The organism is Streptomyces sp. NPDC045021 (assembly GCF_056432645.1).
Map to the genome: position 1 here is coordinate 56,972 of NZ_JBWKIQ010000018.1, position 95,173 is coordinate 152,144.

Annotated in this window: 86 protein-coding genes and 2 tRNA genes (1 of these 88 only partly in view); 54 read left to right on the forward strand and 34 right to left on the reverse strand. The window is 71.3% G+C overall.

The window, feature by feature from the left end; translation table 11 throughout:
* A protein-coding gene (locus AC07DC_RS36900) for a PTS fructose transporter subunit IIABC (RefSeq protein ID WP_478919014.1) crosses the window boundary here: on the forward strand, positions 1–964 show its final stretch. The gene continues 1,142 nt to the left of window position 1, outside the view; only the last 964 of its 2,106 coding nucleotides appear in the window; its start codon lies off the left edge, out of view; it ends in the stop codon at positions 962–964.
* A 35-nt stretch (positions 965–999) separates the two neighbouring features.
* Positions 1,000–1,794 (forward strand): VIT1/CCC1 transporter family protein, encoded by a 795-nt coding sequence (locus AC07DC_RS36905; RefSeq protein ID WP_478919016.1) that lies wholly within the window; start codon positions 1,000–1,002, stop codon positions 1,792–1,794.
* A 62-nt stretch (positions 1,795–1,856) separates the two neighbouring features.
* On the opposite strand, the gene AC07DC_RS36910 is transcribed toward AC07DC_RS36905, so the two are convergent.
* Both AC07DC_RS36910 and AC07DC_RS36915 read right to left on the reverse strand, forming a co-directional pair.
* Positions 1,857–2,579, reverse strand: a complete 723-nt coding sequence (locus AC07DC_RS36910) for a VC0807 family protein (RefSeq protein WP_478919017.1) — start codon at positions 2,577–2,579, stop codon at positions 1,857–1,859.
* Between the two features lie 130 nt (positions 2,580–2,709).
* The gene (locus tag AC07DC_RS36915) at positions 2,710–3,885 is read right to left on the reverse strand and encodes a low temperature requirement protein A (protein ID WP_478919019.1); all 1,176 of its coding nucleotides are present in this window, start codon (positions 3,883–3,885) and stop codon (positions 2,710–2,712) included.
* A gap of 109 nt (positions 3,886–3,994) precedes the next feature.
* Here AC07DC_RS36915 and AC07DC_RS36920 point away from each other — a divergent pair, with 109 nt between their 5' ends.
* Positions 3,995–4,474 carry a group III truncated hemoglobin gene (locus AC07DC_RS36920; protein ID WP_478919021.1) on the forward strand — a complete coding sequence of 160 codons (480 nt, stop codon included), beginning with the start codon at positions 3,995–3,997 and terminating at the stop codon, positions 4,472–4,474.
* A gap of 67 nt (positions 4,475–4,541) precedes the next feature.
* Here the strand turns inward: AC07DC_RS36920 and AC07DC_RS36925 are convergent, their stop codons facing one another.
* Positions 4,542–5,702, reverse strand: coding sequence for a PLP-dependent cysteine synthase family protein (locus AC07DC_RS36925; RefSeq protein WP_478919023.1), 1,161 nt, complete (start codon positions 5,700–5,702; stop codon positions 4,542–4,544).
* Positions 5,703–5,882: 180 nt separating this feature from the next.
* Here AC07DC_RS36925 and AC07DC_RS36930 point away from each other — a divergent pair, with 180 nt between their 5' ends.
* The 6 genes from AC07DC_RS36930 (at position 5,883) to AC07DC_RS36955 (ending at position 11,268) form a co-directional block, all read left to right on the forward strand.
* Entirely contained in the window at positions 5,883–7,067 is a 1,185-nt protein-coding gene (locus AC07DC_RS36930) for an MFS transporter (protein WP_478919024.1), read from the forward strand.
* Positions 7,064–9,376, forward strand: coding sequence for a molybdopterin oxidoreductase family protein (locus AC07DC_RS36935; protein ID WP_478919025.1), 2,313 nt, complete (start codon positions 7,064–7,066; stop codon positions 9,374–9,376). The genes AC07DC_RS36930 and AC07DC_RS36935 overlap by 4 nt, the downstream gene beginning before the upstream one ends.
* Before the next feature lie 7 nt (positions 9,377–9,383).
* Positions 9,384–9,983, forward strand: coding sequence for a 4Fe-4S dicluster domain-containing protein (locus AC07DC_RS36940; protein ID WP_358786468.1), 600 nt, complete (start codon positions 9,384–9,386; stop codon positions 9,981–9,983).
* Complete coding sequence (locus AC07DC_RS36945) at positions 9,980–10,624, forward strand: Rieske (2Fe-2S) protein (protein ID WP_478919027.1); 645 nt, start codon at positions 9,980–9,982, stop codon at positions 10,622–10,624. The genes AC07DC_RS36940 and AC07DC_RS36945 overlap by 4 nt, the downstream gene beginning before the upstream one ends.
* The gene (locus AC07DC_RS36950) at positions 10,621–10,977 is read left to right on the forward strand and encodes a hypothetical protein (RefSeq protein ID WP_478919029.1); all 357 of its coding nucleotides are present in this window, start codon (positions 10,621–10,623) and stop codon (positions 10,975–10,977) included. The genes AC07DC_RS36945 and AC07DC_RS36950 overlap by 4 nt, the downstream gene beginning before the upstream one ends.
* A 78-nt stretch (positions 10,978–11,055) precedes the next feature.
* Positions 11,056–11,268 carry a hypothetical protein gene (locus tag AC07DC_RS36955; protein ID WP_478919031.1) on the forward strand — a complete coding sequence of 71 codons (213 nt, stop codon included), beginning with the start codon at positions 11,056–11,058 and terminating at the stop codon, positions 11,266–11,268.
* Between the two features lies 1 nt (position 11,269).
* On the opposite strand, the gene mscL is transcribed toward AC07DC_RS36955, so the two are convergent.
* From mscL to AC07DC_RS36985, 6 genes are all read right to left on the reverse strand, one after another.
* Positions 11,270–11,728 (reverse strand): large conductance mechanosensitive channel protein MscL, encoded by a 459-nt coding sequence (gene mscL / locus AC07DC_RS36960; RefSeq protein WP_478919032.1) that lies wholly within the window; start codon positions 11,726–11,728, stop codon positions 11,270–11,272.
* A gap of 102 nt (positions 11,729–11,830) precedes the next feature.
* A complete protein-coding gene (locus AC07DC_RS36965) occupies positions 11,831–12,292 on the reverse strand; it encodes a hypothetical protein (protein WP_478919034.1) in 462 nt (153 codons plus the stop codon).
* Positions 12,293–12,752: 460 nt separating this feature from the next.
* The gene (locus tag AC07DC_RS36970) at positions 12,753–13,601 is read right to left on the reverse strand and encodes an S-methyl-5'-thioadenosine phosphorylase (RefSeq protein ID WP_478919036.1); all 849 of its coding nucleotides are present in this window, start codon (positions 13,599–13,601) and stop codon (positions 12,753–12,755) included.
* Between the two features lie 104 nt (positions 13,602–13,705).
* On the reverse strand, positions 13,706–14,023 hold the full coding sequence (locus AC07DC_RS36975) for an FmdB family zinc ribbon protein (RefSeq protein WP_478919038.1): 318 nt from the start codon (positions 14,021–14,023) through the stop codon (positions 13,706–13,708).
* 66 nt (positions 14,024–14,089) lie between these two features.
* Positions 14,090–15,388 carry an MFS transporter gene (locus AC07DC_RS36980; protein ID WP_478919039.1) on the reverse strand — a complete coding sequence of 433 codons (1,299 nt, stop codon included), beginning with the start codon at positions 15,386–15,388 and terminating at the stop codon, positions 14,090–14,092.
* Positions 15,389–15,629: 241 nt separating this feature from the next.
* Positions 15,630–17,117, reverse strand: coding sequence for a potassium/proton antiporter (locus AC07DC_RS36985; RefSeq protein WP_478919132.1), 1,488 nt, complete (start codon positions 17,115–17,117; stop codon positions 15,630–15,632).
* 185 nt (positions 17,118–17,302) lie between these two features.
* Here AC07DC_RS36985 and AC07DC_RS36990 point away from each other — a divergent pair, with 185 nt between their 5' ends.
* Positions 17,303–20,005 (forward strand): penicillin acylase family protein, encoded by a 2,703-nt coding sequence (locus AC07DC_RS36990; protein ID WP_478919041.1) that lies wholly within the window; start codon positions 17,303–17,305, stop codon positions 20,003–20,005.
* Between the two features lie 42 nt (positions 20,006–20,047).
* Here the strand turns inward: AC07DC_RS36990 and AC07DC_RS36995 are convergent, their stop codons facing one another.
* The gene (locus AC07DC_RS36995) at positions 20,048–20,641 is read right to left on the reverse strand and encodes a 5-formyltetrahydrofolate cyclo-ligase (protein WP_478919042.1); all 594 of its coding nucleotides are present in this window, start codon (positions 20,639–20,641) and stop codon (positions 20,048–20,050) included.
* An 81-nt stretch (positions 20,642–20,722) separates the two neighbouring features.
* Here AC07DC_RS36995 and galU point away from each other — a divergent pair, with 81 nt between their 5' ends.
* The 7 genes from galU to AC07DC_RS37030 all read left to right on the forward strand — a co-directional run bounded on the left by galU (position 20,723) and on the right by AC07DC_RS37030 (position 25,934).
* Positions 20,723–21,631: a UTP--glucose-1-phosphate uridylyltransferase GalU gene (gene galU, locus AC07DC_RS37000; protein WP_478919043.1), complete on the forward strand. Its 909-nt coding sequence runs from the start codon at positions 20,723–20,725 to the stop codon at positions 21,629–21,631.
* A 5-nt stretch (positions 21,632–21,636) separates the two neighbouring features.
* Positions 21,637–22,920, forward strand: a complete 1,284-nt coding sequence (gene glp / locus AC07DC_RS37005; protein WP_478919045.1) for a molybdotransferase-like divisome protein Glp — start codon at positions 21,637–21,639, stop codon at positions 22,918–22,920.
* A gap of 102 nt (positions 22,921–23,022) precedes the next feature.
* Positions 23,023–23,505, forward strand: coding sequence for a cyclic pyranopterin monophosphate synthase MoaC (moaC, locus tag AC07DC_RS37010; RefSeq protein ID WP_478919047.1), 483 nt, complete (start codon positions 23,023–23,025; stop codon positions 23,503–23,505).
* Positions 23,502–23,990 (forward strand): MogA/MoaB family molybdenum cofactor biosynthesis protein, encoded by a 489-nt coding sequence (locus AC07DC_RS37015; RefSeq protein WP_478919049.1) that lies wholly within the window; start codon positions 23,502–23,504, stop codon positions 23,988–23,990. Before moaC ends, AC07DC_RS37015 begins: the two co-directional genes overlap by 4 nt.
* On the forward strand, positions 23,987–24,607 hold the full coding sequence (locus AC07DC_RS37020) for a GNAT family N-acetyltransferase (RefSeq protein WP_478919134.1): 621 nt from the start codon (positions 23,987–23,989) through the stop codon (positions 24,605–24,607). Before AC07DC_RS37015 ends, AC07DC_RS37020 begins: the two co-directional genes overlap by 4 nt.
* Before the next feature lie 117 nt (positions 24,608–24,724).
* Positions 24,725–25,789, forward strand: a complete 1,065-nt coding sequence (sepX, locus tag AC07DC_RS37025; protein ID WP_478919051.1) for a divisome protein SepX/GlpR — start codon at positions 24,725–24,727, stop codon at positions 25,787–25,789.
* Positions 25,790–25,860: 71 nt separating this feature from the next.
* Positions 25,861–25,934 (forward strand) — tRNA-Ala (locus AC07DC_RS37030).
* A 121-nt stretch (positions 25,935–26,055) separates the two neighbouring features.
* Here the strand turns inward: AC07DC_RS37030 and AC07DC_RS37035 are convergent.
* Positions 26,056–27,090, reverse strand: a complete 1,035-nt coding sequence (locus AC07DC_RS37035; protein ID WP_478919052.1) for a LacI family DNA-binding transcriptional regulator — start codon at positions 27,088–27,090, stop codon at positions 26,056–26,058.
* Between the two features lie 226 nt (positions 27,091–27,316).
* Between AC07DC_RS37035 and AC07DC_RS37040 the strand changes: the two genes are divergently transcribed.
* The 3 genes from AC07DC_RS37040 to AC07DC_RS37050 all read left to right on the forward strand — a co-directional run bounded on the left by AC07DC_RS37040 (position 27,317) and on the right by AC07DC_RS37050 (position 31,174).
* Complete coding sequence (locus AC07DC_RS37040; RefSeq protein WP_478919054.1) at positions 27,317–28,012, forward strand: alpha/beta fold hydrolase; 696 nt, start codon at positions 27,317–27,319, stop codon at positions 28,010–28,012.
* Positions 28,013–28,198: 186 nt separating this feature from the next.
* Positions 28,199–28,795 carry a TetR/AcrR family transcriptional regulator gene (locus AC07DC_RS37045; protein ID WP_478919056.1) on the forward strand — a complete coding sequence of 199 codons (597 nt, stop codon included), beginning with the start codon at positions 28,199–28,201 and terminating at the stop codon, positions 28,793–28,795.
* Between the two features lie 135 nt (positions 28,796–28,930).
* A complete protein-coding gene (locus AC07DC_RS37050; protein WP_478919058.1) occupies positions 28,931–31,174 on the forward strand; it encodes an MMPL family transporter in 2,244 nt (747 codons plus the stop codon).
* Between the two features lie 152 nt (positions 31,175–31,326).
* Here the strand turns inward: AC07DC_RS37050 and AC07DC_RS37055 are convergent, their stop codons facing one another.
* Positions 31,327–31,476 (reverse strand): hypothetical protein, encoded by a 150-nt coding sequence (locus tag AC07DC_RS37055; RefSeq protein WP_478919059.1) that lies wholly within the window; start codon positions 31,474–31,476, stop codon positions 31,327–31,329.
* Positions 31,477–31,595: 119 nt separating this feature from the next.
* On the opposite strand from AC07DC_RS37055, the gene yczR reads away from it, so the two are divergent.
* A complete protein-coding gene (yczR, locus tag AC07DC_RS37060; RefSeq protein ID WP_478919061.1) occupies positions 31,596–33,128 on the forward strand; it encodes a MocR-like transcription factor YczR in 1,533 nt (510 codons plus the stop codon).
* Between the two features lie 38 nt (positions 33,129–33,166).
* Here the strand turns inward: yczR and AC07DC_RS37065 are convergent, their stop codons facing one another.
* Complete coding sequence (locus tag AC07DC_RS37065; RefSeq protein WP_478919062.1) at positions 33,167–33,667, reverse strand: methylated-DNA--[protein]-cysteine S-methyltransferase; 501 nt, start codon at positions 33,665–33,667, stop codon at positions 33,167–33,169.
* Entirely contained in the window at positions 33,667–35,148 is a 1,482-nt protein-coding gene (locus tag AC07DC_RS37070; protein WP_478919063.1) for an AlkA N-terminal domain-containing protein, read from the reverse strand. Before AC07DC_RS37070 ends, AC07DC_RS37065 begins: the two co-directional genes overlap by 1 nt.
* Before the next feature lie 187 nt (positions 35,149–35,335).
* Between AC07DC_RS37070 and AC07DC_RS37075 the strand changes: the two genes are divergently transcribed.
* Positions 35,336–36,172, forward strand: coding sequence for an isocitrate lyase/PEP mutase family protein (locus AC07DC_RS37075; RefSeq protein ID WP_478919065.1), 837 nt, complete (start codon positions 35,336–35,338; stop codon positions 36,170–36,172).
* A gap of 40 nt (positions 36,173–36,212) precedes the next feature.
* Here AC07DC_RS37075 and AC07DC_RS37080 read toward each other — a convergent pair whose 3' ends face one another.
* The 4 genes from AC07DC_RS37080 to AC07DC_RS37095 all read right to left on the reverse strand — a co-directional run bounded on the left by AC07DC_RS37080 (position 36,213) and on the right by AC07DC_RS37095 (position 38,235).
* Positions 36,213–36,650, reverse strand: coding sequence for a (4Fe-4S)-binding protein (locus tag AC07DC_RS37080; RefSeq protein WP_478919066.1), 438 nt, complete (start codon positions 36,648–36,650; stop codon positions 36,213–36,215).
* Positions 36,647–36,913 (reverse strand): DUF2630 family protein, encoded by a 267-nt coding sequence (locus AC07DC_RS37085; RefSeq protein ID WP_478919068.1) that lies wholly within the window; start codon positions 36,911–36,913, stop codon positions 36,647–36,649. Before AC07DC_RS37085 ends, AC07DC_RS37080 begins: the two co-directional genes overlap by 4 nt.
* 95 nt (positions 36,914–37,008) lie before the next feature.
* Positions 37,009–37,197 (reverse strand): hypothetical protein, encoded by a 189-nt coding sequence (locus tag AC07DC_RS37090; protein WP_478919069.1) that lies wholly within the window; start codon positions 37,195–37,197, stop codon positions 37,009–37,011.
* A gap of 246 nt (positions 37,198–37,443) precedes the next feature.
* The gene (locus AC07DC_RS37095; protein WP_478919136.1) at positions 37,444–38,235 is read right to left on the reverse strand and encodes a MerR family transcriptional regulator; all 792 of its coding nucleotides are present in this window, start codon (positions 38,233–38,235) and stop codon (positions 37,444–37,446) included.
* 233 nt (positions 38,236–38,468) lie between these two features.
* Here AC07DC_RS37095 and AC07DC_RS37100 point away from each other — a divergent pair, with 233 nt between their 5' ends.
* The 4 genes from AC07DC_RS37100 (at position 38,469) to AC07DC_RS37115 (ending at position 42,134) form a co-directional block, all read left to right on the forward strand.
* Positions 38,469–39,968 carry a flavin-containing monooxygenase gene (locus AC07DC_RS37100; RefSeq protein WP_478919071.1) on the forward strand — a complete coding sequence of 500 codons (1,500 nt, stop codon included), beginning with the start codon at positions 38,469–38,471 and terminating at the stop codon, positions 39,966–39,968.
* Positions 39,965–40,945 (forward strand): alpha/beta fold hydrolase, encoded by a 981-nt coding sequence (locus tag AC07DC_RS37105; protein WP_478919073.1) that lies wholly within the window; start codon positions 39,965–39,967, stop codon positions 40,943–40,945. Before AC07DC_RS37100 ends, AC07DC_RS37105 begins: the two co-directional genes overlap by 4 nt.
* A complete protein-coding gene (locus tag AC07DC_RS37110) occupies positions 40,942–41,838 on the forward strand; it encodes an SDR family oxidoreductase (RefSeq protein ID WP_478919074.1) in 897 nt (298 codons plus the stop codon). The genes AC07DC_RS37105 and AC07DC_RS37110 overlap by 4 nt, the downstream gene beginning before the upstream one ends.
* 104 nt (positions 41,839–41,942) lie before the next feature.
* Positions 41,943–42,134, forward strand: coding sequence for a hypothetical protein (locus tag AC07DC_RS37115; RefSeq protein ID WP_478919075.1), 192 nt, complete (start codon positions 41,943–41,945; stop codon positions 42,132–42,134).
* A gap of 118 nt (positions 42,135–42,252) precedes the next feature.
* Here the strand turns inward: AC07DC_RS37115 and AC07DC_RS37120 are convergent, their stop codons facing one another.
* Entirely contained in the window at positions 42,253–45,753 is a 3,501-nt protein-coding gene (locus AC07DC_RS37120; RefSeq protein WP_478919137.1) for a S41 family peptidase, read from the reverse strand.
* Between the two features lie 127 nt (positions 45,754–45,880).
* Between AC07DC_RS37120 and AC07DC_RS37125 the strand changes: the two genes are divergently transcribed.
* From AC07DC_RS37125 to AC07DC_RS37150, 6 genes are all read left to right on the forward strand, one after another.
* The gene (locus AC07DC_RS37125) at positions 45,881–46,981 is read left to right on the forward strand and encodes an energy-coupling factor ABC transporter permease (protein ID WP_478919077.1); all 1,101 of its coding nucleotides are present in this window, start codon (positions 45,881–45,883) and stop codon (positions 46,979–46,981) included.
* Between the two features lie 2 nt (positions 46,982–46,983).
* Positions 46,984–47,748, forward strand: a complete 765-nt coding sequence (gene cbiQ, locus AC07DC_RS37130) for a cobalt ECF transporter T component CbiQ (RefSeq protein WP_478919079.1) — start codon at positions 46,984–46,986, stop codon at positions 47,746–47,748.
* Positions 47,745–48,539, forward strand: coding sequence for an energy-coupling factor ABC transporter ATP-binding protein (locus AC07DC_RS37135; protein WP_478919080.1), 795 nt, complete (start codon positions 47,745–47,747; stop codon positions 48,537–48,539). The genes cbiQ and AC07DC_RS37135 overlap by 4 nt, the downstream gene beginning before the upstream one ends.
* Before the next feature lie 43 nt (positions 48,540–48,582).
* Positions 48,583–50,238, forward strand: coding sequence for an FAD-binding dehydrogenase (locus tag AC07DC_RS37140; protein WP_478919139.1), 1,656 nt, complete (start codon positions 48,583–48,585; stop codon positions 50,236–50,238).
* 174 nt (positions 50,239–50,412) lie between these two features.
* A complete protein-coding gene (locus AC07DC_RS37145) occupies positions 50,413–52,236 on the forward strand; it encodes a glycoside hydrolase family 6 protein (protein WP_478919081.1) in 1,824 nt (607 codons plus the stop codon).
* Positions 52,237–52,359: 123 nt separating this feature from the next.
* A complete protein-coding gene (locus tag AC07DC_RS37150; protein WP_478919083.1) occupies positions 52,360–53,604 on the forward strand; it encodes a serine hydrolase domain-containing protein in 1,245 nt (414 codons plus the stop codon).
* 24 nt (positions 53,605–53,628) lie between these two features.
* Here the strand turns inward: AC07DC_RS37150 and AC07DC_RS37155 are convergent, their stop codons facing one another.
* Positions 53,629–55,248 carry a penicillin-binding transpeptidase domain-containing protein gene (locus AC07DC_RS37155; RefSeq protein ID WP_478919084.1) on the reverse strand — a complete coding sequence of 540 codons (1,620 nt, stop codon included), beginning with the start codon at positions 55,246–55,248 and terminating at the stop codon, positions 53,629–53,631.
* 294 nt (positions 55,249–55,542) lie between these two features.
* Here AC07DC_RS37155 and AC07DC_RS37160 point away from each other — a divergent pair, with 294 nt between their 5' ends.
* Positions 55,543–56,724 carry a hypothetical protein gene (locus AC07DC_RS37160; RefSeq protein WP_478919086.1) on the forward strand — a complete coding sequence of 394 codons (1,182 nt, stop codon included), beginning with the start codon at positions 55,543–55,545 and terminating at the stop codon, positions 56,722–56,724.
* 82 nt (positions 56,725–56,806) lie between these two features.
* Here AC07DC_RS37160 and AC07DC_RS37165 read toward each other — a convergent pair whose 3' ends face one another.
* Positions 56,807–58,615, reverse strand: a complete 1,809-nt coding sequence (locus tag AC07DC_RS37165) for a dolichyl-phosphate-mannose--protein mannosyltransferase (RefSeq protein WP_478919141.1) — start codon at positions 58,613–58,615, stop codon at positions 56,807–56,809.
* 323 nt (positions 58,616–58,938) lie between these two features.
* On the opposite strand from AC07DC_RS37165, the gene rsmI reads away from it, so the two are divergent.
* On the forward strand, positions 58,939–59,877 hold the full coding sequence (gene rsmI / locus AC07DC_RS37170; RefSeq protein ID WP_478919088.1) for a 16S rRNA (cytidine(1402)-2'-O)-methyltransferase: 939 nt from the start codon (positions 58,939–58,941) through the stop codon (positions 59,875–59,877).
* A 70-nt stretch (positions 59,878–59,947) separates the two neighbouring features.
* On the opposite strand, the gene AC07DC_RS37175 is transcribed toward rsmI, so the two are convergent.
* Positions 59,948–60,619: a TetR family transcriptional regulator gene (locus AC07DC_RS37175; protein WP_478919090.1), complete on the reverse strand. Its 672-nt coding sequence runs from the start codon at positions 60,617–60,619 to the stop codon at positions 59,948–59,950.
* Between the two features lie 216 nt (positions 60,620–60,835).
* Here AC07DC_RS37175 and AC07DC_RS37180 point away from each other — a divergent pair, with 216 nt between their 5' ends.
* The 5 genes from AC07DC_RS37180 (at position 60,836) to AC07DC_RS37200 (ending at position 65,685) form a co-directional block, all read left to right on the forward strand.
* Positions 60,836–61,183 (forward strand): hypothetical protein, encoded by a 348-nt coding sequence (locus AC07DC_RS37180; RefSeq protein WP_478919092.1) that lies wholly within the window; start codon positions 60,836–60,838, stop codon positions 61,181–61,183.
* Positions 61,184–61,253: 70 nt separating this feature from the next.
* Complete coding sequence (locus AC07DC_RS37185) at positions 61,254–62,132, forward strand: TatD family hydrolase (RefSeq protein WP_478919094.1); 879 nt, start codon at positions 61,254–61,256, stop codon at positions 62,130–62,132.
* 163 nt (positions 62,133–62,295) lie between these two features.
* A complete protein-coding gene (locus AC07DC_RS37190) occupies positions 62,296–63,762 on the forward strand; it encodes a ubiquitin-like domain-containing protein (RefSeq protein WP_478919095.1) in 1,467 nt (488 codons plus the stop codon).
* A gap of 79 nt (positions 63,763–63,841) precedes the next feature.
* Positions 63,842–64,732, forward strand: a complete 891-nt coding sequence (gene rsmA / locus AC07DC_RS37195; RefSeq protein ID WP_478919097.1) for a 16S rRNA (adenine(1518)-N(6)/adenine(1519)-N(6))-dimethyltransferase RsmA — start codon at positions 63,842–63,844, stop codon at positions 64,730–64,732.
* Positions 64,729–65,685 (forward strand): 4-(cytidine 5'-diphospho)-2-C-methyl-D-erythritol kinase, encoded by a 957-nt coding sequence (locus AC07DC_RS37200; protein WP_478919098.1) that lies wholly within the window; start codon positions 64,729–64,731, stop codon positions 65,683–65,685. Before rsmA ends, AC07DC_RS37200 begins: the two co-directional genes overlap by 4 nt.
* A 133-nt stretch (positions 65,686–65,818) precedes the next feature.
* On the opposite strand, the gene AC07DC_RS37205 is transcribed toward AC07DC_RS37200, so the two are convergent.
* Entirely contained in the window at positions 65,819–66,139 is a 321-nt protein-coding gene (locus tag AC07DC_RS37205; RefSeq protein WP_478919099.1) for a hypothetical protein, read from the reverse strand.
* Between the two features lie 25 nt (positions 66,140–66,164).
* The gene (locus AC07DC_RS37210) at positions 66,165–66,503 is read right to left on the reverse strand and encodes a hypothetical protein (RefSeq protein ID WP_478919100.1); all 339 of its coding nucleotides are present in this window, start codon (positions 66,501–66,503) and stop codon (positions 66,165–66,167) included.
* A 174-nt stretch (positions 66,504–66,677) separates the two neighbouring features.
* Here AC07DC_RS37210 and AC07DC_RS37215 point away from each other — a divergent pair, with 174 nt between their 5' ends.
* The 7 genes from AC07DC_RS37215 to AC07DC_RS37245 all read left to right on the forward strand — a co-directional run bounded on the left by AC07DC_RS37215 (position 66,678) and on the right by AC07DC_RS37245 (position 76,169).
* Complete coding sequence (locus AC07DC_RS37215) at positions 66,678–68,483, forward strand: ABC-F family ATP-binding cassette domain-containing protein (protein WP_478919101.1); 1,806 nt, start codon at positions 66,678–66,680, stop codon at positions 68,481–68,483.
* 167 nt (positions 68,484–68,650) lie between these two features.
* Positions 68,651–70,414: a hypothetical protein gene (locus AC07DC_RS37220; protein WP_478919102.1), complete on the forward strand. Its 1,764-nt coding sequence runs from the start codon at positions 68,651–68,653 to the stop codon at positions 70,412–70,414.
* A 327-nt stretch (positions 70,415–70,741) separates the two neighbouring features.
* The gene (locus tag AC07DC_RS37225; protein ID WP_478919104.1) at positions 70,742–71,428 is read left to right on the forward strand and encodes a response regulator transcription factor; all 687 of its coding nucleotides are present in this window, start codon (positions 70,742–70,744) and stop codon (positions 71,426–71,428) included.
* 272 nt (positions 71,429–71,700) lie between these two features.
* Positions 71,701–72,744, forward strand: a complete 1,044-nt coding sequence (gene galT / locus AC07DC_RS37230) for a galactose-1-phosphate uridylyltransferase (protein WP_478919105.1) — start codon at positions 71,701–71,703, stop codon at positions 72,742–72,744.
* Between the two features lie 8 nt (positions 72,745–72,752).
* The gene (gene galE / locus AC07DC_RS37235) at positions 72,753–73,784 is read left to right on the forward strand and encodes a UDP-glucose 4-epimerase GalE (protein ID WP_478919143.1); all 1,032 of its coding nucleotides are present in this window, start codon (positions 72,753–72,755) and stop codon (positions 73,782–73,784) included.
* A complete protein-coding gene (gene galK, locus AC07DC_RS37240; RefSeq protein WP_478919106.1) occupies positions 73,781–74,923 on the forward strand; it encodes a galactokinase in 1,143 nt (380 codons plus the stop codon). The genes galE and galK overlap by 4 nt, the downstream gene beginning before the upstream one ends.
* Before the next feature lie 400 nt (positions 74,924–75,323).
* Positions 75,324–76,169 carry a LuxR C-terminal-related transcriptional regulator gene (locus AC07DC_RS37245; protein ID WP_478919107.1) on the forward strand — a complete coding sequence of 282 codons (846 nt, stop codon included), beginning with the start codon at positions 75,324–75,326 and terminating at the stop codon, positions 76,167–76,169.
* On the opposite strand, the gene AC07DC_RS37250 is transcribed toward AC07DC_RS37245, so the two are convergent.
* Entirely contained in the window at positions 76,128–76,625 is a 498-nt protein-coding gene (locus AC07DC_RS37250; RefSeq protein ID WP_138354687.1) for a MarR family winged helix-turn-helix transcriptional regulator, read from the reverse strand. The two genes, AC07DC_RS37245 and AC07DC_RS37250, sit on opposite strands and share 42 nt — an antisense overlap.
* A 112-nt stretch (positions 76,626–76,737) precedes the next feature.
* Between AC07DC_RS37250 and AC07DC_RS37255 the strand changes: the two genes are divergently transcribed.
* Together AC07DC_RS37255 and AC07DC_RS37260 are read left to right on the forward strand one after the other, a co-directional pair.
* Positions 76,738–77,562, forward strand: a complete 825-nt coding sequence (locus AC07DC_RS37255; protein WP_478919108.1) for a trans-aconitate 2-methyltransferase — start codon at positions 76,738–76,740, stop codon at positions 77,560–77,562.
* The gene (locus tag AC07DC_RS37260) at positions 77,559–77,927 is read left to right on the forward strand and encodes a VOC family protein (protein ID WP_478919110.1); all 369 of its coding nucleotides are present in this window, start codon (positions 77,559–77,561) and stop codon (positions 77,925–77,927) included. Before AC07DC_RS37255 ends, AC07DC_RS37260 begins: the two co-directional genes overlap by 4 nt.
* A 32-nt stretch (positions 77,928–77,959) precedes the next feature.
* Here AC07DC_RS37260 and AC07DC_RS37265 read toward each other — a convergent pair whose 3' ends face one another.
* The 6 genes from AC07DC_RS37265 to AC07DC_RS37290 all read right to left on the reverse strand — a co-directional run bounded on the left by AC07DC_RS37265 (position 77,960) and on the right by AC07DC_RS37290 (position 82,785).
* Positions 77,960–78,454 (reverse strand): hypothetical protein, encoded by a 495-nt coding sequence (locus tag AC07DC_RS37265; protein ID WP_478919112.1) that lies wholly within the window; start codon positions 78,452–78,454, stop codon positions 77,960–77,962.
* 70 nt (positions 78,455–78,524) lie between these two features.
* Positions 78,525–79,109 carry an aminoacyl-tRNA hydrolase gene (gene pth, locus AC07DC_RS37270; protein ID WP_478919114.1) on the reverse strand — a complete coding sequence of 195 codons (585 nt, stop codon included), beginning with the start codon at positions 79,107–79,109 and terminating at the stop codon, positions 78,525–78,527.
* A gap of 101 nt (positions 79,110–79,210) precedes the next feature.
* Positions 79,211–79,810, reverse strand: a complete 600-nt coding sequence (locus tag AC07DC_RS37275) for a 50S ribosomal protein L25/general stress protein Ctc (protein ID WP_138354682.1) — start codon at positions 79,808–79,810, stop codon at positions 79,211–79,213.
* 201 nt (positions 79,811–80,011) lie between these two features.
* Positions 80,012–80,992, reverse strand: a complete 981-nt coding sequence (locus tag AC07DC_RS37280; RefSeq protein WP_478919115.1) for a ribose-phosphate diphosphokinase — start codon at positions 80,990–80,992, stop codon at positions 80,012–80,014.
* A 168-nt stretch (positions 80,993–81,160) separates the two neighbouring features.
* Complete coding sequence (gene glmU, locus AC07DC_RS37285) at positions 81,161–82,603, reverse strand: bifunctional UDP-N-acetylglucosamine diphosphorylase/glucosamine-1-phosphate N-acetyltransferase GlmU (protein WP_478919116.1); 1,443 nt, start codon at positions 82,601–82,603, stop codon at positions 81,161–81,163.
* A 110-nt stretch (positions 82,604–82,713) separates the two neighbouring features.
* Positions 82,714–82,785, reverse strand: a tRNA-Gln gene (locus tag AC07DC_RS37290).
* A gap of 200 nt (positions 82,786–82,985) precedes the next feature.
* Here AC07DC_RS37290 and AC07DC_RS37295 point away from each other — a divergent pair.
* Together AC07DC_RS37295 and AC07DC_RS37300 are read left to right on the forward strand one after the other, a co-directional pair.
* Positions 82,986–83,969, forward strand: a complete 984-nt coding sequence (locus AC07DC_RS37295; RefSeq protein ID WP_478919118.1) for an acyl-CoA desaturase — start codon at positions 82,986–82,988, stop codon at positions 83,967–83,969.
* A gap of 88 nt (positions 83,970–84,057) precedes the next feature.
* Positions 84,058–84,663 (forward strand): TetR/AcrR family transcriptional regulator, encoded by a 606-nt coding sequence (locus AC07DC_RS37300; protein ID WP_138354766.1) that lies wholly within the window; start codon positions 84,058–84,060, stop codon positions 84,661–84,663.
* Positions 84,664–84,750: 87 nt separating this feature from the next.
* On the opposite strand, the gene ppc is transcribed toward AC07DC_RS37300, so the two are convergent.
* Positions 84,751–87,480, reverse strand: a complete 2,730-nt coding sequence (ppc, locus tag AC07DC_RS37305; protein WP_478919119.1) for a phosphoenolpyruvate carboxylase — start codon at positions 87,478–87,480, stop codon at positions 84,751–84,753.
* 250 nt (positions 87,481–87,730) lie between these two features.
* Between ppc and AC07DC_RS37310 the strand changes: the two genes are divergently transcribed.
* Complete coding sequence (locus AC07DC_RS37310; protein WP_478919120.1) at positions 87,731–89,131, forward strand: sensor histidine kinase; 1,401 nt, start codon at positions 87,731–87,733, stop codon at positions 89,129–89,131.
* A gap of 33 nt (positions 89,132–89,164) precedes the next feature.
* Here AC07DC_RS37310 and AC07DC_RS37315 read toward each other — a convergent pair whose 3' ends face one another.
* Both AC07DC_RS37315 and AC07DC_RS37320 read right to left on the reverse strand, forming a co-directional pair.
* Entirely contained in the window at positions 89,165–89,656 is a 492-nt protein-coding gene (locus AC07DC_RS37315) for an SUKH-3 domain-containing protein (RefSeq protein WP_478919145.1), read from the reverse strand.
* Positions 89,657–89,715: 59 nt separating this feature from the next.
* Positions 89,716–90,216, reverse strand: coding sequence for a YwqJ-related putative deaminase (locus tag AC07DC_RS37320; protein ID WP_478919121.1), 501 nt, complete (start codon positions 90,214–90,216; stop codon positions 89,716–89,718).
* A 253-nt stretch (positions 90,217–90,469) separates the two neighbouring features.
* Here AC07DC_RS37320 and AC07DC_RS37325 point away from each other — a divergent pair, with 253 nt between their 5' ends.
* The 3 genes from AC07DC_RS37325 (at position 90,470) to AC07DC_RS37335 (ending at position 94,972) form a co-directional block, all read left to right on the forward strand.
* Positions 90,470–91,267, forward strand: a complete 798-nt coding sequence (locus AC07DC_RS37325; RefSeq protein WP_478919122.1) for a sensor domain-containing protein — start codon at positions 90,470–90,472, stop codon at positions 91,265–91,267.
* Positions 91,268–91,346: 79 nt separating this feature from the next.
* Positions 91,347–92,372: an SMI1/KNR4 family protein gene (locus AC07DC_RS37330; RefSeq protein ID WP_478919123.1), complete on the forward strand. Its 1,026-nt coding sequence runs from the start codon at positions 91,347–91,349 to the stop codon at positions 92,370–92,372.
* A gap of 8 nt (positions 92,373–92,380) precedes the next feature.
* Positions 92,381–94,972, forward strand: coding sequence for an SUKH-4 family immunity protein (locus AC07DC_RS37335; RefSeq protein WP_478919125.1), 2,592 nt, complete (start codon positions 92,381–92,383; stop codon positions 94,970–94,972).
* Positions 94,973–95,173 lie beyond the last annotated feature (201 nt).

Here is a 95,173-nt window from a genome sequence, read left to right on the forward strand (position 1 = left end):
CGAGCACTTCGTCTGGAGTGAGAGCGCGAGCTGGGCGGCGCTGCTCTTCCAGATCGGCGATACCGCGTTCACGTTCCTCGTACCGATCCTGGCCGGGTACATCGCCTTCGGGATGGTGGACCGGCCGGGGCTGGTCCCCGGCATCGTCGGCGGCGCCATCGCGCTGACGATCAACGCGGGCTTCCTCGGCGGCCTGGTCGCCGGTCTGCTCGCGGGCACCGTCGTCATGGCGATCCAGCGGGTCACGATCCCACCAGTGCTGCGCGGCATCATGCCGGTGGTGGTGATCCCACTGATCGCCTCCGCGGTGGTGGGGTTCCTGATGTTCCTGGTGGTCGGCAAGCCGATCGCCTGGCTGCAGGAGCGGCTCACCGACTGGCTGAACGGCCTGACGGGCTCGAACGCGATCATCCTCGGCATCGTCCTCGGCCTGATGATGTGCTTCGACATGGGCGGTCCGCTGAACAAGGTCGCGTACGCCTTCGCCGTCGGCGGTCTGGCCGACCCGAACGACGGCAGCCTGAAGGTCATGGCGTGCGTGATGGCGGCGGGCATGGTGCCGCCGCTGGGCCTGGCACTGGCGACGACCGTCCGCGGGCGGCTGTTCACCCGTACGGAACGCGAGAACGGCAAGGCGGCCTGGGTGCTGGGCGCCTCGTTCATCACGGAGGGCGCGATCCCGTTCGCCGCGGCCGATCCACTGCGCGTCATCCCCTCGGCGATGGCGGGCGGCGCGGTCACCGGCGCCCTGTCGATGGCCTTCGGCTGCACACTGCGCGCCCCGCACGGCGGCATCTTCGTGGTGCCGCTGATCGGTAACCCGTGGCTGTACCTGGTCGCCGTCGCGGCGGGCACGGTCGTCACAGCGGCACTCGTCGTCCTGCTGAAGGGGCTGCGCAGGCCCGCCAAGCCGGAGGCTGCGCTGCCGCTGCCGGACGACGCCAGGACACCGGTCGCCGCCTGACCGCCCGCGGCCGCCGCGAGTGAGACCCTCGCGGCATGAGCGACGGCGGGCAGAACGGCGAAGACACCGGTGAGCGGGACGGCGGCGGTGAGCGAGGTGGCGGCGGCGGGAAGGGTGGCGGCGTCCCGGCGGAGCACGGCGAGCCGCACGAGGGCGGCCTCGCGAGCCGGCTGAACTGGCTGCGGGCGGGGGTGCTGGGAGCCAACGACGGTGTGGTGTCGACGGCCGGGCTGGTGGTGGGTGTGGCAGGGGCCACCGACTCCCGTCCGGCGATCCTGACCGCCGGGCTGGCCGGGCTGCTGGCCGGATCCCTGTCGATGGCGGCGGGGGAGTACGTCTCGGTGAGCACCCAGCGCGACTCCGAGCAGGCCGCCCTGGCCATGGAGCGCGAGGAGCTGGCCACCGAGCCGAAGGCGGAACTCGCCGAGCTCACCGGCCTGTTGGAGGACCGTGGGCTGACACGGGAGCTGGCCCGCGAGGTCGCGGAGCAGCTCACGGAACGCGACGCGCTCGGCGCGCATGCCCGGGTCGAGCTGGGCATCAACCCCGACGAGCTGACCAACCCCTGGCATGCGGCGGCCGCGAGCTTCGCCGCGTTCACCGCCGGGGCGCTGCTGCCGCTGCTGGCGATCGTGCTGCTGCCCCCGCCGCTGCGGCTGTCCGTCACGGTGGTGGCGGTGCTGATCGCGCTCGCGCTGTGCGGCTGGGAGAGCGCGCGGCTGGGCAGCGCGCCGGTCCGCCCCGCCGTCCTGCGGAACATGGCGGGCGGGGCGACGGCGATGGCTGTCACTTACGCGGCCGGATCACTGCTCGGCGCCACGGGCCTCTGAGGCAACGAGTCTCCAGAGCGAGCCTCAGGAGCAACGGGGTGGCCCGTGGCGACGGCGGACCCTCAGGCTTCGACCGGAGCAGCAGGGGGCGCCGGAGCGGCGGGCATTGCTGCGGCCTCTGCCGATTCCGCGGCCACCCGCCTGGCCTCGCCCTTCCTGCCCGTGCGGATCGTGTAGAACACCAGCCCGGCGGTGAAGACGAACGGCAGCACGCTGGAGACGCCCACCATCGTGTCGGTGGAGAGCACATACGTCAGAGCGATGCGGATGCCGGACTCCACGAGGAAGGTGACGCCCCACACCACGGTCAGCATGCGCTGGGTGCTGCGGAAGCCGGCGTACTTGTCCCACAGGCCGTTCCAGGCCGTGACGCCCGCGTCGGTGCCGTCGGTCGCGAACTTGCGGCCGAAGTAGAAGATCAGCGGCCGCTTCGCGAACAGGCTGACCAGGAAGGCCAGTCCGAGCAGACCGGTCAGCGCCGAGTCCTTGATGAAGACCATCTTGGTGCTGTTGTAGGCCAGCGCGCTGACCGCGCTCAGCAGCAGAGTGCCGAGGATCATGATGCTGAACTCGTCCAGGCGGCGGTGGATCGCGAAGTACAGCACCATCTCCACCACCGGCCAGCCGGAGATGATCAGCAGCGCGGGCACCTGCGCGACACCGTGGTCCGTCAGCATCCCGTAGGTGATCCACGGCAGGATGATGCTGAACAGGACCGTCGGGCCCCAACTCATCAGCATCGCTCTGCCGCGGCTCGGCCCGCCCGCCACCTCTGTCTTGATCATGTTGGGGTCCCCCTTGCCGTGACGCCGTGGCGCCGCGCCGCCGTAACGCCGTAATGCCTGGTCAGGCTGGTCGTCGGGGCAGATCGTACGGTCGCGGGGATGGGGTGGGAAGGACTTTGCGCATCCTTGATCAGACGTGCCCGGAGACGTTGTGACGCGCCAGCGTGATGCCGACCGCGACGGTCAGCGCCGACACCACGCCGGCCAGCAGAACCGCCGACTCCCCGCCGAACGTGCAGGCCAGGACCAGCAAGGAGGCCACCGGCAGCACGAGTTGCTGCGTGAGGCCGCTCTTGTAGTGCCGGGAGTGCAGCAGCCAGACGGTGAAGAACAGGACGGCGGTCGGCACTGTCACCGCGGCGGAGGCGGCCCGCACCGAGATCTCCGCCTTCCCGACGCTCTGCTCAACGGCCACTTCGAGGCCCGCGCCGATCGCCGCCGCGGAGACGAACACGGCGTAGTGCCCGTAACCCCAGGGAATCGCCTCGCGGTTGGAGAGCAGGTGCTCCTCGATGGGGACGGCGAAGTAGATCCACCAGGCCGAGAAGACGATCAGCAGGCCGCCGCCCGCGATGGGCAGCAACTCGGCCACCGCCTCGTGCTCGTCGAGCGCGGACTGTACGGCGACTGTCGCCGCGGCGATCGACTCGCCGAGCACGATGATGGTGAACAGGCCGTACCGCTCGGCGATGTGCTGCGGGTGCCAGGGCGTCGGGTGCCGGCGCTCGGCGAGCAACGGCACGGACATCTCGGCGACGATCAGGCAGAGGAAGGCCCACACCTTCGCGCCTTCGGGCAGGAAGAGCAGCCCGATCCACCCGATCTGGCAGACCGAGACACCGAGCGCGTAACGGAGCGCGCAGCCTCGCGCGTCGCCGCTCTCGCCGCGTGCGGCGCGCAGCCACTGCGTGGCGAGGGCCAGTCGCATCACCGAGTAGCCGATCACCGAGATCGTCCAGTCGTTGTTGTCGAAGGCGCGCGGCACGCCCGCGGCGAAGATCAGGACACCCGTGATCTGCACCAGGGTGGTGATCCGGTACAGCACATCGTCGGTGTCGTAGGCGGAGGCGAACCAGGAGAAGTTCATCCAGGCCCACCAGATGCCGAAGAACACCAGCAGGTAGCCGACGACCCCGTTGCCGGGGTGCCCCGCGGCCAGCGCGTGCACCAGCCGGGCGCCCGCCTGGGCGACCGCGACCACGAAGCAGAGGTCGAAGAAGAGCTCGAGCGGCGTCGAGGCCCGGTGCGCCTCGTCGCGGCTGCGGGCGGTCATACGGCGGAACGCGGCGCCGGCGGGGTTGCTCATGGAGGCCACCTTGCGCCAGAAGCCGCGCGAGGAACACCATGGCACGCTGCCGCATCCGGGTCTTTCGGCCCTGGCGGCCGGTCCGCCCCACACGGACCCTGGAAGGACCATGGCCGACACCAAGCCCGACCCCAAGCCCGACCCCAAGCCCGACATCACCGACCGCGCCGACCTCGGCACGCTGCTGCGCCGGTTCTACGCGGCGGCGCTCGCCGACGGGCTGATCGGCCCGTACTTCACCGAGATCGCGGGCCTCGACCTGGAGGCCCACCTGCCCAGGATCACCGACTTCTGGGAACGCGCCCTGCTCCGTACGGCCGACTACGGCGGCAACGCCTTCGCGCCGCACGCCGCCCTGCACGACACCCGGCCGATGACCGCCGAGCACTTCGGCCGCTGGGTCCAGCTGTGGCGCGCCTCCGTCGACGGGCTGTACGCGGGCCCCAACGCGGACCGTGCCAAGGCGCAGGGCGAACGCATCGCGCTGTCGATGCTGCGCCGGTTGTCGGGCTCCGAGGTCTCCACGGAAGGATCCACCGGCCTCGGTTTCGTGCCGCTCGCCGCTGTGCGGCTCCGCGCGGAGGCCTGAAGTCCTGAGCGCCGCAGCGCCCGGCAGCCTGACCGTCAGGCAGCCTGACCGTCGGGCGGGCTGATCGTCAGGCGGGCTGCGGGGCGGACTCTCCGACGGGTGCGGCGCTGCTGGATTCGGCGGTGCCGGATGCGGCCGTGCTGAGCACGCCCGTTGTGAGGAAGTGCTCGATGCGCGCGGTGAACGGGGTGATGTCGATGCCCTGCTCGGCCAGCCAGCCGTCCGAGTAGTACTTCTCCAGGTACCGCTCGCCCGGATCGCACAACAGGCCCACCACGCTGCCCTGCTCGCCGGCCGCCCGCATGTCGGAGATGATCCGGAAGGCGGCCCACAGGCCGGTGCCGGTGGAGGCTCCGGCCTTACGGCCCAGCAGCCGTTCCAGCACCCGGACGCAGGCGACGGACGCGGCGTCCGGCACCCTCATCATGCGGTCGATCGCGCCGGGCACGAAGCTCGGCTCCACGCGCTGGCGGCCGATGCCCTCGATACGGGAGCCGCGGTCGGTGACGACGTTCGGGTCGTCCGACTGCCAACTGGGGAAGAAGGCGGAGTTCTCCGGGTCGGCGACACAGACCCCGGTGTCCTGCTGCGTGTAGTGGACGTAGCGCGCGATGGTGGCGGATGTGCCGCCGGTGCCGGCGGTGGCGACGATCCAGGCCGGCACGGGATGCCGCTCCGCCGACATCTGCCGGAAGATCGAGTCGGCGATGTTGTTGTTGCCGCGCCAGTCGGTGGCGCGCTCGGCGTACGTGAACTGGTCCATGTAGTGGCCGCCCGATTCGGCCGCGAGCCGGACCGCCACCTCGTAGACCTCGCAGGGGTCGTCGACGAGATGACATCGGCCGCCGTGGAACTCGATCAGGTCGATCTTGGAGCGCACGGTGCTCTTCGCCATGACCGCGATGAACGGCACCCCGATCAGCTTCGCGAAGTACGCCTCGGAGACCGCCGTCGAACCGCTGGACGCCTCGATCACTGGCTTGCCCGGACGGATCCAGCCGTTGCACAGCCCGTACAGGAACAGCGAGCGGGCCAGCCGGTGCTTGAGCGAGCCGGTCGGGTGCGTCGACTCGTCCTTCAGGTACAGGTCGATGCCCCACTCGGGCGGCAGCGGCACCGACAGCAGATGGGTGTCGGCGGACCGGTTGGCGTCGGCCTGCACCTTGCCGACGGCGTCCTTGAGCCAGTTCCGGTACGCCGGGTCACGCCGGTCGATGTCGAGTTCCATGACCCCAGGTATAGCGGCAGGGGTGTCCCAAACCGGCGCTTGGGGTTTCTCCCCGCGAACCCTTGGGGGCGGAGCCAGGGCCGGCCGGGTGGGGGAGTGGTGACAGGCGTCCTGTAGTCCACAAGGGCGCCAATCACTGCGTTATGCACTGTTTGTCCGTAGATTGCCTGCGACCGGGCCATGCCGTCCGGCACGTGCGCAGTCGAACGGAGCCAGCCCGTGCAGCCATCCCCGCCGGAACCTCCTACGGCTGAGGCTCCGGCCGCGGCCACCGCCGTGGCCGGGCCGCCGCCCGCGGGTGCCGGTACCGCGGGCCGGTCGGCCACCGGCCGGGCCTCGCTCGTCGCCACGGCCGTTTCGCTCCTGCTGCTCGCGGCCATCGTGCTCGGCAGCCGGGGGCTCAAGGACTTCGACTCCGCGCTGATCCCGTACACCGTCGCCACGATCTTCCTCGCCTTCGGCGTCGCCTACCGCTACACGGTCTGGGTCTCGGCGCCCGCCTCCCGGCGGCTGTTCAAGCAGGGTTGGCGCAGCTTCTTCTCCGGCGCGAACTTCCGCAAGGCACCCACCGCGCTGCCGAAGATGGTCGTGACCTATCTCGGCTTCCAGAAGTTCCTCGGCGCCCGCTCGCACGGCCGTTGGCTCGCGCACCAGTTGATGTTCTGGGGGTGCATTCTGGCCGCCCTGATCACTTTCCCGCTCACCTGGGGCTGGTTCACCTTCACCTCCGGCAGGGGGCCCCTCCCAGCGGTAGCTGGGGGAGGTTCAGGACCCGGCTACGACATGCGGATCTGGGGCTTCAAGGTCCTCGGCTACGACTCCGCTTCGTTCTTCGGCTGGGTGATGTTCCACGGCCTCGATCTCGCCGCGGTGCTGGTCATCCCGGGCGCCGGCTACTTCCTGTGGCGCCGGATGAAGGACCGGGGCGCGATCACCGGGCAGCGCTTCGCGTACGACTTCGTCCCGCTCATCGCGCTGATCACGATCTCCGTCACCGGACTGCTGCTGACCTTCTCCAGCGTGCTGCTGCACGGCGGCGGCTACGAGTTCCTGGCCCTGCTGCACATGGTGTCGGTGGTCTTCACCCTCATCTACATCCCGTTCGGGAAGTTCTTCCACATCGTGCAGCGCCCCGCCGCGGTCGGCATGCAGCTCTTCAAGTACACCGCCCGGCAGGACGAGAAGGTCTTCCACTGCCGCCGTTGCGAGGAGCCGATCGACACCGCGCCGTACGTGGAGAACCTGCGCGGCACGATGCGCGACCTGAACCTCGGCTTCGACGAGTGGGCCGAGTACTGCCCGCGCTGCAAACGGGCGCTGCGCGGCAGCGCCTATCTCTCCCATGTGAAGCGGGGCTTCAAGTGACGGACACGCCGACCAGGCCGCCCCTTCCGATCGACCCGGCGATCGCGCCGCCCGGCACCCGCAACTTCCGGGACGCGGGCGGCATCCCGGCCGACAAGTGGCACGCCGACCAGAACGGTGAGACGCTCGTGCCCACGCACTGCTGCTTCTGCGGAGTGCAGTGCGGGATGTATCTGCGGGTGGACCGGCACGGCAAGGTCTTCGGCGTCGAGCCGCGCAACCACGACATCAACCGGATGCGGCTGTGCCCCAAGGGCATCAACGCCTATCAGCAGGTCAACCACCCCGACCGGCTGACGGCGCCGCTGATGCGACGCTCGCTCGACGAGCCGCTGCGCGAGGCGAGCTGGGAGGAGGCGCTGGACTTCACCGTCTCCGAGATCCGCCGGATCCAGCAGGAGACCGGCAACGACTCCTTCGGGATGCTCGGCGGCGCGAGCCTGTTCTCCGAGAAGACCTATCTGGTGGGGAAGTTCGCCCGGGTCGCGCTGAGGTCCAAGCACGTCGACTACAACGGCCGGCTGTGCATGGTCAGCGCCGCCGGGGCCAACAAGCTGGCCTTCGGCATCGACCGGGCCGGCAACCCGTTCTCCGACATCCTGCTGAGCGACTGCCTGCTCATCGCCGGCTCGAACGTCGGTGAGTGCTTCCCCGTCATGACCCAGTACATCTGGGGCGCCCGGGACCGGGGCGCGAAGCTGATCGTCATCGACCCGCGCGAGACCCCGATCGCGCGCACCGCCGACCTGCACGTGCCGATCAGGCCGGGCACCGACTCCGCGTTCTTCAACGCGGTGCTGCACGTGGTGATCCGCGAGGGGCTCGTCGACGAGGAGTACCTCGCCGCACACGCCACGGGCTGGGACGAGGTCCGCGAGACCGTCGCCGACTACCCGCCGGAGCGGGCCGCCGAGATCTGCGGGGTGACGGTCGACCATGTCGAGCAGGTGGCCCAGCTGTTCGGCGGCGCCAGGAACGCCATGGCCTGGCACGCGCGCGGCGTCGAGCACCACAGCCAGGGCGTCGAGAGCTGCCTCAGCATCATCAACCTGTGCGCCGCCACCGGGAACATCGGCAGGCCCGGCGCCGGCTACGGCACCATCACCGGCCAGGGCAACGGGCAGGGCGGCCGCGAGCACGGCCAGAAGGCCGACCTGCTGCCCGGCGGGCGCTCGATCATGAACCCGGAGCACCGCCGGCAGATCTGCGAGATCTGGGGGATCGAGGAGGCCGATCTGCCGCAGGCCGGCACCTCGATGATGGAGATGGTGTACCAGATGCAGCGCGGTGAGATCCGCGGCCTCATCGGCACCTGCAACAACCCGTTCGTCTCCCTTCCGAACCACCAGGTCGTCAAGGAGGGTTACGACAAGCTGGAGTTCCACGCCCAGCTGGACTTCTTCCTCTCCGAGACGGCCGAGAACGCGCATGTCGTCTTCCCCGTCACCACCTGGGCGGAGGACGAGGGCGTGATGGCCAACGCCGAGGCGCGGGTCGTCAAGCACAACAAGGCACAGGACCCGCCGCCGGGTGTGCGGACCGACACCTGGGTGATGTGCGAGATCGCCCGCCGGCTCGGCGTGGGCGACAAGTTCGCCTTCCCCGGCTCCCGCGAGGTCTTCGACGAGCTGCGGATCGCGTCGGCCGGCACCGTCAACGACTACTACGGCATCACCTACGAGCGGCTGGAGGAGACCGGCGGTATCGCGTGGCCCTGTCCGTCCACCGATCATCCGGGCACCCCGCGGCTGTTCGAGGACGGCAGGACGTACCACGCGGACGGCAGGATCCATCTGCAGGTGGTCGAGTGGCACCCGCCGATGGACCCGTACAGCGACGAGTTCCCGCTGTCGCTCACCACCGGACGCACCGTCGCGCACTTCCTGTCCGGCAACCAGACCCGGCGGCTGGGCGCGCTCGTCGAGCAGACCCCGCGCCCCTGGGTCGAGGTGCACCCCTCGCACGGTTTCCGCAACGGCGATCCGGTGCGGGTGGTCACCCGGCGCGGCAGCACCGTGTACCCGGCGCTGGTCGTCGAATCGATCCGTCCCGACACGGTCTTCATCCCCTATCACTGGCCCGCCCCCACGGCGGCGAACGTGCTCACCATCGATGCCCTGGACCCCCGATCCAAGATCCCGGAGTACAAGGTCTGCGCCGCCCGGATCGAGGCGGCGGAAGCGATCGACGAGGTCCCCGCACCACCGGTCCCACCCGGTCGTGAGGCCTATCCGGAGACCCAGGTCTCCCGCACCGAACCCTTCCCGCCCACGGCCCCCCAGGGCCGGGGCACCTCGGAAAGGAGCTGATCCGGTCATGATGGGACGGACGATCTTCATCGACCCGGGCCGCTGCATCGGCTGCCAGGCCTGCGTCTCCGCCTGCCGCGAATGCGACTCGCACCGGGGCAAGTCGATGATCCACCTCGACTACCCCGACCAGGGTCTCAGCGTCGCCTCGCTGCCCAGCGTCTGCATGCACTGCGAGGACCCCGTCGCGCCCTGCGCCGAGGTCTGCCCAGCCGACGCGATCCTCATCACCCCCGACGGCGTGGTGCAGGAAGCGGACCTGACCCGCTGCATCGGCTGCGCCAACTGCGTCAACGCCTGCCCCTTCGGCATCCCGAAGATCGACCTGCAGGCGAAGCTCCAGATGAAGTGCAACCTCTGCTACGACCGCACCGAGTACGGCCTCGCCCCCATGTGCGCCACCGTCTGCCCGACCGGCGCCCTGTTCTACGGAACGCTCGAGGAACTGCAGGCCGAGCGGCCCGGTGTCGAGGTCGCCGACTCCTTCGCGTTCGGCGACGTGATGGTCAAGACGGGTGTGGCGATGGTCGTCCCCGCCGACAAGGTCCAGTGGCCGGTGCCCGGCGGGCTGCCGATCGTCGAGGTGAACGGGGTCGATGTCCGATGACAACCACCACTGAGCACCCGGACGCGCAGCCGGATCCGGAGCAGGAGGCCCTGCACGACCGGATCAGCGCCGATTCGCTGACCACCCGCCGGGACTATCTGCGGATCGTCGCCACCGTCTCCGGCGGGCTCGCCGTCGGCGGGGTGGCCGTCGCGGCGGGGGTGCTGCACCGCCACGGTGACGGCGCGGCCGATCCGAAGAAGATCGCCGACCGCATCGAACGTGGACAGTCCCTCTCCTTCCGCTACCCGGGCGAGGACGACCGGGCGGTCGCGGTACGGATGGCCGACGGCACGCTCGTCGGCTACTCAGCGATCTGCACTCACCTGGCCTGCGCGGTGCTGTGGCGGGCGGAACGGGGCAGCGAGGGCGAGCTGTACTGCCCGTGCCACGAGGGGGTCTTCGACGCCCGCACCGGCGACGTCACCGCCGGCCCGCCACCGCGCGGACTGCCCAAGGTGGTCCTCGTCGAGCGGGGAGACGGCAGCGTCTGGGCCATCGGCACCGCTCGCTCCGGAGAGAGCGCCGAAGAGGGGCTCTGCCGCCAGCTCCGCGAAGCCCGCCCCGAAGTGGCCGGCCGGCTCGGCTGCTCCGGCGCCGGAGCGAGAAGCCCCATCACCGACGGAGGCCGACGCACATGACGGACACCCCGCCGCCCTACCACCCCGGCAGCGACCAGTCGCGGCTGAACCGCCCGGTGCGCGAGCGCTACCCGCAGATCCGCGCGACCAGCGGCTACGGCGACCCCCGGGTCCGCCACACCGGTCCCGGGCCTGGCGCCGGCACCGACCAGGATCCCGAACGCTCCGCCAAACTCTCCGCCCGGCTGGCGCTGGCGATCACGGTCGTCATCGGCCAGCTGTGGGCGCTCTCCATCGGCGTCAACGAATGGATGCAGGGCAACACGTCCACCGCCTGGTGGTGCGCCGGCTTCCTCGGCGCGTCCTTCCTGGTGGTGCTCGGTATCTGGCTGCTCGACCCGAAGGACCGATGACGCGGACCGGCCCGGGCCGGCCCGGTGCCCGCGAGGGCGCGGAGCCGCCCCGCCGGCCTGCGGCCGTACCCTGGAGGCATGAGCACCGCTCCCGAACCTGAGACCGACCCCCAGCCCGCCGCCCGGCCCGGGAAGCCGCGGCGTGACCCCGCCGCCGCGCTGGTCTTCGACGATCCGCTGAGCCGGCAGTCGTCCGACGACACGGACGGGGGCTGGGGCGAGCGGCCGTCCGGCGGCGGGGGCGACGACCTCGCCCGCTTCCTCGACGAGAAGCCCCCGCACCACATCTGACTCAGCTGCGCTGCGACACCATGGCGTCGCGGATCTCGCGCAGCAGCGCCACCTCGGCGGCTTCCGCGTCCGCCTGCACCACGGCCTCCTGCCTGACCCGCGCCGCCTTCTTCGCCAGGTAGCGGGACATCGGCAGCACCATCAGGAAATAGACCACCGCGGCGGTGATCACGAACGTGAGGACCGCGCTGAGCACCGAGCCCCACAGGATCGGAATACCGCTCACCGCGTCGCCCGCGGCGTTCACCACGCAGGGGCCCTTGAGGCACGAGCGGTAGTGCTCCAGATCCTTGGTGCCGAACGCACCGACCAGGGGATTGATGACGCCCTTGACCACAGAGCTCACGACGCTGGTGAACGCGGCACCGATGACGACGGCGACGGCCAGGTCGATCACATTCCCGCGCATCAGGAATTCCTTGAAGCCGCCCAGGATTCCGGTCTGCTTCTCGTCGCTCACTGAATTCTCTCTTTCCCCGCGCACAGTTGACGGCACAGCAAGTCCCGCAACCTACGGCATTCCGGGAGTGGGATGTCCAATCCGTACACACGAAAGAGTGAGTCAGCACAGCGTCACCGCCAAGGGAGTTGACGCCGCCGCGCCCATGATGACGGCAGCCGTCCGGCGTGGCACCGACAGCACGATCAACGCGCCCTCGCCGGACCGTCCGACAGTCCCGCCCCCGTACGCGACGCCGCCCGCCCCGCCGCCGTCCGCCGGCACCGACACCACCGGCGCCGCCACGGCCACCACCCGGTCGGCGGCCAGCACGTCCACCCGGTCGCCGGGCCGCAATAGCCGCACCGCCGCCGCGTCCGCGATCCTCACCGGCGCCCGCACCATGTCCCGGGCGTCGCGCACGTCCTGAGCTGCTGCTACTTCATGGGCAGGCGCCATGGCTCGCGTGCTCCGGGCGTCCTGTGCCGCCGCGGGCGCCCGTGGCTCATAGCGCGGCGGCCTGGAGTCCGCGCGCGGCGCGGCGGCCGCCAGCGTGGCGGCGGCCATCGCCAGCCCCGCGGCCACGGCCCGCCGCCTGCGGCGCACCGTCGGCCGCAGCCGGATCCTCCCTCGACCGCCACCGGCCCGGATCGGCTGGAAGGGCGGCACGACGCAGCGCGGGAGCGCGTAGGAATCCGGGGGAGCGGGAGTGGTGGGAGAAGGGGAAGTGGCGGGAGAAAGAGAGGAAGAGGAATGGGGAAATGCGGGCACGATGACCACCGCCTCGAAGGGATCTCCGCGGGGATCCGAAGTGATCTCCGCGGCTGAGATCTCTACGATCGCGCATCCCGCCAACAGCCCCTTCGGGCCTGTGGATTACTCACCGGTTGTGGAAAACTCCGCCACCCGCGCGGGTGAAATCACCGAACCTGCCACCGCGAACCTGCCATCGCGAAACCGCCTAGGCGAACCTGCCTACGCGAAACCGCCTAGGCGAACCTGCCTACGCGAAACCGCCTACGCGAACCTGCCTGCGCGAACCTGCCTACGGCAGCGTGATCCCCGGGTCCTGACCGCCCCACGGGTCCACGCACAGGCACTCCCGCTCCGCGATCGGCGGCAGCCCGCCGACCACGTCGAACAGCACCGTCCGCATCCGGTCGACGTTCGCCGCGAAGACCTCGAGAACCTCCTCGTGGGAGACTCCCTCGCCCGTCTCGGCGCCCGCGTCCAGATCCGTCACCAGCGTCAAGGACGTGTAGCAGAGACCGAGTTCGCGCGCGAGGATCGCCTCGGGGTGCCCGGTCATGCCGACCACCGCCCAGCCCTGCGCCGCATGCCACCGGGACTCCGCCCGGGTGGAGAACCGGGGCCCCTCGACGACGACCAGCGTCCCGCCGTCGACCGCGTCCCAGCCGCCCGCCCGCGCGGTTTCCACCGCGACCCGCCGCCCCACCGGGCAGTACGGGTCGGCCAGCGAGACGTGCACGACGTTCGGCTGCCCGCCGTCCGGCAGCACCTCACCGTCGAAGTACGTCTGGACGCGCGACTTCGTGCGGTCCACGAGTTGGTCGGGCACCAGCAGAGTGCCGGGGCCGAACTCCGCGCGCAGGCCGCCCACCGCGCACGGGCCGAGCACCTGGCGGGCGCCGACCGAGCGCAGCGCCCACAGGTTGGCCCGGTAGTTGATCCTGTGCGGCGGCAGATGGTGCTTGCGGCCGTGCCGCGGCAGGAACGCCACCCGCCGGCCGGCCACCTCGCCGAGGAAGAGCGAGTCGCTCGGCGGACCGTAGGGGGTCTCCACCGTGATCTCGGTCACATCCTCGAGGAACGAGTAGAAACCTGACCCGCCGATGACGCCGATATCGGCCCGAGTACCGCTGCTCTCCACCATGCGGATCACCCTAACGGCGGCCGGATACGACGAGGACCCCGCCGACTGGATCGGCGGGGTCCGTCATCGACGCGTAAGCCTTGCGGCTCACCCGTGCTCAGCGATCAGGCTGCGGAAGACCCGCTGGAAGAGCTGCTCGAACCGGATGAGGAGCTGCCGGACGAGGCGGCCGAGGACGGCGCGGACGTCGTCGAAGGCTTCGCATCCGAGCTGCTCTTGGCCGCGGGGGTGCTCGCCGAGGACGAGCCACGGCTGTCGGTCCGGTAGAAACCGGAACCCTTGAACACGACCCCGACCGCCGAGAAGATCTTGCGCAGGCGTCCGCTGCAGGTCGGGCAAACGGTCAGAGCGTCATCGCTGAACTTCTGCACCGCCTCGAGGCCCTCGCCGCACTCGGTGCACTGGTACTGGTACGTCGGCACTTGATCCTCCTGGCACTCTCACTCGATGAGTGCTAACGACATTCAATAGTGCAGCATTCCGCCGCGTCAGTCCACCGTGACCGGCACGCGGTGACTCATCCCACGTGCCGAACCCTGGACGATCCGTCCCTCGGAGCGTGGTTTGAGCCGCTTGCGCAGCGCCACGAGGGTGGCCAGCGCCAGCGCGGTACCAGCCAGCGGCACCACGAAGGCGGCGCTCGCGCTGACCCGGTCGGCCAGCTGTCCCGCGGCCGTCACCGCGATGGCCTGGCCCAGCGCGACCGAGCCGGTCAGCCAGGTGAAGGCCTCGGTGCGGGCGGTAGCCGGCACCAGGGATTCGACCAGGGTGTAGCCGGTGATCAGTGCGGGAGCGATGCACAGTCCGATGAGCAGGCCGAGCGCGCCGAGCAGTGGCACCGAGTGCACGGCCCACAGCGCGGAGCAGGTCAGCGCCAGCGCCGCGTACGCGATCAGCAGCCGGCTCTGCGGGCTGCGGCGCCAGGCAATGGCTCCGCAGACGACTCCGGCCAGCATGTTGCCCGCCGCGAAGGTGCCGTACAGCAGTCCGGCGATGCCCTGGCGGCCGATTTCCTCGCTGAAGGACGTCAGTCCGACCTGCATGCCGCCGAAGACCGCGCCGATACCGAGGAAGGCCACGGCCAGCGCCCTGACGCCCGGGACGCTCAGCGCCGAGGCGTTCTTCGCGCGGACACCGTCGACGGTCCGGTTGGGCGCCGGGGCGGTGCTGCGCTGGGCGGCGAAGAACAGACCACCGACCAGGGTGAGGGAGGCCTCGGCGATCAGGCCGGCGGCCGGGTGCACGCCCGTGCACAGCGCGGTGGCCAGTACCGGGCCGATGACGAAGGTGAACTCGTCCGTCACGGACTCGAAGGCCGCGGCGGTCGACATCAAGGGCGAGCCGTCCAGCTTGGCCGCCCACCGGGCCCGGACCATCGGTCCGATCTGCGGCACCGAGGCGCCGGCCGGCACGGCCGCCGCGAACAGCGCCCACAGCGGGGCGTGCGACAGGGCCAGCACGGTCAGCAGGACGACGGAGGCCGTGTGTACGAGAACACCCGGCAGCAGGACGGCGCTCTGCCCGAAACGGTCGGCGAGCTTGCCGTTCTGCGGCGCGAAGATCGCCATGGAGACACCGGTCACCGCGGCCACGGCGCCTGCCGTGCCGTACGAGCCGGTGGTGTTCTGGACGAGCAGCACGATGCCGATGGTGAGCATCGCGAAGGGCTGCCGGGCCGCGAAACCGGGCAGCAGGAAGGTCCAGGCGCGGGGTGTGCGCAGGAGTTGTCCGTAACCGGGCCGCTTGGTGGTGCGGCTGTCCGGCTGGTGGTTCACCGTGGATGCCACGGCTTGGTCCTTTGTGCTGCCTGGTAGCGGCATCCGTCACGGATGGCGCCGAGAGCTGTCCGCTCGCGCAAGACATGGGGTGACCGTGGCCACTCCGTCGCGCCAGCTCTGCGTCAGACAGAGGTCTGTGTATTCGACACGTACGTAGTCAAGATGTTGTGCTCAAGACGTACCGGCCCAGCTTAGCGGCACTCAGTGCCATTTGTCTGGGTTTGTCGCTCGCCTCCCGCTGAGACCTCGCTCACCCCTCGCCCAGCCAGGTCGCGAGCTTTCCGCCCCTTCCGATTGCGCGCAGCCGCCGCTCCGCGGCGTCCCGGACCGGATCGGTGGCGACGACCAGTAGCTCGTCGCCGCGCCGCAGCACCGTGTTCGGCAGCGGTACGAAGCTGGACCCGTCCCGTACGACGAGCGTGACGGCCGCCCCGGACGGCAGTCGCAGTTCGTTGACCTCCACGCCGTGCATCCGGGACTCCTCCGGGATGGACACCGAGAGCAGGTGTCCGCGCAGCCGCTCCAGCGGCGCCGACTCGATGCCGAGGTCGGCGGCCCCGTCGCGGACGCCCAGGCGCAGCCGCCGGGCGAGCCAGGGCAGGGTCGGGCCCTGCACCAGGGTGTAGACGATCACCAGGATGAAGACGATGTTGAATATCCGGCGGCTGTCGGGCACGCCCGCCACCATCGGGATGGTGGCCAGCACGATGGGCACGGCGCCGCGCAGCCCGGCCCAGGACATCAGCGCCTGCTCGCGCCAGGGGATACGGAACGGCGCCAGGCTCGCGGTGACCGACAGCGGTCTGGCCACAGCGGTCAGGATCAGGCCGATGATCAGCGCAGGGAGGATGTCGTCGCCGAGTTCGTGCGGGGTGACGAGCAGACCCAGCAGGACGAAGAGGCCGATCTGCGCGATCCAGCCGAGCCCTTCGGCGAAGCCGCGGGTGGCCGGCCGGTGCGGCAGTTTGGCGTTCCCCAGTATCAGGGAGGCGATGTAGACGGCGAGGAATCCGGAACCGTGGGCCGTCGCGCCGGCGGCGTAGGCGAAGACCGCGATGGCCATCACCGCGATCGGGTAGAGGCCGGAGGCGGGCAGGGCGATGTGCCGCAGCGCGTAGGCGCCGAGCCAGCCGACCGCGAGGCCGAGCGTGGCACCGATCGCCAGTTCCGCGACCACCTCGGCGAGGAGCAGGTACCAGTGGTCGACCGGTCCCGCGGTGGAGAAGGCGACCACGAGGATGACGACCGGGGCGTCGTTGAAGCCGGATTCGGCTTCGAGCACGCCGGTGATTCGTTTCGGTAGCGGGACGTTGCGCAGGACGGAGAAGACCGCCGCCGCGTCGGTGGACGAGACCACCGCCCCGATGATGAGCGCCTGCCGCCAGTCCAGTCCCACCAGATAGTGGGCCGCGCCCGCCGTGATGAAGACGCTCAGCAGCAGGCCGAACGTCGAGAGCACGGCGGCGGCGGGCACCACCGGTTTGATCTCCTGCCACTTCGTGCCGAGTCCACCTTCGGCAAGAATCACCACAAGTGCCGCATAGCCCAGGACCTGGGTCAGCTGGACGTCGTCGAAGGTAAAGCCGAACGGACCGTCCTGGCCGATCGCGACGCCGATGCCGAGGTAGATGAGCAGCGTGGGCAGACCGCTGCGGGACGCGAGTCGCACGGCGACCACCGCGATGAGCAGCACGAGGGCGCCGATCAACAGGAGTTCGTTGAGACGGTGGACAGTCAGGGCGCGGTCCTTCCTCGAAGGCCAGGGAGAAGTTCATTGCCTTGCCTAACATTTTACCGGTACTTGAACTTCCGCGGTCAACGATGACTCCGCGTAGGGGTCCCCCGATCGCTGCGCCTATGGTTGCTCCAGCACCAATCCAGTACCAAGAGCACCCGGTCCACCCTGCCCCTCGAAGGACAGAGATGCCCGCCAAGAAGAAGTCCCGCCGCCTTCGCCTCTTTGTGATCGCGTTCGTGGTCCTGCTGGTGGGAGGCATCGGATACGGGTCGTACTGGAGCGTCAGCACCGTGCGCGCCTCGTTCCCCGAGACCACCGGATCGCTGAAACTCAAGGGCCTGACCGCGCCGGTCGACGTGCAGCGCGACGGCAACGGCATCCCGCAGATCTACGCGGACACCTCCGAGGACCTCTTCCGGGCCCAGGGCTTCGTCCAGGCGCAGGACCGGTTCTACGAGATGGATGTCCGACGCCACCTCACTTCGGGGCGGTTGTCGGAAATGTTCGGCTCCGGTCAGGTCGAGACCGACGCGTTTCTGCGCACCCTCGGCTGGCACGGCATCGCGCAGAAGGAGTACGACAACAAGCTCGACCCGACCACCAAGAAGTACCTGCAGGCTTATTCGGACGGCGTCAACGCCTATCTGAAGGACCACAGCGGTGCGAGCCTGTCCGTCGAGTACGCGGCCCTGTCGTTCTCCAACAACTACAAGCCCGAGCAGTGGACCCCGGTCGACTCCGTCGCCTGGCTCAAGGCCATGGCCTGGGACCTGCGCGGCAACATGCAGGAGGAGATCGACCGGGCGCTGATGACCAGCCGGCTCGACAGCGCCAAGATCGAGCAGCTCTACCCGGGCTACCCGTACCAGCGGCACCAGCCGATCGTCGACGGCGGCAAGCTCGACCCGATCACCAAGAAGTACACACCGGCCGGCGCCGGGAACACCCCGATAGCTGCCAACGCCCTGAACAGCCAGCTCTCCGGGCTCTCCGAGATCATCGACCAGATGCCCAACCTCCTCGGCCCGTCGGGCAACGGCATCGGATCCAACTCCTGGGTCGTCTCCGGCACGTACACGACCACCGGCAAGCCGATGCTGGCCAACGACCCGCACCTGGCCCCGCAGATGCCGTCCCTCTGGTACCAGATGGGCCTGCACTGCCGCACCGTCGGCGCGGCCTGCCCGTTCGACGTGGCCGGGTACACGTTCTCCGGAATGCCCGGTGTCGTCATCGGCCACAACCAGAACATCGCCTGGGGGATGACCAACCTCGGCGCCGACGTGACCGACCTCTATCTGGAGAAGGTCACCGCGAACACCTACCTCTACGACGGCAAGCAGGTGCTGTTCGGCACCCACAAGGAGACCATCAAGGTCGCGGGCGGTGACGACCGAGAGATCGTCGTGCGCACCACCAACAACGGCCCGGTGATCTCCGACCGGGCCGACGAGTTGCAGCGGGTCGGCGAGACAGCGCCCGTCCAGGACGCCGCCCCGGACCGCAACGGCGGTTACGCGGTGGCTCTGCGGTGGACCGCGCTCGACGCCGGCAAGAGCATGGACGCGGTCTTCGAGATCGACAAGGCGCAGGACTTCACCCAGTTCCGGGCCGCGGCCGCCGACTTCGCGGTCCCGTCGCAGAACCTGATCTACGCCGACAAGCAGGGCAACATCGGCTACCAGGCCCCCGGCCAGGTCCCGGTCCGCGGCAAGGGCGACGGCCGCTACCCGGCGCCCGGTTGGGACCCGCGGTACGCCTGGAGCAGCTACATCCCGTTCAAGTCCATGCCGTGGGAGTACAACCCCCAGCGCGGTTACATCGTCACCGCCAACCAGGCCGTGATCGACGAGGACAAGTACGGCCCGATGTTGACCAAGGACTGGGGCTACGGCGCCCGCAGCCAGCGCATCAACGACCTCATCGCGTCCAAGATCAAGGACGGCGGCAAGGTCTCCATGGACGACATGCAGAGCATGCAGTCCGACAGCAGCAGCGAGATCGCCAAGCTGCTGGTGCCCTATCTGCTCAAGGTCGACGTCAAGGACTCCTACGTCCGCGACGCCCAGCAGCTGCTGGAGGGCTGGGACTTCAACCAGGACGCCGATTCCGCGGCGGCCGCCTACTTCAACGCCGTCTGGCGCAACACCCTCAAGCTCGCCTTCGGCAACAAGCTGCCCAAGGAACTGCGCCCTGAGGACCAGTGCCTGCGCGTCCCGGCCGCCGACCAGTCGGGGCCCGTCGACAACCTCGACGGCAAGAGCGAGACGGTCACCGAGTGCGGTGAGCGCGCCGCCGACCAGGCGCAGCCCGACGGTGGCGACCGCTGGTTCGAGGTGGTCCGCAAGATCCTTCCGGACGAGAAGAACGCCTGGTGGACGATGTCGCCGACCGCGTTCTTCGACAGCAGCGCGCCCCCGTCCGCGCACACCACCCGCGACCAGCTCCTCAAGCAGGCGATGCAGGACGCGCGGTACGAGCTGACCGCCAAGCTCGGCAAGGACATCGACACCTGGAGCTGGGGCCGGCTGCACAAGCTGGAGCTCAAGAACCAGACACTGGGCACCGGCGGTCCCGCCGTGGTGAGGTGGCTGCTCAACCGCGGCCCGTGGCAGCTCGGCGGCGGCGAGGCGGCCGTCAACGCGACGGGTTGGAACGCGGCCGGCGGCTACGACGTCGTCTGGGTGCCGTCGATGCGCATGATCGTCAACCTCGAGGACTTCGACAAGTCCCGCTGGATCAACCTCACCGGGGCCTCGGGGCACGCGTACAACGCGCACTACTCCGACCAGACCGCGCTGTGGGCGAAGGGCGAACTCCTGCCCTGGGTCTTCTCCAGGCCCAAGGTGGACGGCGCGACGGACGACAAGATGGCGCTCACGCCGTAGCGCGGGTGGTGGCCGGTGCCGCTGCCAGGTCCGGTGCCGCTGTCAGGTGGTGAAGCGGTGGGTCCCCTCGGGGGTCACCGCGAGGTGCACGGGGTGGTCGTGCGGTTCCTTCGGGACCGAGGCGACCACCTCGTTCGCGTACAGCAGCACCATGAGCGACGGAGTGGAGCCCGCCCGCTCCAGCCGCGCCAGCACGCGGTCGTACGAGCCCCCGCCGCGTCCCAGCCGCGTCCCGTACCCGTCCACCGCGACCCCCGGCAGCAGGACCACGCCGGCCCGCGTCACCGCGTCGGGTCCCAGCCGCGCGCCGGTCGGCTCGAACAGCCCCCGGTCCGTGCGCTCCAGCGCCCGCGGGCCCTCGTACTCGGCCCAGTCCAGGTCGTTATCGGCCATGAGCACGGGAAGCAGCACGCGGGTGCCGGCCGCGCGCAGTACGTCGAGCAGCTCGCGGGTGCCCGGCTCCGTACCCATCGACACATAGGCCGCGACGGTGCCGGCGGTCCGGACCTCCGGCAGGTCAGCCACCCGGCCGGCCAGTGCGACGGCGGCGGTCCCGCGCTCCTGCGGCGTCAGCGCGCGCCGCAGGCGCAGCAACTCGGTGCGCAGTGCCGCCTTGGTACCGTGGTCGTCGCTCATACCCCGCACTACCGCCGCCTATCAGCCGTTATCAACTGGAACTTCATCTTCGCCTCACGCGTAGCGGTTATGGTGCACGGCATGACTCAAGCACGTACTCGGATCACCAAGGCCGTCATCCCGGCGGCGGGTCTCGGCACGCGGTTCCTGCCCGCGACCAAGGCCACTCCCAAGGAGATGCTCCCGGTCGTCGACAAGCCGGCGATCCAGTACGTGGTGGAGGAGGCGCGGGCGGCGAACCTCAGCGACGTGCTGATGATCACGGGTCGGAACAAGCGCGCCCTGGAAGATCACTTCGACCGGAACTACGAACTCGAAGAGGCGCTGACCCGCAAGGGCGACGAATCGCGGCTGGCGCGGGTGCGGGAGTCCAGCGACCTGGCGACCATGCACTACGTGCGCCAGGGTGACCCGAAGGGTCTGGGGCACGCCGTGCTGTGCGCGGAGCCGCATGTGGGGGACCAGCCCTTCGCGGTGCTGCTCGGTGACGACCTGATCGACCCGCGGGACCCGCTGCTGTCGCGCATGATCGACATCCAGGAGCGGTTCGGCGGCAGCGTCATCGCGCTCATGGAGGTCGACCCCGCGCAGATCCACCTCTACGGCTGCGCGGCGATCGAGCCCACCGCCGAGGACGACGTGGTGCGGGTGACGGACCTGGTCGAGAAGCCCGCCGCGGGCGAGGCACCGTCCTCGTACGCGATCATCGGCCGGTACGTCCTGGACCCGGCGGTGTTCGACGCGATCAAGAAGACTCCGCCCGGCCGCGGCGGGGAGATCCAGCTCACCGACGCGCTGCGGGAGATGTCCCACCGCGTCGACGACGGCGGCCCGGTCCACGGCGTGGTCTTCACCGGCCGCCGCTACGACACCGGCGACCGCGCCGACTATCTGCGCGCCATTGTCAGACTCGCGTGCGAACGTGAAGACCTGGGCCCGGACTTCCGGACCTGGCTCCGCTCGTACGTGACCGAGGAGATGCAAGATTGAGCACCGTGGCTGACCGAATCTGGTCTGTCTCCGAGCACCTCGACAACATCCTCGGGCAGCTGTCCCCGCTGGAGTCGATCGAGCTGCAACTCCTCGATGCCCAGGGCTGCGTCCTCGTCGAGGACGTCACCGTCCCGGTGGCGCTGCCGCCCTTCGACAACAGCTCCATGGACGGCTACGCGGTGCGTACCGCGGACACCGACGGAGCCACCGACGCGCATCCGGCGGTCCTGACCGTCGTCGGCGATGTCGCGGCGGGCAGCGACCAGCTGCCCACCGTCGGCCCCGGCCAGGCCGCCCGCATCATGACCGGCGCCCCGCTGCCGCCCGGCGCGGAGGCCGTCGTCCCCGTCGAGTGGACCGACGCGGGCACCGGCGGCGGACCGGCCACCACCATGCGGGCGCACAGCACGGATCCGGCCGGTGCCAGCGGCGAGGTCCGGGTGCACCGTCCCGTCGAGGCACGCCAGTACGTAAGGGCCCGCGGCAGCGACGTCGCCGCGGGGGAGCTGGCGCTCGCCGCCGGCACGATCCTCGGCCCGCCGCAGATCGGCCTGCTCGCCGCCATCGGCCGCGGCAGCGTCCGGGTGCGGCCGCGGCCCCGCGTCGTGGTGATGTCGACCGGCAGCGAGCTCGTGCAGCCCGGCGAGGAGCTCAGCCCCGGCCGGATCCATGACTCCAACAGCTTCGCGCTGACCGCCGCCGCGCGGGACGCGGGCGCCATCGCGTACCGGGTGGGCGCCGTCGCCGATGACGTCGAGACACTGCGTGCCACCATCGAGGACCAGCTCATCCGGGCCGACATCATCGTCACCAGCGGCGGTGTGAGCGTCGGCGCGTACGACGTCGTCAAGGAGGCGCTCGCCTCGATCGAGGACGACGAGAGCCGCGTCGACTTCCGCAAGCTCGCCATGCAGCCCGGCAAGCCCCAGGGCTTCGGCCGTATCGGCCCTGACCGCATCCCGCTGCTGGCCCTGCCCGGCAACCCGGTCAGCGCCTACGTCTCCTTCGAGCTCTTCGTACGCCCCGCGATCCGCACCCTGATGGGCGCCGGAGCCGTCCACCGCGAGGTCGTGCGCGCGGTCTGCGACACGGCGATCGCATCCTCGCCCGCGGGCAAGCGCCAGTTCCTCCGCGGCAAGTACGCGAACGGCACGGTGACGCCGGTCGGCGGTTCCGCGTCGCACCTGGTCAGATCGCTCGCGCACGCCAACGCCCTGATCGTCGTTCCGGAGGACACCACCTCCGTGGACAAGGGCGCCGAGGTCGACGTGATCCGGCTGGATTAGGCGCGTGTGGTGCTGATCGAGTCCTCCCGATGAAGGGCCTGGGGCTTTTTTGCTGCCCCCTCCCGGTACGGTGGCTGCCCAGAGGACCGGACCGGGAGAACGATGAGCAGCGCGCAAGAGCACCTCACCCATATCGACGAGGCCGGTGCGGCCCGGATGGTGGACGTCTCCGGCAAGGACGTCACCGCCCGCACGGCCCGCGCCACCGGCCGGGTAATCGTCGCCCCGCGCGTGATCGAGCTGCTGCGCGGTGAGGGCGTTCCCAAGGGCGACGCCCTCGCCACCGCGCGCATCGCGGGCATCATGGGCGCCAAGCGGACTCCGGACCTGATCCCGCTCTGCCACCCGCTCGCGCTCTCCGGGGTGACGCTCGACCTCGCCGTCACCGACGAGGCCGTGGAGATCTCCGCGACCGTGCGCACCACGGACCGCACCGGCGTCGAGATGGAGGCGCTGACCGCCGTCACCGTCGCCGCCCTCACCGTCATCGACATGGTCAAGGCCGTGGACAAGGCCGCCGTGATCACCGACGTCCGGGTCGAGACGAAGACCGGCGGCAAGTCCGGCGACTGGCAGCGGCCATGAGGGCGCTGGCGGTCACCGCGTCGAACCGCGCCGCCGCGGGCGTCTACGAGGACCGCGGCGGGCCGCTGATCGTCGCGGCGCTGCAGGCGCTCGGCTTCGAGACCGACGGCCCGCGGGTCGTCCCGGACGGGGAACCCGTCGGGCAGGCCCTGCGGGACGCCGTGACGGCCTCCTACGACGTGGTCGTGACCACCGGCGGCACCGGAATCTCGCCCACCGACCGCACTCCCGAGGTCACCCGCGGCGTGCTGGACTACGAGATCCCCGGCATCGCCGAGGCGATCCGGGCCGCCGGGCGGGAGAAGGTGCCCACCGCGGTGCTCTCCCGTGGCATCGCGGGCGTGGCCGGCGGCACCCTGGTGGTGAACCTTCCGGGCTCGACCGGTGGCGTCAAGGACGGCCTGGAAGTGCTCGCCCCGCTCCTCGTCCACGCCGTCGACCAGATCCGCGGCGGCGACCACCCTCAAACCGGGAGACCGAGCTGAACGCGTCCTGGCCGGCCGAGCTGGTGGACGGTGACATCACCCTCCGCCCGATCAGGATGCGTGACCAACGCTCCTGGCGCGAGGTCAACCGCCGCAACCGCGAATGGCTGCGCCCGTGGGAGGCCACCGTGCCGCCCGCGCCGCCCGGCCATGTCGCCCAGCGCCCCACGTACCGTCAGATGGTGCGCCACCTGCGCTCGGAGGCGAGCGCGGGCCGCATGCTGCCCTTCGTCATCGAGTACCAGGGCCGACTGGCCGGCCAGCTCACCGTCGCCGGCATCACCTGGGGCTCGATGTGCTCCGCCCATGTCGGTTACTGGGTCGACGAATCGGTCGCCGGACGCGGAGTCATGCCGACTTCCGTCGCGCTCGCCGTCGACCACTGCTTCCGCCATGTCGGGCTGCACCGGGTCGAGGTGTGCATCCGGCCGGAGAACATCCCCAGCCGCCGCGTCGTGGAAAAGCTCGGATTTCGCGAGGAGGGTCCGCGCCCGCGCTATCTCCACATCGACGGTGCGTGGCGAGACCACTTGGTGTTCGCGTTGACGGCCGAGGAAGTGCCGGAGGGGTTGGTCAACCGATGGCACCAGGCCAGGCCGGGAACGCCGCAGAAATAAAATAAACGTTCGAAAATGAACCCGATCACAAAAAAATCTCGGCATATCAGCCAGATCGTGCGACACACCGTGCGGAATTGCGTATGGCGTGTCTCTGCGGCACCTACCGTGTAATCCGTGAGCAGTAGTGGCCTCATCTACGCAGTCATCGTCGGGGCCTGGGCTGCCTACTTGGTGCCGATGTGGCTCCGTAGGCAGGATGAGCTCAACGAAGCGCGTCCGACGGAACGCTTCAGCACCGCCATCCGGCTGCTGTCCGGAAGGGCGGGGATGGAGCGTCGCGTCGCGAAAGCGCGCGATGAGAGCGATCAGCCCGCCGATGCACCGGTGTCCGCCAACGACGTGGTGGACGTCCGGGGCCTCGCCGTGCCCGCGACCGAGATCAAGCCCGCCCCGGCGGCCGTTCCGGCACAGCAGTCCGCCCCGGCGCACCACTCCTCCGGGGTGCACCACTCGGCCCCGGCGCAGCAGAAGGCGCAACGTTCTGCCGCGGTGCCCAACCCCCGGGCCAAGGTCCTCGCGCGCCGCCGCCGCACCACCACGCTCCTCTTCCTGGCCTTCACCGTCGGCGCGATCGTCGCCGCGGTGGGCGGCCTCGCGTTCCTGTGGGCGCCGGCGGCGCCGGCCGCGCTGCTGACCCTCTACATCGGCCACCTGCGCCGCCAGGAGCGCCGCCGCTTCGAGGTCAAGATCGACCAGCGCCGGGCCGCCGACGCCGCGGTGCGGCTGCGCGACCGCCGGCGCCCCGCGATGGACGACGAAACGGATCTCGCCGACGAGCCCGAGCCCGCCACCTCGCCGCGCACCGCGGACCGGCGGGCCCTCGTCGAGCAGACCGACCACGCGGAGTGGGTGGACCAGCAGCAGCGCGAGCAGCACGCCGCCCCTGACGACGGCTGGGACCCCGTCCCGGTGCCGCTGCCGACCTACGTCACCGCGCCGGTCGCGCCCCGCACCCCGGGCGGCATCGACTTCACCGCCCCGGGCAACTGGAGCTCGGCCCGCTCCGGCACCACGCCGGGCCACGCGCCGGCTACCCCGGCGCCGGCCGCGACCCCCGAGCCGGAGCCCGAGCGCGAGCTCCCCCGCCCCACCACCGGCCGCCGCTCCCGCGACCGTTCCCGCACCCCGCTGTTCGACCAGTACGCGGACCCGGACCGGCCGCGCGCCGCCAACGAGTGACCGATCGGTGACCAGCGAGGATCTCGTTAACAACCACCCCCGAGAGGGTGCTATCGTTTTCCTCGTTGCAAGGGCCTGTGGCGCAGTCTGGTAGCGCACCTCGTTCGCATCGAGGGGGTCTGGGGTTCAAATCCCCACAGGTCCACCGCAGCTCAAAGCCCCTGGCGGGGAAACCCGCCAGGGGCTTTTTGGTGTTCGGGGGTGCTCCCGGGGGTTTTCCGGAGGTGCGAGGGGCGCGCGGGTGCGCTCGCGGGGTGGGTTGGAGGTCAGCCGGAGTCGCGGGCGGAGACGACCACCCGGGTCAACTGGTGGGTCTCTGGGGCGGTTTCCGGTTCGCGGATGGCGCGGTCGACCAGGCCGACGATGCGGGCCGTTGGGATGATGTCGAAGTGGACGCTGGTGAGGCGGGGCCGCAGCAGGCGGGCCAGCAGGAGGTCGTCGGCGCCGACGACGGCGACGTCCGCGGGGACGGTGAGGCCCGCGTCCTGGAAGGCGCGCATCACGAGCATCGCGTACTCGTCGTTGTAGGCGAAGAGGGAGTCGAGGCCGAGCCGGGGCCAGCGGGCGGCGAGTTCGGCCGCCGATTCCTCGGTGCAGTCGAGCGTGAGCGGCTCGACATGGGCGCCGGTCTCGCTGGCGGCGGCAGTGCGGACGCCCGCGAGGCGCGGAACGCTGAAGAGGTCGAGGCCCGACTCGGTCGGCATGATGACGCCGATCCGGCGGCGGCCGCGCTCCAGCAGATGGGTGCCGGCGCGGGCGCCGAGCATCTCCTGGTCGAGGAGGAGGGCGTGCGCGCCGGCCACCGGCTGCATGCCGAGGGTGAGGACGGCGCGGGTGCCGGAGCGCTTGAGCAGCTCGACGGCGGACGGGGTCAGGCCGGTGCCGGGCAGGGCGAGGACGGCGGCTGGGCGCAGTTCCGCCCAGGCGCGCGCCGCCTGCTCGCCGGCGCCCGCGACGGGGCCGTGCCAGACGCTGGTGTAGCCGAGCCGGTGCAGGGCGCCCTGCAGCTCCATCAGGAAGTCGCCGAAGAGCGCGCCGATCCTGGGGATCGGACCGGTCGGGGTGGTCAGCAGGACGAGGCCGGAGTGCCCGGCCCGCAGCGTGCGGGCCGCGGCGTGCGGCACGTAGCCCAGCTCTTCGGCGGCGGCGCGCACCCGGTCCTGGGTCCGCGTGCTGACGCGCCCGGCGGCCTGGGCGTTCAGGACGTACGAGACGGTGGCGCGGGACACTCCGGCGAGACGCGCGACATCGGTGCTGGTCGGCGTGGCCGGGGGGTTCGTGGGCTCGAGTGGCTGTGTCATTCCGATCGGCATCTTTTCAGAGATCGGGTCTGGCCGAGGGTCCGGGGTGGGTGCTACATCTATAGTTACACGTGTCATGCGACAGGTGTAACCGCAGGCGCCCGAAACAGCGCCCGGAGCAGGGCCCGAGACCGCACCAAGCAGGGCCCGAGACCGCACCCGAAACGCGCGCCCGAAGACGGAACCCTCCGGCAGAGCCCCCAACAGCAGGAAAGGCATCAACATCATGAAGCTCAACACCCGCGAGTGGGGCACCGGCGACCGGACCGCGCTCCTGGTCCACGGCATCATGTCCGACCATCGCACCTGGCGCCGGGTCGGTCCCGCGCTCGCGGACAAGGGCTACCGGGTCATCGCCGTCGACCTGCGCGGTCACGGCGAGAGCGCCCGCGGCGAGTACACCCCCGAGCTCTTCGCCGACGACCTCGTCGAGACGCTGCCGGGCGGCGCGGAGCTGGCCATCGGGCACTCGCTGGGCGGGCTGGCGCTGTCGCTCGCCGTCGAGCGCCTCGCGCCCGCGCGGGCCGTCTACTCCGACCCCGCCTGGGCCTCGGCGGATCCCGCGCAGCAGGTCGACCCGGCGATCTTCGTCCACTTCGCCCGGGCCACGCGTGAGCAGATCGCCGGCCTGAACCCGCGCTGGGAGGAGGCGGACGTGGACGTGGAGCTCGCCACCCTGGCGCTGTGGGACACCGACTCCGCCGCCTTCCTGGGCGGCCGGCCGCTCGCCGGCTACCTGCCGCACAAGCCCGCCGTCCCGTCGCTCGTGCAGCTCGCGGAGAACAGCTTCCTGATCGGCCCGGACGATGCGGGACTGCTCAGCGAGCGCGGCTTCGGGATCCGTACGGTCGTGGGCGCCGGCCACACCATCCACCGCGACGACTTCGACGGATTCCTCCGTTCGCTGGACGGCTGGATCTGAGCTGCCACAGGCCCTCCGCGGGGGAGTGCCGCCCGGCAAAACCGTACGTAAAGGGCGGCAGTCCGGACGTAAAGACGGACAACGTGACTCACACCACCCATCGAAACGTTTCCGTTTCGATGGGTGGTGTTCTACTCTCTAGGAGTCAGCTGTACGAAACCGTTTCGTTTGGATGGGAGGCCGAGGATGTCGATGGATGCCCCGGCACGCCGCACCAGGCTCACCCCCGAACGCGAGCAGGAGTTCTACGCCGCGGTGGTCGAGATGCTGCGGGAGGTGGGTTACGAGGCGCTCACCATGGACGCGATCGCCTCGCGCACCCGCTCCAGCAAGGCCACGCTCTACCGCCAGTGGAAGGGCAAGCCCGAGCTGGTGGCCACCGCGCTGCGGCACACCAAGCCGGTGCGCATCGAGGACATCGACACCGGAACGGTGCGGGGCGACCTGCGCGAGCTGGTGCGGTGCCACGACGCGACGGGCGACTCGAAGCGGGACAACGAACTGATGCGGGCGCTGGGACAGGCCGCGCACCAGAATCCGGACCTGTTCCAGGCACTGCGGCAACTGCTCATCGAACCGGAAATGGCCGCCTTCGACGGCATGTTGCAACGTGCTGTGGAGCGTGGCGAACTGGCGGCGGATGTCCCCGCCAGGCAATTCGTACCGCACATGCTGATCGGCGCCGCGATGGGGCGGCCGCTGATCGAGGGAGTCGATCCCGACCCCGAATTCGCCTTCCGATACATCGACGCGGTGGTACTCCCCGCCCTGCGTCTGACCTGATCCGACCGGCCGGATCAACCGCCTGATCCCACCGCCGATCCACCGGAAACAAGGCCCCACCTGACACGCCGCTCTCGTCGTCGGGCAGGCACCGTACGCCCTTTTTTCCTCGACCTGACGGGAGCGCCGCGACTCGTGGCTACTTTCCTTTACAAACTCGGCCGGTTCGCCTTCAGGCGACGCCGGTATGTCGCCCTCGCATGGGTGGCTCTGCTGGTACTCGCCGGAGTCGGCGCCGCATCGGCCTCCACTTCCACGTCGAGCAGTTTCTCGATACCCGGCACGGAGGCGCAGAAGGCCTTCGACCTGATGGAGCAGCGCTTCCCGGACGCCAGTGCCAACGGTGCTTCCGCGCGGGTGGTGTTCACGGCCCCCGGCGGGCAGAAGGTGGACGTCGGCGCGCAGAAGGCCGCCGTCGAGAACGTCGTCAAGGAGCTGAAGACCGGCGCGCAGGTGAGTTCTGTCGCCGATCCCTTCGAGTCGAAGGCCGTCAGCAAGGACGGCAGCACCGCCTACGCGTCGGTGAAGTACAAGCTCACCTCGATGGAGCTGACCGACAAGGACCGCGACGCGCTCAAGGACGCCGCGCAGCACGGCCGTGACGCCGGGCTCACCGTCGAGATCGGTGGTGACGCGCTGCAGGCGATGCCCGAGACCGGTGCCACCGAGATCATCGGTATCGGTATCTCCGCGGTCGTCCTGCTCGTCACCTTCGGGTCGCTGGTCGCCGCCGGACTGCCGTTGCTGACCGCGCTCATCGGCGTGGGCATCGGCGTCTCGTCGATCACCGCGCTCGCCAACGTGCTGGATCTGGGCAGCTCCACGTCCACCCTGGCGATGATGATCGGCCTCGCGGTCGGTATCGACTACGCGCTCTTCATCGTCTCGCGCTTCCGGCACGAGCTGACCGAGGGCCGAGAATCGGAGGACGCGGCCGGCCGGGCCGTGGGCACCGCCGGATCCGCGGTGGTCTTCGCGGGCCTCACGGTCCTGATCGCGCTTGCGGGCCTCGCCGTCGTCAACATCCCGATGCTCACCAAGATGGGCCTCGCGGCGGCCGGCACGGTCGCCATCGCGGTCCTCATCGCACTCACCCTGATCCCGGCGCTGCTCGGCTTCGCCAAGCACCGGGTGCTCGGCCGCAAGGTGCGCAAGGGCCTCAAGGGGATCAAGGACGACGCCGCTGACGGCGCCGGTTCCGCCGCCGCGAAGAAGCCCAACATGGGCACCCGCTGGGCCAGGTTCGTCCTGCGCCGCCCGATCTGGGTGCTCGTAGTGGGTGTGCTCGGCCTGGGCGCGATCGCCATCCCGGCGGCCAGCCTGGAGCTCGGTCTGCCGGACGACGGCTCGCAGCCGGTCAGCACCACGCAGCGCAAGGCGTACGACCTGCTTTCGGACGGTTTCGGCCCCGGCTTCAACGGCCCGCTGATGATCGCCGTGGACGCCGCGAACAGCGACAACCCGAAGGCGGCCCTCGACAAGATCTCCAAGACCATCTCCGGGATGGCGGACGTCGAGAAGGTCACCGAGCCCGCCTTCAACAAGGCCGGCGACACCGCGATGCTGACGGTCGTCCCGAAGTCCAAGCCCAGCGGCCTGGAGACCGAGGACCTGGTCCACACCATCCGCGGCCAGGCGGCCGGACTGAAGTCCGAGACGGGCGCCGTGACGCTGGTCACCGGCACGACGGCCATGAACATCGATGTGTCGCAGAAGCTCAACGACGCGCTGCTGCCGTATCTGGCGCTCGTCGTCGGGCTGGCGTTCCTGCTCCTGATGGTGGTCTTCCGCTCGGTGCTGGTGCCGCTGAAGGCGGCCCTCGGCTTCCTGCTCTCGGTGGTCGCAGCCCTCGGCGCCGTCGTCGCGGTCTTCCAGTGGGGCTGGCTCGCGAGCCTGCTCGGTGTCGAGCAGACCGGGCCGATCATGAGCATGATGCCGATCTTCATGATCGGTGTGGTGTTCGGTCTCGCGATGGACTACGAGGTCTTCCTCGTCACGCGAATGCGTGAGGCGTACGTGCACGGCGAACGGCCCGGCCAGGCAATCGTCACCGGCTTCACGCACGGCGCCCGCGTGGTCGCCGCGGCCGCCGTCATCATGATCAGCGTCTTCGCGGGCTTCATCGGCTCGTCCGAATCGATGATCAAGATGATGGGCTTCGGCCTCGCCATCGCCGTCGCGTTCGACGCGTTCGTGGTGCGCATGGCCGTCGTTCCGGCGGTCCTGGCCCTGCTCGGCAAGGCCGCCTGGTGGCTGCCGCGCTGGCTCGACCGGGCGCTGCCGAACGTCGACGTCGAAGGCGAACAGCTCCAGAAGAACCTGGCGGCGCAGGCCGCCGGTTCCGCGCCCGAGCGGGTGCAGGAGCCCAGCCGCGTCTGACGCGGCACATCGACCGGGGCCGCCGGTTGGCGGAGAGCTCGACGGCGGCCCCATGACGCGCCCTCCCCGTGGGGACGGGGGGACGGCGCGCAGGACAGGGCCCGGCGAATCGCCGGGCCCTGTGTCGTACCCCCGAACCGGAGCCACAGTCGCTAGCCGCCGCGGGCCTGTCTCCTGGCGCGCACCAGGGCGCCGACGTAGTCGATCCACTGGCGGAACGACCGGCCCGTACCGGCGCTGTTCCGCTGCTCGTGCCGGTGCTGGAGCTCCCGCTCGTAGCTGTCGGTGATGATTCGCGACATCCGGACATTCCCCCTCGTCATCGTGTCCAGCGCCCGCCTCGCCCTTGCCGTGGCGGGCCACTTGAACGATTCTTTGGGGGAATTGGCCTTGAGGGCAGGGCCATTCGGGAGAGATTGGCATGGCAGACATGGGGACCGTCCAGAGTGCGGGCACGCCGCCGACATCAGCGACCGGCTCGGCCACCCACACGCCCTCCGGCGTGCCGCTGGGCAGCAGGCAGCTCGCCGTGCTGCTTCCCGACCTGACGGGTCCCGGGGCCGGAGACCGGCCCGCGTACCGGGGCCTGGCGCAGGCGATCCGCGCCCTCGTGCTGGACGGACGCATCTCGCTGCGCGTCAAACTGCCCGCCGAACGCGAACTCGCGACGACGCTCGGCCTGAGCCGTGCCACCGTGACCGCTGCCTACGACCTGCTGCGCGAGAGCGGTTACGCCCGGAGCAGGCGGGGTTCCGGCACCTGGACCCTGCTGCCGGAGGGCCACCGGCACACCGGCCTCGACCGGCTGGCGCGGCCGGACAGCGCCATCGACCTCTCCAACGCCGTCGGCGGGCTGCCCGCCGACGTGCTGACCGACGCGCTCGCCGAGGTCGCGCCGCTCGTGGCGCTGCACGCGAACACGCCCGGCTACCACCCCTACGGCCTGCCGGAAGTGCGTGCCGCCGTCGCCGACCGGTACACCCGACGCGGCCTGAAGACGTTGCCGGACCAGATCCTCATCACCTCCGGCGCCCTCCAGGCGCTCGGGCTGGCCGTCGGGATGCTCTGCGGCCCCGGCGACCGCGTGCTGGTCGAGAACCCCAGCTACACCAACGCCCTCGACTCCATCCGCCGCGCCCGGCTGCGCACCGTGCCCGTCGCCGTCTCGGACGACGGCTGGGACATGGAGCTCATCGAGGCGACCCTCCGCCAGACGGTGCCGCGCCTCGCCTACATGATTCCGGACTTCCACAATCCGACCGGCTGCCTCATGCCGCCGGAACAGCGCGCCGAACTGATCCGCGCCACCCAGCGGTCGTCGACCTGGCTCGTCGCCGACGAGACCATCACCGACCTCGCGATCGACGTGCCCGCGCCCGCGCCGTTCGCCTCCCACGCGGCACGCGGTGGCGCCGACCACGTCATCACCATCGGCTCGATGAGCAAGAGCCACTGGGGCGGGCTGCGGATCGGCTGGCTCCGCGCCACCCCTCGCCTCGTCACGGAACTCGCCGGCCACCGGGTGTCCATGGACATGGCGGGCTCGGTGATCGACCAGCTCGTCGCGCTGCCGCTGCTGCGCCGCATGGACGAACTCGTCGCCGCGCGCGTCGCCGAGACACGCGACCGGCGCGCCGCGCTCGCAGCCGCCCTCGCCCGCGACATCCCGGAGTGGAGCTGGCGGCTCCCGCCCGGAGGTCTCTCCCTGTGGGTCGACCTCGGTGAGCCGGCCGCCACGGCGCTGGCGGAACGGGCCGCCGGGTACGGGGTGCGGATCGAGGGCGGATCGCGCTTCGGCGTGGAGCCGGGCACGTTCGAGCACCGGCTGCGGCTGCCGTTCTCCCTGCCGGGCGGGACGTTGGACGAGGCCGTGCGGCGGGTCGCCCTGGCGCTGAACGACTCGACGGGCAGCCCGCTGGCCTCGGCGGTGACCCGCCCGCACTGGATGGCCTGACCGACCCGGCCCCTGCCGCGATCGGCAGGCGCCCGGGCTCAGAAGAGGGCTGCCGGCTCGTGGGTTCCCTTTTCGAAGGCGAGGAGGTAGCGCTTGCGGTCGAGGCCGCCTCCGTAGCCGGTCAGGGAGCCGTCGGCGCCGACGACGCGGTGGCAGGGGACGATGATGCCGATCGGGTTCTTGCCGTTGGCGAGGCCGACCGCGCGGGAGGCGCCCGGGTTGCCGAGGAGGTCGGCGAGTTGGCCGTAGGAGCGGGTCTCGCCGTAGGGGATGTCCCGCAGGGCGGACCAGACGCGCTGCTGGAACGGGGTGCCCAGCAACGTCAACGGGAGGTCGAAGTCGGTCCGTTCCCCGGCGAAGTAGGCGGTGAGCTGCTCCTCGACGGCGCCGAAGGCGGAGTCGTCGCGGTCGCCGAAGGTCTCCTCGGCGGGGAGGTGCCGCTGCTGCGTCATGTACAGGCCGCAGAGGGTCCCGTCGAGGGCGACGAGGGTCAGCGGACCGCAGGGGGAATCGGTCACGGTGTGGGTGCGGGTGGACATCACGCGGCTCCGGTCGTCGGGAGGTAGTTGATGGCGTGGTCGCCGGTCGCCCACAGGTACTGGACGGCGTAGGCGCGCCAGGGCGCCCACGCGGCGGCGTGGCGGGTGAGCGCGGCGGGAGTGGTGGGCAGGCCCAACTCCTTCGCGGCGAAGCGGATTCCGAGGTCGCTCGGCAGGAACGCGTCCGGGTCGCCGAGCGCGCGCATCGCGATCGACTCGACGGTCCACGGGCCGAACCCCGGCAGCGCGGACAGCTGCGCGCGGGCGCGCTGCCAGTCGCTGCCGACGTCGAGGTCGAGTTCGCCGCCGGCGAGGGCGGTGACCAGCGTGGTGAGGGTGGCGCGGCGGGTCTGCGGCATGGCCAGTGCCGCCGGGTCCAGGCCGGCCAGTGCGGCCGGGTCGGGGAACAGATGGGTCAGACCGCCCGCCGGATCCTCGACGGGCTCGCCGTACCCCGTCACCAGCCGTCCGGCGTGCGTACGGGCCGCTGCCGTCGAGATCTGCTGGCCGAGCACGGCGCGCACCGCGAACTCGGGCCCGTCCGCGACCCGCGGCACCCGGCGGCCCGGGGCCTTGGTGACGAGCGGGGCCAGTACCGGATCCGAGCTCAGCTGCGCGTCGACCGCGACCGGGTCCGCGTCGAGATCCAGCATCCACCGGCAGCGGCTGATGGCGTGCGCCAGATCGCGCAGGTCCGTCAGGCGCAGCCGGCACGCGATGTGATCGGGCTGCGGGCGCAGCGAGACGATGCCAGGGCCGTGCGGCAGCCGCAGCGTGCGGCGGTACGCGCCGTCACGCCACTCCTCCACACCCGGTACGGCTGTCGCCGCCAGATGCCCGAAGAGGTTGTCCGGGCAGAGCGGCGCCCGGAACGGCAGCCGCAGCGACAGCTCGCCGGGGGTGGACGCCGGGCGGCCCTTGGCGACGCGGGCGCGCAGCTCGGTGGGGGAGAGGGCGAAGACCTCGCGGACGGTGTCGTTGAAGGTGCGGATGCTGGAGAAGCCCGCCGCGAAGGCGGATTCGCCCATCGGCAGCGTCGTCGTCTCTATCAGCAGCCGGGCGGTCTGCGCGCGCTGCGCCCGCGCCAATGCCAGTGGTCCCGCGCCCAGTTCGGCGAGCAGCTGCCGTTCCACCTGGCGAGTGCTGTATCCCAGCCGGGCCGCGAGTCCCGGGACGCCGTCCCGGTCGACGACGCCGTCGGCGATCAGCCGCATGGCCCGGGCCACGAGGTCGGCCCGCTCGTTCCACTGGGGCGACCCCGGGCTCGCGTCCGGCCGGCACCGCTTGCAGGCCCGGAAGCCAGCCTGTTGCGCGGCCGCCGCGCTCGGGTAGAAACTCATGTTCCGGACCTTGGGCGGCACCACGGGGCAGCTCGGCCGGCAGTAGATCCTGGTCGTCAGCACCGCGGTGAAGAACCAGCCGTCGAACCGGGCGTCCTTCGACTGCACGGCGCGTACGCAACGTTCGAAGTCGGTGTGCATGTCTCCAGCATCGACCCGGGTCACAGCACCGGTCTAGCGAGAATCCGACATCTACCTCCAGCCGGGACGGCCGGGCTCCGATCGCCGTCCGCGCGACAGGACCGCCGGTGTCGATGTCAGCGTTCCTGTCGGTGTCGATGTCGCAAAACTGCCAGACGAAGCCGCGTACGGCTGATGGACTGTGTCCATGACTACGCCGAACCTCCGTGACAAGGCCCTGCTCCTCCACTCGCTGCACACCGCCGACCGGCCGCTCGCCATCGCCAACGCCTGGGACGTGGCCAGCGCGCGGATCATCGAGGAGGCGGGGGCGGCCGCGGTCGCCACGACCAGCTGCGGAGTCGCCTGGAGCCTCGGGTACGCCGACGGCGACCGGCTGCCGCGCGACCTCGCGCTGGCGCTCATCGGCCGGGTGACGGCGCGGGTCGGTGTGCCGGTGTCCGCCGACATCGAGAGCGGCTTCGCGGACGACGCGGCCGGTGTCGCCGAGACCGTACGCGGGGTCCTCGCCGCCGGCGCCGCCGGCATCAACATCGAGGACGCGCTCGCGAGCGGGCCGGAGCCGCTGCGCACCGTCGCGGAGCAGGCGGAACGTATCGGCGCCGCGCGCAAGGCCGCCGACGAGGCGGGCATCCCGCTCTTCATCAACGCCCGCACCGACGTCTACCTCCGGGCCGTCGGCGCGCCGGAGACGCGGCTCGACGCGGCGCTGGAGCGCGCCGCCGCATACGTCGAGGCGGGCGCGGACGGTGTCTTCGTCCCCGGCGTGACGGATCTCGCGGTGATCGCCGAGCTCGCGAAGGGCATCTCCGTGCCGCTCAACGTCCTCACCGGACCGGGCGCGCCGTCCGTCGCGGAGCTCGCCGGGGCCGGAGCGGCGCGCGTCAGCATCGGCGGGCGGGTGGCCGAGTCCGCGTACGGGCTGGTGGGGCGTGCGGCCCGCGAATTCCTGACGGAGGGCACGTACACCTCGGTCGAGGAAGGCCTCGGATACGGCGACCTGCAGGCGCTGTTCACGTCCTGAGCCATGGCCGGCGGGCCCCGGGCCCGTGCGGGACGGACCGTCAGTCGGTCGCCTTCCCGCACGGGCCGCTGCGGTCGCAGTACGGGGCATGGCCCGTGGCGCCGCAGCCGCACAGGACGGCGCGGGTCTCGGTGCGGGTCTCGCGGCCGGTGTGGATGACGAGGTCGCCGCGGATGGTGATGCCTCCGGCGGAGGAGCGGCTGATCTCGGTCGGGTGGGTCGGCTCCTCGGGGTGGCCGCCCTCGAGCCGGTACTGCAGCGCCCCCGAGGGGCAGCGCCGGATGACCTGCGCGACGAGGTCGGCGGGGGCCTCGTCGGGCTTGATCCACGGGCGCTCGGCGGAGTCGAAGACCTTGTGGAGGCCGCGCACGCACTCGCCGGAGTGCAGGCAGCGGCCGGTCTCGAAGGTGACCGTGATGTCGGCCCCCGGGTAGGCCTTCGCGCCCTCGGGGATCGGTACCTCGGCGCTTCCCGTCATGACTCGTAGCCCTCCACGGTGAATTCGGACCGGACACGGGCCTGGCCCGGGTCCTCGCCGGCCTCGCCCTTGGCGCGGCGCTGGCGCAGCAGGTCCCAGCACTGGTCGAGTTCGCGCTCCAGGGCGGCGAGCCGGGCCTGCTCGGTGTCCACGTCGATCCGGCCGTCGGTCAGCTGCTCGCGCAGCGCCTTCTCGTCCGCGACCATGGCCTTGATCCTGGAGAGGATCGCCTGTTCTGCCTTGGCGTCGTCTGGCTGGTCCATGGGGTGCCTCCTCAATGCGGCGATACGGGGTCCGGTCGGTGGTGGTCCGGTCGGTGCGGTGCTGCTGCGGGCGGGCTCTTCTCCACCTTCGCAGTTCACAGCGCCGTGCGCTCGAGATGTGCCTCCTCCTCGTCCAGGAGGCGGCCGGCGATGCCGTCGATGGCCCGGTCGAGGCGGGCGCGGTCCTCCGGATCGGAGACGTCCCAGTCGTCCAGTCGCTCGTCGAGCCAGCGGCGCCACGCTCCGGCGAGGAGGTCGATCTGTGCGCGGCCGGCATCGGTCATGGCGAGCTTCTTGCCGTCGAAGTCGGCGTATCCGGCCCGGGCGATCCTGGAGGGTGGAGACGATGGTCTGGTCGAGTGCGGCCAGCAGCATGCCGAGGACGATCGTCACGAAGAGGACGTTGGTCTGGCGGCGCTGCGCGAGGACGGCCCCGGGGGCGGTCCCGTCGCGGGTCCGGCCTCGGCGAGCGTGGTCATCGGGCCGGTACCTCCTGCGCCGGGGGCGGGTCCCCCTCAGGATTCGCGGCGCTAGCGGGTTCCGCCACCGCTTGTACGCCCGCCGGGCGGTTGCCGCACGTTGCCCGGCGGGTCCTCGGTCGCCTCGGACACCCCGTGCTCCCGCAGCCACTTCTCCAGCTCGGCGCGGACCCGCCGGTCCATGGCGAGCGACAGCTCCGCGTCGACCACGTTCTTGGCCAGCGGATGCAGCCGTTCCAGGGCCTCGGCAAGCCGGGTCGCCTCGCCCGGCGGCAGGCACTCCACGGCGGTGTCCACCACGTGCTTGCGGATGAGGACCGTGAAGAGATCGGCGAGCGCGTCCACGTGGACGCGCACGGCGCGGCCCGTCTCCAGCACGGCGGCCAGCGGGACGCCCTCGCGGACGAGGGCCGCGGAGGCGTCGAGCAGCCGGCGGCTGGTGTGGACGACGTTCTCGCCGTCGACGGCGATGTAGCCGATGTCCAGGGCGGCGGTCAGGTTCTCCGGGGTGACGTCCTCGCCGAAGTAGTCGGCGAGGGCCTCGGGGGTGAGCCTGACCGGGGTCTCCTCGGACCACGGAGTGATCAACGCGCCTTCCAGGCCCAGGAGTTCGGCGACGGCGTCGAGGGTCCGGCCGTTCTCCCACGCGCCGATCAGCTCGGCGATGCCGCCGAGCGTGTGGCCCCGTTCCAGCAGGGCGGCGATCGTGCGGAGGCGGGCGAGATGGGCCTCGCTGTACCAGGCGATCCGGCCTTCGCGGCGCGGTGGCGGGATGAGCTTGCGCTCGCGGTAGAAGCGGACGGTGCGCACGGGGATCCCGGCCGCCTCGGCCAGCGCCTCCATGCGGTATTCCTGTCCCGGCTTCCGCTCCTCGGGCTGCTCCTGGTTTTCCTGCACGTCCTCGGCCACCTCGTCAGCCTATGCGGTCCCCGGAGAGTGCTGAGGGCCGTGCGTTCTCCGGGCGCCGTCCGTTCGTCTTGGGTGGCTCCGACCCCTACCGCCGGTAACCCCAGTGGTCTACCGTACGGATCGTGCCAGTGATTGCTGGCGTGATTGATGGGCAGGAAGGCGGCGCCATGACTGAGCACGTGCGGGTGGCGGTCATCGGATCAGGGTTCGGCGGGCTCGGCGCGGCCGTCCGGCTGCGGCGCGAGGGCATCACCGACTTCGTGATCCTCGAACGCGCCGGCTCGGTCGGCGGGACCTGGCGGGACAACAGCTACCCGGGATGCGCCTGCGACGTCCCCTCCCACCTGTACTCGTTCTCCTTCGCGCCGAACGCGGACTGGCCCCGTACGTTCTCCGGGCAGCCGCACATCCGGGCCTACCTGGAGCGGGTCACCGACACCTTCGGGCTGCGGCCCCATCTGCGCTTCGACTCCGAGGTGCTCACGGCGAGCTGGGACGAGGAGGCCAGGCACTGGCACATCCGGACCACGCAGGGTGAGCTGACCGCCGATGTCGTCGTCTCCGCCACCGGCCCGCTCTCCGACCCCAAGCTGCCGGACATCCCGGGGCTCGACACCTTCCCCGGCGCGGTCTTCCACTCCTCGCGCTGGGACCACGACTTCGACATCAAGGACCGGCGCATCGCGATGGTCGGCACCGGCGCCTCCGCGATCCAGATCGTGCCCTCGATCCAGCCGCAGGTGAAGTCGCTGACCGTGCTGCAGCGCACCCCGCCGTGGGTGATGCCGCGGATGGACCGCGGCATCAACAAGGCCGAACGGTGGCTGCACGGCACGGTGCCCGGCACCGCGAAGGCGCGGCGCGGACTGCTCTGGCTGATCAGGGAGTTCCAGGTCGGCGCGTTCGTCAAGCGTCCGCAGCTGATGAAGGCGACCGAGCAGATCGCCAGGAACCACATGCGCCGCGCGATCAAGGACCCGGTGATGCGGGCGAAACTGACGCCGGACTACACCATCGGCTGCAAGCGGATCCTGCTCTCCAACGACTACTATCCGGCGCTCGCCCAGCCCAACACCGAAGTGGTCACCTCGGCGCTCAAGGAGGTGCGCGGCTCGACGATCGTCACGTCGGACGGCACCGAGCGCGAGGTCGACGCGATCGTCTTCGGCACCGGCTTCCATGTGACGGACATGCCGATCGGTGACCGGATAACCGGTGTCGGCGGCCGTTCGCTGGCCGAGCACTGGAAGGACGGGATGGCCGCGCTGCGCGGCACCACGATCGACGGCTTCCCGAACCTGCTGCTGATCATCGGCCCCAACACCGGCCTCGGGAACAGCTCGATGATCCTGATGATCGAGTCGTCCATCAACTACGTCGCCGACTACCTGCGCACCCTGGAGCGGACCGGGGCGGCCGCGCTGGACGCCAAACCGGCGGCGGTCAAGGCGTGGAACGCCGAGATGCAGCGGCGTACCGCCCGCACGGTGTGGAACACCGGCGGCTGCAAGAGCTGGTACCTGGACTCCGAGGGCCGCAACACGACGGCCTGGCCCGGCACGACGGCCGAATTCCGGCGGGCTACCCGCGAGGTGAAGCTGGCAGAGTACGACCTGGTGCCGGCGCCCGTGCGCACGGCCGAGCCGGTGGAGGTGCCCGCGTCATGAGCAGGATCACCGCGAAGGGCGCAGCGGCGGCGGACAGCCCGTTCACCCTCCCCGCACCCCGCCGGGAACTGGCCGTGAACTCGGCGGACGGCACCCTCATCCACGTCGAGGAGCACGGGCCGGCCGACCGGCCGACCGTCGTACTGATCCACGGCTGGACCTGTTCCACGATCTTCTGGGCGCCGCTGATCCGGGACCTGGCGGCCGACTTCCGGGTGGTCGCCTACGACCAGCGCGGCCACGGCCGCAGCGGCACTCCCGACCGCACCGGTTACAGCACGCGGGTGCTGGCCGACGATCTGACGGCGGTGCTGGAAGTCGTCGTTCCCGAGGGCGAACGGGCGGTCCTGGTCGGCCACTCCATGGGCGGGATGACGCTGATGGCCGCCTCGGACCGCGCGGCCGTACGGTCGCGCACGGCCGCCACCCTGCTGGCCAGCACCGGCAGTGGACGGCTGCTCGCCGAGACCCAGGTGCTGCCGCCGCGGATCCGCTCCCAGAAGGTCCGCGACGGCTTCCACCGGCTGCTGCTCGGCTCGCGCGCCCCGCTCGGACCGGTCACGGGGCTGTCGCGCGCCGCGCTCAAGTACGGCGTGATGGCATCGGGTTCGACCCCGGACCAGGTCGCCGCGACCGCCCGTATCGTGCACGCCTGCGGGACCAGGCAGCGCTCGGCGTGGGGACGGGTGCTGGCGGGACTCGACCTGGACGCGGCGCTCGGGGGGCTCACCGCGCCGACCGCCGTGCTGGTCGGCACGGCTGACAAGCTGACCCCGCCGGTGCACGCGCGCGGCATGGCCGCCGCGCTGCCCGACTGCGTGGGGCTGACCGAACTCGAAGGCCTCGGCCACATGACACCCATCGAAGGCACGGACGCGGTCGCGGGCGTCGTCCGCGGTCTGGTCAGGGACCACCTGCCGGTCCTGCCGGTCCTGCCGGTCCGGGAGACCCCTTCCGTGAAGGAGGAGACGGTATGAGCCAGTCGTTGAACGGACAGGTCGTGGTGGTCACGGGCGCCGCCCGCGGGGTGGGCGAGATGCTCGCCCGCAAGCTCGCGCGGCGCGGTGCCAAGCTGGCGCTGGTCGGCCTGGAGCCGAACCAGCTGAAGCTGGTGGCGGAGGGGCTCGGCGGCGGCGCGGCGCACTGGGTGGCCGATGTCACCGACCTCGCGGCGATGCAGCGGGCCGCGGCCGAGATCCTGGAGCACTTCGGCCGGATCGATGTCGTGGTCGCCAACGCGGGTGTGGCGACCGGCGGTCCGTTCCTGGACTCCGACCCCGTCGCGTTCGAGCGCGTCGTCAACGTCAACCTGCTGGGCAGCGTCACCACCGCCCGCGCCTTCCTGCCCGCGCTCCTCTCCTCGCGCGGCTATCTGCTGCAGATCGCCTCGCTGGCGGCGATCACCCCGGCCCCGATGATGACCGCGTACTGCGCGAGCAAGGCGGGCGTCGAGGCGTTCGCGCACAGCCTGCGCGCCGAGGTCGGGCACAAGGGCGTCAAGGTCGGCGTCGGTTATCTGAGCTGGACCGACACCGACATGGTGCGCGGCGCCGACGAGGACGAACTCATGCGCCACATGCGCGGCAAGCTGCCCTGGCCGGCGAACCGCACGTACCCGCTGGAGCCGGCCGTCGAGAGGATCGCCGCCGGGATCGAGCGGCGCTCGCCGCATGTGTACGCCCAGTGGTGGCTGCGCGGCATGCAGTCGGTCCGCGGCTATCTGCCGTCGGTCATCGGCGGTCCGCTCGGGCGGCGGGAGATGCGCCGGGCCGAGCCGCGGTTCGCCGCCACGGCGGGCACCCGGCGCGGGCTCGTCGGACGGGGCGGCGAGGCCGACGAGGCAGCGCAGTCGTCACGCTCCGTAGGGTGACAAAAGCGGCGCTGACCTGGGAGTTATGCCCCGACATGCGCACCATGTCCAGCCGTGTCAGTCTGGTCGAGGCCCCATCCCCACAAACTCCAGGAGGAGTGATCATGGGCGCTTTCGACCAGTTCAAGGACAAGGCCGGCGACCTCTCGAACAAGGCCAAGGAGGCCATGGGCGAGAAGCGGGACAAGTCCGCGGAATCCGCGGACCAGGCCCGCGACAAGGCTGCCGACATGCGCGACCAGGGCCGGGACAAGGCCCAGGACGCGGCCGAGGACGCCCAGGACAACTGGAGTTAGTCCGCCTGCGCGGCGCGAACGATGAAGGGGCGCACCCGTGACGGGTGCGCCCCTTCATGCTGCGCTGGCGCTCATGCTGCGTCGGCGCTCCGGCAGTTGGCGGTCGGCGCGGCGGCGGTCAGCGCGGCGGTAGCGGTGGGCGGCGGCGGTCCGGGCGCCGGGAGAGGTCGGGCGGTGTGACGGCGGGGTGTTCGGCCAGCAGATCGAGGGCGGTGTGGACGGCCACGTCCAGTTGGGCGTGCCGGCCCTCCGCCCAGTCCAACGGGGTGCGCAGGGACTCGATGTCGGGCTCGACGCCGTAGTTCTCGATGCCCCACCCGTAGGCGTCGAACCAGCCCGCGTTCATCGGCACCGTGATCACCGTGCCGTCCCCCAGCTTGTGCCGGCCGGTCATACCGACCACCCCGCCCCAGGTCCGCAACCCCACCACCGGGCCGAGGCCCAGCAGTTTGAACGCGGCGGTGATCATGTCACCGTCCGAGGAGGTCGCTTCGTCGGCGAGCGCGACGACCGGACCGCGGGGCGCGTTGCTCGCGTACGAGACGGGCTGGGCGTTGCGGGTGAGGTCCCAGCCGAGGATGGTGCGGGTGAGCTTCTCGACGACGAGTTCGCTGATGTGCCCGCCCGCGTTGCCGCGCACGTCCACGATGAGCGCCTCGTAGGCGACCTCCATCCGCAGATCGCGGTTGAACTGTGCCCAGCCGGAGCCGCCCATGTCGGGGATGTGCAGATAGCCGCACCGGCCGCCGCTCAGACTCCGCACGACGGACCGGCGTTTGGCGACCCAGTCCTGGTAGCGCAGCGGCCGTTCGTCGATCAGCGGGACGACCGCGACCCGGCGCGGATGCCCTTCGCCGGGCGGGGTGAACGTCAGCTCCACGGTCGTGCCACCCGCGCCCGCGAGCAGCGGATACGGCCCCGCGCACGGGTCGACGGGCCGCCCGTCGACATGGGTGAGCACCGCGCCCTCGCGGATTCCGGTGCCGGCCAGCGGGGAGCGGGCCTTGGAGTCCGAGGAGTCACCGGGCAGGATCCGCGCCACCGTCCACGTACCGTCCTTGTTGTGCTGGAAGTTGGCGCCGAGCAGCCCGATCGGCCGCTGGTAGTGCGCCGGGCCCTCGTTGCGGCGGGCCGGGCTGACGTAGGCGTGCGAGGTGCCCAGCTCGCCGAGGACCTCGCGCAGCAGATCGGCGAACTCGTCCGGGGTGGCGACGCGTTCGACCAGCGGCCGGTACTGGTCGAGGACCGCGGGCCAGTCGATGCCACACATGTCGGGCGCCCAGAAGTAGTCACGGATGAGCCGGCCGGCCTCCGCGTAGGACTGCTGCCACTCCGAGGGCGGGTCGACCTCGTGCAGGATCCGCCGCATGTCGACGTAGACCGTCGAGTCGTCGTCGCCGCGCTCGGTGGCCGGGAGGACGGCCAGATCGCCCTCGTCGTAGACCGCGAGCCGCTTGCCGTCGCCGCTGACCGCGTACCAGTCCATGTGGTGGACGAGCTCGGTCCGCTTCGACTTGGCCAGGTTGAAGTACTCCAGGGTCGGGCGCGCCGACGGGTCCGTCGGGTTGGTGAACGTCTCGCCGAGCGCGCCGGAGATCGGCCAGCGCAGCCAGACCAGGCCGTCGTGCACCGGTTCCAGCGCCGAGTACTTGGACGCCGAGACCGGGAAGGGTGTGACGCGGCTCGCCAACCCCTCCGTCTCGACGACCACGGGCCCGTCCCCGCCGCTCTCCGCCGGGTCGAGGCCGCTGATCGGGCGGCCGTCGACGGGCAGCGCGAACGGTGACGGCGTCGCGGAGTTCAGCGGTACGAGGTAGGGGCGGCAACCGAGCGGGAACGACAGGTCGCCGGTGTGCACGTCGTAGACCGGGTCGAAGCCGCGCCAGGACAGGAACGCCAGATAGCGGCCGTCGAGGGTGAAGACCGGCTGCTCGTCCTCGAAGCGGCCGTTCGTCACGTCGATGATCGTGCGGTCCGCGAGCCTGGCGATCTTCACCGAGCGCAGCGACCGGCCGATCCCCGGGTGGGACCACGTCAGCCAGGCCGAGTCGGGGGAGAACGCGAGGTCCCGGACGGGGCCGTTCGTGGACATGATCAGCTCGGAGACGGTCCCGGGTGCGCCGGTCGGGCGGCCGGAACCACCCTCGTCGCCGTCCTCGTCCTCTTCCTCGGCCGTGGGGCCGCCTTCGCCGGTGGAGACGAGCAGCAGCCGTCCGTCGTTCGCGGCGACGGCCAGGGTGCGGCCGTCCGGGGACGAGACCAGCTCCAGGACGCGGCCCAGCTCGCCGACCCCGAGCCGGGGCCCGGTGCCGGTCACAGCGGCGCGGCCCGCGGTGCCGGTGGAGACCGCGGGGGTGTTCAGGGGGGTGGCCTTGTCCGACGTGCCCTCGTTGTCCCCATCGTCGTCGTCCAGGGCATCGGGGCCGTCGTCCTCGTCGAGGCCCTCCAGCGCCGCGCGGACCGCCGGGCGGCTGGCCCGGCCCGGCAGATGGGCGATCTCGATGCCGTCCTCGCCCTCCGCATCCGTGACGAAGGCGATCCGGCCGGTGTCCCCGAGCATCTCGGGCAGCCGGACGCGCGCGCCCGGCTCGTCGGCGATGGTGCGGGCCGGGCCGTCCCGGTGGGTCAGCCAGTACAGGCTGCCGCGGACGCAGACCGCGCTGGCGCGGCCGGTCCGGTCGCAGGCCAGGCCGTCCAGGTTCGCGGCGGCCGGCACCTGGTAGGGCCGCCGGCCGGCGCGGGGGCCGCCCAGCCGGATGTCCAGCTTGCGGGGCCGGGCGCCGGGGGAGAGGTCGTCGGCGATCCACAGCTCTCCCGCGCACTGGTAGACGACGCGCTCCCCGTCGGTCGAGGCGCTGCGGGCGTAGAAGTCCGCGTGGTCGGTGTGGCGGCGCAGCTCCGTGCCGTCCGGCCGGCACGAGTAGAGGTTGCCGATGCCCTCGTGGTCGGAGAGGAACGCGATCCTCCCCCCGCCTTCGGCCGGGGGTACCCCCATCTCGCTCCGCTCGCCGACGAACATCGGTGAGTTCAGGTGCCCGTCGATCGCCGGCACCAGCCGCTCGCCGTGCAGCCACAGCCGCCCCGTCGCACCGCCCCGGTACCGCTTCCAGGCGTGCGGCTCGTGCGGCGGAGTGCCGCTGAGCAGCAGCGTATGGCGCTCGCCGGTGACGTCGCTGACCGCGATGTCCGAGACCGGGCCCCACGGCAGCCGGCCGCCGGGGCCGCCGTCGGTGGGCACGCTGTGGGCCCAGGAGAAGTACGAGAACGGCTGGCCGTGCGAGGAGACCGCGAGGATCTGCCCGTCGGGCGTCCAGGAGCACACCCGGGTGTCGAAGCTGCCCCAGTACGTCAGCCGGCGGGCCGGGCCGCCGTCCACCGGGGCGAGATGGATCTCCGGGTCCAGGCTGCGCCACGAGGTGAAGGCGATGGCCGAGCCGTCCGGCGAGAAGCGCGGCGAGCCGACCCTCGTGCGGTCGGCCGTGACCCGCCAGGCCCGGCCGGGGGCGGTGCCCGGTGGCCCCAGTGGCGCGACCCAGACATCGTCCTCGGCGACGAAGCACAGCATGTCGCCATGAACATGCGGAAACCGGAGATACGCGCCATCGCTCACCTTCCCCATGGTTCTGGCCATGGGGAGTGCGGGCAACTCGTACGTGCCCCCAGCGCATCCGAACCGCTCTTGCACATCGGTTGCAGGTAGCCACTACTATCAAACGGTTGACCAGGCAGGACTCGAGGGGACCCCCATGCACGTACCCGACGGATTCATCGACACTCCGGTGTCAGCGGCGACCGGTGTCGTCGCCATCGCGGCCGTCGCGATCAGCCTGCGTGGCGCCCGCCGCGAGCTGGACGAGCGCACCGCGCCGCTCGCGGGCCTGGTCGCCGCCTTCATCTTCGCCGTGCAGATGCTGAACTTCCCGGTGGCCGCCGGCACCAGCGGCCACCTGCTGGGCGGCGCGCTCGCCGCGATACTCGTCGGCCCGTACACCGGGGTCCTGTGCGTGTCGGTGGTCCTGCTCATGCAGGGTGTCCTGTTCGCGGACGGCGGGCTCACCGCGCTCGGCACCAACATCACCGACATGGCGATCGTGACGACCGTCGTCGCCTACGCGATCTTCCGCGGCCTGGTGAAGGTGCTGCCCCGCAGCCGCGCCTCCATCACCGTGGCGTCCTTCGCCGCCGCCGTCGTCTCGGTGCCGGCCGCCGCCGTCGCGTTCACCACGATCTACTGGCTCGGCGGCACCACTGACGTCCCGATCGGCAAGGTCGCCACCGCGATGGTCGGCGTCCATGTGCTGATCGGCATCGGCGAGGCCGCGATCACCGCCGCCACGGTCGGCGCGGTCGTCGCCGTACGCCCCGACCTGGTCTACGGGGCCAGGGGGCTGAGCAAGCCGCTGGAACTGCGCACCACGCCGACCGGCGCCCCGCTGGTGCCGGGCGAGGCCCGCCCGGCGACGGTGAACGTGGTCACCCCGGCGCCCGCCGTCGTCATGATCGCCCCCGCACCCGCCGGCCGGTCCAACCGGCCGGTCTGGATCGCGGGCCTGATCGCGGCACTGGCCCTCGCCGGCGGCGTCAGCTACTACGCCTCCGCCAGCCCCGACGGCCTGGAGAAGGTCGCCCACGACAAGGGCATCGACGAGAAGGCCAAGCCGCACGCGTCCGACGACTCCCCGCTCGCGGGCTACAGCGTCAAGGACGTCGGTGACGCCCGGCTCTCCGGCGGTCTCGCCGGTGTCATCGGCGTCGGCGCGACCCTGACCGTCGGTTCCGGCGTCTTCGTCGTCGTACGGCGCCGCCGCACGCACACCGGCCGGCCGCTCCAGGGCCAGGGGGCCTGACGATGGGCGCGGGACACGCACACCGGCTCTACCGGCACGGGCACTCGCCCGTGCACGGCATGCCCCCGCACTGCAAGATCGCGGCCGTCTTCGGCTTCGTCCTCGTCGTGGTCTCCACCCCGCGCGAGTCGATGTGGGCCTTCGGCCTGTACGCGGTCCTGCTGGTGGCCGTCGCGTTCCGCGCCCGCGTGCCGATCCCGTTCCTGCTCCGCAGGCTCCTGATCGAGGTGCCCTTCGTCGCCTTCGCCGTCCTGCTGCCGTTCGTCGCGACCGGCCCGCACGTCGACTTCCTCGGCCTCTCGCTGAGCGAGAACGGGCTGTGGGGCGCCTGGAACGTGCTGGCCAAGGGCACCCTCGGCGTCGCCGCGTCCGTGCTGCTCGCCGCCACCACCGAGCTGCGCGAGCTGCTGCTCGGCCTCCAGCGGCTGCGGATGCCGCCGCTCCTCGTCCAGATCGCGTCCTTCATGATCCGTTACGGCGATGTCATCACCGACGAGATGCGGCGGATGCGGATCGCCCGTGAGTCCCGCGGCTTCCAGGCCCGTGGCGTCCGGCACTGGCCGGTCCTCGCGAAGTCCGCGGGCGCGCTCTTCATCCGCTCCTACGAGCGCGGTGAACGGGTCCACCTGGCGATGGTCAGCCGCGGCTACACGGGCACGATGCCCGTCATCGACGACGTCACCGCCACCCGCGCCCAGTGGTCGCACGCCGCCGTGCTCCCCGTACTGGCCCTGGCCGTCTGCCTGACAGGATGGACGCTGAGATGACCACCGAACTGACCGCCGAAATGGCCGCCGACACCATGCCTCCCTCGCTGGACGTACGCGGCCTGGCCTTCGCCTACCCGGACGGCCACCAGGCCCTCTTCGGCGTCGACCTGAGCGTCGCCCGCGGCGAGCGGGTGGCGCTGCTCGGGCCCAACGGCGCGGGCAAGACCACCCTCGTCCTGCACCTCAACGGGATCCTGACCGGCGGCGCCGGCACCGTCACCGTCGGCGGTCTGCCCGTCGGCAAGAAGCACCTCGCCGAGATCCGCCGCCGGGTCGGCATCGTCTTCCAGGACCCCGACGACCAGCTCTTCATGCCGACCGTCCGCGAGGACGTCGCCTTCGGCCCCGCGGCCGGGGGGCTGCGCGGCCCGGAGCTGGAGGCGCGCGTCATGACCGCCCTCGACCAGGTCGGCATGGCCGACTTCGCGGCCCGCCCGCCGCACCACCTGTCCTTCGGACAGCGCCGCCGGGTCGCCGTGGCCACCGTGCTCGCGATGCGGCCGGAGATCCTGGTCCTGGACGAGCCCTCGTCCAACCTCGACCCCGCCTCCCGCCGCGAGCTGGCCGACATCCTCCGTTCGTTGGACGTCACCGTCCTGATGGTCACCCACGACCTCCCGTACGCCCTGGAGCTCTGCCCCCGCGCGGTCGTCCTCAGCGACGGCGTCATCACCGCCGACGGCCGCACCCAGGAACTCCTCTGCGACGAGGAGCTGATGCGGGCCCACCGGCTCGAACTTCCCTTCGGCTTCAACCCCCGCTCGGTGACGGCCCCTACCGCGAGGTAACGTGCCCCCGAGCATCCAACCACCGCACCCGGAGGGCACCGCCATGGCCATGGACGCGGACGTCATCGTCGTAGGAGCAGGACTCTCCGGGCTGGTGGCGACAGCCGAGCTCGCCGCGGCGGGCCGCAAGGTGATCCTGGTGGACCAGGAACCGGAAGCGTCCTTCGGCGGTCAGGCGTTCTGGTCGTTCGGCGGGCTGTTCCTGGTCGATTCGCCGGAGCAGCGCCGGATGCGCATCAAGGACAGCCGGGAGCTGGCCCTCCAGGACTGGATGGGCACGGCGGGCTTCGACCGTCCGGAGGACCACTGGCCGCGCAAGTGGGCCGAGGCGTACGTGGACTTCGCCGCGGGCGAGAAGCGCGCCTGGCTGCACGAGCGCGGCGTGCGGTTCTTCCCGGTGGTCGGCTGGGCCGAACGGGGCGGCTTCCTGGCGACCGGCCCCGGCAACTCGGTGCCGCGCTTCCACATCACCTGGGGCACCGGTCCCGGCATCATCGAGCCGTTCGTCCGCCGGGTGCGCGAGGCCGTGGCGCAGGGCCGCGTCGAACTGCGGTTCCGGCACCGGGTGACCGGGCTGAGCGCGACGGACGGCACCGTGGACGGCGTGACTGGCGAGATCCTGGTCGCCGACACCGCCAAGCGCGGTGAGGCCAGTTCGCGCGAGGTGAGCGAGGAGTTCACCCTGACGGCGCAGGCCGTGATCGTCACCTCCGGGGGCATCGGCGGCAACCACGACCTCGTGCGCAAGAGCTGGCCCGCCCGGCTCGGTGCGCCCCCCGAGAAGCTGCTGTCCGGCGTCCCCGCGCACGTGGACGGCCTGATGCTCGGCACGGCCGGCGCCGCCGGCGCGAACCTGATCAACGGCGACCGGATGTGGCACTACACCGAAGGCATCGAGAACTGGGACCCGATCTGGGCGCGGCACGGCATCCGGATCCTGCCGGGCCCGTCGTCGCTGTGGCTGAACGCGCGCGGCGAGCGGCTGCCGGTCCCGCTCTTCCCGGGCTTCGACACCCTGGGGACGCTCGAGCACATCATGACCACGGGGTACGACTACACGTGGTTCGTCCTCACCCAGAAGATCATCGAGAAGGAGTTCGCGCTCTCGGGCTCCGAGCAGAACCCGGACCTGACGGGCAAGAGCGTGCGCGACGTGCTCAAGCGCGCGCTGCCGGGCGCCACCGGGCCCGTCGAGGCCTTCAAGAAGCACGGACCCGACTTCGTGGTCGAGAAGGATCTGTCGGCACTGGTCCGGGGGATGAACGCGATCACCAAGGACGCGCTGATCGACGAGAGCGCGCTGCGCCGCGAGATCGAGGCGCGGGACCGGGAGATCGCGAACACGTTCACCAAGGACCTCCAGGTCATGGCGATCCGCGGAGCGCGCAACTACCTCGGCGACAAGCTGATCCGCACGGCGTCGCCGCACCGGATCCTGGACCCGAAGGCGGGCCCGCTGATCGCGGTCCGGCTGAACATCCTGACGCGCAAGTCGCTCGGTGGGCTGGAGACCGACCTCGACGGACGGGTGCTGCAGGCGGGCGGCGAACCGCTGGGCGGGCTGTACGCGGCGGGCGAGGCGGCCGGGTTCGGCGGCGGGGGCATGCACGGCTACCGCTCGCTGGAGGGGACGTTCCTCGGCGGCTGCATCTTCTCCGGGCGCACGGCGGGCCGGGCGGCGGCAGCGGCGACCGCGTAGCGGCGGCCCGGGCCACCGGCTGGCGGCGGTTCTGTTCGAAGCGTTGACAGGACTTGGTCAACGCTCAACTATGGGAGCGCTCCCACGTTAAGAGCGTGTAACCGAAACAGGCATCAACGCACCACCTCCCTCGACGACTTGAAAGTTCACCCCCACCCCGGAGGTAGTCCGCACATGAGAGCCGCAGCGCAACAGCCACGCCAGCTACCACCGCCACGACACCGCCGTACGGCAGTGTTGGCCGCAGGTCTCCTCATCACCACCGCGGGCGGGACCGCGGCGGCGTTCACCGCCACCAGTGCCTCGGCCGCCACGGACGCGGCAGCCGGATGCACGGTCGCCTACACGGTGCAGAACCAGTGGGACACCGGTTTCACCACCCAGATAACCGTCACCAACACCGGACCCGCGGTCACTTCTTGGACGCTGGGCTGGTCCTTCGCCGGCAACCAGAAGGTCACCCAGGGCTGGAGCGCGGACATCGCGCAGAGCGGCGCCGCGGTCACCGCCAAGAACCTGTCGTACAACGGAACCCTGGCGACCGGCGGTTCCACGAACTTCGGCTTCAACGGCTCCTACACCGGCACCAACACGAGCCCCACCGCCTTCACCCTCAACGGTGTCGCCTGCAACGGCGGCACGCCGACCACACCCCCCACCACTCCTCCCACGACGCCGCCGACCACACCCCCCACAACCCCACCGACCACACCGCCCACCACGCCCCCGACGACCCCGCCGCCCGGCACCCGGGTCGACAACCCGTTCGCGGGCGCCAAGGGCTACGTCAACCCCGAGTGGTCCGCGAAGGCCGCGGCCGAGGCCGGCGGCAGCCGCATCGCCAACCAGCCGACCGCCGTCTGGCTCGACCGCATCGCCGCGATCAACGGCGTGAGCGGCGGCATGGGCCTGCGCGCCCACCTGAACAAGGCGGTCACCCAGGCCGCGGGACAGCCGCTCACCATCGAGCTGGTCATCTACGACCTGCCCGGCCGGGACTGCGCGGCGCTCGCCTCCAACGGTGAACTCGGCGCGACCGATATCGGCCGCTACAAGACCGAGTACATCGACCCGATCACCGCGATCATCGCCGACCCGGCCTACGCCGCGCTGCGCATCGTCACGGTCGTCGAGCCGGACTCGCTGCCGAACCTGGTCACCAACGCGGGCGGCACCGCCGGCTCGACCGAGGCGTGCGCGACGATGAAGGCCAACGGCAACTACGAGGCCGGCGTGGGCTACGCGCTGCACAAGCTGGGCGCGATCTCCAACGTCTACAACTACCTCGACGCCGGGCACCACGGCTGGCTGGGCTGGGACACCAACATGGGCCCGGCCGCCCAGGAATTCCTGAAGGCCGCGACGACGGGCGGCGCCACCGTCAACGACGTGGCGGGCTTCATCGTCAACACCGCCAACTACGGCGCGACGACCGAGCCGTTCTTCAAGGTCACCGACAGCGTGAACGGCACGACCGTCCGCCAGTCGAAGTGGGTGGACTGGAACCAGTACGTCGACGAGCAGACCTACGCCCAGGCGCTGCGCAGCCTCCTGGTGACGACCGGCTTCAACTCCGGTCTCGGCATGCTGATCGACACCTCCCGCAACGGCTGGGGCGGCGCGGCCCGGCCCACCGGCCCGGGTGCGACGACCTCCGTGGACACGTACGTCAACGGTGGCCGGCTCGACCGCCGTATCCACCTCGGCAACTGGTGCAACCAGTCCGGCGCCGGTCTCGGCGAGCGGCCGACGGCGGCTCCCGCACCCGGGATCGACGCCTATGTGTGGGTGAAGCCGCCGGGTGAGTCCGACGGTGCCAGCAGCGTGATCCCGAACGACGAGGGCAAGGGATTCGACCGGATGTGTGACCCGACCTACACCGGCAACGGTCGCAACGGCAACAGCATGAGCGGAGCGCTGCCGAACGCGCCGCTGGGGGGCCACTGGTTCTCCGCCCAGTTCCAGGAGCTCATGAAGAACGCCTACCCGGCGCTCTGACCGCTCCCGGTCCCGGTACCGGCCGCGCCCCGCTCGGATTCCACGAGCGGGGCGCGGCCCCTGCGCGTTCCCGGAAGGTATCGGGGCAGGGCGGGGTTGGGATGTGGGGACGCGCCGTGCACCATGGGGGTGCGGATTCATGTCGGGCGCGGAGCGGGAGCGACAACGGTGGTGGACGTCCACGGGACGGTGACGGACGGCTTCGAGCCGCTCCGCGAGGCGTTCGCACGCAACTTCGAGCAGCGCGGTGACCGCGGCGCGGCCTTCGCCCTCTACCGCGACGGCCGCAAGGTCGCCGACCTGTGGGCGGGGACGGCCGGTCCCGACGGGGACGAGCCCTGGCAGGAGGAGACCGCCCAGGTCGTCCGCTCCGCCACCAAGGGCCCCGCGGCGGCCTGCCTGCTCCTGCTCCACCAGCGCGGCCAGCTCGACCTGGACGCGCCCGTCGGTACGTACTGGCCGGCGTTCAAGGCCGCGGGCAAGGACCGGGTGACCGTACGCGACGTCCTCGCGCACCGGGCCGGCGTGCCGGCGCTCGATGTGCCCCTCACCCCGGAGCAGGCCCTCGACGGGGTGTCCGGCCCCCGCGCCGTCGCCGCGCAGGCCCCGCTCTTCGCGCCGGGCACCACCCACGGCTACCACGCCCAGACGTACAGCTGGCTGCTGGGCGAGATCGTCCTGCGGGCCTCGGGGCGCAGCCTCGGCCGGTACATCGCCGAGGAGATCACCCGGCCGCTCGGCCTGGACCTGTGGGTGGGCCTGCCGCCCGGCGAGGCCCACCGCGTCGGACGGATCGCCGACGTTCCGCCGCCGCCCGCGGCCGCCGCGAACGGGCTGCGCGCCCGCCCCAAGCAGTCCGTCCACGACGCCTACGCGAACCCGGACTCCCTGACCCGCCGGGCCTTCGCCGCGATCACCCCGCTCCCGGACGAGAACGACCCGGCCTACCGGGCCGGCGAACTCGCGGCCTCCAACGGGATCGCCACCGCCCGCTCACTGGCCCGCTTCTACGCGGCCCTCATAGGCAACGTGGACGGGTACCAGGAGAGCGACGCCGACGGCCGGATGCTCTTCGCCCCCGCCACCGTCACCGGCGCCCGCACCGTCGAGTCCGACGGGCCGGACGAGGTCCTGGTCGTCAACACCCGGTTCGGCCTCGGCTACATGCTGCACGGCCCGGCCTCCCCGTTCCTCGGCCCCGCCTCGTTCGGACACCCCGGCCGCGGCGGCCCGCTGGCCTTCGCGGACCCGGACGCGGGCATCGGCTTCGGCTACATCACCAACGGCATGCAGAAGAACGTCACCTCCGACCCCCGCGCCCAGGCCCTGGTCCGGGCCGTACGGGAGTGCCTCGCCGCGCTGCGGTAGCGGGGCTTGCGCCGGTTGCGCGGGTTACGAGGCCTTGAGGACGGCCGCGACGATGGGGCCGGCGGAGTCGCCGCCGTGGCCGCCGTTGAGGACGACGGCCGCCACCGCCACGTTGTCGCAGTAGCCCATGAACCAGCCGTTGGGCTGTGTGGCGCCGGCCTCCGCCGAACCGGTCTTGGCGCCGCAACCGCTGCCCTGCAGACCGTTCATCGCCTGGGCGGCGGTTCCGCTGACGGCGGTGGTGTGCATCATCGACCGCAGGTCGTTGGTGACGCCGGAGGAGAGCCCGCCGGCCTTGGCGACCGGTGCGCCGATCACGTCCAGCGGCACCATCCTCGGCTGGTGGAAGCTGCCGGTGGAGGCGGTGGCCCCGATCGAGGCGACGGTGAGCGGGTTCATCTGGAGCTGGCCCTGACCGATCATCTCCGAGGTCTTCTCGTCCCCACTGCCGCCGGGCACCTTGCCCTCGACGCACTGCACACCGCAGTTCCACGTGGGGCCGATGCCGAAACTGTCCTTGGCGACGGACGGGAGGGTGTCGGGCTGGATCTCCCCCGAGAGCCTGACGAAGCCGGTGTTGCAGGAGTTCGCGAAGTCCCAGCGGAAGTCGGCCTGCGGGTTCGAGCTCTTCTCCACGTTCGTGTACGGCTTGCCCTGCGGGGCGGCGTACTGCTGCGCGCAGGGCACCTTGTCGCCGGGCTTGACGCCCGCCTTCAACAGCGCCGCCGCGGTGAGGACCTTGAACGTCGATCCGGGCGCGATCTGCGTGCCGAAGGCCAGGTTCTGGCCGGTCGCCGGGTTGTTGGCGACGGCCAGGATCCCACCGGTGCGCGAGTCCAGCGCCGTCACGGCGGAACCGGACCGCTTCAGGACGGCCTTCTCCGCGGCCGCCTGGATGTCCGCGTCCAGGGTGGTCGGGAACTTGCTGCCGATGCCCTTGGTGATGACGTGCAGGGTCTCGGTCACGGCGCCGTCCGCGCCGTCGATCCAGGTCTCGACACCGGGGGTGCCCCCCGACGCCTTGGCTCCGTACTTGGTCCGCAGCTGGGTGAAGAACCGGCCCAGGGACGGGTACTTGACCGGGTCGAGGACCTTGTCGTGCCGGTCGGTGAAGTCCAGTGTGGGCTGCCTGGCCGTGCCGGTCTCCAGGCTCGCGCCCTCCGCGAGCTTCGGGTGCACGACGGCGGCCTTCCACTGCACGACGGGCTTGCCGCTCGCGCCACGGATGACGGTGAGGGTGGAGTCGTATGTCCACGGCGAGGTCTTGCCCTGGAACGAGAGCGTGGCGGCCACGTTGAACGGCACCTTGGCGCCGACGGCGGTGCCCGGGGTGAACTTGACGGCCGAGACGTGCGCCTTGTCCTTGTACCCGGTCAGGGCGGCGGTGGCGGTCTGTACGGAGTCCGTGAGGCTCGCGGCCTTCGCGGTGTCCCCCGAGGACCAGGCGGCCAGGAAGTCGGCCGCGGTGTCGGTGATCTCCTTGGCGGCCGGTGGTCCCGCGCTCTTCGCCGAACCGGCGGACCCCGTCGACGACGTGTTGTCGCTGTTGAGCGCGTCCAGCACGTTGTAGACCCCGTACCCGGCGACCCCGAGCATCCCGGCGACGACCCCGCCGACTATGCCGAGCTTGGCACCCCGTTGCATTTCCCGTCCCCCTCGTGAACTGAACGCGTTCAAAGAAAGCGCTCTTCATCGCACTTTACGGGACGGCAGTGACGCGAGGGGTCTCATTCCGGGCACGCGTCGATATCAGGTTCGGACCAATGGTCCAGAACCGGCCACACTGCTCAGCCCTCCGGGTCCACTCGGACGAGGTCTTGGCCGGCAGCGTATGGCTTGTAGCACCCGGTCACCCGTGCGAGTGAGCAGGATGCACCCTATGGGTTAACCGGTGTGATTTATCCATTCTGTCCGGGCAGTGAGGGCAGTATGGGGAAAATGACTGATAAATACCTTGAGCGTCTGCGCGAGTGGCGGCTGGAACGCCGGCGGGAGCGGCATTCTTGGGAGCTCAGCGAAGAGGGCCGCGCCAATATTCGCAAAATGACGGCTTTCGTAGAATCCAGAGAGGCTGAACTTTCCGAGGACGAGGACGTCAACGTAAAACAGCTGATGGTGGCGGCGCGTGGTGAATTACATTCCGCAGACCAGTTGCTCGACTTTGACAAACATCGCAGGACTCCCCTTGGGTCGCATGTAACTTCTGCTCAGATCCACCTCAATTCTGCTCGGCTGCTCTGGGTGAAATCCTTCATCTCATCTCCCCAGACCATCAAGCCGTATCTGCCCAGCCTGCTTGCGGTCATCAGGGAGCATCTTGCCTCCGATGACGAACGCAGGAAATCTGTCGAGGGTATCCGACACCGACAGCGCGATAAATTGACGCCTGAAGACGTGGTAAAGATCACCGAGGCGGTCGAAGCCGCTCAGGCGGTCAGTCTCCGTGAGAAGCTGCGCGCCGGTAGCTTTGTGCGCATCGTGTGGATGGTGACCGGCTTCCTGTTTTTTCTGGCGGTGAGTGTCGGAGTGCTTGCCGCGGTCTGGCCGGACGCGGTACCACTCTGCTTCGACCCAGTGCGGTCTACGGAACCCATCGCGTCAGAAGTGCAGATTCTGGGAAAGTCACCAGTGGGCTATGAGGTGGTCTGCCCTGCGGGAAGTGATCGGTTGCCTCCCTCCCCAGATTTGGACGATAACTTCGCGAAGGTCACGTCAAATGCCGACTATTTTATTGTTGAAGTCGCCGGCCTCGTAGCGGCAAGCCTCGCCTCGGCCTCGGGCCTGCGGAAGATCGGCGGTACAGCTACTTCCTATGGGGTACCGGTTGCTTTGGCCGCATTGAAGCTGCCGGCAGGCGCACTGACCGCTGTTGGGGGACTTCTCCTCATGCGTGGTGGATTTGTTCCGGGTCTCAGTGCACTCGACTCATCCGCGCAGATCATTGCCTGGGCCATCATCTTCGGGTACTCGCAGGAGCTGTTCACGAAATTCGTTGACCGGCGCGGGAAAATGGTGCTGGAAGAGGTGCGTGGACCAGGGAGTCCCCCGCCTGCGGCCGGCCAGAGCGGAACTTCCCCAAGCGGTTCCAACCCCGGGTCCCAGGCTGCGGCTGATATGTAGACCGTGCCCTTCATGACCACTAACGACCGATGCCGACCGTGAAGGGTGACCTTCGCGAGTCGGCATCGGGGCGATTGTGGGGCTAGATCCAGGCGTCGAACCACATGCGGGCGTGCCAGTCGTCCATCGAGATCGGCATGCCCGTGTAGATCGGGAAGAAGTAGATGAAGTTCCAGACAATCAGCAGGACGAGCGTGCCCGCGCCGACCGCGCCCCACATTCGGCGGCGCTCGTCCGCGCCCGGTGGGCCCAGGATCGCGCCGACCATCATCGCGACGGCCAGGCAGAGGTAGGGGACGAAGGCGACCGCGTAGAAGAGGAAGATCGTGCGGTCCTGGTACATCATCCAGGGCAGCCAGCCGGCGAACGCGGCGCAGACGATGGCGCCCGCCCGCCAGTCGCGGCGGAAGCCCCAGCGGAAGAGCAGGTACAGCAGCGCGAAGCAGGCCGACCACCACAGCAGCGGGGTGCCGATGGCGAGGATCTCGCGGGCGCAGCCCTTGGCCGCGGTACAGCCGGCCTCGCCGTTCTTCGGCGACTCGTAGAAGTAGGAGACCGGGCGGCCCAGGACCATCCAGCTCCACGGGTTCGACTGGTACATGTGCGGCGTGGAGAGGCCGATGTTGAACTGGTAGACCTGGAACTCGTAGTGCCACAGGCTGCGCAGCGCGTCCGGCATCCACGTCATGTCGAACTGCGGCAGGTCGATCCGGCCGAGCAGCGGCAGCTTGATGTGGTCGGGGGAGAGCCCCTTGCGGTGTGCCGCCCAGTCGCGGCCGTAGCCGCCCTTGGTCACGAACCAGCCGGTCCAGGAGACCAGATACGTGGTCACCGCGACGACCACGACCGACAGGAACGCCCAGCCGGTGTCCTTGCGCAGCACCGCCACGTACGGCCGCCTGGCGCCCGCGACCCGGCGCGAGCCGGCGTCCCACAGGACCGTCATCAGCCCGAACGCCGCCAGGAAGTACAGGCCGTTCCACTTGCTCGCGCACGCCAGGCCCAGGAACAGCCCGGCCGCGAGCCGCCACGGCCGCCAGCCCATGCCGCCGCGGTCCCCGACCCGGCGGTCCGGGCCCGCCACGCCGTCCTCGCCGACCGGCAGCGCCGCCGCCAGCCGGGCCCGCGACCAGTCGCGGTCCACGACCAGACAGCCGAACGCGGCCAGCGCGAAGAACATGATGACCAGGTCGAGCAGTGCCGTACGGCTCATCACGTAGTGCAGGCCGTCGACCGACAGCAGGAGGCCGGCCAGGCAGCCGAGCGCGGTGGAACGGAACAGCCGGCGGCCGATCCGGCACACCATCAGCACCGAGAGCGTGCCGAGCAGCGCGACCATGAACCGCCAGCCGAACGGGTTCAGGCCGAAGAGCTGCTCGCCGACGGCGATGACCCACTTGCCGACCGGTGGGTGCACCACATAGCCGGCATCGTGCGACAGCGGAATGATCTGGGGGTCGGCCAGGATCTGCGCATTGGAGATCTTGCCGTCGGGCCAGGTGCCCTCGTAGCCCAGCTTGAGCAGCGACCACGCGTCCTTCGCGTAGTACGTCTCGTCGAATATCACCGCGTGCGGAGTGCCCAGGTGCCAGAAGCGGATGAGGCCCGCCATCAGCGCCACCAGCAGCGGACCGCCCCATCCTGTCAGGCGGGCGACCCGCGACGCGGCCGCCGGGCCCAGGCCCAGCGAACCCCACAGCCGGGTCCCCGGCTCCGGGAACGGCACCACGAGCCGGTCGCGGACGTCCACGTGCGGCCGCTCCGTATAGCCGAAGCGGCGCAGCCGCCGCTGCCATGCGCTGGGCTGCGGCTCCGGGGGGAGGAGGCCCTCGCCCCGTTCGGCCTGAGTCGCGGTGTCACTGGTCACCGGGCCATCGTAGGGATGTCGCATGCCGGTTCGGGTCCCGGGCATGCGGATTCCACCCTCAAACCCACCCTCGACCGCCCCTGCGACCCCCACGAAGCGGCCTTTTTCCCTCCGGGGCGCCACCCCGTCGCCGTGCGGCGAGGCCTGACCGTATGGGGCGGCGTTTGAGGCCCGCCGTGGCCAGGTCGGCGATCGGATCCGCCCTTTCAGCCCGGCCGACAGTTGAAGCCGGGTGCACGCCGGCCCGCCTGGGGGCACCTCCCAGCGGTAGCTGGGGGAGCTTGAGGCCCGATGTCAGGCCGCCCGCCGATTGAGGGCAAAGGGTGGGTGGGTGGGAAGCTATGACCGTGACTAGCTCAGCGGCAGGCGTAGGCGTACTGGTTCTGGCGGGGACCCCGATCGGCGACATCCAGGACGCGCCGCCGCGCCTCGCGGCCGAACTGACCGCGGCGGAAGTGATCGCCGCGGAGGACACACGGCGGCTGCGCCGCCTGACGCAGGGCCTCGGGGTGCACACGACCGGCCGGGTCGTCTCGTACTTCGAGGGCAACGAGAGCGCCCGCACGCCCGAGCTGGTCGAGGCGCTGGAGAACGGCGCCCGCGTCCTGCTCGTCACGGACGCCGGCATGCCGTCGGTCTCCGACCCCGGCTACCGCCTGGTGGCTGCGGCCGTGGAGAAGGGCATCAGGGTCACGGCGGTACCGGGCCCGTCGGCGGTGCTGACCGCGCTCGCGCTCTCCGGGCTGCCCGTCGACCGGTTCTGCTTCGAGGGATTCCTGCCCCGCAAGGCGGGCGAGCGGCTGGCGCGGCTGCGTGAGGTGGCCGACGACCGCCGCACGCTGGTGTATTTCGAGGCGCCGCACCGGATCGACGACACGCTGGCCGCGATGGCGGAGGCGTTCGGCGCGGACCGCCGTGCGGCGGTCTGCCGCGAGCTGACGAAGACGTACGAGGAGATCAAGCGCGGCCCGCTGAAGGAGCTGGCGGCCTGGGCCGCGGAGGGCGTGCGCGGCGAGATCACCGTCGTCGTGGAGGGCGCCCCGGAGCGGGGGCCGTCGGATCTCGGCCCGGCGGAGCTGGTCCGCCGTGTGATGGTGCGCGAGGAGGCGGGGGAGCGCCGCAAGGAGGCCATCGTGGCCGTGGCGGCGGAGCTCGGCCTGCCGAAGCGCGACGTCTTCGACGCGGTGGTGGCGGCGAAGAACGCGGCCAAGGCGGCGGGGACGGGCCCGGGAACACCCACGGGACCGGAAACGCCCACGGGCCCGGGAGCGTCTGCGGGGGCCTGAAACCGGCCGACTGCGGGGGCCTGACAACCGGACCCCCGCGCGCCTCCCCTTCGTGGAGTCGGGGTCGGGGCTATTGCTGGCGCGGCGTGGGGGCGCGCAGCAGGGCGGTGGTCGTGCCGACGAGGTCGGCGAGGAACAGGGGCTCGTTGGTGAGCGGGCGCGTGCCGTCGAGGTACTGGCGGGCCCGGTCGCCCAGGGCCGCGCCGATCAGGGTGAGCGCGAGGTCGAGGCGTTCCAGGCGTACCGGCTCCGGCAGCCGGTCGAGGCGGTCCTCGATGAGGCCGATGAGCCGCCAGTAGCCGGTGCCGGCGAGCGTCGGGTGCGGGACGCGGGTGCGCACGCCGCTCTCGTGGCTGAGCTGTGCGGAGATCAGCAGGCAGCGCCGCCCGCCGTCGGTGGCGAGCTCGGTCGCCTCGGCGGCGATGAGCGCGGCGAGCAGCTCACGCAGGCCCGGCGCGGGTTCACCCCCCGTTCCCGCCTCCGCCCCCGCTTCGAGGGCCGCGAGCAGCTCGGCGAGCCGGGGTGCGAGCGCCGCCTCCGTCCGCTCCTGCCGGCCGGCCATGACGGCTTCGAGCAGGCCCTGCCGCGATCCGAAGTGGTACTGCACGGCGGAGGGGTTGGACTGGCCCGCGAGACGGGTGATGTCGCGGGTCAGCGCGCCGTCGACGCCCTTGACCGCGAAGAGTTCCTCGGCGGCACGGAGCAGTTTGCGGCGGGTCTCGGGTCCTGATGTTCGCGCCATGGGCAGATTCTAATGCACGACATTATTAAGTGTCGTGACGTGCGTCACGCGCCTAAACTCGGACGAGGGCAAAGGAAAGTCGCGCACTACCCACATACAGCCCAAATCTGCCCCAAGAGTCGTATACCCCTGCTGCGGTATCGGCCGGAAAGGCGTTCGCTGGTAGGTGGGAAGACCCGCTCCGGACGCCTCGTCCGGAGGGCAACAGGAGCTGCCATGAGCGAGATCGTCGGATCCGACACCACTGTCTCCGAGGCGTACGCCTTCGCCTGCCTCAACTGCGGCCACGGCTGGGAGCAGTCGTACGACATCGAGCACCACGTCGACGTGAAGGGTCAGGCCTTCGTCACCTACACCACCGCCGGTGAGAAGGTACCGTCCCCGCTCACCCGCCCGACCTGCCTGAACTGTGGTGGGCACAAGGTGCGGATCATGCGGTCGGGTCAGGTGTCCGACGTGTCGCTGTGGAGCACCCCCGCCGGTGAGCGCGAAGTGCACCGCACCCACCACTGGTCCCTGCTGCACATGCTGCACCGCCGGCACGGGGAGACCGACACCGCCTGACCGCCGCACAGCGCACGCCTCCAGCCTCCCGCCGGCCCGCTCCCCGGGCCGGTCTTCATAGGATCGGGGCATGTCCCCGAAGAACGAGAAGTCCGCGGCCCCGCCGGCGCCCGAGCCGCTGCGGGTCCCGGTCGCCGACTCGCACACCCACCTCGACATGCAGGAAGGGCCGGTCGAGGAGGCTCTGGCCAAGGCCGCCTCCGTCGGGGTCACGACCCTCATCCAGGTCGGCTGCGACCTGAAGGGCTCGCAGTGGGCCGCTGACACCGCCGCCCTGCACCCGAACGTGTGGGCCACCGTCGCCCTGCACCCCAACGAAGCGCCCCGGATCGTCCACGGCGATCCGGACGGCTGGTCCCGCCAGGGCGCCCGCACCCCCGGCGGCGACAAGGCCCTGCACGACGCTCTCGACCGGATCGCCGCGCTCGCCGCACTTCCCCAGGTCCGCGGCGTCGGCGAGACCGGCCTTGACTACTTCCGCACCGGCCCCGAGGGCGTCGAGTCCCAGCAGTACTCCTTCCGCCGCCACATCGACATCGCCAAAGGGCTCGGCAAGGCGCTCGTCATCCACGACCGCGAGGCGCACGCCGATGTGCTGCGCATCCTCGACGAGGAGGGCGCGCCCGACACCGTCGTCTTCCACTGCTACTCGGGCGACGCCGCCATGGCCCGGACCTGCGCGGACAAGGGCTACTACATGTCCTTCGCCGGCAACGTCACCTACAAGTCCGCCCAGGACCTGCGGGACGCCGTCGCCGTGGCCCCGCTCGAACTGCTGCTGGTCGAGACGGACGCGCCCTTCCTCACGCCGGTCCCGTACCGCGGTCGGCCTAACGCGCCCTACCTGATTCCGGTCACTCTGCGTGCGATGGCGGCTGCGAAGCAGCTCCCCGAGGACGAGCTGGCTTCGGCCATCGGGGCCAATACGGCACGGGCCTTCGGCTACTGACGGCTACGCCCGGAACGCCGTCCGGACGGTCCTGCCGACCGTCTCCGGCGGATCCGGCATCCCGGTGGCCGCGACGCAGTGTGCACGGATGATTTTGGAGAGTGACGAAAGCTCCGCTATGGTCCCGGTCCGGATCGGGGACCGTCGGACCTGTGGAGTCGTCGTGAGCAATGCGCAGGGCACCCACCGAGCGGCACGCGGCGTGGCAGGGGCTGTGACGGGAGCCGCGGCGGGGGCCGGGGGCACCCGGCTGCCGCAGCAGTCCGACTGGGACGCGGTACCGAACTCGTCGTGGGCCGACGAGGCGGCGGCGACCGGCTGCCTCCCGCTGATCCCGGACCAGGAACCGGCGCCGATCGGCGAACCGGCACCGATCGGCGCGCCGCTGGACACCCGCGTTGACCTGCTGGCAGGAGACACCCGCGTTGACGTGCCGGCGGGCGTCCCGGTCGGCACCAGGGCCGCCGCGCGCCGGGCCGCCAGGAACGGCAGACGCATGGGACCGGCCTTCACGGCCTCCCCGGGTGAGGGTTTCCGGCCCGACTCCCTGCGCAAGCTGCTGCCGCAGGCGCTCGTCGTCGCGTTCCTGGCGGGCGGGACCGTCGCGTTCCTCGCCGGTGACAAGGACGTCCGGCTGACCGTCGACGGCGAGCCACGCACCCTGCACACCTTCGCCGACGACGTCGGTGAGGTGCTGGCGCGGCAGGGGGTGGCCGTTGGCGAGCACGACCTCGTCGTGCCCGGGCCGCAGGCCGAAGTGCACGACGGCGACGACATCGAGGTCCGGTTCGGCCGCCCCGTCACGCTCACCCTCGACGGCCACCGCCGCCGGGTGTGGACCACGGCCGGCACCGTCGACGAGGCCCTGCGCGAGCTCGGCGTCCGCGCCGAAGGCGCTCATCTGTCCGCCTCGCGCGGTTCTTCGATCGGACGGCACGGCCTCGACCTGGAGGTACGCACCGAGCGGACGGTCACGCTGCTCGCCGACGGCCGCGAGCGGACGGTACGCACCAACGCCGCCACCGTCCGCGAGGCCGTCGCCCAGTCCGGCATCACCCTGCGGAACCAGGACACCACGTCGGTCGACCCGGAGAGCTTCCCCCGCGAGGGCCAGACCATCTCGGTGCTGCGCATCTCCGGCACCGAGGAGGTGCGCGAGGAGCCGGTGCGGTTCCGCACCGAGAAACACAAGGACGCCAAGCTGTTCCAGGGCACCGAGGCCGTCGACACCCCGGGGAAGGCGGGCGTCCGGCGCGTCACGTACGCCTTCCGCACGGTCAACGGGGTGAAGCAGCGGCCCAGGATCATCCACTCCGAGATCGTCAGGCATCCCGTCACCCAGGTCGTCCGCATCGGCACCAAACCGCTGCCGACCTCGGTGGCCGGAGCCGACGGTCTGAACTGGCAGGGCCTCGCGCACTGTGAGGCCGGCGGCCGCCCGCACGCGGTCGACCCGTCCGGCACCTACGGCGGCCTCTACCAGTTCGACACCCGGACCTGGCACAGCCTCGGCGGCAGCGGCCGCCCCCAGGACGCTCCCGCCGGCGAGCAGACCTTCCGTGCCAAGCGGCTCTACATCCAGCGCGGCTCCAGCCCGTGGCCGGTCTGCGGCCGCAAGCTCGGCGGCTGAGTCCCGCGAGGTCCCGGCGGGCGCTCCGCCCGGCCGGGGCCCGGCCGGAAGGCGGCTGCCGGGCCCGTACGCTGAGTACGTGAGCACCACTGAGCCCGACGCCGCCCTCCTCGGTCCCGCCGACATCCGCGAACTGGCCGCCGCGCTGGGCGTACGCCCCACCAAGCAGCGGGGCCAGAACTTCGTCATCGACGCGAACACGGTGCGGCGCATCGTGCGGACGGCCGGTGTGCTGCCGGACGACACCGTCGTCGAGGTCGGCCCCGGCCTCGGATCGCTGACGCTGGCGCTGCTGGAAGCGGCCGACCGCGTCACGGCGATCGAGATCGACGACGTCCTCGCCGGCGCCCTCACCCCCACCATCGTGGCCCGGATGCCCGCCCGCGCCGACCGCTTCGCGCTGGTGCACAGCGATGCGATGCAGGTCACGGAGTTGCCGGGGCCGCCGCCGACGGCGCTGGTCGCGAACCTGCCGTACAACGTGGCCGTGCCCGTGCTGCTGCACATGCTCGCGACGTTTCCGACGATCGAACGCACCCTCGTCATGGTCCAGGCCGAGGTCGCGGACCGGCTGGCCGCCAAGCCCGGCAACAAGGTCTACGGCGTGCCCTCGGTGAAGGCGAACTGGTACGCGGAGGTCAAGCGCGCCGGATCCATCGGCCGCAACGTCTTCTGGCCCGCGCCCAACGTCGACTCCGGCCTGGTCGCGCTGGCGCGCCGTGAGCCGCCGAAGACCACGGCCACCCGGCGTGAGGTCTTCGCGGTCGTCGACGCGGCGTTCGCCCAGCGCCGCAAGACCCTGCGGGCCGCGCTCGCCGGCTGGGCGGGCTCCGCCCCCGCGGCCGAGGCCGCGCTCGTTGCGGCGGGCATCTCGCCGCAGGCCCGCGGCGAGGCGCTGACGGTCGAGGAGTTCGCGGCCATCGCGGAGCACAAGCCGACCGCGGCCGTCGCGGCGGAGGACGCGCAGTGAGCGTGCAGACCCCTTCGCCCGCCTCTGCCGCTGCCTCCGTCACCGTGCGGATCCCCGCCAAGGTCAACGCGCAGCTCGCCGTAGGCGGTCTGCGGCCCGACGGATTCCACGACCTGGCGAACGTGTTCCTCGCCGTGGGCCTGTACGACGAGGTCACCGCCACCCCCGCCGACAGCCTGCGGATCACGGCGTCCGGCCCGGACGCCGCCGAGATCCCCCTGGACGGGACGAACCTGGCCGCCCGCGCCGCCGTCGCGCTCGCCGCGCGGCACGGCATCGAGCCCGACGTTCACCTCCACATCGCCAAGGACATCCCCGTCGCGGGCGGCATGGCGGGCGGCAGCGCCGACGGCGCGGGCGCGCTGCTCGCCTGCGACGCCCTGTGGGGGCTGAACACCCCGCGGGCCGAACTCCTCGACATCTGCGCCGAGCTGGGCAGCGACGTCCCGTTCAACCTGATCGGCGGAGCCGCGCTCGGACGCGGCCGGGGCGAGATCCTCACCCCGCTCGACGTGCGCGGACCGTTCCACTGGGTCTTCGCCGTCGCGGACGGCGGCCTGTCCACCCCGGCCGTCTACCGCGAGTGCGACCGGCTGCGCGAAGCGTCCGGCACGGGCGCCACCACGGCCGACATCGCCGACCCGGAACCGGCCCCGGCGCTGCTCGAGGCCCTCGCCTCCGGCGACCCCGCCGCGCTGGCCGCCGCGCTGAGCAACGACCTGCAGCCGGCCGCGCTTTCGCTGCGCCCCGCCCTCGCCGACACCCTCCGCGCCGGCACCGAGGCGGGCGCGCTGGCCGCACTGGTCTCCGGCTCGGGCCCGACGTGCGCCTTCCTGGCGGCGACAGCCGAAGAAGCCGAAAAGATCGCCGAAGCCGTCCTGGCCTCCGGCACCTGCCGCACCACCCGGGTCACGATGTCCCCGGCCCCGGGAGCAACGGTCCTGCCGGCCTGAGGTTGCCGGGTGGGGCGCCGGGGCGCGGCGCCGGTGGATGGCTGGGGTCAAGGCGCGAAGCGACGCAGAAGCGCACTCCGCACTGCTCGTACGCCGGCCCCCGCCGGCCGGGACTTCGCGAACCGTCTGAACCTCAGCCGTACATCCTCGCCACCAATACCCACACCGTGAACTGCGCTCCCATCGCGATGGCCCAGAGGGCCGGCCGCCACGGGCGGCGGGACATCGCGCCGTAGCTGCCCACGGCTGCCGCCGCCAGAGCGACTGCCATCGGGCCGAGGGACAGAACGGCCCTACCCCAGCCGTTGCAGAGGGCGTGGTCGCCCGGATTGCACTCGGTCGCAACGGACAGGCCCATCAGTGACACGGCGGTCAGTCCGATGAGGGAGCACAGACAGACGACCGCCACACCCAGCACACGTACACCCTGCTCGACGATCTCTCTGCGCGTCACGACCGGCACGGTAACGGGTCGTCCCCTAAGCCGCAGCCAGCATCGCGTTGGTGATCCATACGGCAAGGAGCAGGATCAGGCCCAGCACGGCCGCCAACGCCGTGCCGTTGCGGCGGAGGGTGCCGATCAGGCCGGCCGTCACGATCAGTGGGGCGGCGATCTGGGGGAGCAGGCCGACGAGGTTCTGGCGGCCCGGGTCGCAGATGCCCCTGTGGGAGTCCGGGAAGCACGAGTCGCTCGCCATGACGAACATGGGCGCGAGCAGGTAGGTGATCAGGCCGACGACGACGAGCAGCACCGCGAGCAGCCCGCGGACCAGTGGTAGCGGGGGTCGTGCGGTAGGTGTGATCACGGGGACGGTCATGCCGATGACGCTAGGCCGCAACCGGGCGGGCGGCATGAGTGGGGCTACTCAACCCGGGGTGAGTACAGCCGCCGCGGCAGCGGTCCGCAGGCCCCGGAGGGGCTGGCGGCACGGGGTGGCGGGCGGCGCGACTACCCTGGGAGATCGATCGTTCCGCACCAGCATGGAGTAAAAGTGGCCGTCAACCTCGTCAACGTCGAGGCCGTAGGAAAGGTCTACGGCACCCGGGCGCTGCTCGACGGTGTTTCCCTCGGCGTTTCGGAGGGCGACCGTATCGGGGTCGTCGGCCGCAATGGTGACGGGAAGACGACCCTGATCCGGATGCTCGCGCAGCTGGAGGAGCCGGACAGCGGGCGGGTCACGCATGTGGGCGGGCTGCGGCTCGGGGTGCTGACGCAGCACGACAGCCTGGACCCGCAGGCGACCGTCCGGCACGAGGTGGTCGGGGACAAGGCCGACCACGAGTGGCTCGGGGACGCCAAGATCCGCGATGTGCTGACCGGGCTGTTCGGCGGGCTGGACCTGCCGGGGTTCCCGCAGGGGCTCGACACGGTGATCGGGCCGCTGTCCGGTGGTGAGCGGCGCAGGATCGCGCTGGCGAAGCTGCTGATCGACGAGCAGGACCTGGTCGTGCTCGACGAGCCGACCAACCATCTCGACGTCGAGGGCATCGCCTGGCTCGCCGGGCACCTGCAGACCCGGCGCTCCGCGCTGGTCTGCGTCACTCACGACCGGTGGTTCCTGGACCAGGTCTGCACCCGGATGTGGGACGTGCAGCGCGGTGACGTGCACGAGTACGAGGGCGGGTACAGCGACTACGTCTTCGCGCGGGCCGAGCGCGACCGGCGCGCGGCCACCGAGGAGGGCAAGCGCCAGAACCTCATGCGCAAGGAGCTGGCGTGGCTGCGCCGCGGCGCCCCCGCGCGGACGAGCAAGCCGCGCTACCGCATCGAGGCCGCGAACGAGCTGATCGCGGACGTGCCGCCGCCGCGCGACAGCGCCGAGTTGATGAAGTTCGCCAACTCGCGGCTGGGCAAGACCGTCTTCGAGCTGGAGGACGTGACGATCCAGGGCGGCGACAAGGTGCTGCTCAAGCATCTGACGTGGCAGCTCGGTCCCGGCGACCGGATCGGCCTGGTCGGGGTGAACGGCGCCGGCAAGACGTCGCTGCTGCGGGCGCTGGCGCAGGCCGCGTACTCGCGCGGGGACGACCAGCCGCCCGCCGGGAAGATCGTCGTGGGCAAGACGGTCAAGCTCGCCTACCTGTCGCAGGAGGTCTCGGAGGTCGACCCGACGTGGCGGGTGCTGCAGGCCGTCGAGAGCGTGCGGCAGCGCGTGGACCTCGGCAAGGGCAAGGAGATGACGGCGGGCCAGCTGTGCGAGCAGTTCGGCTTCTCGAAGGAGAAGCAGTGGACGCCGGTCGGTGACCTGTCGGGTGGCGAGCGGCGCCGGCTGCAGATCCTGCGGCTGCTGATGGACGAGCCGAACGTGCTGTTCCTCGACGAGCCGACCAACGACCTCGACATCGAGACGCTGACGCAGCTGGAGGACGTCCTCGACGGATGGCCCGGCTCGATGGTGGTCATCAGCCACGACCGGTTCTTCCTGGAGCGCACGACCGACAACGTCTGGGCGCTGCTCGGCGACTCGACGCTGCGCATGCTGCCGCGCGGGGTCGACGAGTACCTGGAGCGCCGCCGCCGCATCGCGGCGGACTCGGCGCCCGCGCCGGTCGCGGCGAAGGGGAAGACGGCGGGAGCCGCCGGGTCCCGCGACGAGCGCGCGGCGAAGAAGGAGCTGCAGAAGGTCGAGCGCCGGCTCGACCGCATCGGCCAGGAAGAGGCCAAGGTGCACACGCAGATCGCGGACAACTCGACCGACTTCGACCTCGTCGCCAAGTTGGACACGCAACTGCGCGCGCTGCGCGACGAGCGCGACGAGCTGGAGATGCGCTGGCTGGAGCTGGCGGACGACGAGTAGGACGGCGCGAGCCGTCGACGCCGGGGCGTGCGCGCCCCGGCGTGTGGGGCTTGTAGCGGGCGGGTAACGGTCGTGGACCGGCGCGTGGGGCGGCAGGGGCGCAGTGATAGAAAGAGAACTCCCGCTTACCTGACCCTTACTGGTATTGCCTGAATGAGGACCTGCTGATGACGCAGCCGCCCCCGCCGCCCGGCAACCCGCCCAACTTCGGGAAGCCCGAGGGCGCTGTGCCGCCTCCGCCTCCCCCGCAGGGTCAGCCCCCGCAGGGTCCGCCGCCCGGTCAGCAGGGTTACGGCCAGCAGAGTTACGGCCAGCAGAGTTACGGCTATCCGCAGACCCCGCCCCCGGGCCAGGTGCCGGACAACCCGTACGCGCAGCCGGTGCCGCCGGGGCAGAACCCGTACGCGCAGCCGGCGCCGCAGCAGCCCCAGCCGCAGTACGGCTACCCGCAGACGCCGCCGCCCGGTCAGGTGCCGCCGCCCGGCCAGCCGCCGCAGTACGGCTACCCGCAGAACCCGCAAGGGCCCCCGCAGACCGTCTACACGCCGCAGGGCGGCGGTCAGGGCGGTGGCAACAGCAAGCTCGTCGTCATCGTGGCCGCGGTGGTCGCCGCGGTGCTGGTCATCGGCGGCGGTGTGTGGTTCGCGACCAAGGGCGACGGCGACAAGAAGCCCGTGGCGGACCAGACTTCGGGCGGTGCCAACGGCGGCGCCAGCGGCGGTACCGACAGCAAGCCGCAGGGCGTCATCAACGCCAAGGTGGCCTGGACGAAGACCGCTGTGCGGCCGCCCGTGGACGAGATCACCGCCCGGGTGCCGAACACCTGGTTCAGCGGTGACACCGTCGTCAAGACGCTGCCGGACTCCGTGAAGGGGTACGCGCTCAACGGCGGCGCGGAGAAGTGGTCGATCCCGCTCACGGGCAAGTCCTGCCCCGCGTCGGACGACGTCTCCGACAACCGGGTCGCGATCCAGTTCGGCGCCAACTGCGAGATGCTGATGGCCGTCGACATCTCCAAGGGCACCAAGCTCTGGGAGGTGCCGCTGCCCATCGCGCCGGGTTCGAGCAGCTCGACCTTCCTCTACTCGACGGTCGCGGTCAGTGGCGATGTCGCGGCGATCTCCTGGCTGCACGGTTCGGCCGGCTACAAGCTCAGCACGCATGCGCAGGTCTGGGCGCCCGTTCCGTCGTCGAGCTGTCAGGACAAGAGCTACGCGGGCGGCAAGCAGCTCGTCGCCGTGGTCGAGTGCGGCAGCAACGAGGTCTACGTCCGTGGCGTCGACACCACGACATACAAGAACACCTGGTCCTGGCAGGTGTCGGCGGGCACCGAGCTCTCCAGCATCGTGTCCACCGACCCGGTGGTCGTCGGTATCGGCGCCACCAACAGCCTGATGTCCGACCTCATGTACCTGGAGGGCGGCAAGCTCGTCGGCCACACCTCGCTGGGCAACGGCGGCTACCAGGGCAACTACGGGATCCACTGCCGGATCGCCGGTGAGGGCCCCTGCTTCAACTTCGCCATCCAGGGCACGACGCTCTACACCCCGACGAAGTCGCACAAGGCCGAAGGCGCCTCCTACGGTCAGACGAACGAGATCGCGGCCATCGACCTGAAGACCGGCAAGCCCATGTGGACCGTCAAGCCGGCCGTCTCCGGCGAGTCGGACGTGGTCGGCATCGAGAACGGCAAGGTCATCGCGTACCAGAAGTCGGGGTACGACAAGCCCGGCGGGCTCTACGCGATGGACCCGACGACGCAGAAGAACACGCCGTACATGGTGTTCACCGGTGACACCAAGAAGACCGAGAACGAGTTCCTGGACACGTACAGCTACGCGTGGCTGCACAACGGGCACTTCTTCCTCACCAGCGTCACCATCTCCGCCCGGGACTCGCTGTCGGCGCTGGCGATCGCCGACTTCAGCTGAGCCACCGGCCGGGGTAAAGCCCCAGCACCGCACTGACGGGCCCATAACGAGACACCAGTCCCGTTGTGGGCCCGTCTTGTGCACGATGAGACGGCCCCGGGTGTGAACCGGCCATCAATGACGGGTATTTCGGAATTGAGGGGTGCTTCTTACCGGTAAGGGGCGCGCCGCGTCGAACAAACGTGTAGCTTCCGGGGCTAGACCCGGGCCCGCCGTGGGTCACCGCCGGTACATCGGGCGGGCCGTGCGCTACGTACATGTGGGGGCAGGACGTGGAGCCGCCGGGGCCGGTCCCGATCGGTCCTCAGGGGGATAGGGGAACGCGACATGGGCGTACGTCTTGTCGTCATCGACGACCACCGGCTGCTCGCGGAGGCGCTCGCCTCGGCACTGAAACTGCGCGGACACCGGGTGCTGGCCGCGGCCTCGCCGGCGGCGGGAGCAGCGGATCTCGTACTGAGCAGGTCGCCGGAGGTGTGTCTGATCGGTACGTCGGCCCCGGCCGACCCGGGGGTGTTCGAGACCGTCTCCCGGGTCAAGCGCGAGCGGCCGGCGGTGGCCGTGGTCGTTCTCGGGCCGGTACCGAGCCCGCGCGGTATCGCGGCGGCGTTCGCGGCCGGTGCCTCGGGCTATGTGCGGCAGGACGAGCGCATCGAGGGCGTCGAGCGGGCGATGGTGAAGGCCAGGGCCGGTGAGGTCGCGGTCTCTCCGCAGCTGTTGCAGAGCGCGTTCGCGGAACTGCTGAATCCGGTGGAGGAGCCCGACGACGAGGGCAGCCGGCTGCTGCAGATGCTCACCCCGCGCGAGATAGAGGTGCTGATGCGGGTCGCCGAGGGCGAGGACACCCGGCTGATCGCCGCCGGGATGAGCATCGCTCCCAGCACCGCGCGCACGCACGTGCAGCGGGTGCTCATGAAACTCGGCGTCGGCTCCCGGCTGGAGGCCGCCGCGCTCGCCGCCCGTACGGGGCTGCTGGACCGGGTCACGGCAGGGAGCCTCCCTTCCGGAGCCTGACCGCCCGCGCCGCAGCCCGTGGGCCCCGTACCTCTGGGCCCCCATAGCCCCTGGGTCCCCGGTAGCCCCTGAGCCCCTGCCGGACCACCCGGCCCTCGCATGCCCCCGCGCCCCGCGCGGGGGCATCGCCATGTCGTCCCGCCCTCTCCTCGCCCGTCGCTTCTGCCACAGCGGTCATCTCGTCGTGTCCTGGCCCGTGCATTGACGCGACTGTTGTGTTGTGATTCATTGTGCGCGGTTATGTTGAGTGAGTTTGGTGAGGGGCCTCCGGAGTGAAGAAGACGACAACCCGCCTGGCGGACGGCCGTGAGCTGCTCTACTACGACTCGCGCGACGACGCGGTGCGCGACGCCGTGGACCGGCGCCCGCTGGACGCGGTCGCCACGTCCTCGGAGCTCCGCCGCGATCCGCTGCTGGGCGACACCGTCGCCATCGCCTCCCACCGGCAGGGCCGCACCTATCACCCGCCGGCCGACGAGTGCCCGCTGTGTCCGTCGCGCGACGGCCGGCTCAGCGAGATCCCGGCCGCCGACTACGACGTCGCCGTCTTCGAGAACCGCTTCCCCTCCCTCGCGGGCGACGCCGGCCGCTGCGAGGTCGTCTGCTTCACCTCCGACCACGACGCCTCGTTCGCCGACCTCACCCCCGAGCAGGTCCGGCTGGTGCTCGGCGCATGGACCGACCGCACCGCCGAGCTGTCCCAACTCCCCGGCGTCGAGCAGGTCTTCTGCTTCGAGAACCGCGGCAAGGAGATCGGCGTCACCCTCGGCCATCCGCACGGCCAGATCTACGCGTATCCGTTCACCACCCCGCGCACCGAGCTGATGCTGCGCTCGCTGGCCGAGCACCGGGAGCGCACCGGCGGCAATCTCTTCGACGACGTGCTCGCCGGAGAGCGCGCCGACGGCCGCCGCATCGTCCTGGAGGGCGAGCACTGGACGGCGTTCGTCCCGTACGCGGCGCACTGGCCCTACGAGGTGCACCTCTACCCGAACCGCCGGGTGCCGGACCTGCTGGGGCTCGACGAGGACGCGCGCACAGAGTTTCCACATGTCTATCTGGAACTCTTGAAGCGCTTCGACCGGATCTTCGGGGAGGGCGAACCGCGCACGCCGTACATCGCCGGATGGCACCAGGCGCCCTTCGGGGCGGCCGACCGGCGTGACTTCGCGTTGCACCTTGAGCTTTTCACCGTCCGCCGCACTTCCGGCAAGCTGAAGTTTCTCGCGGGTTCCGAATCCGGCATGAGTGTGTTCATCAACGACGTGCCACCGGAAACCGCGGCACAGCGACTGCGAGAGGTAGCGAGCCAGTGAGCACCCCCATGAAGGTCCTGGTGACCGGCGGCGCCGGTTACATCGGCAGCGTCGTCACCGCGCACCTGCTGGAAGCCGGCCACCGGGTCACCGTCCTGGACGACCTGTCGACGGGCTTCCGCGCGGGCGTTCCGGCCGGCGCGGCCTTCGTGGAGGGGCGCATCCAGGACGCGGGCAAGGTGCTCGACTCCTCCTACGACGCCGTGCTGCACTTCGCCGCCTCCTCGCAGGTCGGCGAGTCGGTCGCCGATCCCGGCAAGTACTGGCGCAACAACGTGGCGGGCACCATGGAGCTGCTCGCCGCGATGCGCGAGTGCGGGGTCCGCCGGCTCGTGTTCTCCTCCACGGCCGCGACCTACGGCGAGCCGGCGTCCGTCCCGATCACCGAGGACGACGCGACCGCGCCGACCAACCCGTACGGCGCCACCAAGCTCGCCGTCGATCACATGATCACCGGGGAGAGCGCGGCGCACGGGCTCTCCGCAGTCTCCCTGCGGTACTTCAACGTGGCCGGCGCGTACCGCGCGCTCTCCGGGGACATGATCGGCGAGCGGCACGACCCCGAGTCGCACCTCATCCCGCTGGTCCTGCAGGTCGCGCAGGGCCGCCGCGAGGCGATCTCCGTCTACGGCGACGACTACCCGACCCCCGACGGGACCTGCGTCCGCGACTACATCCACGTCGCCGACCTCGCGCAGGCGCATCTGCTGGCGCTGACGGCGGGTGCCGAGGGCGAGCACCTGATCTGCAACCTCGGCAACGGGGAGGGCTTCTCCGTCCGCCAGGTCGTCGAGACCGTCCGGCAGGTCACCGGCCACCCGGTCCCCGAGGTCACCGTCCCGCGCCGCGGTGGCGATCCGGCCGTACTGGTCGCCTCCGCCGACCGGGCCCGCCGGGTCCTCGGCTGGCGTCCGTCCCGGCCGGATCTGGCCGACATCGTCCGCGACGCGTGGGAGTTCGCGCAGCGCGCGGAGCGTGCAGAGGCTACAGAGGTTACGGAGCGCCCGCGGCGCCCGGAGAATCAGGAGACCGCCAAGTGACCGTGTTCGAGAAGGTGTTCGGCGCCGCCCCGGAGGGCGTGTGGGCCGCCCCCGGCCGGGTGAACCTGATCGGTGAGCACACCGACTACAACGACGGCTTCGTGATGCCGTTCGCGCTGCCGCACACCACCGTCGCCTCCGTCGCGCGCCGCGACGACGGTCTGCTGCGGCTGCACTCCGCCGACATGCCCGGCGGCATCGTCGAACTGCGCCTCGACGAGCTGGCGCCCGGCAGGGACGACGGCTGGGCCTCGTACCCGGCCGGTGTGGTGTGGGCGCTGCGCGAGGCGGGCCACCGGCTCACCGGCGCGGACATCCACTACGAGAGCACGGTGCCCACCGGCGCCGGCCTGTCCTCGTCCGCCGCGCTGGAGGTCGTCACCGCCCTCGCCCTCAGTGACCTGCACGAACTCGGCCTGGAACGGCCCGCGATGGCGCTGCTGTGCCAGCGCGCCGAGAACGTCTACGTGGGCGCTCCCACCGGCATCATGGATCAGACGGCGTCCGCCTGCTGCACCGCGGGGCACGCCCTGTTCGTGGACACCCGCGACGGCTCCCAGCGCCAGGTTCCGCTGGATCTCGCCGCGGAGGGGATGCGGCTGCTCGTCGTGGACACCCGCGTCAAGCACGCGCACAGCGACGGCTCGTACGCCGAGCGCCGTGCCGGGTGCGAGGCGGGCGCCGCCGCGCTCGGGGTCCCCGCGCTGCGCGACATTCCCTACGACGGCCTGGCCGCGGCGCTCGACCGGCTGCGTGCGGGCGGCAACGACGACGGTCTGCTGGGCCTCGTCCGCCACATCGTCACCGAGAACCACCGTGTCGAGCAGGTCATCGAGCTGCTGGACGCCGGTCGCACCCGGGACATCGGGCCCGTCCTGACGGCAGGTCATATCTCGCTGCGCGACGACTTCCGCATCTCCTGCGCCGAGTTGGACCTCGTCGTCGACACCGCCAACGCCTCCGGTGCGCTGGGTGCGCGGATGACGGGTGGCGGATTCGGCGGCTCGGCCATCGTCCTCGCGGAGAGCGACGCCGCGGAGAAGATCACCGAAGCGGTCGTCTCGGCCTTCGCCGCCGCCGGTCACAAGGAGCCGCGGGTCTTCACGGCGGTCCCGTCGGCGGGCGCCCGGCGCCTGTAACGGGAGCCTGTAACCCGCCGCCTGTAACGGGATCCTGTCGTCCGTCCGTTCGCCGGTCCGGCCGTTTTCAAACACGGTCTGGCCGGAAACCGGCGTGGACCCGAAGCACCAACGTTCCCGCGCGCCCCAAGTGTTGGCCGAATGCATCCGCTGCTCCCACCGACTTCTGCCAATCGGGCGCCATTGGCGGTCCCGGCCCCTACGCTTCTGACACAGCGCCGGTGGGGGCCGGCGCCATCAGGGGGCGAGACGCAAGGATTCGGCACCCGGAACGGGGGCCGCAGGTGCGGTACGACGGCGGTCGTGCGGGCTGTGGTGGAACTTCCTGTTTCCGGGCGCCGGATCCCATGCGATCGCGATCCCAACCGTGGGGGAGTGCAACATGCCGGGAGTGGGGCCCGTGGGACGCATTCGTGTTCTCGTCGTCGACGACCACCGGATCTTCGCCGAATCACTGGCGGCCGCACTCGCGGCGGAACCGGACGTCGATGTGTCGGCAGCCGGCAGCGGCCCTGCCGCGCAGCGCTGTCTGGAGCGCGCGGTGGCGGACAACCGAAGGTACGACGTGCTGCTGGTCGACGCCGACCTCGGCGCGGTGTTCCGCCCGCCGGGGGGCGCGGCGGGCGCGGGCACGCTGACCGCGGTGCCGCGGATCGTGCCGGAGCCGCGCCGGGCGGACCACCCCGGCGGCCCGGCCGTAGCGGCGGTGCCGGACCATCTGATCGACGGAATCGGCCTGGTGGAACGGGTCCGCTCCGAGCATCCCTCGACGCGCACCGTGGTGCTGGCGGAGCGGGACGACGCCCGGCGCGCGGCCCGCGCGCTGCAGGCCGGCGCCTCGGGCTGGGTCGCCAAGGACTGTTCCCTGTCACGGCTGCTGGCCGTGATGCGCGGTGTGTTGCGGGACGAGACGCACCTGCCGCCCGCGCTGCTCACGGGCGTGCTGCGGGAGCTCACGGCCGCCCGCCGACACCGCACCGAGAGCGAACGGCTGGTGGAGTCGCTGACGCCGCGCGAGCAGGAAGTGCTGCGCTGCATGGTGGCGGGGCTCGGCCGCAAGGCCGTCGCCGAGCGGCTGTTCCTGTCCCCGCACACCGTCCGTACCCATATGCAGAACGTGTTGGGGAAGTTGGGCGTGCACTCGACGCTGGCGGCGGTCGCGCTGGCGCGCCGGGCCGGTGTCGGTCCGGTGGAACTGGTCCCGTCAGCCGGGGATGTTGTCGAACGGAGCGGTCAGCTGTCGTAGCAGCGCCGCGAGGTCGCCGCGCTGGCGGTCCGTCAGTTCCCCGAGGATGGACCGCTCCTGGGCGAGCAGCCCGGCCAGCGCCTGGTCGGCGCGCTCGCGTCCCTCGGGCGTGAGTCGGACGAGCACCCCGCGCCGGTCCGAGGGGTCCGGCAGCCGTTCCACCAGGCCCTTCTTGGCGAGCCTGTCGATCCGGTTGGTCATCGTGCCGGAGGTGACGAGCGTCTGGGTGAGCAGCTGCCCGGGGGAGAGCTGGTACGGGTCGCCGGTGCGGCGCAGCGAGGTGAGCACGTCGAACTCCCACGGCTCCAGGCTGTGCTCGGAGAAGGCGAGCCGCCGTGCCCGGTCCAGGTGCCGTGCCAGCCTGCTGACGCGGCTGAGCACCTCGAGTGGTTCCACGTCGAGGTCGGGGCGCTCTCGGCGCCATGCAGCGACCAGCCGGTCGACCTCGTCCTCCATGACGATCAGTGTAGTGGTTCTGTCGATATGAAGTCTCTTGACGTCAAGATAAAAATTGGGGCACCGTAGAGGGCGGCAACAGATCCACCGGATCCACCCTGGAGGCAGAAACGTGCCGGCAGCAGCTCCCGCCTGGGACCCCCAGCAGTACCTGCACCACACCGACCACCGCACCCGCCCCTTCCACGAGCTTCTCGCCCGGGTGCCCACCCTCCCGGGCCAGGCACCGCGCATTGCGGACATCGGCTGCGGTCCCGGCAACGTCACCATGCTGCTCTCCGGCCGGTGGCCCGCCGCCCGCGTCACCGGCTTCGACAACTCGCCCGAGATGCTGGACGCGGCCCGCACCTACGCCGGCCCGACCCCCTGCGGCGGGCAGCTGGACTTCCGCCCCGCCGACGCCGCGCACTGGGCGCCCGAGGAGACCTACGACCTCATCGTCTCCAACGCCGCCCTGCAGTGGGTCGAGGGCCACGCGGAGCGCTTCCCCGACTGGCTGGACCACCTGGCTCCCGGCGGAACCCTCGCGTTCCAGGTCCCCGGCAACTACACCGCCCCCAGCCACGTCCTCCTCGCCGGGCTGTGCGCGACCCCGGGATGGCGCGCCCGGCTGGGCGGCCTCGCCGAACGCGAGGTCCTGATCCTCGAACCCGAGGAGTACTTCCAGCGCCTGACCTGCCTCGGCTGCGAGACCGACGTCTGGGAGACCACGTATCTGCACCATCTGCAGGGCCCCGATCCGGTGCTCGAATGGACCAAGGGCACCGCGCTGCGTCCCGTGCTGACCGCGCTCGCGGGCGACAGCGCCGCCCGCGACGAGTTCCTCGCCGAGTACGGCGAGCTGCTGCGCACCGCGTATCCGGCCGGCCCGCACGGCACCGTCTTCCCGTTCCGCCGGATCTTCGTCGTCGCGCGCAAGGCAGGGGTGTCCGCATGATCAGCGCTCTCGACCATGTGCAGCTCGCGGCGCCGCCGGGCAGCGAGGACGCGCTGCGCGCCTTCTACGGGGACGTCCTGGGCATGACCGAGCTCCCCAAGCCGCCGGTGCTCGCCGCCCGGGGCGGTTGCTGGTTCGGCTCCGGCGCGGCCCAGATCCACATCGGCGTCGAGGAGGACTTCCGCCCCGCCCGGAAGGCGCACCCGGGCATCAGGGTCGACGGCATCACGGCGTACGCCCGGCGGCTGGAGGAGCGCGGCGCGACCGTCGTGTGGGACGACAACCTCCCCGGGCACCGGCGCTTCTACTCCGACGACCCGTTCGGCAACCGCCTGGAGTTCCTGGAGCCCGACGACCCCTCCTGAGCTGCGGCGCCGCAAGGGCAGCGCGACACGGCCTAGAGCAGGGCGAAGGCGGCGACCATCAGGGCCACGCCCGCCAGCCCGGCCGCCCAGGCGCTGCGGGGCATGCGCAGTCCCCCCGCGAGCACCAGGGCGGCCATCAGGAGGGCGCCGCCGAGCGGGACCCAGGCGTACAGCACCCCGGACCAGCCGGTGCGTACGACGTCATCGGTGCCGGGCTCCACGGCGACCTGGAGCTTCTCGCCGGTGCGGTGGGTGACCGACCGGGTGATGGTGACCCGGGGGCGCGCCGTGGCGGACCCGGCGGGGGCGAAGGGGCCGGTGCAGGTGTTGTCGCCGCAGGCGGACACCGTCATCGTGCCGCGCTCGCGGCCCTTGGAGAGCATGACGTGCTGGGCCGTCCCCCAGGACACCCACACACCCGACGCGAGCAGCAGCGCGACCACCGCGGACAGGACCACGGCCTTGCCGACGAGCAGCACGCCCCAGGCACTCTCCGCCATCCGGCGGGACCGGCTCCGTTTGACCATGCGGGGATCTTTGGCCATGACACGCCATGGAGTCAACCGGCGGTACGGAAGGGGGTGAAAAGGGGCGGAGTCAGCTGTTGTACGTGCTCTGGGCCCGCTCCAGGCCGTCGGAGATCAGCGACTCGACCGCGTCCGCCGAGCGGTCGACGAACCAGTCCAGCTCCTTGCGCTCGGTCGAGGAGAAGTCCTTCAGCACGAAGGCCGCCACATCCATCCGGCCCGGCGGCCGTCCGATGCCGCAGCGCACCCGCAGATAGTCGGGGCCCAGCGACTTGGTGATCGACTTCAGGCCGTTGTGCCCGTTGTCGCCGCCGCCCAGTTTCAGCCGCAGCGTGGGGTAGTCGATGTCCAGCTCGTCATGGACGGCGATGATCTGCCCGGTCGGCACCTTGTAGAAGTCGCGCAGCGCCGTGACGGGACCGCCGGAGAGGTTCATGAACGTCATCGGCTTGGCCAGCACGACCCGCCGGCCGCCGATCCGGCCCTCGACCACCTGGGCCCGGCTTTTATGGGTCTTGAACTTGCTGCGGATCCGCTCCGCGAGCAGATTGGCCACCATGAAGCCGATGTTGTGCCGGTTGCCGGCGTACTCGGGGCCGGGGTTGCCGAGCCCGGCCACCAGCCAGGGCCCCTCGGGGGCGGGTGAACTGCTCATGCTCATGCCGTCCATTCAAGTCCACTGACGTCGCAACCCGAACCGCCGCCCCGCTCCGGAGGGAGCGGGGCGGCGGTTCGGGAAAGCGGAGGCCAGGAGGATCAGGCCTCGGTGGTCTCGCCGGCCGGGGTGGCGGACTCGTCCGCCGGCTCCTCGGCCTGCGGGGCGACGATCTGGATGACGACGGTGTCGCCGTCGATCGTCAGCACGGTGCCTTCCGGCAGCGTGATGTCCTTGGCGAGGATGGCGGCGCCGGCCTCCAGGCCCTCGATGGAGACGGAGACGGAGGTCGGGATGTGGGTGGCCTCGGCCTCGACCGGGAGCGCGTTGAGCACGTGCTCCAGCAGGCCGCCGCCCGGGGCCAGCTCGCCCTCGGTGTGCACGGCCACCTCGACGTTGACCTTCTCGCCGCGCTTCACGGTGAGCAGGTCGACGTGCTTGAGGAAGCCCTTGATGGCGTCGCGCTGGACGGCCTTGGGGAGCACGAAGGTGGTCTCACCCTCGACCTCAAGGCTGATCAGGACGTTCTTCGTACGGAGCGCGAGCAGCAGCGCGTGACCCGGAAGGTTCACGTGCACCGGGGTGGCGCCGTGGCCGTAGACGACACCGGGGACCAGGTTGGCGCGGCGCGCGCGACGGGCGGCACCCTTGCCGAATTCGGTGCGGACCTCGGCGCTGAGCTTGACCTCGGAAGCGGACATGAGAATCACTCCTCGTAAAGAGACGACTGGCTGGGACACATGTCGCCCGGCCCACGACGGGGGCCGATCCACTTACGAGGAGCGCGCCGATAACGGAGACGAAAAAGCCTCCCTCGCCGAGCAAACTCCAGGAGTCTACCCGGCGGGGAGGCCTTGACGAAATCGATCAACGCACGCCCGGGGCGTGCGGTCGATCAGCGATCAGTGCGAGGCACCGTCGAAGAGGCTGGTGACCGAGCCGTCCTCGAAGACCTCGCGGATCGCGGAGGCGAGCGTCGGGGCGATCGAGAGCACCGTGATCTTGTCCAGCTCCAGCTCGCCCGGCGTCGGCAGCGAGTTGGTGAAGATGAACTCGCTCACCTGCGAGTTCTTCAGCCGGTCGGCGGCCGGGCCGGAGAGCACACCGTGCGTCGAAGCCACGATGACGTCCTCGGCGCCGTTGGCGAACAGGGCGTCCGCGGCAGCGCAGATGGTGCCACCGGTGTCGATCATGTCGTCGACGAGCACGCAGATGCGGCCCTTGACGTCACCGACGACCTCGTGGACCGTCACCTGGTTCGCGACGTCCGGGTCGCGGCGCTTGTGGACGATCGCCAGCGGGGCACCGAGCCGGTCGCACCAGTTGTCGGCCACGCGGACGCGGCCGGCGTCCGGGGAGACGATGGTGAGCTTGGAGCGGTCGACCTTGGCGCCCACGTAGTCCGCCAGCATCGGCAGGGCGATGAGGTGGTCCACCGGGCCGTCGAAGAAGCCCTGGATCTGCGAGGCGTGCAGGTCCACGGCGAGCAGCCGGTCGGCACCCGCGGTCTTGAACAGATCCGCCATCAGCCGGGCCGAGATCGGCTCGCGGCCGCGGTGCTTCTTGTCCTGGCGGGCGTAGCCGTAGAACGGCAGGATCACGGTGATGCGCTTGGCGGAGGCCCGCTTCAGCGCATCGATCATGATCAGCTGTTCCATGATCCACTTGTTGATCGGGGCGGTGTGGCTCTGGATCACAAACGCGTCGCTGCCGCGGGCGGACTCCTCGAAACGGACGTAGATCTCGCCGTTCGCGAAGTCGAAAGCCTTGGTGGGAACGAGGTCGACACCGAGCTGGTGGGCCACCTCCTCCGCGAGTTCCGGATGAGCGCGTCCGGAGAAGAGCATCAGCTTCTTCTCACCGGTCGTCTTGAGCCCGGTCACACCGTCTCCTTGGTTGTACGGGTCTACGGGGGTTTCGGGGGCAACCCCCGTGAAGACTCAGTTAAGACTCAGTTCGCAGCTTCGTCCCGTGGACGTCAACCTGCGGCATTCTGTGCATCTCTTACGGTACGCCCCGCCGGGCACGGTCGTGACCCGGCGGGAGTGCCGTTACTCACCCTGAGCGGCCCTCTCGGCGGCCTCCGCGGCGGCGCTTCCGGGACGCTTGCGGGCGACCCAACCCTCGATGTTCCTTTGCTGGCCACGGGCTACGGCCAGCGAACCGGCCGGTACGTCCTTGGTGATCACGGAGCCCGCGGCGGTGTAGGCGCCGTCCCCGACTGTGACCGGCGCCACGAACATGTTGTCGGAGCCGGTCTTGCAGTAGCTGCCGATCGTGGTGTGGTGCTTGACCTCGCCGTCGTAGTTCACGAAGACGCTCGCGGCGCCGATGTTCGTGTACTCGCCGATCGTCGCGTCGCCCACGTAACTCAGGTGCGGCACCTTGGTGCCCTCGCCGATCGTCGCGTTCTTCATCTCGACGTAGGTGCCGGCCTTCGCCTTCGCGCCGAGCCGGGTGCCGGGGCGCAGGTAGGCGAACGGGCCGACGGTGGCGTGCTCGCCGATCTCGGCGCTCTGCGCGACGGTGTTGCTCACCTGGGCGCCCGCGCCCACGGTGGTGTCGGTCAGCGTGCAGTTCGGGCCGACCTCGGCGCCCTCGGCCAGGCTCGTGGCGCCGTACAGCTGGGTGTTCGGCAGCACCAGGGTGTCGGGCGCGAACTCGACGGCCACATCGACCCAGGTCGAGGCCGGGTCGACGATGGTGGCGCCGGCGAGCATCGCCTCGTTCAGCAGGCGGTCGTTGAGCGTGCGGCGGGCCTCGGCGAGCTGCACCCGGTTGTTGATCCCGGCGATCTCGCGGTGGTCGGGGGCGACCGAGGCGCCCACCCGGTGGCCGGCCTCGCGCAGGATGCCGAGGGTGTCGGTGAGGTACTCCTCGCCCTGCGCGTTGTCCGTGGTGACCTTGCCGAGCGCGTCGGCGAGCAGCTGCGCGTCGAAGGCGAAGACCCCGGAGTTGATCTCGGCGATGGCCAGTTGGGCAGCGTTGGCGTCCTTGGTCTCGACGATCCCCGACACCGAGCCGTCGGCGGCCCGCACGATCCGGCCGTAGCCGGCCGGGTCCGGCACCGCGGCGGAGAGCACGGTGACGGCGTTGCCGTCGCCCTCGTGCGTCGCGACCAGCGCCCGCAGCGTCCCGTCGGTCAGCAGCGGGGTGTCGCCGCAGGTGATCACGACCGTGCCGGCGAGCACGACACCCCGGGCCGACAGCGCTTCCAGCGCCATCCGGACCGCGTGCCCGGTGCCGAGCTGCTGGTCCTGGACGGCGGTGCGGGCGGCGGGGTCGATCTCGGCGAGATGGGCGCCCACCTGCTCGCGGGCGTGCCCGACGACCACGACGAGGTGTTCCGGGTCGAGCGCGCGCGAGGCGGCCACGACATGGCCGACCAGGGTGCGCCCGCAGATGGCGTGCAGGACCTTGGGGACGGCCGACTTCATGCGGGTGCCCTCTCCCGCGGCGAGGACGACGACAGCAGCCGGGCGGTTGGGGCTCACGGAAGGGGCTCCTCGGCTTTGGGTGACGGACATCCGCAGGATACCGGGGGGTATGGGCGGAGAAACACGGGCGGGTCCCGACCAGGAAGGCCGGGACCCGCAACCATAAGCTCCGCCGCCAGGACTCGAACCCGGACAAAGGGCACCAAAAGCCCCGGTGCTGCCAATTACACCACGGCGGACCGACGCGCTCAACGCGCCTGCGCGTCCCTACTATGCCGCAAGCAACCACGTGAACGCGACGAGGTTCCGGGGTACACCTAGCTACGGGGCGTCAGCCCTCCGGACCTATTGCGTACGGACGCGACGCTGACATACTTACGTCGCCGTAGGTTACGGTTCCGTAGTAAATCCCCCCATACACCCCCGGTGAGGGACCTCCATGACCGCACAGGCCGACGTGATCACCGAGCCCCGAGACCCCGGGCCCGGCCAATTCGTAACCCTCGCCACTCTCGGTGGCGACAACAAGGGAATGACCGAGCGCATCACCCTCGGCGCCTTCATCGGCGTCCCATTCGTGGCGCTCGTCGCCGCGATCCCTCTGGCCTGGGGCTGGGGGATGAGCTGGCTGGACCTCGGTCTGATGGTCGGCATGTACTACATCGGCTGCCACGGCATCACCATCGGATTCCACCGGTACTTCACGCACGGCTCCTTCAAGGCCAAGCGCCCGCTGCGGATCGCGCTCGCGGTCGCCGGATCGCTGGCCGTGGAGGGCCCGGTCGTGCGCTGGGTGGCCGACCACCGCAAGCACCACAAGTACTCCGACGCGGACGGCGACCCGCACTCGCCGTGGCGCTACGGCGAGACCGTGCCCGCCCTCATGAAGGGCCTGTGGTGGGCCCACATCGGCTGGATGTTCGACACCGAGCGGGTCTCCCAGGAGAAGTACGCGCCCGACCTGATCAAGGACCCGGCGATCAGGATGATCTCCCGGCAGTTCCTGTTCTTCACCATCGTCTCGCTCATGATCCCGCCGCTGGTCGGCGGACTGGTGACGATGACCTGGACCGGCGCCTTCACCGCCTTCTTCTGGGGGTCGCTCATCCGGGTGGGTCTGCTCCACCACGTCACCTGGTCGATCAACTCCATCTGCCACGCCGTGGGCAACCGCCCGTTCAAGTCCCGCGACCGCTCCGGCAACGTGTGGTGGCTGGCGGTGCTGTCCTGCGGCGAGTCCTGGCACAACCTGCACCACGCCGAGCCCACCTCGGCCCGGCACGGCGTGCTGCGCGGCCAACTCGACTCCAGCGCCCGCATCATCCGCTGGTTCGAACAGCTCGGCTGGGTGAGTGATGTCCGGTGGCCCAGCAAGGAGCGGATCGCCGCCCGGCGTCAGCAGAGCGTCAGTGAAGCGGCATGATTGACGCGTGAGCGACGGCAGTAGTACGAGCGGCGAGGGCCCGAACGGAACGACGGGTACGAACGCGCGGCGCGCGCGCCGGGTACGGATGACGGGCAAGGAGCGCCGCGAGCAACTGCTCGACATCGGCCGCACGCTCTTCGCGGAGCGTGGCTTCGAAGGCACCTCGGTCGAGGAGATCGCGCACAAGGCCGGGGTGTCCAAACCGGTGGTCTACGAGCACTTCGGCGGCAAGGAAGGGCTCTACGCCGTCGTGGTCGACCGCGAGATGCGCCGGCTCCTGGACATGGTCACCAGCGCTCTCACCGGCGGCCATCCGAGGGAACTCCTGGAACAGGCGGCGTTCGCGCTGCTCGACTACATCGAGCAGTACACCGACGGGTTCCGGATCCTCGTCCGGGACTCGCCCGTCGCCCAGTCCACCGGCACCTTCGCGTCCCTGATCAGCGATATCGCCACCCAGGTCGAGGACATCCTCGGCATGGAGTTCAAGAACCGCGGCTTCGAACCCAAGCTCGCGCCGATGTACGCCCAGGCACTCGTCGGCATGGTCGCCCTGACCGGCCAGTGGTGGCTCGACGCGCCGCAGCGGCCCGAGAAGGCCGAGGTCGCCGCACACCTGGTGAACCTGTCCTGGAACGGGCTGTCGGGCATCGAGCCCAAGCCGCGCCTGATCGGGCACCGCAAGAGCTGAGCACGCGAAAGCCCCCGGACGACCTTGAGTTCTCGTGGTCCGTCCGGGGGCTTTCGCGTGTCCTGGGCCGGGTCGGCCGGTGCCGGGTCAGCCGGTGTTGCGCAGACCCGCCGCCACGCCGTTGACGGTCAGCAGCAGGGCCCGCGCCAGCAGCGGGTCCGGCTCCTCGCCCCGGGCCGCCGCCTCGCGCTGGCGCGAGAGCAGGGCGACCTGGAGGTACGAGATCGGGTCGAGGTACTGGTCGCGGATGTGGAACGTCTGCGCCAGCGCCGGGTCGCCGGCCAGCAGCTCCTTCTCACCGGTGATCCGCAGGACCTCCTGGACGGTGAGGGCGTGCTCGGCCTCGATGGTGTCGAAGACGTGCTTCAGCTCGTCGGGCACGAGGGTGTCCACGTAGTGCCGGGCGATCCGCAGATCCGTCTTGGCCAGCGTCATCTCGACGTTGGACAGGAAGTTGCGGAAGAAGTGCCAGTTCGCGTGCGCCTCGTCGATGACGGAACCGAGGCCGGCGTCCCGCGCGGCCTTGAGACCGGAGCCGACGCCGAACCAGCCCGGGACGATCTGCCGGGACTGCGTCCAGCCGAAGACCCACGGGATGGCCCGCAGCCCGTCCAGGCCCGCGCCGGAGTCCGGGCGGCGGGAGGGGCGGGAGCCCAGGTGCAGCTCGGCGAGCTGGTCCACCGGGGTGGAGGCGAAGAAGTACGACGGCAGGTCCGGGTCCTCGACGAGGCGCCGGTAGGCGTCGTGCGCCGCGTCCGAGATGGTGTCCATCGCCGCGTCCCAGCGGGCCAGCGCCTCGTCGGACTGGCGCGGCGAGGTGTGCAGCGCGGAGGCCTGCAGCGTCGCCGCGACGGTCAGTTCGAGGTTCTCGCGGGCCAGCGACGGGATCAGGTACTTGTCGGAGATGACCTCGCCCTGCTCGGTCACCTTGATCTCGCCCTCCAGCGTGCCCCACGGCTGCGCGAGGATCGCGGTGTGCGAGGGGCCGCCGCCGCGGCCGACGGTGCCGCCGCGGCCGTGGAAGAGCCGCAGCCGTACGCCGTAGCGGTGCGCGACATCGCGCAGCCGGCGCTGGGCACGGTGGATCTCCCACTGCGAGGTGGTGATGCCGCCGAACTTGGAGGAGTCCGAGTACCCGAGCATGACCTCCTGCACATCGCCGCGGAGCGAGACCAGCCGGCGGTAGGACGGGTCGGCGAGCATCTCGTCGAGGATCCGGTCCGCCTCCTTCAGCTCGTCCGTCGTCTCCAGCAGCGGGACGATGCCGATCTGGGCGACGCCGCCGTGCAGGTCGATCAGGCCGGCCTCACGGGCCAGCACCGCCGCGGCGAAGACATCGTCCGCGCCCTGGCACATCGAGATGATGTACGACTCGACGACCTCGGGGCCGAACCGCCCGAACGCCTCGCGGATGGTGTGGAAGACACCGAGGGTCTTCGCGCCGGCCGCATCCAGCGGGGCCGGGGTGCCGGCCAGCGGGCGGCGGGAGCGCAGCTCCTTCGCGAGCAGCTTGCGCCGGTAGTCGCGCGGCATGTCCGCGTACCGCCAGGACTCCTCGCCGAGCCGGTCGAAGAGCTGGCCGAGCGCGTGGTGGTGGGCGTCCGCGTGCTCGCGCACGTCCATCGTGGCCAGTTGCAGCCCGAACGCGGAGAGCGTGCGGATGGTGCGTTCCATCCGGCCGTCCGCCATCAGCTCGCCGCGGTTGGCGCGCAGCGAGGTCTGGATGAGCGCGAGGTCCTGCAGCAGCTCGGCGCTGCCCAGGTAGTCGCGGCCCGCGACGTGCGCGCTGCCGGCGGCGAGCCGCTCGCGGGTGTTGACCAGCTTCTGCCGGATGCAGGTGGCCTTGAGGCGGTACGGCTCCTCGGCGTTCAGCCGCTTGTAGCGCGGGCTGATCTCGGGAAGCGTCGCCAGGTCGCGGTCGAGCGAGGTGAGCAGCTCCGGGGTCGCGCCGCAGTTGCGGATCGAGTTGGAGAGCGCGCCGCGCAGGAAGTCCACCAGCTCCAGGGCGTCGGTGATGCCGTGCTCGTGCTGCAGGATCAGGACGTCCCAGGTGACCTCGGGGGTCACGTTCGGGTTGCCGTCGCGGTCGCCGCCGATCCAGGTGCCGAAGGTCAGCGGGCGGGTCTCGGGCGGCAGCGGCACGCCGACCCGCTCCAGCTCGGCCGACAGGTCCTCCAGGACGTCGCCGACGGCCCCCGCGTGCAGCTCGTCGAGGTAGTAGATCGCGTTGCGCGCCTCGTCGGCGGGCTCCGGGCGCACCACGCGCAGCTCGTCGGTCTGCCACAGCAGGTCGATGTTCTCGGCCAGCCGCAGGTCCGCGCGGCGGCGGTCACCGGTCCCGTCCTGGTGGGCGTCGAGCAGCTCGGCGATGCGCCGCAGCTTGTTCAGCACGCTGCGGCGGGCCGCCTCGGTGGGGTGCGCGGTGAAGACCGGCCGGACGTTGAGGTGCTTGACGGTCTCGCGGACGTGGTCCGGGTCGGCGTCCTTCATCAGGTCCGCCGTCTGGCTGAGCAGACCGCCCTCGGAGGCGCGGCGGGCGCGCAGTTCGCGGCCGCGGTGCACCTGCTCGGTGACGTTCGCCAGGTTGAAATAGGTGGAGAAGGCCCGCACCAGCTTCGCGGCGGTCTGCAGGTCCGTCTCCCCGAGAAGGGCGGCGGCGGCCTCGCCGTCGGAACGGGTCAGTGCGCGTACCTTCTCGACGAGGTCGAGTAGCTCCTGGCCCTCCTGGCGGACGAGCGTTCCGCCGAGGAGTTCGCCCAACCGGCGGATGTCGGCGCGCAGGGCTGGGCTGTCCGTTGCGTTGTCGGCGCTGCTCACAGGTGCGGCTCCTAGTGCAGTGGGATGGGCGACGGCTGATCTCCCCGCCGACGGAAGGGCGGGGTGGGGCGGACCGCGCTGTCCGACCGGACCAGGATAGGTCGCGGCACCGCCGACCACGGCCCCCGCCCACCTGGCGGACAGCCCCTATGCCCCGATGGCCGACCCCCTGCCCACAAGGGAGGCCGAAGGCCTGCGGGCAAGGGACGCGAACCCCTACCCGCGCGGGACACGGCCTACGCTGGTCCGTATGAGTACGACGGGGGCGCACGTACCGGATGACAGGGGCGGGGGCCGAGCACGGCCGGGCCCATGGTGGTGGCCGAGGCGGCGCAGCCTCGTGCTCGACGCGACGCTGGCCGCTGTGTCGGCGCTCGAATGCTTTGTCGAAGGCGTGTCCTTCGCGGAGAAGACCGGCATCGAACCGGGGGTCGGCGCCGTCTTCGGGCTGATCGTCGGCGCGTCGCTGCTGCTGCGCCGTCGCTGGCCGATCGCGATCGTCCTGCTGGCCATCGCGGTGACGCCCGCGCAGCTCGGGTTCCTGCTCAGCATCGTCGGGCTCTACACGCTGGCGGCCTCCGAGGTCCCGCGCCGCATCACCGCCACCCTGGCCGGCATGACCGGGCTCGGCACGATGATCGTCGCGTTCATCCAGATGCGCGAGAGCCTGCGGCAGGACAGCAACACACCGCTGCCCGTCATCGTGATCACCTCGCTCCTGATGGCCCTCGGCCTGACCGCGCCGCCGGTGCTGCTCGGCCTGTACGTCCGGGCCCGCCGCCGGCTGGTCGAGAGCCTGCGGGAGCGTGCCGACGGTCTGGAGCGGGAACTGACGCTGCTCGCCGAGAAGGCGACCGAGCGGGCGGAGCGGGCTCGTTCCGACGAGCGCACCCGGATCGCCCGCGAGATGCACGACGTGGTCGCGCACCGGGTCAGCCTGATGGTGGTGCACGCCGCGGCGCTCAAGGCCGTCGCCCTCAAGGATCCGGAGAAGGCCTCCGCGAGCGCGGAGCTGCTGGGGGACATGGGGCGGCAGGCGCTCAACGAGCTGCGGCAGATGCTGGGCGTCCTGCGGACCGCGCAGGTGGTGAACGGCGCGGGCACCGGGAGCACGCTGGCCTTCACCGAGCTGGGCAGCGGCAACGCTTCCGGGGCGGCGCGCGCCGCCGCCGGGCGGGCCGACGCGGCCGACGGGGCGGGCGGCGGCGGTGGCCCGCAGGCCGACGGGCCGTGCCTGGCCCGGCTGGAGGCGCTCGTGGAGGAGTCCCGCGCGGCGGGGATGCGTGTCGAGCTGACCGTCGAGGGCGAGATCCGGGCCTGCGAGGACCAGGTCGAGCGGACCGCGTACCGGGTCGTCCAGGAAGCTCTCACCAACGTCCACAAGCACGCCCCCGGCGCCAGGACCGAGGTCCGGCTCGCCTACCGGGACGCCGAGGTCGCCGTCCGCGTCCAGAACGGCCCGTCCGACGGCTCGCCCGCCGCGGCCCTGCCCAGCGGCGGCCACGGCCTGGTCGGGATGAAGGAGCGGGTCACCGCGCTCGGCGGCGGTTTCGTCGCGGGCCACACCGAGGTCGGCGGCTTCCGGGTCTCCGCCATGATTCCGGCGCTGCCCGTCGTCGCGCTGCCCGCCGGCCCGTCGGCCGCCGGCTGAGAGCCGGCGGCCGGACACCGGCCGGGCGGGGCGTCAGGCGGTCGTCAGCCGCTCCGGCCGGCCGCCGCTTACGAGGATGGTCAGGGCGTTGTCGATGTCTGCGCCGAGATACCAGTCGCCGGTGTGGTCGATGGCGTAGACATGGCCGTTCGCGTCGATCGCCAGCAGGGAGCCCGAGCCCATCTCCTCGCCCAGCGGCGAGACCTCGGTCTCCAGGGCCCGCCCGAGGTCGGCGAGGGTCCTGGCGAGATGGAGCCCGCGCAGCGGGTTCACCAGCACCGGGGTCGGGGCGATCTGCCGGCCGGGCCCGGTGGTGGCGGGTATGGCGAGGCCGCCGAACTCGGCCCAGGCCTCCACTGCCGCAGGGGAGACGGCGTGGGTGTGCCCGGCGGGGGAGGAGTGGGCGCGCAGCGCGTCCGCCCAGACCTCCGCCTGCTTGATGTCCCAGCGGCCCGGCTGCCAGCCGGCCGAGCGCAGGGCGGCGTCCACAGCGGCCGGGAACCGGATGCTCGGGGAGCTCGGCATACCGGCGGCGTTGTTCACGCCGTTCACGCTGTTCGGGTCCCGCAGGCCGTTCCGGTCGCTCACGCCGCCTCCGCCGCCGGATCGACCGGCCGCACGCCGAAGTGCGCCAGCAGCGGCGCGCAGGAGCGGCACGGCGGCGCGTAGGAGCCGTGCTCGGGGTCGCCGTCCTCGCGTATACGGCGGGCGGTGAGCCGCGCACCACGCAAAGCCTTACGAGCCTCACTCTGCGTGAGCGGCTTGCGGGCCGCGCGCTTGCTGCGCGAGGCGTCCGCGGCGGAGAGGAACCGGGAGAGCAGCACGGGCTCCGGACAGCGTCCGGTGAAGCGCTCGCGCTGGGAGACCGGCAGGGTGTCGAGGAAGTCCTGGATGATCGGGTGCAGCGCCGGAGCCTGCTCGGCCTTGCTCCCGGTGCAGGTCAGCACCTCGTCACGGATGGACAGCGCGGCGGCCACGGCCGGCAGGATGCCGTCCCGCCGGTGCCGCAGAACAGGTGGCCCCGCGGTGTCGGCGCCCATGGCACTCCAGGTGAGCCGCGGATCCGCGGCGTCCGTTGTCTGCATGGTGATGCGTCCTCCTGTCCGCCCGCCGGAGCGAGCGATCCCCCGTTTACAAAACTCAGAGTGCCAAAGGTGTCAGGAGGTGGGGAAGTCGGGTGCGGTGTGCCGAACATCCTGTGTGTCCCATGTCACCGTGGTGTGACGGATCGTCGGCGGAGTGGAAACGGCTTGGACGGGGCAGCAGATGGGCCGGAAGGATGGTCCGGAGCTCGCATTCGCGGGCGGAACGTTCCGTCCACAGGGGAGAGTTGCCCGCATGCGCGCAGAGTCCCGCACCAGCACTCGCACCAATTTCCGTATTCGCCAAGCCGTCACGGCCGCCGCCGTGCTGCCTCTGCTGGCGCTCGCCGCGGCCTGTTCCGGCGATGACGGCGGGAGCGGCGACGCGAAGAACAAGGGCGGCGCGACGACGGCTCCCGCGACCTCCGCGGGCGCGACCCCGACGGCGGACGCCAAGGCACCGCTGACCGAGACGCAGTTGAGGGCGGCGCTCGTCAAGGACGCCGATCTACCCGGCTACAAGATCGAGGCGTCGAAGAACGAGGCGATGAGCCCCGACGACGTGATGACGACGGACAAGCCCGAGTGCCAGCCGCTCGCCGATCCGCCCAGCACCCGGCCGAAGTACGCGCGCAAGGCCTTCGTCGGTGCCTCGGTCGGCAAGATCGACACCTCCAACCTGCTGGCCGGCGCCCAGCTGAACCAGATGCTGCTCGCCAGCCACGCCCCCGGCGAGGCGCAGAAGATGGTGGCCGACATCCGGCAGGCCCTGGAGAAGTGCACCGCGTTCACGGCCACCGACGGCACCGGCAAGAAGATCCCGTTCACGATCCGGAAGGGTCCCGCGGTCACCGTGGGCGACGAAGCCGTCGCGTACGTGATGTCGGACACCAGCGACAAGGAGGGCGGCACCGCACTGGTCACCGTCGTGCGCACCGGCGGCTCCAGCGTCACGTATCTGTCGGTGAAGGGGACCGGCCAGGCGGGCGACGTGCCCCTCGACGTCGCCCGCAAGCAGGACACGAAGCTGAAGGCCGCGGAGGCCGCCGGCTGACCCGGACGGGGGCGGAAGCCGAACTTGCCACACCCCATAGGCTGTGCTCATCAGCCAGACGTAGCAGGGGGCAACCGCCATGACGACAGGTCGGCCAGGGCTGGGGGCACCTCCCAGCCCCCGGACCGGGGGACGGACCGTGCCACCGAACGCGGCCTACGCCGGTCAGGTCGTGCACTTCCCGGACCCGGTGCGCGCCGCCCGGCACCCCCAGGGTGTCTGGGTCGACGACGACGGTTACCCGGATTTCTCGGCGTTCGCGAGGGCGGCGGCGGAGATCGCGGAGCCGCCCGAGGGCTTCGGCGTCGACGAGCTCCGGCTGACCGACTACGTGTCGGCCAACGCCGCGATGCACGCCGCCGGGCACGAGCTCTGGGGCAGCCTGCCGCCCGTCGCGACCCCGCACGGCTGGACCTGGCACCACGTCCCGGGCACCCGGCGGGTGGAGCTGATCCCCGTCGAGGTCAAGGCGCTGCTGCGGCACCACGGCGGCCTCGCCGTCTCGACCGCCGACCACTCCAAGCGCGGCACCCGCCCGCTCCAGGAGACCCGTCCCGTGCACTTCGGGCTGCCCAAGGCGACGCCCCACCACAGCGGAGTGGCGGTCACCGAGCAGCAGGTGCTGGACGTCGAGGAGGAGCTGGGGTACCGGCTCCCCGGCGCCTACCGCACCTTCCTCAAGGCGGCGGGCGGCTGCGCCCCGGCCGGGGTCGCGCTCGACCCCGACCTCGGACTGCTGCTGGACCAGCCGTTCTTCACGGTGCGCGACGAGGCCGCGGTCAACGACCTCGTGTACGTCAACAAGTGCCTGCGCGACCACTTCACCAAGGACTACCTGGCCATCGGCTACGTCCAGGGCGGGGTGCTCGCGGTGAAGGTCAAGGGCGACAGCACCGGCACGCTCTGGTTCTGCGCCTACGACGATGCCCGGGACGGCGACCACTGGTCGTCCCCGGAGGAGCGGGTCGCGGCGCTGCTGCTGCCGTGCGGTGACTCGCTCGACGCGTTCCTGCTGCGTCTGGCGGGCAATCCGCCGGAGTTGGAGACAGTGGCGAACCTGATGGTGGACGGTGGCTTCGCCAGTGCCGTCCCGGTGGAGGGGTGAAGCAGGGAATGGTCACTTTCGCGCAGGCGCAGGAGCGCGCCGAGCGGTGGATCAACGGTGACGTCCCGGCGTACCAGGCCCGCGAGGTGCGGGTGCGCGAGTTCGACCTGGGCTTCGTCGCCTGGTCCGAGCCCCGCGAGGACGGTCCGTCGAGCGATGACGGACAGGTGCGGCTGGTCATCGCGCGGGACAGCGGAGAGGCCACCTTGTGGCCGGGTCTGCCGGTCGGCGAGGTCATCCGCCGCTACGAGGAGGAGTACGGCGCGGTGCCGAACGACACTCCGCCGACCCCGCCCCAACGCCTCGATCTGGAGGCGACGTCCTTCCTGATCAGCCCGCCGCAGTGGCTGCAGGACGCGGCGGACAAGATGGGCATCCCGGACCGCCGCCCCGGCGCCGCTCCGGCCGCCCCCGCGGCCCCCGCCGCGCCGGTCGCTCCGGCCGTCGCGTCCGCGTCGTCCTCCGCGTCGGCCGAGATCTCCTCCGGGGCCTGGTCCGGACGCACCACCAGCGCAGGGGAGGACTCCGTGTCCGTCCCCATCCCCGCCACGGTCTTCGCCCCGCCGATCTCCGACTCCGACGAGGCGCACACCCCGCCGCCGATGGCCGGCGCCGAGGCGAAGACCGAACTGATGCCGCAGGGCAGCTCGCTGCCCGCGACGATGATCGCTCCGCCGGAGGGCGCCGGCTTCCCGATCGCGCCCGCGACGCCCGGGCCCGCCCGGCCCCAGGGCCCGGGTTACGCCGCTCCCAACCTGCCGCCGCCGTCCGGCCCCGGCGCGGCGCTGCCGCCGCCCGCGGGTCTCGCGACCCCGGGCGGCCCAGCAGGCGCCGGCACTCCCGGGCGCGGCGCCGCGGACATCGCCGACGCGGAGACCGCGAAGGCGGTGCGCGGCAGCGTGCCGTCCGCGGGACCCGTACGACGGAGCCCGGACGCACCGCCGCCGCCCAGCGCGCCCAACTCCGCCGGAACCCCGGGCGCTCCCGGCGCTCCGGCCGGCGGGGGATACCTTCCGACGCAGCTCGTGCCCGCACGCGGCCCGAACGACCCCGGCCCGGCCGCTCCCGGAGCGCCCGGTGCCCCCGGCACGCCGGGCAGTCCGCCGTCGTCCGGCGGCGTCAACTACGCGGCGACGATGCTGGCCGGTCCTGGCGTCGGCGGTCCCGGTGCTCCCGGCGGTCCCGGCATGCCGCCGCCGCCCGGGGCGATCGGTGGCCAGGGTGGTCCGCCGCCTCCGCCAGGTGTGCCCGGCGGTGGCCGGGGCGCGCCTCCGGCTCCTCCGGGCCCCGGCGCTCCCGGCGGCGTCAACTACGCGGCGACGATGCTGGCCGGTCCCGGCGTCGGCGGCCCCGGCGCGCCGCCGCCCCCGCCCGGGGCGATCGGTGGCCAGGGCGGTCCGCCGCCTCCGCCCGGCGTACCCGGCGGTGGCCGGGGCGCGCCCCCGGCTCCTCCGGGCCCCGGCGCGCCCGGTGGCGGTGCCCCCTACGCGGCGACGATGCTCGCCGGCCCGAACCCCGGTGGCCCCGGTCCCGGCATGCCGCCACCGCCGCCGCCCGGAGCCGCGGCGCCGCCGCCCCCCGGCGGTTACGGATACCCGCAGCCGCCGGCCGGTGTGCCGACCGTCGGCCCCGGCTACATGGCCGTACTGAGCTACCGCGCGCACGACGGCTCGCAGCAGCAGCTCATCCGCCGCTCGGCGCCGGGCACTCCGCACCCGGAGTGGCAGATCCTGCACGAGCTGCGCGCGCTCAACGTGCCGCCGCAGCAGGTGCTGGAGCTGCACACGGAGCTGGAGGCGTGCGATCTGCCGGGCGGTTACTGCGCCCGGATGATCCGCGAGACCTGGCCCCAGGTGCGGATCAGCCACACGGCCCCGTACGGCCGGGAGCACGCCTCACGCCAGCAGGGCGTCCAGCATCTGCTGACGCACCAGGGCGAGCTGCACCAGGTCGCGGCGGCGCCGGCCCGCCCGCAGCCGCAGCGGGTGCCGATGCCGGACCCGAACCAGGTCCAGCGGGTGCCGCCGATTCCGCTCGAAGGCATCGGCCACGAGCTGGCGCAGGCGTTCGGGCCGCAGGGCCTGTTCCGGTTTGACCAGCGCTCGGTCTCGCGCCAGGGTGTGCCGGACATCGTCGCGCAGACCCTGATGTGGGCCGGGCTGCCGGTCGACTTCGGGCCGTTCTTCTGGGCGCAGGCCCAACCGGGCCGCCCGGTGCCGACGCTCGCCGAACTGGCGCAGGAGCGCGGTGTGCAGCCGGCCTCGGACGCGGGCTCGTACCTGGTCATGGGCAATGACTTCGGGCGCCAGCTGTGCGTGCAGTACGGGACCGCGCACATCGTCGCCGTGCCGCTCGAAGCGGGCCCCGGCGGGCAGCCGGTGCCGCCGCAGTTCGTGAACTCCAGCCTGCCGGAGTTCGCCCGCTGCCTCGCCCTGCTCGGGCGGATGTGGCGGCTGCGGATCGGGCTCACGCCCGACCAGGCCGGCCGCTGGACGGTCGACTTCCAGGCGCAGCTGGCGGCGCAGGACCCGGCCGCGATCGCTTCGCCGGACAACTGGTGGGCCGTACTGGTCGAGCAGATGTGGGACGGCCTGCTCTGATCCGACGTTGCCTGTCGTGTCCTGAACCCCGGGCGGGGCCGGGGGGGGGGGCCCCCCCCCCGGGGGGCCCCCGGGGGGGGGGGGGGGGGGGGGGGGGGGGGGGGGGGGGGGGAGGGGGGGGGGGGGGGGGGGGGGGGCTGGTACTGCTGCGGCGGGGCCTGGTAGGGCTGCGGCGCCTGCACCACCGGAGCGGGGGCGGGA

Excerpts from the sequence above, each read along its gene's own strand:
- AC07DC_RS37165 (WP_478919141.1), bottom strand. The coding sequence starts at position 58,615 with ATGCGACATCCCTACGATGGCCCGGTGACCAGTGACACCGCGACTCAG.
- AC07DC_RS36920 (WP_478919021.1), top strand. The coding sequence starts at position 3,995 with ATGGCCGACACCAAGCCCGACCCCAAGCCCGACCCCAAGCCCGACATC.
- cbiQ (WP_478919079.1), top strand. The coding sequence starts at position 46,984 with ATGGGCGCGGGACACGCACACCGGCTCTACCGGCACGGGCACTCGCCC.
- AC07DC_RS36950 (WP_478919029.1), top strand. The coding sequence starts at position 10,621 with ATGACGGACACCCCGCCGCCCTACCACCCCGGCAGCGACCAGTCGCGG.
- AC07DC_RS37275 (WP_138354682.1), bottom strand. The coding sequence starts at position 79,810 with ATGTCCGCTTCCGAGGTCAAGCTCAGCGCCGAGGTCCGCACCGAATTC.
- AC07DC_RS37145 (WP_478919081.1), top strand. The coding sequence starts at position 50,413 with ATGAGAGCCGCAGCGCAACAGCCACGCCAGCTACCACCGCCACGACAC.
- AC07DC_RS36905 (WP_478919016.1), top strand. The coding sequence starts at position 1,000 with ATGAGCGACGGCGGGCAGAACGGCGAAGACACCGGTGAGCGGGACGGC.
- AC07DC_RS37095 (WP_478919136.1), bottom strand. The coding sequence starts at position 38,235 with ATGGAGGCGCTGGCCGAGGCGGCCGGGATCCCCGTGCGCACCGTCCGC.
- AC07DC_RS37225 (WP_478919104.1), top strand. The coding sequence starts at position 70,742 with ATGGGCGTACGTCTTGTCGTCATCGACGACCACCGGCTGCTCGCGGAG.
- AC07DC_RS37125 (WP_478919077.1), top strand. The coding sequence starts at position 45,881 with ATGCACGTACCCGACGGATTCATCGACACTCCGGTGTCAGCGGCGACC.
- AC07DC_RS37160 (WP_478919086.1), top strand. The coding sequence starts at position 55,543 with ATGACTGATAAATACCTTGAGCGTCTGCGCGAGTGGCGGCTGGAACGC.
- AC07DC_RS37115 (WP_478919075.1), top strand. The coding sequence starts at position 41,943 with ATGGGCGCTTTCGACCAGTTCAAGGACAAGGCCGGCGACCTCTCGAAC.
- AC07DC_RS37320 (WP_478919121.1), bottom strand. The coding sequence starts at position 90,216 with ATGCAGACAACGGACGCCGCGGATCCGCGGCTCACCTGGAGTGCCATG.
- AC07DC_RS37180 (WP_478919092.1), top strand. The coding sequence starts at position 60,836 with ATGAGCGAGATCGTCGGATCCGACACCACTGTCTCCGAGGCGTACGCC.
- AC07DC_RS36940 (WP_358786468.1), top strand. The coding sequence starts at position 9,384 with ATGATGGGACGGACGATCTTCATCGACCCGGGCCGCTGCATCGGCTGC.
- AC07DC_RS37015 (WP_478919049.1), top strand. The coding sequence starts at position 23,502 with ATGAGGGCGCTGGCGGTCACCGCGTCGAACCGCGCCGCCGCGGGCGTC.
- galU (WP_478919043.1), top strand. The coding sequence starts at position 20,723 with ATGACTCAAGCACGTACTCGGATCACCAAGGCCGTCATCCCGGCGGCG.
- AC07DC_RS36945 (WP_478919027.1), top strand. The coding sequence starts at position 9,980 with ATGACAACCACCACTGAGCACCCGGACGCGCAGCCGGATCCGGAGCAG.
- AC07DC_RS37075 (WP_478919065.1), top strand. The coding sequence starts at position 35,336 with ATGACTACGCCGAACCTCCGTGACAAGGCCCTGCTCCTCCACTCGCTG.
- AC07DC_RS37310 (WP_478919120.1), top strand. The coding sequence starts at position 87,731 with ATGAGTACGACGGGGGCGCACGTACCGGATGACAGGGGCGGGGGCCGA.
- AC07DC_RS37055 (WP_478919059.1), bottom strand. The coding sequence starts at position 31,476 with ATGTCGCGAATCATCACCGACAGCTACGAGCGGGAGCTCCAGCACCGG.
- AC07DC_RS37295 (WP_478919118.1), top strand. The coding sequence starts at position 82,986 with ATGACCGCACAGGCCGACGTGATCACCGAGCCCCGAGACCCCGGGCCC.
- AC07DC_RS37090 (WP_478919069.1), bottom strand. The coding sequence starts at position 37,197 with ATGACCGATGCCGGCCGCGCACAGATCGACCTCCTCGCCGGAGCGTGG.
- AC07DC_RS37155 (WP_478919084.1), bottom strand. The coding sequence starts at position 55,248 with ATGCAACGGGGTGCCAAGCTCGGCATAGTCGGCGGGGTCGTCGCCGGG.
- AC07DC_RS36910 (WP_478919017.1), bottom strand. The coding sequence starts at position 2,579 with ATGATCAAGACAGAGGTGGCGGGCGGGCCGAGCCGCGGCAGAGCGATG.
- AC07DC_RS37220 (WP_478919102.1), top strand. The coding sequence starts at position 68,651 with ATGACGCAGCCGCCCCCGCCGCCCGGCAACCCGCCCAACTTCGGGAAG.
- AC07DC_RS37325 (WP_478919122.1), top strand. The coding sequence starts at position 90,470 with ATGCGCGCAGAGTCCCGCACCAGCACTCGCACCAATTTCCGTATTCGC.
- AC07DC_RS37140 (WP_478919139.1), top strand. The coding sequence starts at position 48,583 with ATGGCCATGGACGCGGACGTCATCGTCGTAGGAGCAGGACTCTCCGGG.
- AC07DC_RS37175 (WP_478919090.1), bottom strand. The coding sequence starts at position 60,619 with ATGGCGCGAACATCAGGACCCGAGACCCGCCGCAAACTGCTCCGTGCC.
- AC07DC_RS37150 (WP_478919083.1), top strand. The coding sequence starts at position 52,360 with ATGGGGGTGCGGATTCATGTCGGGCGCGGAGCGGGAGCGACAACGGTG.
- AC07DC_RS37070 (WP_478919063.1), bottom strand. The coding sequence starts at position 35,148 with ATGCACACCGACTTCGAACGTTGCGTACGCGCCGTGCAGTCGAAGGAC.
- AC07DC_RS37185 (WP_478919094.1), top strand. The coding sequence starts at position 61,254 with ATGTCCCCGAAGAACGAGAAGTCCGCGGCCCCGCCGGCGCCCGAGCCG.
- AC07DC_RS36915 (WP_478919019.1), bottom strand. The coding sequence starts at position 3,885 with ATGAGCAACCCCGCCGGCGCCGCGTTCCGCCGTATGACCGCCCGCAGC.
- AC07DC_RS37315 (WP_478919145.1), bottom strand. The coding sequence starts at position 89,656 with ATGCCGAGCTCCCCGAGCATCCGGTTCCCGGCCGCTGTGGACGCCGCC.
- moaC (WP_478919047.1), top strand. The coding sequence starts at position 23,023 with ATGAGCAGCGCGCAAGAGCACCTCACCCATATCGACGAGGCCGGTGCG.
- yczR (WP_478919061.1), top strand. The coding sequence starts at position 31,596 with ATGGCAGACATGGGGACCGTCCAGAGTGCGGGCACGCCGCCGACATCA.
- AC07DC_RS37110 (WP_478919074.1), top strand. The coding sequence starts at position 40,942 with ATGAGCCAGTCGTTGAACGGACAGGTCGTGGTGGTCACGGGCGCCGCC.
- AC07DC_RS37135 (WP_478919080.1), top strand. The coding sequence starts at position 47,745 with ATGACCACCGAACTGACCGCCGAAATGGCCGCCGACACCATGCCTCCC.
- galE (WP_478919143.1), top strand. The coding sequence starts at position 72,753 with ATGAAGGTCCTGGTGACCGGCGGCGCCGGTTACATCGGCAGCGTCGTC.
- AC07DC_RS37330 (WP_478919123.1), top strand. The coding sequence starts at position 91,347 with ATGACGACAGGTCGGCCAGGGCTGGGGGCACCTCCCAGCCCCCGGACC.
- AC07DC_RS37120 (WP_478919137.1), bottom strand. The coding sequence starts at position 45,753 with ATGGGGAAGGTGAGCGATGGCGCGTATCTCCGGTTTCCGCATGTTCAT.
- pth (WP_478919114.1), bottom strand. The coding sequence starts at position 79,109 with ATGAGCAGTTCACCCGCCCCCGAGGGGCCCTGGCTGGTGGCCGGGCTC.
- AC07DC_RS37210 (WP_478919100.1), bottom strand. The coding sequence starts at position 66,503 with ATGACCGTCCCCGTGATCACACCTACCGCACGACCCCCGCTACCACTG.
- AC07DC_RS37085 (WP_478919068.1), bottom strand. The coding sequence starts at position 36,913 with ATGGACCAGCCAGACGACGCCAAGGCAGAACAGGCGATCCTCTCCAGG.
- AC07DC_RS37080 (WP_478919066.1), bottom strand. The coding sequence starts at position 36,650 with ATGACGGGAAGCGCCGAGGTACCGATCCCCGAGGGCGCGAAGGCCTAC.
- AC07DC_RS37250 (WP_138354687.1), bottom strand. The coding sequence starts at position 76,625 with ATGGAGGACGAGGTCGACCGGCTGGTCGCTGCATGGCGCCGAGAGCGC.
- AC07DC_RS36990 (WP_478919041.1), top strand. The coding sequence starts at position 17,303 with ATGCCCGCCAAGAAGAAGTCCCGCCGCCTTCGCCTCTTTGTGATCGCG.
- AC07DC_RS37260 (WP_478919110.1), top strand. The coding sequence starts at position 77,559 with ATGATCAGCGCTCTCGACCATGTGCAGCTCGCGGCGCCGCCGGGCAGC.
- AC07DC_RS37040 (WP_478919054.1), top strand. The coding sequence starts at position 27,317 with ATGAAGCTCAACACCCGCGAGTGGGGCACCGGCGACCGGACCGCGCTC.
- AC07DC_RS36995 (WP_478919042.1), bottom strand. The coding sequence starts at position 20,641 with ATGAGCGACGACCACGGTACCAAGGCGGCACTGCGCACCGAGTTGCTG.
- AC07DC_RS37065 (WP_478919062.1), bottom strand. The coding sequence starts at position 33,667 with ATGTCCACCCGCACCCACACCGTGACCGATTCCCCCTGCGGTCCGCTG.
- AC07DC_RS36930 (WP_478919024.1), top strand. The coding sequence starts at position 5,883 with ATGCCGTCCGGCACGTGCGCAGTCGAACGGAGCCAGCCCGTGCAGCCA.
- AC07DC_RS36970 (WP_478919036.1), bottom strand. The coding sequence starts at position 13,601 with ATGGTGGAGAGCAGCGGTACTCGGGCCGATATCGGCGTCATCGGCGGG.
- AC07DC_RS37045 (WP_478919056.1), top strand. The coding sequence starts at position 28,199 with ATGTCGATGGATGCCCCGGCACGCCGCACCAGGCTCACCCCCGAACGC.
- AC07DC_RS37105 (WP_478919073.1), top strand. The coding sequence starts at position 39,965 with ATGAGCAGGATCACCGCGAAGGGCGCAGCGGCGGCGGACAGCCCGTTC.
- AC07DC_RS37300 (WP_138354766.1), top strand. The coding sequence starts at position 84,058 with ATGACGGGCAAGGAGCGCCGCGAGCAACTGCTCGACATCGGCCGCACG.
- AC07DC_RS37100 (WP_478919071.1), top strand. The coding sequence starts at position 38,469 with ATGACTGAGCACGTGCGGGTGGCGGTCATCGGATCAGGGTTCGGCGGG.
- AC07DC_RS37035 (WP_478919052.1), bottom strand. The coding sequence starts at position 27,090 with ATGACACAGCCACTCGAGCCCACGAACCCCCCGGCCACGCCGACCAGC.
- AC07DC_RS37335 (WP_478919125.1), top strand. The coding sequence starts at position 92,381 with ATGGTCACTTTCGCGCAGGCGCAGGAGCGCGCCGAGCGGTGGATCAAC.
- AC07DC_RS36955 (WP_478919031.1), top strand. The coding sequence starts at position 11,056 with ATGAGCACCGCTCCCGAACCTGAGACCGACCCCCAGCCCGCCGCCCGG.
- AC07DC_RS36925 (WP_478919023.1), bottom strand. The coding sequence starts at position 5,702 with ATGGAACTCGACATCGACCGGCGTGACCCGGCGTACCGGAACTGGCTC.
- AC07DC_RS37265 (WP_478919112.1), bottom strand. The coding sequence starts at position 78,454 with ATGGTCAAACGGAGCCGGTCCCGCCGGATGGCGGAGAGTGCCTGGGGC.